Source organism: Klebsiella sp. BIGb0399, assembly GCF_003752615.1.
Taxonomy (GTDB): Bacteria; Pseudomonadota; Gammaproteobacteria; order Enterobacterales; family Enterobacteriaceae; genus Klebsiella; species Klebsiella lignicola.
Genome location: NZ_RKHT01000012.1, coordinates 1 through 89,204 on the forward strand (window position 1 = coordinate 1; position 89,204 = coordinate 89,204).

Consider the following 89,204-nt stretch of genomic DNA (forward strand, 5'->3'; position numbering starts at 1 on the left):
CGAGGTCCCGTATAATACGTTTTCCTCATTCAGAGTCAAGCATTTGTTTTCGCTTTTCTCTGTCAGAATTTCCGGAGAAACCCTGCTGACCCGGCAGCTTGCTTGCCGTTGTTCCGTGTCAGTGGAGGCGCATTATAGGGAGTTCTGAGACGTTGACAAGCCCTGTTTTAAAAAAACTTTTCAACCGCTCAAATTCCCGCCATGACGCCGATTTTACGCGCTATTTGCGCGTCATTTGTGCGATTTCCCGCGCAAAATTGGCTACCTGCTTCCAGTCGGTATACACCACTTCTTTACTAGTATCCGTTTCACCGCCGGTCATCTTCATAATCAGGCGAATCATAAAGCGGTCGTACCAGCGATAACGCGGATAACGCAGCGCGCCGGCGAACACCGCGCTACGCTGCGGCTGCCACGGCGAGTTGAGCAGGAACTTGCGCGTATAGCTGTTCGTTTGTGGCGTGCGCTTCTCTGGTTTACGTGCCACCAGGTTCACCGAGAAAAATGCGCCGGGCCGTGCCTGCAACGACGAAAGGTGTTTCTTCACAAAGCGGTCCACCGCCGGATGAAAGTGCCCGTAGCGAATCGACGCGCCAATCACCACGCGATCGTAATGCTGCCATTCGACGTCCAGGGTACGGTTTAGATTAACCGTATCTGAATCAACGCCCAGCTCTTTCAGTTCAGACGCCAGAAAGGAGGCAATTTCGCGGGTCTGCCCGTCACGGGTGGAAAATAGAATCAACGTTTTCACAAGCACTCCTGTTATTCGCGCCAGAAAGTGGGGGTAAAGAGCACCAGTAAGGTGAACACTTCCAGACGACCAAACAGCATATTAGCAATCAAGATCCATTTCGCGACCGGGTTCATTGTCGCGAAGTTATCCGCTACCACGCCAAGCCCTGGTCCCAGGTTATTAAGCGTCGCCACGACCGAGGCAAAAGCAGAGAAGTCATCCACGCCGGTCGCGATGATAGCCAGCATACTGATAATAAAGACCAGCGCATAGGCGGAGAAGAATCCCCATACCGCTTCCAGAATACGTTCAGGTAGTGCACGGTTGCCTAACTTAATGCTGTATACCGCATTTGGGTGCACCAGCCGTTTAAGTTCGCGGTTCCCCTGTTTAAACAGCAGCAGGATACGAATCACTTTCAGACCGCCGCCCGTCGAACCGGCGCAGCCGCCGATAAATGCCGAGCACAATAACAGGACCGGAAGGAACAGCGGCCATCGGGCGATGCTATCGGTGGTAAAGCCCGCGGTGGTAGCCATCGACACCACCTGGAAAAAGGCCTGATTGACCGTGGTCAGTGCCGAGCTGTAGACGTCATGCAGCCAGAGCACCAGCGTGCAGATCACCACCAGCGTCAACTGGACGCCAATAAACATGCGGAATTCAGGGTCACGCCAGTACACCCTCAGGCTGCGTCCGCTCAGCAACGAAAAGTGCAGACCGTAGTTACAGCCGGAAATCAGCAGGAAAATCGCGATAATCGTGTTGATGGTCGGGCTGTTAAAATACCCCACGCTAGCATCATGAGTAGAAAAACCGCCGATCGCGATAGTCGCAAAGCTATGGCCGATGGCGTCAAATGCCGGCATCCCCGCAAACCATAACGCCAGCGCGCAGGCCACGGTTAACAGGACATAGATGAGCCACAGGGTTTTTGCCGTTTCGGCAATACGGGGACGCATTTTATTGTCTTTTAGCGGCCCGGGCATTTCTGCCCGATACAACTGCATTCCCCCGACGCCCAGTATCGGCAGTATCGCGACCGCCAGTACAATGATCCCCATACCGCCAAACCACTGCAGCATCTGGCGATAGAACAAAATAGCGTGAGGTAACGAATCCAGCCCCACCAGCGTGGTTGCCCCGGTGGTGGTCAGGCCTGAGAAGGATTCAAAGAACGCATCGGTGATGGTCAGGTTCGGCTGCTCGGCAAAAATAAACGGTAGCGCACCGACGCTGCCCAGCACGGTCCAGAAGAGCACAACGATCAGAAAACCTTCGCGGGATTTCAGCTCCCCCTTTTCACGGCGGTTCGGCCACCATAATAGAGAACCAATCGCCAGCGCGACAAAAAAGGTCTGGGTAAACGCCCGTCCCGCGCCATCGCGGTATATCAGGGCCACTAATCCCGGCAGGATCATGGTCCCCGAAAATAAAATGACCAGCAGTCCAACGATTCGGGTTATCGCGCGAAAATGCATCTCTGGCGCTTCCTTTGATATGCAAAAAATCAGGTGGGGATTATTCGTCAATCTTTAATAATTGCAACGAACCACGACTAAAATCAGCCAGTTTTGTCGAAAAAGAGGCCACTTCAGCTTGCGGAAGCGCCACTCTGAGCTGGACGAACGCCTGATATTCGCTTTCGACAATGCGTCCTGAGAACTGAGCCAACAGCGTTTCAATCCCGGCTAACTGCCCGTATTCACACTGCAAAGTATATGCGGTTAACGGCGTCTTGCGCTGAGTTGTTAGCTCAGCAAGCGCCTGATGCACGCCGCCACCGTAGGCTTTGACCAGACCACCGGTGCCCAACAAAATCCCGCCGTAGTAGCGCACCACCACGGCGGTTATTTCGCCAACGCCGCTGCCCATCAGCTGCGCCAGCATCGGCTTACCAGCCGTCCCCGCCGGTTCGCCATCGTCAGAGAACCCCAGCTGCTGCGAGTCATTGGGTGGCCCGGCCACCCACGCCACACAATGGTGACGGGCGTCCGGGTGCTCTGCCCTGACGGACTCCACAAAGGCTTTCGCCGCAACCACGCCGTCGGTATGTGCCAACAGCGTGATAAAGCGACTCTTTTTAATCTCTTCAACGAAGGTAACCGGCGCGGCCGGTATCAACCAGCTATCCATTACGCCAGTTTCAGGTCACGCGTCATATTTTCAACACTGTTTTCGTGAATGACGACGTTATCTTCAATACGGATCCCACCAAACGGCTTCAGCGCGTCAATTTTCTGCCAGTTGAAGTGTTTGCTGAACTGCCCTTCGCGCCACGGCGCCAGCAGAGATTCAATAAAGTAGATACCCGGCTCAATCGTCAGCACCATACGCGGCTGCAGAATGCGAGTGCAGCGCAGATACGGATACTTCGACGGCGCCGCCAGATGCGTGCCTGAATCATCCTGCATGAACCCCGCCACATCATGAACCTGTAAACCCAGCGGGTGACCAATGCCGTGCGGCATAAACGGCCCGGTGAGGTCGTTTTCCACCATCGCTTCTTCGCTCATGTTGGTGACGATCTGGTGCTTACGCAGCAGCTTCGCGATGCGCTGATGGAACTGGATATGGTAATCCACATAGCTGGTGCCCGCTTTCATGGTGCTAATCAGCGCCAGTTGCTCATCGTTGACGTCTTTAATCAGATGCGCATAGTCATTGTCGCTGTGCGCAGCCCAGGTGCGGGTCAGGTCGGCTGCGTAGCCGTTATATTCCGCCCCGGCATCCAGCAGGAAGCTGCGCGCATCTGCCGGTGCACGGTGATCCAGTTTGGTGTAGTGCAGCACGGAAGCATGTTCGTTCAGTGCCACGATATTGCTGTAAGGCACATCGGTATCGCGGTGGCCGGTAGCCGTCAGGTAGGCCTGGTTAATATCGAACTCGCTCATTCCTGAAAGGAAGGCTTCATGAGCGGCACGGTGGCCATTCACCGCCGATTTCTGCGCTTCGCGCATGCAGGCCAGTTCATAATCGGTTTTATAAGAGCGGTAGTAGTGCAGGTAATCGATCACCCCTTTCGGGTTGATATTTTCGGCGGCGATATCCAGACCCAGCGCCCGCTCCGGTACCGGCCCGATATAGCCGATGTTGCCGCGTGCTGCCGGCAGCTGGCTACCAATACCGTCCGCTTTCGGCAGCGCGATCACTTCAACTTCTTCCGTCCAGAAAGAGGTCGGCAGCGGTTCCACGTTATGCCAGTAATCCACCGGCAGATAGAACCACAATTTCGGCTTGTTGACGCCATCCACCAGCAGCCAGCAGTTTGGCACCTGGGTCACCGGTACCCAGGATTTAAATTGCGGGTTGACCTTAAAGGGATACGGATGATCGTCGAGGAAGACGTTGACCAGCTCACCAGAGTGAATCAGTAACGCATCGAGCTTAAAACGCGCTAAAGCATCACGGGTACGTTCTTGTAGGGTAACGATATGATTTTTATAGAGCGCGGCTAGTGATTCCATCTTTCATCCTTTGCTTTTATTGGATCGTGATGTTCCGCATCTTAGCACATTGGCCTCAGGCAGGGTGATTTCCGCCGGGTGTGATCAGACCAGCATTTATTTAAAGACTCATTTGCAATTCTTTAACATAAATCCCACACTCCGTTTCATCTGGTACGACCAGATCACATTGCTGGATTCAGGAGACTGACATGCTCTACAAAGGCGACAACCTATACCTCGACTGGCTGGAAGATGGCATTGCCGAACTGGTGTTCGATGCCCCCGGCTCGGTGAACAAGCTCGACACCGCAACCGTAGCCAGCCTCGGTGACGCGCTGGACGTGCTCGAAAAGCAAAAAGATCTCAAGGGGCTGCTGCTGCGTTCAGAAAAAGCGGCCTTTATCGTCGGTGCCGACATTACCGAATTCCTTTCCCTGTTCCTGGTACCACAGGAACAGCTCAGCCAGTGGCTGCATTTTGCCAACAGCGTCTTTAATCGCCTGGAAGATTTGCCGGTTCCCACGATTTCAGCGGTGAACGGCTATGCGCTGGGCGGCGGTTGCGAATGCGTTCTCGCGACGGACTATCGCCTGGCTACCCCGGATCTACGCATCGGCTTGCCGGAAACCAAACTGGGTATCATGCCGGGCTTCGGTGGTTCGGTGCGTCTTCCGCGCCTGCTCGGCGCCGATAGCGCGCTGGAAATTATCGCTGCCGGTAAAGATGTCAGCGCCGATCAGGCGTTGAAAATTGGCCTGGTGGATGGGGTTGTCAAACCGGAGAAACTGCGTGATGGCGCGATCGCCATTCTTCGTCAGGCCATCAACGGCGATCTGGACTGGAAAGCCAAACGTCAGCCGAAGCTGGAGCCGCTGAAACTCAGCAAGATTGAAGCCACCATGAGCTTCACCATCGCCAAAGGCATGGTTGCGCAGACCGCTGGCAAACACTATCCGGCACCGATAACGGCGGTAAAAACCATCGAAGCGGCCGCCCGTTTCGGCCGTGAAGAAGCGCTCAATCTGGAAAACCAAAGCTTTGTCCCGCTGGCGCACACCAAAGAAGCCCGGGCACTGGTGGGTATTTTCCTCAACGATCAGTACGTCAAAGCCAAAGCGAAGAAGCTGACCAAAGACGTTGAGACTCCGCAACAGGCCGCGGTACTGGGCGCCGGGATCATGGGGGGCGGGATTGCCTACCAGTCCGCCTGGAAAGGCGTGCCGGTGATCATGAAGGATATTAATGATAAATCACTGACGCTTGGGATGAACGAAGCCGCCAAACTGCTCAACAAGCAGCTTGAGCGCGGGAAAATTGACGGTCTGAAACTGGCAGGCGTGATCGGTACGATTCACCCGACCCTGGATTACACCGGTTTTGAACGCGTTGACGTCGTGGTGGAAGCCGTCGTCGAAAACCCGAAAGTGAAAAAGGCCGTGCTGGCGGAAACCGAAGAGAAAGTACGCCCGGATACGGTACTGGCTTCCAATACCTCAACGATTCCGATCGGTGAGCTGGCCAGCGTCCTGCAACGACCGGAAAACTTCTGCGGCATGCACTTCTTTAACCCGGTGCATCGCATGCCGCTGGTTGAAGTCATTCGCGGCGAGAAAACCTCGGATAAAACCATCGCCAAAGTGGTGGCATGGGCCAGCAAAATGGGCAAAACGCCGATTGTGGTCAATGACTGCCCCGGCTTCTTCGTCAACCGCGTGCTGTTCCCTTACTTCGCCGGCTTCAGCCAGCTCTTACGCGATGGCGCCGACTTCCGCAAAGTCGATAAGGTGATGGAGAAAGTGTTTGGCTGGCCGATGGGCCCGGCATACCTGCTGGACGTCGTTGGCATCGATACCGCACACCATGCGCAGGCCGTCATGGCTGCCGGTTTCCCGCAGCGCATGCAAAAAGATTACCGCGACGCCATTGATGCCCTGTTCGACGCCAGCCGCTTTGGTCAGAAAAATGGTCTCGGCTTCTGGCGCTATCAGGCAGACAGTAAAGGTAAGCCGAAGAAAGAAGAAGACCCGGCCGTTGATGCCCTGCTGGCCGATGTGAGCCAGGCAAAACGCGACTTCAGCGATGAAGAAATTATCGCCCGCATGATGATTCCGATGGTCAACGAAGTGGTGCGCTGTCTGGAAGAAGGCATCATTGCCAGCCCGGCCGAAGCGGATATGGCGCTGGTTTATGGCCTCGGCTTCCCGCCGTTCCACGGCGGCGCCTTCCGCTGGCTGGATACCCTCGGCAGCGCAAAATACCTCGATATGGCGCAGCAGTACCAGCAACTCGGTCCGTTGTATGACGTCCCGGAAGGTCTGCGTAATAAAGCGGGCCATAACGAACCCTACTATCCTCCGGTAGAACCAGCCCGCCCGGCGGGTGTTCTGAAAACGGCTTAAGGAGTCACAATGGAACAGGTTGTCATTGTTGATGCAGTTCGCACCCCGATGGGCCGTTCGAAGGGCGGCGCTTTTCGCCACGTGCGCGCGGAAGATCTCTCCGCGCACCTGATGCGTAGCCTGCTGTCGCGTAACCCGTCGCTGGATCCGTCCGCGATTGACGATATCTACTGGGGCTGCGTGCAACAAACGCTGGAGCAAGGTTTCAATATTGCGCGTAATGCCGCGCTCCTCGCCGAAATCCCGCACTCGGTACCGGCGACGACGGTCAACCGCCTGTGCGGATCATCGATGCAGGCGCTGCATGACGCCGCCAGAATGATCATGACCGGAGACGCCAGCGTCTGTCTGATTGGCGGAGTGGAACATATGGGCCACGTCCCGATGAGCCACGGCGTCGATTTTCACCCGGGGCTGAGCCGCAATGTCGCAAAAGCGGCCGGCATGATGGGATTGACCGCCGAAATGCTGGCGCGCCTGCACGGCATTAGCCGGGAAATGCAGGACCAGTTCGCCGCGCGCTCCCACGCCCGGGCATGGGCAGCCACGCAGTCCGGCGCATTCAAAGCGGAAATCATCCCGACAGGCGGCCATGATGCCGACGGCGTACTGAAGTCATTTAACTATGATGAAGTGATCCGCCCGGAAACCACCGTGGAAGCACTGTCGACGCTGAGACCAGCATTCGACCCGGTGACCGGTACCGTGACGGCAGGAACCTCATCGGCATTGTCGGACGGCGCTGCCGCCATGCTGTTAATGAGCGAAACCCGCGCCCGCGAACTGGGGCTGACACCTCGTGCACGTATTCGCGCCATGGCGGTGGTCGGCTGTGACCCTTCGATTATGGGCTACGGTCCGGTACCAGCCTCAAAACTGGCGCTGAAAAAAGCCGGGCTATCAGTGAACGATATCGACGTGTTTGAAATGAACGAAGCCTTCGCCGCACAGATCCTGCCGTGCATTAAAGATCTTGGGCTGATGGAGCAGATCGACGAGAAGATCAACCTCAACGGCGGCGCGATCGCTCTGGGTCATCCGCTGGGATGTTCCGGCGCGCGTATCAGCACGACCCTGATTAATCAGATGGAGCGGAAAGACGCCCAGTTTGGTCTGGCCACCATGTGTATCGGGCTGGGTCAGGGGATCGCGACGGTATTCGAACGGGTTTAATCGGGAAAATATCCCCTCACGCATTTGCGCTGTATTGCGGCGGCAACTGAGCACATCCCCGGAAGCATAGATAACTATGTGACCGGGGTATGCGAGGGCAGCCAACAAAGAGACAGCGTAAAGGCGGACGGGGAAGAGTTTAGTTGCCGTTTTTCCCGCCTGTCAGGGGCGGGTTTTTTATTTCTGTCATCCCTGGTCCTCTCCCCGAAGAGAGAGGAAGGCATCAGATAAAGGCAAACGCATCGCCGAACAGGCGATCTTCACGGGCGTTACGCTCATTGCAGAACAGCTCACGGGCAATTTTGGCCATCTCGAAGCGACCGGCAATATAGATATCATGCTCCGCCAGCGTACCGTAATCCTGCAGTACCGCGGTCAACACGGTACCGGAACGGCCGCGCCAGTCTTCTTCCGGCTGTTCAACCACCGGCTCCACCCGCAGACCCGGATGTTCCACGCTCAGCGCTTCCAGTTCCGCCAGATCGTAGAGGTGCTTCGCTTCGCGGCCACCCCAGTAAACAGCGATATCCCGCTGAGGATTCTGCGCCAGCGCCGTCAGCAGAATAGAACGCACATAGGAGAACCCGGTGCCCCCGGCAATGAGAATCAGCGGACGATCTTCGTCTTCGCGCAGCCAGGCCTCACCATGCGGGATATCAACCTCAATTTCACGCTCTTTCAGAATGCGATCCATCACCGCCATCGCATACAGGTTGAGCTCAGAAGCGCCGATATGCAGTTCAATACATTCCTGTTCCGACGGTGTGGAAGCCATAGAGAACGGGCGCTTATCGCGCTCATCCATTACCACCATCAAATACTGACCAGCGCGGAAAGAAAATGCCGCTTCCGGCACTAATCGAACGCGATATACGGTATCGGTAATCGCCTCCACCGAGGTCACTTTACAGCTTAAGGTTGTCATGCGTCCCCTCTGTCGGGTCTATAGAGCAAAACAGCGGCGTTAGCCCCGCTTACTATTATTTAAAGATAGCCAGCTCATCCCAGATGGCGTCGATGCGTGCCGTCACCTCAGGATCTTTCTTGATTGGACGACCCCATTCACGCTGGGTTTCGCCAGGCCATTTATTTGTGGCATCCAGCCCCATTTTTGAACCCAGACCGGAAACCGGCGAGGCAAAATCCAGATAATCGATTGGCGTATTTTCTACCAGTACCGTATCACGAGCTGGGTCCATACGGGTAGTAATCGCCCAGATCACATCGTTCCAGTCGCGTGCATTAACGTCATCATCGCAGACGATCACGAACTTAGTGTACATAAACTGGCGTAAAAACGACCACACGCCCATCATTACGCGTTTCGCGTGACCGGCGTACTGTTTTTTCATCGTGACCACGGCCAGGCGATAAGAACAGCCTTCCGGCGGCAGATAAAAATCGACAATTTCCGGGAACTGCTTTTGCAGAATCGGCACGAACACTTCATTCAGCGCCACGCCCAGCACCGCAGGTTCATCCGGCGGACGGCCGGTGTAGGTGGAGTGGTAAATGGCGTCTTCGCGCTGGGTAATATGCGTCACGGTAAAGACCGGGAAGCTGTCCACTTCGTTGTAGTAGCCGGTATGGTCGCCATACGGCCCTTCCGGCGCCAGTTCACCCGGTTCGATATAGCCTTCGAGCACAATTTCCGCGCTGGCGGGCACTTCAAGATCGTTAGAAATGCACTTCACCACTTCGGTTTTCGTGCCGCGTAGCAGACCGGCAAAGGCATATTCTGAAAGGGTATCAGGAACCGGCGTCACCGCGCCCAGAATCGTTGCCGGATCGGCGCCCAGCGCCACGGAGACCGGGAAACGCTCGCCTGGATGAGCCGCGCACCACTCCTGGAAGTCCAGCGCACCGCCGCGATGCGAAAGCCAGCGCATGATCAGCTTATTCTTGCCAATCCGCTGCTGGCGATAGATCCCGAGGTTCTGCCGCTCTTTGTGCGGACCGCGGGTGACCGTCAGTCCCCAGGTGATCAGCGGCGCGGCATCTTCCGGCCAGCAGGTCATGATCGGGATGCGCGTCAGATCGACGTTGTCGCCTTCAATGATTTTTTGTTGGCAGGGGGCGCCGCGCAGACGTTTCGTCGGCATATTCAACACCTGCTTAAACTGCGGCAGCTTATCGAACAGATCGCGAAAGCCTTTCGGGGGTTCCGGCTCTTTCAGGAAGGCCAGTAACTTACCCACTTCCCGCAGCGAGCTGACATCTTCCTGCCCCATCCCCATGGCGACGCGACGCGGCGTGCCAAACAGATTACACAGGACCGGCATGGTGTAGCCTTTGGGATTTTCAAACAGCAGGGCCGGGCCGCCGGCACGTAAAGTACGATCGGCAATTTCGGTGATCTCAAGATGCGGATCGACCGGCAGGGAGATTCTTTTAAGTTCGCCCTGCTGCTCCAGTAATGTCAGAAAGTCGCGTAGATCATGGTATTTCATGGAGTTGTTATTGACCTCTATACAGGCGGCTGATTATACGGTGTTCGCCGGTGCCATGCTGTACTTTTGTTAAAGTAGCGTGAAAGAATATGGAATTTTTAATTTCACGGGTATTGGCTTTCGCGATCGCTCCAGGCTTTTGTTATGCTTGCTGCTAATAGAGTGGAAAGAGTTATTATGCAAGCTTGGTATTTACTGTATTGCAAACGTGGGCAGCTCCAGCGGGCCCAGGAACATCTCGAGCGACAGGCTGTGAATTGCCTGATGCCGACGATCGCGCTGGAAAAAATCGTCCGAGGTAAACGCACTACAGTCAATGAACCTTTGTTCCCCAACTATCTGTTCGTCGAGTTCGATCCCGAAATTATCCACACCACGACCATCAGTGCCACCCGTGGCGTGAACAGTTTCGTACGCTTTGGCGCCCAGCCGGCTATGGTGCCGTCCGCCGTCATTCATCAGCTGTCGATCTACAAGCCGGAAGGTATCACCGACCCGGAGACACCGCATCAGGGCGATGCCGTACTGATTACCGACGGCGCGTTTGAAGGCCTGCAGGCCATCTTCACCGAACCGGACGGCGAAGCGCGTTCGATGCTGCTTCTGAACCTGCTCAACAAACAGGTGCTGCAAAGCGTCAAAAACACCGACTTTCATAAAGTCTGATCGCCACGTTAAAAACGGATGCCAAAAAGCGTTCTGACATTGGTATCCGTTATCACTTCCAGCCGCTGCGCCTCCTCACCACGCCATCCCGCAATACTTGCCAGAATATGTGGCAGGTGAGCGGGTTCGTTACGGCGGGAGGCCGGTTTCGGGCTCAGATCACGAGGCAGTAAATACGGGGCATCCGTTTCAATCAGTAGCCGTTCTGCCGGGATGTCCGGTAGCAGGTTACGCAGCTCAAGCCCGCGTCGTTCATCACACACCCAGCCGGTGATCCCGATATACAGGCCGTGGTCCACACACGCCTGCATTTCGTCACGGGTTCCGGTGAAGCAGTGCAGCACCGCGCCTGGCAGCTTGTCCAGCCATGGGGTCAGTAGCGTCAGAAAGCGTTCGTGGGCATCGCGGCAGTGTAAAAACACCGGCATCGCCAGCTCTGCGGCCAGCGCCAGCTGTGCGCTGAAGGCGGCTTCCTGCTCCTGAGGCGTTGAAAAGTTGCGGTTAAAATCCAGGCCGCATTCGCCGACGGCGACCACTTCCGGCTGGCGCGCCAGCTGAAATACCGCCTCCGCCACCGATGCCGTCCAGCTGCTGCTGTCATGCGGATGGACGCCTGCCGTTGACCAGCAATGGCCATAGCCAAGCGCCATTTCCCGGGCCTGTTCGCTTTCGTGCAGGTTAGTCCCGGTAATCAACATACCCGTCACGCCTGCGGCCTGAGCGCGGGCTACCACCTCATCGCGATCGCGTGAAAACTGTGAACTGGTCAGATTGACGCCGATATCAAACATCGCTACTCCCATATGACAACCGCCCTGACGGGCGGTTGATTACTCTTCTTTGCTCCCCGCCTCTTCTGCGGCGGCATCCTCGTCACGCGTCATGCGTTTCCCGGTATAGAACCGGGCAAAAAAGACCCCGACCTCAAACAGGCAGTACATCGGAATCGCCAGCAAGGTTTGCGAGAAGACATCCGGCGGCGTCAACAGCATGCCGACGACAAAGGCCCCCACCAGAACGTACGGGCGCTTCTTCCGCAGGTCTTCCGGCGTAGTGACCCCGACCCAGCACAGCAGGACAATCGCCACCGGCACTTCAAACGACACGCCAAAGGCGATAAACAGCGCCATGACAAAATCGAGATAGCTGCGGATATCGGTAGAAACCTGTACCCCTTCCGGCGCCGCGTGCGTCAGGAAGCCAAACGCCAGCGGGAAAACGACAAAATAGGCAAACGCCATGCCGATATAGAACAGCAGCGTACTGGAAACCAGCAGCGGCATCACCAGTCGGCGTTCATGCTTATACAGTGCTGGCGCAACAAAAGCCCAGACCTGATAAAGAATGACCGGCACAGACAGAATCACCGAAACCATAAAGGTCAATTTGATCGGTGTAAAAAACGGAGACGCCACGTCGGTCGCGATCATTGTCGCGCCCACCGGCATCTGTCGAATCAGCGGAGCCGAGACCAGTTGATAGATATCGTTGGCGAAGTAAACCAACGCCAGAAAAATCACCAGAATCGCGACGATGCTATTGATCAGGCGCTTGCGCAGCTCAATCAAATGCGAGATTAGCGGTTGAGTATCTTCTACGCCCATGGTTACGATTTATCACTTGATGCAGGAGTGGAGTCGGAAGCGGTTACCGCCACTTTTTCTTTAGCGGCGGCCGGGAGAGGTTCAGCTGGCGCCGCGGCGTGCGCATCGGCAACGGGCTCTTCCGGTGCATGTACAGGTGCACTGGCCTGGTGCTCAGCCGTGGCTGGCGTAATGTCCTGGCGCTGTGCTTCACTCCCCTTCACCACCGGGTTATGGATCGTGTGTGCTTCGTCGCTGGTTTTCTCAGGGTCGTGAGCGGTATAGGAGCGCTTCATGGATTCCGCGGCTTCACGCAGCTCATCCATGGATGCTTTCAGCTCCGGCGTCAGGTTATCCAGGCTCGCCTTTTCGACTTTCTTCAGGCTATCCTGGAACTCCTGCAGTTTTAGTTCCTGAGTTATCTCATTTTGCACGGTAGCCGCCAGAGACCGTAGCGTACGAATCCAGCTGGCCACCGTTTTTACCGCGACGGGTAGCCGCTGAGGCCCCAGTACAATGAGGCCAATAACGAACACCAGCAGCAGTTCACTAAAACCGATATCGAACACGAATTACACCTGCTCTTTGTCGTGGCGTTTTGCTTCGTCTTTTTTCGCATCATCCGGCTTATCGGCGATGGATTTCGCCGCGAAATCTGCATCCGGCTCGGATTTTTCAGGCTTATCTTCATCGCTCATGGCTTTTTTAAAGCCTTTAATCGATGCACCTAAATCCGACCCCAGCGAGCTCAGCTTTTTCGTCCCGAAAAGCAGAACCACAATGACGACAACAATTAACAACTGCCAAATACTGATACCACCCATACACATTCCCCTATGACAGATGATGAAGAATTAGCACGCATTATACACGTCAACCCGCGGGCCGCCTCAGTGTCAGGCCACTCGCATGACTCCATGCCACAACGCATGCGCGATAAAAAAGACAATACCTGTCAGCGCGTTTTCCGCCAGCCAATCAACCACGAGACGACGCCTGCGGCCATCAGCCAGCCCGGCATCATGCCCCATTCCGGGCGATGGATGAACAGCAGCGTACCACTCAGTAACAGAACCGCACCTATACCAAACAGATATCGGGACTGTCCCTGGCGCACATGTCGCACCTGGAAGTCGCGCACGATGGTATCCACGCTGGTCTGCAACTGTCGGCTCTGCTGCAACGTCTGATACACCAGCTCAGGGATTTCCGGCATTCTTTCAATCCAGAACGGCGCTTTTTCTTTAAACGCACGCACCAGTGCCGGAATGCCAACCTGATCTTTAATCCACGACTCAAGGAAAGGTTTCGCCGTTTTCCATAAGTCTAACTGAGGATAGAGCTGGCGGCCTAACCCTTCTACGTAAAGTAATGTTTTCTGCAACAACACCAGCTGCGGCTGGACTTCCATATTGAAGCGCCGGGCGGTGTTAAACAGGTTCAGCAGAACATGGCCAAACGAAATTTCCGCCAGCGGCTTTTCGAAGATGGGTTCGCAAACCGTACGGATGGCAAACTCAAACTCTTCCACGTTGGTGTCCGGTGGAACCCAGCCTGAATCGACGTGCAGCTCGGCCACTTTGCGGTAATCGCGGTTGAAAAAGGCGATAAAGTTTTCCGCCAGATAGCGTTTATCTTCTTTGTTCAACGAGCCCACAATGCCGCAGTCAATCCCGATGTACTGTGGGTTCTCCGGGTGGTCGTAGCTGACGAAAATATTGCCCGGATGCATGTCCGCATGGAAGAAGCTGTCACGGAAGACCTGGGTGAAAAAGACCTGCACGCCACGCTCAGCCAGCAGCTGCATGTTGGTGCCCTGTGCGTTCAGCGCGTCAATGTCAGAGACCGGGATCCCGTAAATCCGCTCCATCACCATCATGTTTTCGCTGCAGTAATCGGAGTAGACCTCCGGTACATAGAGCATCGGGCTGTCTTCAAAGTTGCGCCGTAGCTGAATCGCGTTTGCCGATTCACGCAACAGGTTAAGTTCATCCAGCAGCGTTTTTTCGTATTCGCGAACCACTTCCTGCGGGCGCAGACGGCGACCGTCGGGTAACAGCCGTGGCACCCAGCGCGCCAGGCGGTAGATAAGCTTCATGTCCGCTTTGATCACCGGCACGATGTCCGGGCGGATCACCTTGATAACGACCTCTTTGCCGTTAGCTTTCAGGCGTGCGGTATGCACCTGCGCAATCGAGGCTGACGCCAGTGGTTCAATCGAGAAATCATCAAACCATGCTTCGACGGGCAGACCGCCCATCGCCTGCTCAATCTGCTGCTTAGCCAGCTGGCCATCAAACGGCACCACACGATCCTGCAACAACGCGAGCTGATCGGCAATCTGCGGCGGAAACATGTCGCGGCGGGTGGAGAGCATCTGACCGAACTTGATCCACACCGGCCCCAGCTCCTGTAGCGCCAGGCGTAAACGTTCACCGAGTGGTTTGTCTTTATGGCGGTTCGGCATCCAGAACAGCGTCCGCCGCCAGAGGCGTAGCGGGAGCGTAATACGCATTTTGGGAATGAGCTCATCAAGCCCGTAACTCAAAAAGGTGCGGATGATAAGATACAGGCGCCGTAATTCTCCTGGCGTCATTTGCCCTCCAGCGTTTCCAGCCGTTTTTCCAAAGCAGCAAGGGTGCGTTCTACCGCGGCCGTCTCTTCACCAAACCACGCCATTTCCAGCGGTCCCGGTGCCAGACGCCACTCTTCGGTCAACGCCTCAGCGACATAGCGCTGCTGGCGTTGCGCGCCGTGTAACAGAAAGCGTGCCCCGGAACGAAACAGTTTACTGAAACCTTCCGCGACGATATCGCCGGTATAGGGTGCCAGCAGTTCCGCGGGGTCGAACTCTGCCAGGTCGCATAATGCCACCATGTTCTGCACCACCTGCAGGTCGCCCTGCACTTCCAGGTCACCGCTGCGGATAAGTGCGGTCAGCTGTTGGCGATTCCGCAGCTGCGGCAACACGCTGAGACGGGTCATCACCGTACAGTCGGCATCGCCTTCCCAGGCCCCCAGTACGTCGATCTGGCGTTCACTGAAAACCAGCACGACCGGCGTCGACAGCTCTTTGAGCTCAACGCGCAGCACTTTCCCCAACAGGCGCTGACGAGCAGGTTTTAACGCTTTGTCCCGCCAGAGAAAAGTATTGAGGGTGGTTTCAATGCCGGCGGTGACCAGCGGTGTGAAAGGCATAGGCTCCCTCCTGTCAGAACTTATAGCCGCGGTGCAGCGCAACGATACCCGCCGTCAGGTTGTAGTAGTCAACGCTTTCAAAACCGGCGTCCTGCATCATGGATTTCAGGGTGTCCTGATTCGGATGCATTCGGATAGATTCGGCCAGGTAGCGGTAGCTTTCACCATCTTTCGCGACCAGTTCCCCTACGCGCGGCAGCACATGGAAGGAGTAGGCATCATAGGCTTTGCTGAGCGGCTCAATGACCGGCTTCGAGAATTCCAGCACCAGCAGGCGTCCGCCCGGCTTCAGCACGCGATACATGGAACGCAGCGCTTTGTCTTTATCCGTGACGTTACGTAAACCGAACGAAATTGTGATGCAGTCAAAGGTGTTATCGGCAAACGGCAGCGCTTCTGCGTTCGCCTGAACGTACTCTACGTTGCCGACGATACCGATATTACGCAGCTTTTCGCGGCCCATTTTTAACATTGAGTCGTTGATATCGGCCAGCATAACGCGACCCGTTTCACCCACCAGACGGGAGAACTTCGCCGTCAGGTCACCGGTGCCACCCGCCAGATCCAGTACAGTCTGACCACGGCGCACGCCGCTGCAATCAATGGTGAAACGCTTCCACAAGCGATGAATACCGAACGACATCAGATCATTCATAACATCATATTTCGCGGCCACAGAATGGAATACATGTGCCACCATGTCCGCCTTCTGCTCTTTGGCTACCGTCTGAAAACCAAAGTGCGTCGTTTCTTGTGAATCCTCAACCATCTCAATGCCTGCTTATCAAGAAAATGTTCGTCGAGTGTAACAGATTCAGCGCATTTCCCATACGCTTCAACGTGGCGGAGAGGGCTCCGCAGACATCTTCTGGTGGGCCGGATCGGACATAAATTCGTTATCTTCCAGCGCGTTTTCGTCCTCTTCAGAACGATATTCATCATCCTGGGCGGTCGCCTGTTCAACTAAATCAGGATTAATCTCGCGCTTGACCTCCACGCCCAGTTCACGGAAGGACTCGGCCTGCACCAGCAGGTTGCCGCGCCCGGAGGCCAGCTTTTTCATCGCCTGGCGATAGTTATCCTGCGCTTTGTCGAGGCTCTGTCCGATGGCCGACATATCGTCGACGAACAGCCGCATTTTGTCGTACAGACGCCCTGCACGCTCGGCGATTTTCTGTGCATTAAGGCTCTGGTGTTCATAGCGCCAGAGGTTGGCAATCGTGCGCAGCGCCACCAGCAGCGTGGTCGGGCTGACCAGCATGATGTTGTGCTTCAGCGCTTCGGTGATCAGTTCAGGTTGGCGGTCTATCGCCAGCAGGAATGCCGGCTCAACGGGGATAAACATCAGGACATAGTCGAGCGAACGCAGGCCAGGCAGCTGTTGATAGTCTTTGCGCCCCAGCAAACGAATATGGTTACGCACCGAGGCGATATGTTCCTGCAGCGCCGCCTCGCGGGTGTAGTCATCTTCGGCGTTAAAATAGCGTTCATAGGCGACGAGGGTCATTTTTGCATCAACGACCACGTCTTTCCCCTGCGGCAGACGGACGATCACATCGGGCTGCATGCGCGAACGACCTTCCGTTTCGATGCTCACCTGGGTCTGGTACTCGTAACCCTCGCGCAGCCCGGATGCCTCCAGCACGCGGGTTAACACCACTTCGCCCCAGTTGCCCTGGGTTTTGTTATCCCCTTTGAGCGCCCGGGTCAGGTTCAGCGCCTCCTGAGCCATCTGGGCATTCAGCTGCTGCAGGTTGCGAATTTCATGCGCCAGGGTATGCCGCTCGCGCGCCTCCTGACCAAAACTATCCTGCACCTGGCGGCGGAAACCGTCCAGCTGTTCACGTAACGGCGTCAGCAGGCCGTGCAGGCTCTGCCGGTTCTGTTCATCCACGCGGCGGTTGCTGTGTTCAAAAATGCGGTTTGCCAGGTTTTCAAACTGCTCGCTCAGGCGCTGCTCGCTGTTGACCATCTGGCGGATTTTATCTTCCGCGTGCATGCGGGTGGATTCAAGACGAGTGGTGACCTCGCGGAGGTCGGCCTCCAGCGAGGTGTTGATTTCACGCAGGCTGCGCAGCTCGTTGTTCAGCAGCTCGCATTCATCGCGCCAGTGGGCCTCCTGTACCAGTTGCTGGCGCGCGGCGCTGAGCTCAATATCCAGCTCACGACGCTCTTCGATCAGATCGGCACGGATTTGGTCGGCTCTGGCTTTGGTCGCCAGCCATCCAGCAACCAGCCCGACGGCCAGCGCCACGATGGCACTTATCATAATCGAGATATCCACAACGCCCCCTGCGGCAACGGCTTACGGCACAAAAATAGAATTGTGCTGTACAAACGTCCAGTTGAAAAGGAATTTCCTGCGAGGCGCTGCGCAAAAAAGAAAGGCCGGAAGATCCGGCCTGGCATGAAGAGAGGGGAAACTACAGCAGGCGGCGAGCCGCTTCCACCACGATTTTTACCGCGTGGCTTTCTGTTTTCTTCATGGTTTCAGCATTCGGAATTTCCTGCTGGGTACGGTTCACGATAACCCCGGCCACCATCCCGGCGCGCAGGCCCTGGCTGGCGCACATGGTCAGCAGCGTCGCTGATTCCATTTCGTAGTTCATCACGCCCATTGACTGCCACTCTTCCATCGAGCCTTTGAAGCGGTTAACGACGCGACCTGAGAAGGTGTCGTAACGCTCCTGGCCTGGGTAGAAAGTATCAGACGATGCGGTTACGCCAATATGCGTGGTCGCGCCGATCGATTTCGCCGCTTCAACCAGCGCAGTGGTGCACGCAAAGTCAGCTACTGCCGGATATTCCATGGGTGCAAAGTGCAGGCTCGCGCCGTCAAGGCGTACGGATGCGGTGGTCACCAGCACGTCGCCGACATTGATGTGCGGCTGGATTGCGCCGGTGGTGCCGATACGCAGGAAAGTACGAACCCCCAGCTGAGCCAGCTCTTCAACGGCGATGGAGGTGGACGGGCCACCGATACCGGTGGAGCACACGATAACCGGCTTGCCATCGAGCTCGGCACGCCAGGAGGTAAATTCGCGATGAGATGCCAGCTTAACCGGCTTATCCATCAGCGCGGCGATCTTTTCCACACGCTCCGGATCGCCAGGGACGATAGCCAGCGTAGCCCCTTGTAAATCGTTTTTGGTGAGGCCGAGATGAAAAACATCAGACTTAGACATAAAAAACTCCTCTGTGGGTCGAATTATCAGCAGAAGCAAAACGGTACTTTACAGAAGCTATCCGCATAGTTTTGTGATGCTAATCACTACAGATGAAAATCATTGCAATGATTTTCCATTAAAAAGTGATAAACATCACATTAACAAGTTATATTCACCGTGCCTGAACAAAAGATAGTCTGTTTGAGGCAGTGTGGTTCGTTAACGTCCGATCGATAACGTCTATTGCAGTATTTAGGGTCTATAGTTATCGGTGCGCTAATAATTAAAGGGTACGGAGAATACCATGACCACAACCAAGCAACCTGGCTTTGCGCCTGCAGCCACGCCGCACGCTTCTACCGCTGTTCATACCTCGGAGGAGAGCATTATCACCGGCGAAACGTCGATCCCGACTCAGGGAGAGAATATGCCGGCGTACCACGCTCGCCCGAAAAACGTTGATGGCCTGCTGCCGGTCGTCATCGTGGTGCAGGAGATTTTCGGCGTTCATGAACATATCCGCGATATTTGCCGCCGTCTGGCACAGGAAGGATATCTGGCGATCGCACCAGAACTCTACTTCCGCCAGGGCGATCCCAATGATTACACCGACATCCCCACGCTGTTCCAGGAACTGGTCAGCAAAGTGCCGGATGCTCAGGTACTGGCAGACCTCGACCATGTTGCCAGCTGGGCCGCGCGTCACGAAGGCGATGCCCATCGGCTGCTGATCACCGGCTTCTGCTGGGGCGGTCGCATCACCTGGCTGTATGCCGCACACAATCCGCAGCTGAAAGCGGCGGTGGCCTGGTACGGGAAACTGGTGGGCCAGAAAACCCTGAACACGCCGAATTATCCGGTGGATATCGCGGTCGATCTCAACGCGCCGGTTCTGGGACTGTACGGCGGCAAAGATGCCAGCATTCCGCAGGATACGGTGGAGACCATGCGTCAGGCGCTACGTGCCGCCAACGCCAAAGCGGAAATCATCGTCTACCCGGAAGCCGATCACGCCTTTAATGCCGATTATCGCGCCAGCTACCATGAAGAGTCAGCCAAAGACGGCTGGCAGCGCATGCTGGCATGGTTTGCCCAGTACGGTGGCAAACGCGCTTAAGCCGCTACCGGTTGCCGATATGGTGGTGAATCATATCGGCAATCGTCCCGTCATCGAGCCACCTTGCCAGGCAATCTCGGATAAAAGCGTAGTGCTGGAGCCGGGTACGCGGTACGCAAATCGCCTGCTGTATCTGACTGAAGCTATCGGGCAGGACGCGAAACTGCGGGTATTGCTGCGCCACGCCGCAGAGCGGCTGACGAATGCCGGCAACCATATCCCCCTCACCGTCGATAAACGCGCGGATCGCCTCCTGGGACGTGGCGTACTGCCGCATCGTCGCCTGCTTTAAGGTTCGAATCAGATACAGCTCATAGGCAGCCCCTTTGCCGACGTTAATCGTCACCCCAGGCTTGTCCATCTCTTGCACAGAGCGAATCTCATTGGCATCTCTGACCATCAGGGTGCTTTCAATGGTGATATAGGGCCGGGTGAAGCACAGCGCGTCTTCCCGAGCGGGGTCTATCGCCAGGAAGGCAATATCCCACTGGTCCTGCAGGGCAGCTTCCACCACTTTTCCGGCCGTCGGCCAGGTGATAAACCGCGCTTCGCGACCGCACTCAGCGGCCAGCTTGCTGGCGAGCGCGACGGAGATCCCACCCGGTGTGTTATCGGGCAATAAGGTGGCGAGAACCGGGTTCCCGAGGTTAATGGCAAAACGTAAAGTGCGCGTTGAGTCGTCGTGCCCGGTCATCGTTCGCTCCCGGAAATGGTTGGCTTACAGGATTGGCCTATATCGTGCCGCTAAGCGTAGCCCAGCCGGGACGATTTCGCAGGCCAGTGCCGCATTTTCCCGCCGCGCTGAGGCTACGACCCACAACATCTTTTGTACTTGCGGCCGCTCCCGCACGGGCAGGGATCGTTGCGCTTCGCCGCCGTTGGCGCCTGCTGTGCCTCGTGTGCCAGCCATTGCGCGATCGCTGACGGCGGGTAGCCATTTTCCTGCAGCTGCTGCCAGGCGTTCATATACGGAGTGATATGTTTGAAAAAGTGCTTATAGCCCGCACACAGGTAGTTGTGGCCCGGATGGCCGCCCGGCGAGACCGCGAACCGGTGCTTCGGGCAGCCACCGTGGCATACCGGACGAAACTCGCAACGACGACAGTCTGCGGTTAAGCGATCTTCTTTAGCCTGCCCGAAGGCGATCGCCTGTTCGCTATGGTTAAGCTCGTGGATGGTTTGCTGATGAATATTGCCCAGCTTATGTTCCGGGTAGACAAAATGATCGCAGTTATACAGATCGCCATTTGATTCGAGGGCAAAAGCGTGGCCGCAGGTTGCCGAATGGACACAAAGCACCGGCGGTTGCCCGGCCCAGGCCGCCAGCGCCACGTCGAACATCTGCACGGAGACCCGCTCGACATCGCGCCGGACCCACAGATCGAAAATCTGGCAGAGAAAGTCGCCAAACTGCCACGACGGTACGGTCCACGGGGCAAGCCTTGCGGCGCTTTCGCCGGGCAGCACCAGCTGCAGCGCCGACGAAGCGTCATTGCTCAGCCGTTCAACCAGCGGAATAAACTGGATATAGCGCGAACCTGCCGCAACCAGGAATTCATACACCTCAAGGGCATGCTCAACGTTGTGTTTGCCGACGACGGTTAAGGTATTAAATTCAACGTGATGGGCTTTGAGCAGCGACATCGCCGCCATGACCCGGTCATGGGTGCCCTTTCCGGCCCGGTTCACACGATACTGGTTATGCAGCGCTGCGGGGCCATCTATCGACAGGCCAATCAAAAAGCGATGTTCGGCAAAAAAACGCGCCCATGCGTCATCCAGCAGGATCCCGTTGGTTTGCAGCGCGTGGGTTATCTTTTTCCCGCCGGCATATTTGTCGCACAACGCCATGACGCGGCGGAAAAACGCCAGCCCCATCATGGTCGGCTCGCCGCCCTGCCAGGCAAAGGTCACGCTATCTCCCGCCTGGGCGTCAATATGCTGACGAATATAGCGTTCCAGAGTCTCGTCAGACATCTGCCAGTGGGTATTGCGCTCGGGATACAGCGCCTCTTTCTCCAGATAGAAGCAGTACGTACAGTCGATATTACATACCGATCCCGTGGGCTTCGCCATCACGTGGCATCCGGTGATTGTCATCGCAGATCTATCCTTTTCATTACAGCCTGAGCAACGCCGGAAGCACCAGCGACAGGGCGACCAGGCTCAGGATGATGCTCAGCAGTCGCTTAACCAGCAGCGAAGAGTGGGTGGTGAGCTCTCGCTCCATGACCGCCTGCTTTTGACGGCAATACGAGACCACCATCAGCACGACCGCCAGCGCGGCGGCGATGCCGCCAAGGGCAGCCACCGCCATCTCGCCACGAGAAAACCCGCCGCGCGTCGCGGCCAGGGCGAGGAGCAACACGCAAAAGGTAGTTCTTTGCCAGGAGAGCGCGGTGCGCTCCGGCTGAAGTCCTGGGTCACGGGGCCGACGGGTCATCGTCATCGCAGAAACAGCACCGCATGCGTCAGCAAGATGGCGATCGCCAGCCCGCTACTGAGCCAGATCAGCATTCTGGGGTAGGCTAAATCAGCGCCTGTGCGCATCGCACGTTCGTTGCCGGCCCAGCGCCGGTACGCGTACCAGGCCAGCAGCGCCGCCGTGAGGCTTAAACCACTGACCAGTAGCTCGCGGGCATGCGCGGAGGCAAAGTTTGTCGCCAGCTGGTCGATCCCAATCGCCGCCGCCATAAAGGCCAGCGCGGTGCGGATCCAGGCAAGGAACGTTCGCTCATTCGCCAGCGAAAAACGATAATCCGGCGCCTTCCCCTGGCTTAGCCATTTCATCGGCTGTTCTCGACAATATACTGGTAGCAGCTGGCGATATGTCTGGCGATGCCAAACTCCACCAGCTCGCCCCGGTCGTTATAGCCTTTACGGGTTTTCACCAGCAGCGGCTCAGAGGCGCTAATCTGCAGAATGGCGCAGTCGCTTTCCGTCGGCAGCTCCGCGGTAATTACATCCTGAAAGCTTTCAATATTTTCGTTATTTTTCTCCAGCATGCTGTACAAGCCGCCGTCGAAGGTGTCCAGCGTCAATGTCCCCAGACGCGGGGTCAGCCAGATATAGTTCACCTGAGCAGGCAGCTCATTTTGCCGGAAGATGGTGCGGGTCAGGCGATAGAGCATGCCATCTGGCGCCAGGCCAAACTCACGCGCGATCGGCTCAGGCGGCAGCAGGAGCTCCAGCTTCAGGTTATTACGCGAGATAGGATGTTGCTGCTGCCCATCCACTAAGCGAATGCGGGTTTTGACCCCCTGTTTCTCCGAGGTGCTGATCACCATCGTACCGATACCCGCCTGGCGCTTTACCAGCCCTTTCGCAACCAGTTCCGCCAGCGCGCGGCGCGCGGTGATCCGGCTGACGCCAAACAGCTCTTCAAACTCCGCTTCCGTGGGCAGCACATCATTTTTTTTGTAGGTGCCGGTTTTCAGCCTCTCCAGCAGGATGTCGTATAGCTGGGCGTATAAAGGTTTCGCGCCCCGGGAATAATCCAGCTCTTCTTTCATCTACTTCTACTCCTTTTTCCCCGGCCGTCGCCGGGGATACCACTCAGTCCAGTCGCATTTCTAACGCCATCTTATAGTACACGCTCTGATGCTGCTCCTGCGGAACCTGGTTATGCACGAAGGCCCACAGATTTTCCCGATCCCAGTCGGCCCGGCAGGCCGCCTGTAGCCTCTGCGCCAAATCGAACTGCCCGCTCCCTTCCAGATGCTGCAGCAGCGCAAACAGGCCATAACGGACCTGCGGCGCAAACCCGGCAAGCTCTGGCAGGATGTTCGGGTCCAGCCCCAGCAGCGCCGCCGGTGACCCGGTCAATCCATAGCGCGGATAAAGCTCAGCAGGGGCATCGCTTTCCCGCATCATCTCTATCATCTGCTCACTCAGCCGCTGCGCCACGCTTTCATCACGACATTGCGTCAGTTGGGCCGGGTCCGCCGCGCTGTCATACAGACGGTGACCAAAGCGATCGGCCCCTCTGGTCATCACCGACTCCGCGGGGATCTTCATCACCGGACAGCCCTTGGTGAAGGCGAATGGCGGGTGCAGCGTCGTCTTTTCAAGCTCCTGCGGCGTAAAGCGGCGATTGATACGGGTCGGCATCAGCGTGTACTCGTACAGACCATCAATACCCTGCTCAACGGGCGAGCGCATATACACATAGCGGCCATCGGTAATGTTGATATGGCAGCCATGGTAGCCAAACAGCGCGTAGTCCCGCACCGGCGTATCGTCGAGCAGCGTCGGAAGTAATGACCGGCCCTGCATATCCGCTGGTTTATCCAGCCCGAAGTAATCCAGCAGCGTCGCCGGAAGATCGATGGTCTGTGCCAGCGACTGCCGCGATTCTCCCGCGCCACCGCACCGGGGATGCCAGATAAAGCAGGGAATATTTGCCACTTCGTTATACAGCGGCATAATATTTTTACCCCACCACTCATGCTCCCCAAGCAAGAAACCGTGGTCGGTATTGACGATAAGCAAGGTGTCCTGCCAGAGATCGTAACGATCCATATAATCCAGCACCTTGCCGACATAGGCGTCCACCATGGTCAACAGCGCCATATAATACTTCTGGATCAGGCTTTTGCGCTCATCGGTTTCGGTCACAAAGTAGTATGGCGGCCAGCCGTCAAACTGCGACGGATCGTCGATCCCGTACATTTTCAGGTATTTTTCCGGCACGAAAAACGGCTCATGCGGATCGAAACATTCCAGCTGCAGGAACCAGTTATCGCTGGCATGGTTGGTTTCAAGAAACTCCAGCCCCTTGCCGATCGTCCTCGCCAGATGATGATCCTCTTCATTCTGCATGAACTGGACGTTGATCTGATGCTGCACCCGGCTGGCAATTCGCCGCTGCTTGATCTCGTTCGGTTCCCCGGACTCATACCGATATTGCGGCTTATCCACGACGCCTTTCCAGGCATCGCCCTCCTGACCACGCACGAACTCAAAGGTGCTGTAGCGCGAATGATAGGTCGCGCCGCCGTCACGCCAGTAGTGTTTATGGTCGGTAACCAGATGGCTGTGGATACCGTTTTTCTTCAGTATTTCCGGGACGGAATCATCAAACGGCTCCAGCGGCGACCAGCCACGGTGCAGAAAGTTATAGCGCCCGGTGTGCAGCTCCCGGCGGGCCGGCATGCAGGGCATACTCCCGACAAAAAAGTTGTCAAAACGTACCGTGCGCTCCCGCAGGCGCTGAAAATTCGGCGTGATGGCGCGATCGCTGCCGTAAGCCGACAGCAATTGCTTATTCAGTGAATCGAACATCAACATTATGGCTTTCATGCTTTACTCCTTTTCCTCTCTCACGCCGTTTCTTTGTCGTAACCACGGATTTTGCCGACGATGTACGTCAACACAAAAGCGGCGGTACAACCGGTCAACCACGCCATGATGTACTGCAAATATTTGCCGTCGGCGATCAGCGGCAACGCCGACAGCCCGGCGGCGCCAATGCCGTTGGTCGTGACGCCCAGTAGCACCACCATCACGCCGCCAAATCCCGCCCCGATAGAACCGGTGATAAAGGCAAAGCCGGCGGGAATGTTAACGCCGAAAATCGTTGGCTCGCCGACGGCCAGAATGGAGGTGGGAATGGCGCCTTTGGCTATTTTCTTCATGACCGGATCGCGGGTCAGCATCAGTACCGCCGTCGCCGCCCCTACCATCCCGGCATTGGACATAATCTGGATCGCGAACAGCGGCGCATGGCCGGTGGCGTTAATCATTTCGATATGCACCGGGAACAGGCCGTGATGCAGGCCCAACGAAATTAAGAACGGAAAGAGCGCCGAGAGCACAAAGCCTGCGGCAATGCCGCCGCCGGCAAGCAGACCGTTCAGCCCGTGCAGAATGCCGTCGGAGATAATTCCGGCCACCGGCATAATGACGAACAGCAGCGCCGCCGCCATCACCACCACCACAATCGTCGGCGTCACCACCACATCGACAATATCCGGGACGATCCGCCGCACCCGTTTTTCCAGCAGGCACATCAGCCAGGCGCAAAAAATCACGCCAATCAGCCCGCCCTGGCCCGGCACCAGCCCAAAGGCAGTCAGCTGCGGCAGCATCGTCACGCCCCCTAACAGACCGCCCATGATCGCATTGCCGCCAAACTCTTTTGCCGCCGACATACCGGTATAAATTGCGAGGAAGCCAAATAGCGCTTTCGAGACAATATCGAGAAACTGACTGAGGCCAAGCAGATGCCGTTGATCGAGCACCACCTGGGTCGGCGAGAGATCGCCCAGCGCGACAACGTGATTCGCCAGGGCCCAGGAGGCCGCCGAATTCACAATGACGTTATTGATGCCCATCAGAATACCGGCAGCGATCAGCGACGGCAGAATGGGAACGAAAATATTGGCAATGTGCTTAAGAATAATTTTGGTCCGGGTCTGCTTTTTGGCTTTTGCCCGCGCCAGCGTGCCCTTTTGCTCCACCGCGCTCAGCGTGGCCTCACCGGGCGGGGTTTCGCCGACGGGCTGCGCCTTCAACATGTCGTTAATCACATCCGCGACTTTTGTCGACTTGCCCGGCCCGACAATCACCTGCAAGGTGTCGTCTTCCACCACCCCCAGCACGCCGTCGATACTTTTCAGCGCCGCGATATCAACCTGCGACCGATCGCCGATAGTCATCCGTACCCGGGTCATACAGTTGGTGACATGTTGTAAATTCAACAGGCCACCACAGTGCTTCACAATTGCGCTTCCTACCTGGTTGTAGTCCATACAGAAGTTCCTTTTATTATTTTGGCGGCAATTGTTATAACAATATAATGATATCACATTTGTGAGTAAGCTCATAAAATGACCTGTCGTTTATCCGAATTTACGGAGGGGGTAAGCGCGGGGAAAATAAGAAAAATGCAAAAAAAGAGGAGGCACGGGGCCTCCTCTGGGGATGGATAAGCTGAGGTAATTACGCCTGGCGCAGGTTCTGCGCGGCTTTTACCATGTTAGCCAGCGCCGCGCGGGTTTCCGGCCAGCCGCGGGTTTTCAGGCCGCAGTCCGGGTTGACCCACAGACGTTCAGCCGGGATACGCTGCGCCGCTTTCTCCAGCAACGCTTCGATCCACTCTACGCTGGGGACGTTCGGCGAGTGAATGTCATACACCCCCGGCCCGATTTCGTTCGGGTATTCGAACTCTTCAAACGATTCCAGCAGTTCCATATCGGAACGCGACGTCTCAATGGTGATCACATCGGCATCCAGGGCGGCGATGGAATCCATGATGTCGTTGAACTCGCAGTAACACATGTGGGTGTGGATCTGAGTATCATCCTGCGCCACCGCGGCGTTGATGCGGAACGCCTCGACGCCCCACTGCAGATACGCATCCCAGTCGCTGCGTTTGAGCGGCAGACCTTCGCGCAGCGCCGGCTCATCAATCTGGATGATGCCGATACCGGCGGCTTCCAGATCCGCCACTTCGTCACGCAGCGCCAGGGCAATCTGTTTGGCGATGGTTTCGCGGCTGACATCTTCACGCGGGAAGGACCAGCACAGAATGGTCACCGGACCGGTCAGCATGCCCTTAACCGGCTTGTCGGTCAGCGACTGTGCATACTTCGCCCACTCCACGGTAATGGCTTCCGGGCGGCTGACATCGCCGATCACCACCGGCGGCTTCACGCAGCGGGAACCGTAGCTCTGTACCCAGCCGTTCTGGGTGAAGATAAAGCCGTCCAGGTGCTCACCGAAGTACTCCACCATGTCATTGCGCTCGGCTTCGCCGTGCACCAGAACGTCCAGCCCCAGGCGCTCCTGCTCAACGATCGCTTGCTTAATATGTTCGGCAATCCCGGTGCGGTAGTTGCCAGCATCCAGATTACCTTTTTTGAAGTCCAGACGCAGGCCGCGGATCTCGGTCGTCTGCGGGAAAGAGCCGATGGTGGTGGTGGGCCACGCCGGCAGGTTGAAGCGGCTGCGCTGCGCCTCGGCACGTTCAGCGTACGGGCTGTTGCGCTGGCTGTCCTTAGCGGTAATGGCCGCCAGACGTTTTTCTACCGCCGCGTTATGAACCCGGGTCGAGTGGCGACGGGCCTGAATCGGCGCGCTCCACGCCTCCAGCGCGGCCGTATCACCGCTGTTCAGGGCATCGCGCAGCAGGGATAGCTCCTCACATTTTTGCAGGGCGAAGGCAAACCAGCTTTTCACTTCCGCATCGAGGCGAGTTTCAACGCTCAGGTCGATCGGGCTGTGCAGCAGGGAGCAGGAAGAGGCAATCCACAGCGGGCGTTTGCCGACGATATCTTTGATCTGCGCATACTTCTCGGTCAGATCGGCGCGCCAGACGTTACGACCGTTGATCAAGCCCGCAGAGAGCAGCCAGTCGGCAGGCAGGCGTTGGTGCAACGCCGCTACCTCATCTTTACCGTGCACCAGGTCAACGTGCAGGCCCTGAACCGCCAGGTCAGCAATCGTCTCGAGGTTCGCGGTGATACCTTCAAAGTAGGTGGTCAGCAGCAGCTTAACCTGGCCTGAGAGCGCATCATACGCTGGCTTGAACGCGTCCAGCCACGCCTGCGGCAGCTCCAGCACCAGCGCCGGCTCATCAATCTGTACCCACTCAATGCCGCGTTTTGCCAGTTCCGCCAGCACCTGCTGGTAAACCGGCAGAATGTCGTTCAGCAGGGTCAGGCGGTCAAACTGCTCGCCTTTCACTTTACCGAGCCACAGGTAGGTCACCGGGCCAAGCAATACTGGTTTCACCTTGTGACCGAGCGCCAGCGCTTCGTCCACCTCATCCAGTAGCTGCGTCCAGGTCAGCGCAAATTCCTGACCTTTGCTGAATTCCGGCACCATGTAGTGGTAGTTGGTGTTAAACCATTTGGTCATTTCCGCCGCTGCCGCCGGTTCACCGGTTGGCGCACGACCGCGGCCAATGCGGAACAGGGTGTCGATATCGACGGAACCGTCTTTGTTCTGATGACGAGCCGGTACGTTACCCAGCAGCAGGCTGGTGGTCAGAACATGGTCGTACCAGGCGAAATCCCCGACCGGCAGCAGGTCAATACCCGCCTGCTTCTGCTGATCCCAATGACGGGCGCGCAGTTCGCGCCCCACCGCCAGCAACGCTTCACGGGTCGAATTACCCGCCCAGTAGCTCTCTTGTGCTTTTTTCAGCTCGCGACGAAGGCCAACGCGAGGGAAACCGAGGGTATGATTAATAATTGTCATTTTTAAGACCTCAATATTTTGAATCCGAAGGATTTCGGATTTAGGGAAGGCGGCAAACTTGCTCATTCCCCGGGAGCTTACTGAAGTAAGTGACCGGGGTGAGGAAGTGCAGCCAACACACCCTAAATTCGAAAGACACAGGATTTAGACGTCCAGATGTTTACACATCTATAATTGAAGGTTACTGTATCTTCCTCAAGCGCAACATTTTCATGCCGAAGTGAAGGACTTTCATGATCGAAATTAAACACCTGAAAACGCTACAGGCGTTGCGGAACAGCGGGTCGCTGGCAGGCGCTGCGGCGGCCCTGCATCAAACCCAGTCCGCCCTGTCCCACCAGTTCAGCGATCTGGAACAACGCCTTGGCTTCCGCCTGTTTGTGCGTAAAAGTCAGCCCCTGCGCTTCACGCCGCAGGGGGAAATCCTGCTGCAGCTGGCAAACCAGGTGCTGCCGCAAATCACCCGCGCGCTGCAGGATTGCCACGAGCCGCTGCAAACGCGCCTGCGCATCGCCATCGAGTGCCATAGCTGTATTCAGTGGCTCACCCCGGCGCTGGAGAATTTCCGCGCCCGCTGGCCGCAGGTCGAAGTGGATTTCCATTCTGGCGTCACCTTTGACCCGCAGCCGGCCCTCCAGCAAAGCGAGCTGGATCTGGTGATGACCTCAGATATCCTGCCGCGCAGCGGCCTGCACTATTCACCGATGTTTGATTATGAAGTGCGCCTGGTCCTCGCGCCGGAGCATCCGCTGGCAGCGAAAACCCGCATTTCGCCAGAGGACCTGGCGACAGAGCTGTTACTGATTTATCCGGTTCAGCGTGGTCGCCTGGATATCTGGCGCCATTTCCTGCAACCGGCCGGGATCAGCCCGCAGCTGAAGAGCGTCGACAATACGTTGCTGTTGATTCAGATGGTTGCTGCACGCATGGGCATCGCCGCCCTGCCGCACTGGGTCGTAGAAAGTTTTGAGCGCCAGGGTCTGGTGGTCACCAAAACCCTGGGCGAAGGACTGTGGAGCCGACTGTACGCCGCGGTGCGCGACGGCGAGCAGCGTCAGCCGGTCACCGAAGCGTTTATTCGCTCAGCGCGGAACCACGCTTGCGATCATTTGCCGTTTGTCCGGAGTGCGGAGCGACCCAACGGCGATGGACCCACAGTGAGGCCAGGATCACCAGAGCCCCAATAATAAAGCTCGGCCAGTGAGGCTGCTCCTGCCAGATGGCGAGGTTAACCAGCAGCCCGGCCGGCACATGCACGTTGTTCATGATGCCCAACGTGCCGGCATCCACCTGCGTCGCCCCGTAGTTCCACATAAAGTAGCCGAGTCCCGACGCCACCACGCCCAACCACACCAGCACGCTCCACTGTAGCGTCGTGGTCGGCAGCCGTTGCGGATTGCCGAGCATCAGCCAGGCCGCCACCGCCACCAGCAAGGCCCCCATATAGAACCAGGCAAAGGCGTTATGCTGCGGCATCGGACGCAGCTCCATCAGCCGCTTATAGCCCACCATGCCGATCGCAAAGCTGAGGTTCGACAGCTGAACCAGCAGCAGGCCGGTCCAGAAATGATCGCTCACTTTGTCATAGCGAATAATCGCCGCGCCCAGCACCGCCAGCCCGGCGCTCAGCAGGTATCCCCAGCGCAGCTTACGCCCGCTGATCAGATCATAAATCAGGGTGATATAGAGCGGCGTGAAGACGGTAAACAGCAGAAATTCAGAGACCGTCAGGTACACATAGGCGCGGAAGGCCAGCAGATACATGATGCCCAGCTGCATCGCGCCGACCAGCATGTAGAGCACGATGGTCCGCGGCGATTGCCCACGGGTACGCAGAAACGGCAGGAACACCAGTGCCGCCAGCCCCACCCGCATCAGCACGGAGAAGTAGCTATCGACGCTACCCGCCAGGTATTCGCCGATCAGGCTAAAGGAAAAGGCCCACAGGATAGTGGTGATAATCAGTAGCGCCACAATGAATGTCTCTCAGGAAGAAGAGCACTCATTGTAGCGGAGAGTTCGGTTGACAACTGAACAATAGATGAACAGTCGTCAATCTTTATCAGCCGAGGTAGAGATTGCGCAGGTAGTGCGGCACCGCGTCGTCGGCGTTGCTGCCGATCACTTCCAGCTCCGGATGCAGGTCTTTCAGCCGTTGGTGCGCGTTCAGCATGATGCAGCCTTTGCCAGCCATCGACAGCATTTCCGCATCGTTCATGCCATCGCCAAAGGCGATGCAGTCTTTCAGATGGTAGCTGAGCATTTTGGCAACCGCTTCCAGCGCATGTCCCTTCGACACGCCGCCGGCCATCACTTCCAGGCAGGTCAGGGTCGAGAAGCTGACGTTGACGCGATCGCCCCAGCGCGCGTTGATCGCCTGCTCCAGCGGCAGCAGATGCTCGTGATCTTCGCAGGTGAAGAACACTTTGCTGATCCCCTGCGGATCGAGCTCGCCCGCTTCATACAGCTTGTAGTTGAAGACCGCTTCTTTGAAAAAGCGCATCTCTTCCGGACGATGGCGGTTCATATACCACTCATCTTCACGGTAGACGTTGGTCACCACTTTCGGGTCGTTACGCATCATCTCAAACAGATCGGCCGCGATATCGCGGTCAAGGTTATGCGCAAAGATCTGCTGCCCGTCGCTATCGTGCACGCGCGCGCCGTTGGAGGTGATCATGTAGGATTTAATACCGAGATTATCGCGGATCTGCCCGACATCGATGTAATGGCGACCGGTTGCGAAGACAAAATTGATACCGCGCGCGGTCAACAGCTGCAGCGTCTCTTTTGCGTAGGGGGTTAAGTAGTGATCGGGAGAAAGCAGCGTGCCATCTAAGTCAGATGCAACAACCTGGTACATAAAAATTTTAACCTCTAAGCAGGGCGACGAGCATTTCGCCGGATTAAGAGCCTGTCCTGGCAGACTCTAATTGTGTCGAGTGAAAAAATCGACGATGGCATTCAGCGCGACTGAGCGCATGGCGTCCTTTTCAAAAAGGATCTCATGGTATGCCCCTTCTATGACAAGCGGCTTATTACCCTCGCAGGGATGACCTGCTGCAGCACGACGTTCGCAATAGCGCTCGTGCATGCGGTTATCGACAACCCGTTCTTCTTCGGCCTGCAATAACAATGTCGGGGTGGTGTCTTTCTCAACGCCCGCCAGCGCTTCTTCGCCGGCAAGCACGCCCTCACGTACCCAGTGATAGGTTGGCCCGCCAACGCGCAGCTGCGGTTCATCGGCATAAAATCGCAGGTTACGCTGGTAGCGTTGACGGCTGTGCGTCAACACGTTGACCGAGAAGGGCAACGCCCGCCAGCGCCCGGTACCGAGCGCGTACTCTTCCCGAATGCGCTGATGGCCCTCAGCCCAGTCGAGAATATGCCGCACCATCCAGTCAGGGAAACGCATGACAATGCCAAACATCGGCGCGCACAGCGCAATCGCATCACAATGCGGCTGATGACGCTGCAAAAATAACGTGGCGATCGCGCCCCCCATCGAATGGCCGAGTATAAACCGTTTTCGCCAGTGACCGGGAGCGACTTCCTGCTGCCAGAGCGCAGCCAGATCGTCGACATAATCGCTAAAGCGCACCACGTGACCGCGATGGCTGTCGTTGAGGATGCGTCCGGAACGTCCCTGGCCGCGATGATCGATAATCATCACGTCAAAGCCGCTGTGGAACAGGTCATAAGCCAGTTCGGCGTATTTCACATAGCTTTCAATACGCCCCGGGCAAATCACCACCACCCGATCGTTATCTTTGACGCAAAAGCGCACGAAGCGAACCGGGACATCATCTACGCCCCTGAATTCCGCCTCTTCCCGCTGACGCCAGAAATCGGTAAGTGGCCCCATCGTAAAAGCCGCAAACGCGTTTTCTCGCGTGTCCCACTCCTTTTGCTGCTTGAACATCGGGTTTACACCCCTGTTAACCACTGAAAATCGTTTTTTTATCGCGCATCAGACAATGCTTACACAATAGCGTATTGTGGCATAAAAACAGACAATCAGGGAGTTTCTCATGACGTTCGAGTGGTGGTTCGCCTATCTGCTGACATCTATCATTCTCAGCCTGTCGCCGGGATCCGGGGCGATTAATACCATGACGACCTCAATCAACCACGGCTACCGTGGCGCGGCCGCCTCTATTGCTGGTTTACAGGCCGGGCTGGCCATTCATATCGTACTCGTCGGGATTGGGCTGGGAACGCTGTTTTCCCGTTCTGTGCTGGCCTTCGAAGTGCTGAAATGGGCCGGGGCAGCCTATCTTATCTGGCTGGGTATTCAGCAGTGGCGGGCGGCGGGTTCCCTCAACCTCAACACCCTGGCGAAGGCACAAACGCGCGGGAAACTATTCCAGCGCGCGGTGTTCGTTAACCTCACCAACCCGAAGAGCATTGTCTTCCTGGCCGCGCTGTTCCCACAGTTCATCACGCCGGATCAGCCCCAGCTCATGCAGTATCTGGTGCTGGGCGTCACGACCGTCGTGGTGGATATCATCGTCATGATTGGCTACGCAACGCTGGCGCAGCGGATTGCGGCATGGATTAAAGGTCCAAAGCAGATGAAGGCCTTGAACAAGGTGTTCGGATCGTTATTTATGCTGGTAGGGGCGTTGCTGGCTTCCGCACGCCATGCCTGAGAAGTGCGTCCCGGTTTACCTCAGGCGAACCGGGACATATCTGCTTAGCGTGAAATAATCAGATGAATACCGAAACCGGCAAACAGCGTACCGGCAATACCGTCGATCCATTTCGCCATGCGCTGATACCCGCGACGCATCGTCGGTAACGCAAACAGGCTGGCGACGACGGTGAACCAGGCCAGGGTTTCAAGGACGATCAGCAGGAAAATACCCCAGCGCTCGCCCGCGCCAACATCATCCCCGACAAACAGCGAGAACACGGAACCGAAGTAAATGATCGCCTTCGGGTTGGCGAGGTTTGTCAGCAGCCCTTTCAAAAAGCTGCGCCCGCTGCGGGCCAGTTCAACCTGCGGTTCCGCCGCCGTGACGTCGCTTTTCTTCAGCGCGCCGCGCAGCATCTGATACCCCATCCAGCACAGATACAGGCCGCCGCCGACCATAATAATGGTGTGCAGCCAGGCCATTTTTTCGATAATCAGGTGCAGGCCAAGCAGCGCCACGCCCGCCCAGACCATGACGCCAACGGTAATGCCCAGCACGCCCATCATCGCCTCTTTACGAGAGCGGCTGACGGCGGTCTGCGAAACAAAGAAAAAATCCGGGCCAGGACTCATCAGCGCAATGATATGCACCAGCGCGACGGTCAGGAAAAGCATCAGCATGATTGAACCCTACTTAACAGGCTATTTTACTAGCAGGAATATAGTGAAGACCGAAACTATCCTGGCACTTTTTGGCCCGGCTGACTACTCATCTTCACCATCGACATGGGCGCGGATCAGCGCCATAAACTCTTTACCGAAGCGCTCCAGTTTCCGCGTGCCCACGCCGTTGACGCTCAGCATCTCACCGGCGGTGATCGGCGATTGCTCGGCCATTTCAATCAGCGTCGCGTCGTTAAAGACGACATACGGCGGGATATTCTCTTCGTCGGCAATAGCCTTGCGTAACTTGCGCAGCTTGGCGAACAGCTTGCGATCGTAGTTGCCGCCGAAGGTTTTTTGCATCGCCTTCGGTTTGAGCGCCACGATACGCGGCACGGCGAGCTGCAGCGGCACCTCGCCACGCAGTACCGGACGGGCGGCTTCGGTCAGCTGTAGCGCCGAATGCTGGGCAATATTTTGCGTCACCAGGCCGAGATGAATCAGCTGGCGAATCACGCTCACCCAGTGCTCGTGGCTCTGATCGCGACCTATGCCGTACACCGGCAGCTTGTCATGGGCCATCTCGCGAATGCGCTGATTATTGGCCCCGCGCAGCACCTCAACCACATAGCCCATCCCGAAGCGCTGATTCACGCGGTAAATGGTCGACAGCGCCTTACGCGCGTCCATTAAGCCGTCGTACTGTTTTGGCGGGTCGAGGCAGATATCGCAGTTACCGCACGGCTCCTGACGCCCCTCGCCAAAATAGTTCAGCAACACCAGGCGGCGGCAGGTTTGCGCTTCGGCAAACGCGCCCATCGCGTTGAGCTTATGGCGTTCAATATCCTGCAGCGGCCCGGCGGGTTTCTCCTCCAGACAGCGGCGTAACCACGCCATATCGGCCGGATCGTAAAACAGCATCGCTTCTGCCGGCAGGCCATCGCGCCCGGCGCGCCCGGTTTCCTGGTAATAGGATTCAATATTGCGGGGAATGTCGAAGTGCACCACGAAGCGGACGTTGGGTTTGTTGATCCCCATGCCGAAGGCAACGGTCGCGACGACGATTTGCAGATCGTCGCGCTGAAATTTTTCCTGCACGTCCGCCCGGATGTCGTTTTCCAACCCGGCATGATAGGCCGCGGCGCTGATACCCCGGCTTTGCAGACGGGCGGCGGTATCTTCCACTTTCGAACGGCTGTTGCAGTAGATGATGCCCGATTTGCCACGCTGGTCCTGCACGTAGCGCATCAGCTGATCGAGAGGTTTAAACTTCTCCATCAGCATATAGCGGATGTTGGGGCGATCGAAGCTGCTGACCTGAATCAGCGGGTCGTTCAGCCCCAGCAGGCGCACAATATCGCGGCGGGTGGTGTCATCGGCGGTCGCCGTCAACGCCATAAACGGGATCTGCGGCATGCGCTGACGCAGCTGGCCCAGCGCGGCATACTCCGGACGGAAGTCATGCCCCCATTGGGAAATACAGTGGGCTTCATCCACCGCCAGCATCGCCAGGTTCCAGTGGCTGAGATGCTCGAGGAAGTTATCCAGCATCAATCGCTCAGGGGCGATATACAGCAGGCGGATCTGGCCGTTGCGACAGCCCGCCATCACGTCCTGCTGCTGTTCGCGGCTCTGCGTCGAGTTAAGACAGGCGGCGGCCACGCCGTTGGCCAGCAGTTGGTCGACCTGATCTTTCATCAGCGAGATCAGCGGCGACACGACGACGGTCAGGCCACCCAGTACCAGTGCCGGTACCTGATAGCACAGCGATTTACCGCCGCCGGTGGGCATGACAACCAGGCAGTCACGCCCGCCCAACGCCGTGTCGATAATGGTTTCCTGGCCAGGGCGAAACTGCTGGTAGCCGAAGGTTTCCTGTAAAACCTGCTTTGCCAGCACTGTTTGATTCAATACTTCCGCCTGCACCACGTTGACCCCACCTGCCTGAAAAGAAAACAGGCGCTATTTTCAGCGCCCGTGAGCCAGAGTGCAACGATTAAAACAGATCGTTGAGCGTTACACCGACGCCAACACGCGTCTGGTTAAAGTTATAGTCGATAAGCGACTCGCCATAGCCGCTGTAGACCTGGGTATAAAAACGCACGTGGCGGGTAATCGGATAGCTGACGCCAACCTCTGCGCCGCCGTAGCCGGTATTCCAGTTATATTGCCCCTGCGCGCTGAGTATGGCATCGCCCAGCTGATAGCCAACCTTCAGGCGGTAATAGCCCATATATTTGGTGATGTCCGGATTATCATCGGTGCTGCCGATAACGTACCAGGGCTTCACTTCCACCAGCCAGTTGCCGTTTTGCGCCATCAGGCGGGTATACAGGCGATTCCAGCTGCGGGAGGTGGGATCGGAGCGGCCGTTGGAGTCGTGATTATAGCCTACCTCAATATCGCGCAGCGTCCAGCCGGCAAGCCGATAATCCGTCGCAAAGCCGAGGAACAGCTGCGGCTCATAGTTCGTTTCGCGAAACGGCGCGGACTCCTTGCTGTTTGAGAGCTGCCACCAGGATTTCTGCGTATAGGAGGCACCGAGCAGCGAATTATCACCGAGGATCCCGCGCCACAGCGGGAAGGCGAGGCTGAGCTGGAATTTCACCTCATCTTTGCGGGCATTTTCGGCCCAGTCATAGCTGGATATCGCTTCCTTGTTGATATCGCTGCTCCACGTATAGAGCAAGTAGTTGCTCTCATAGGGATAGAGCAGGAACGGATTATCATGATCCTGTAGCAGGTTAGCGATAATGCTGCCGCGCACCGCGGGAGTATCGTGGACCTGATGATTAATCGGCACGTCCTGCGCCAAAACGCCGGCCGGGAGCGCAACCAGCGCCAGCAGCCAGGCCAAAGAGATACGCATTGCTGTTCTCCTGAATGAGTGATTTTTATTTCTGTTTTACCCCGGACCCATTCTACCTGTTTATAACCGCCCTGCCCGGTTATCCGTTCTGAAAGTGGTAATCACCGTTTTAGAAGCATAAAATCAACATCTCATTAACGAATGGATATCATCGTCATGTCTGAACTTACTGCCGAAGCCGCCCTTAAGCTGGTAGGCGAAATTTTTGTCGACCACATGCCTTTCAACCGCGCCTTAGGCCTGAAGTTAGAGCGTTACGAAAAAGAGTTCGCCCAGCTGAGCTTTAAAAACCAGCCTATGATGGTCGGCAACTGGGCGCAAAGCATTCTGCACGGCGGCGTGATCGCCTCGGCGCTGGACGTTGCCGCCGGCCTGGTGTGCGTCGGCAGTACGCTGACCCGCCATGAGACCATCAACGAAGAAGAGCTGCGCCAGCGCCTGTCGCGTATGGGCACCATCGACCTGCGCGTCGACTACCTGCGGCCGGGCCGCGGAGAGCACTTCACCGCCACCAGCAGCCTGCTGCGCGCCGGGAATAAAGTGGCGGTCGCCCGCGTAGAATTACATAACGAAGAGCAGGTTTATATCGCCAGCGCCACGGCGACGTATATGGTGGGTTGATCGGCGTAAATCGAGTAACATCGCTGTTTTGGCGTAACGGATTTTACCGATGGATGCAAAACAAACGCGGCTTGGCGTTATTCTGGCTCTTGCCGCCTATTTTATCTGGGGTGTTGCACCCGCATATTTCAAGCTTATCTACTACGTTCCCGCAGATGAAATTCTGACTCACCGCGTGATCTGGTCCTTCTTCTTTATGCTGGCGCTTATTAGCTTTAGCCGCCAGTGGCCGCAGGTTAAAAAGCTGCTGCAGACGCCGAAAAAGGTGCTCCTGCTGGCGGTGTCGGCGGTGCTGATTGGCGGCAACTGGCTGCTTTTCATCTGGGCGGTGAATAACCACCATATGCTGGAAGCTAGCCTTGGCTACTTTATTAACCCGCTGGTGAATATTGTGCTGGGGATGATCTTCCTCGGCGAGCGCTTCCGCCGGATGCAGTGGCTGGCGGTACTGCTGGCGCTTTGCGGCGTGCTGGTACAGCTGTGGACCTTTGGTTCGCTGCCGATTATCGGCCTGGGGCTGGCCTTTAGCTTCGCCTTTTACGGGCTGCTGCGTAAAAAGATAGCCGTCGATGCGCAAACCGGCATGCTGGTGGAAACTCTGTGGCTGTTACCGGTGGCGGCGCTGTATCTGTTCGCCATCGCCGATAGCCCGACCAGCCATATGGGGCAAAACCCGTGGTCGCTGAACCTGCTGCTGATGGCGGCCGGGGTTGTCACCACTATTCCGCTACTGTGCTTTACCGGCGCCGCCACCCGCCTGCGACTCTCTACGCTGGGGTTCTTCCAGTATATTGGTCCAACGCTGATGTTCCTGCTGGCGGTGGTGTTTTACGGGGAAGTGCCAGGGGCCGATAAGATGGTGACCTTCGCCTTTATCTGGATTGCGCTGGCGGTGTTTATCGTCGATGCGCTGTACACCCAGCGCCGGCTGCGTCGGGCTTAGCGCCGTCGCGTCCGCCTCACGCGCCGGCCTCTCATCCGCAGAGGCCGGCGCGTTATTTTTACTGCTCGGTGAGCTCCAGCTCGGCAATCAGGGGTAAATGATCGCTGGCGGATGACCAGGCAAAGGCCGGCGAGTTATGCGGCACCTCGATTTTTTTCACATTCCATTTTTGCCCCTTGAAGGTAAAAATATGGTCAATATCTATTGCCGGGTTAACCGCGGGCCAGGTGCGGTAATCCGTCCCCTGCTTCACCACGGGGTTAAAGAAATAACCCACCTCTTTTAACGGCTGCTCATCGTGCGTGGAGTTAAAATCACCCGCGAGAATTTTGATCGATGAGGCGATATCTTTAAAGTCGGATGGGGCATCGCCGATGCTCACGTCCAGAAGATGGCGAACCTGCTCCACGCGCATCGTCGGATCCTTCTGCCAGTCGAGATGGGTCACCATCACCAGCACCGGGCTGTCAAAGCCGGGAACGGCGATTTGCGCCAATAGCGCGATTCGCTGCTCGGCATCCCCCGACGGCAGCTTAATCACCTGGGTGTGGTCGATTTTATATTTGGACAGAATACCGAGACCATACTCACCGCCGTCGAAATCCAGCGCTTTGCCGAAGGCGTAGTGATAGCCGTTAGCGTCCGCGATGGTTTTTAGCTGATCGATTTTCTGGCTTCTGGCGGTTTTATTATCGACTTCCGGAACCGCAATAATATCGGCGCCGATGTTCTTAATCGCTAAATTGAGTGCAGTAAAATCCGCCACGTTATCGGACGCTTCATTCTTGCCGATGTTATAGGTCGCAATCTTCAGCTGAGGATAATTCTCGGCGTAGACTTTATCCGCAACGCCGCCTTTTTGAACCGCAAGAATTTCATTACCAGCAAGTTTTTCAACAGCTTGTGCATTAACGGAGAGGCAGGCAAGCGCCAGGAAGGGTAGTGTAAAGATACTTTTCATTATAAAATTTCACCTTTTTTTTATCGGGAATATTGCGATGGTAACAATTACCCCTCAGCTTTTATGTGACTTATGGCCCACACTTCTGATGCGTAGAGAATTAAGTCACTCGCGATAATCAAAGCCTGTTTCCGTTCCCCGGCGCGGCGGCCGACATAAAGGCGAAAAAAAGCCGGCCACCTTATAAGGCGGCCGGTTTTGATATAATTTATTGTTTTAAAGCCAGTTTTTACGCTTAAAGTAGAGATATGGCGCCAGGCCGGCCAGCATCATAAAGACGATCGCCCCCGGATAACCAAAGCTCCAGTGCAGCTCGGGCATAAACTCAAAGTTCATCCCATAGCTTGACGCCACCAGGGTTGGCGGCAGGAAGACTACGGAGACCACCGAGAAGATCTTGATGATGCGGTTCTGCTCGATGTTGATAAAGCCCATCGCCGCCTGCATCAGGAAGTTGACCTTCTGGAACAGCGATTCGTTATGCGGCAGCAGAGATTCGATATCGCGCAGGATCTCGCGCGCCTGCTCCAGCTGCCCCGCCGGCAAACGGGCCTTACGCACCAGGAAGTTCAGCGCTCGCTGGGTATCCATCAGACACAGGCGCACCTTCCAGCCGATATCCTCTTGTTCCGCCAGCGTTGACAGCGCGTCATCGTACTCGTCGCCCTGACGGCCTTCCATAATCACGCGGCTGAGTTTTTCCAGGTCGCTATAGATGTTTTCGATTTCATCCGCCAGCTGTTCAATTTTGGTTTCGAACAGATCCAGCAGCAGCTCATAGGCGTTGCCATCAACCATTAGCTGGTTGCGCACGCGCATGCGATAGAGACGAAACGCGGGCAGTTCGCGCTCGCGCAGGGTGAACAGGCGCCCTTCACGAATCGTAAACGCCACGGTGGAGTTACCGGCGTGGTCTTCGGCATCTTCAAAAAAGAAGAATGAGTGAATGTGCAAACCGTCTTCGTCTTCGAAGAAACGCGCCGATGCTTCGATGTCTTCCAGTTCCGGGCGGGTAGCCAGGTTCTGACCCAATTCCGTCTGTACGCGGCTTCGTTCATCGTCGTCTGGCTCCACCAGATCGACCCACACCGAACTGGCGAGATGTTTTATTTCATCCGCTTCCAGGCGTGTTAAACGATTATTTTCCAGTTGAAATGCGCTCAGCATGACCGGGACTCCCAATGCAAAAAAATTATCGGACAGTTCGGTGGGCACACAGAAACAATTTGGGTTTCAGACCATTAAGCCTGACTCAGAGCGACGGGAATGACGGGTCGCCGACAACCGCTAAGGCTATCAGCATAAGAGGATAGCCTTAGGAGTTGTTCCTGACGGACAGGAAGTTGAGCCAGCATCTACTGGGTGTGTCCAAGGCGAATGTCCTCTTAGCGTAATCGTGCGCGCATGTTACGCCAGCGCAAAAACGGCGTCAACACGCAACGGAACGCTAAAGAGCAAATCCTGCCCTTTAGCATATAAGGCTAGCAGATAATTATAAAAAAACGATATTTTTCTTAATGTTACACTGTTTCCAGCCGCGCATAAGCCGCCACCAGCCATTTGATACCTTGCCCCTGGAACGCCACTTGCAAGCGACTGTGTTCGCCGCTTCCTTCCAGATTGACGATGGTACCTTCGCCGAACTTAGGATGGCGAACCCGCTGGCCCAGCTTGTAGCCGGTATCGTTTTCCGCCATCGGCGTTCCCATTCGCTGATGGCTGACCGGACGGCTCACCGTCGCCCGCAGACGCACCTCTTCCACGCAGTCTTCCGGCAGCTCGCCGATAAAGCGCGACGGACGGTGGTAGACCTCTTTGCCGTACAGCCGACGGGTTTCCGCATAGGTCAGGGTCAGCTTCTGCATCGCCCGCGTCACGCCAACGTAGGCCAGGCGACGCTCTTCTTCCAGACGGTCGCCTTCATCCAGCGCCATCTGGCTCGGGAACATCCCCTCTTCCACGCCGACGATAAACACCTGCGGGAACTCCAGGCCTTTCGCCGAGTGCAGGGTCATCAGCTGTACCGCGTCCTGCCAGGTATCCGCCTGCCCTTCGCCCGCTTCCAGCGCGGCGTGGGAGAGAAACGCCTGCAGCGGCATTAAATCTTCATCTTCGTCGTTGTAGCTGAACTGGCGCGTTGCCGTCACCAGTTCCTCTAAGTTTTCAATACGGGTCTGGCCCTTCTCGCCTTTCTCCTGCTCGTACATGATCCGCAGGCCGGAATCCTTAATGACCCGGTCGGTCTGGACATGCAGCGGCATATCCACGGTTTCCTGCGCCAGGGCGTCTATCAGCTCCATAAAACGCTGTAACGCGCTGGCGGCACGACCGGCCAGGGCTTTATCTTTCAGCAGTTCACGGCACGCCTGCCACAGCGTGAGCTGACGATCGCGCGAGGTCTGACGCACCACGTCGAGCGTGCGATCGCCGATGCCGCGCGTCGGGGTATTCACCACGCGCTCAAAGGCCGCGTCGTCGTTGCGGTTGGCAATCAGGCGCAGATACGACAGCGCATCTTTAATTTCCTGGCGTTCGAAGAAGCGCATACCACCGTAGATCCGGTACGGCATGCTGGCCTGTAACAGCGCCTCTTCCAGCAAACGCGACTGGGCGTTGCTGCGATACAAAATCGCGCACTGCTCCAGCGCCCCGCCGTTCTCCTGCCAGGTCTTAATACGGTTAACCACAAAGCGCGCTTCATCGAGATCGTTGAAGGCGCAATAGAGCGAGATCGGTTCGCCGTCGGCGCCATCGGTCCACAGTTTTTTTCCCAGACGCCCGCTGTTGTTTTCAATCAGGGCGTTCGCCGCGCTCAGGATGTTGCTGGTTGAACGGTAGTTCTGCTCCAGGCGGATGGTTTCTGCACCGGGGAAGTCGTTAAGGAAGCGCTGGATGTTCTCTACCTGGGCGCCGCGCCAGCCGTAGATCGACTGGTCGTCATCGCCGACAATCATTACCTTGCCGCTGTCGCCCGCCAGCAGGCGAATCCAGGCGTACTGGATGTTGTTGGTATCCTGAAACTCATCGACGAGGATATTGGTGAAGCGCTCACGGTAGTGCTGGAGAATATGCGGCTTGTTGAGCCACAGCTCGTGCGCGCGCAGCAGCAGCTCGGCAAAATCCACCAGACCGGCGCGATCGCAGGCTTCCTGATAGGCCTGATAGACCTTCTGCCAGGTTTGCTCAACCGGGTTACCGTAGCTTTGAATATGGTGCGGGCGTAGCCCTTCGTCTTTCTGGCTGTTGATGTACCACATTGCCTGACGCGGCGGCCACTGCTTCTCGTCGAGGTTCATGGCTTTAATCAGGCGTTTCAGCAGACGCAGCTGATCTTCGCTATCGAGGATCTGAAAATCCTGCGGCAGGTTAGCATCCAGATGGTGGGCCCGCAGCAGTCGGTGGGCCAGTCCGTGGAATGTGCCGACCCACATGCCGCCCTGGCTGGTTCCCATCAGCTGGCTGATACGATGACGCATCTCTGCTGCCGCTTTGTTGGTAAAGGTCACCGCCATAATCGAATAGGGTGAGCAGTTTTCCACGCTCAGCAGCCAGGCGATACGATGCACCAGGACACGAGTCTTACCGCTGCCCGCTCCAGCCAGAACCAGCATATTGGTACGCGAAGCGGCAACGGCTTCGCGCTGTTTGTCATTAAGGCTGTCGAGCAGGTAAGAAACGTCCATTGGCACCGCCGGAAAAGAGCTGCCCGGTCACGCAAGGTCTACCGGGCATACTGTTAATATATACAGAACTAGTGGTGATTATATCAGCGAGGTCAGAGATGCCAACTGCGAAATTTCAATGTGCGGCAGCAGGCGGCTGTCGCTGGCGCGCATCAGGTCGGCCCCCTGCGGTTTGATCCAGCAGGCCTGCATGCCGCAGCGGATCGCCCCGGCGACATCGGTCGTCAGGTCATCCCCCACGTGCAGTATCTGGCCGAGCGGCAGTTCGAGGCGCTCGGCCGCCAGATGATACATATCGGCAAAGGGTTTCGAGCGTCCGTCCGGGCCGGCACGTAATACAAAACGGAAATAGTCATTCAGCCCAAAGCGTTCCGGCTGCGCGTTCCCGTTCGTCACCGCCACCAGCGGCCATTTTTTTGCCAGGGCGGCCAGCGTATCGTGGGTTTCCTGCGGGACATCGATCAGGCTGCGCCAGTGGGCAAAATTGGCCATTGCCGCCTCTGCGCCTTCGGCAGCCTGCCCGGCGGATAGCCCGGCATTCGTCATTCCCAGCACCAGCGCGCGGCGGCGCCATTCGGTCACGTCGTGGTAAATCTCCGGCTCCGTCTCCAGCAACGTTTCGCGTAGCTGGTGCAGCTCGTGAACGTCGAAGTGGCTCAGCGCCGGATGGTATTGCCGCACGAAGGCCAGCGATTCATGCAGCGTGCGGTCGATGACCGGGCGGTTGTCGTAAAGGGTATCGTCCAGGTCAAACGTCAAAGCAGAAATCTGGCCCAGAGGTCGGTAAAAGCGCATTATTTCCCCCGTTTGGCGCGCGGATGCGCCGCATCATACACCGAGGCAAGGTGTTGAAAATCAAGATGGGTATAGATTTGAGTGGTGGACAGATTGGCGTGGCCCAGCAGCTCCTGCACGCCACGCAGATCGCCGCTCGATTCGAGCATATGCGTCGCAAACGAGTGACGTAGTTTATGCGGATTCACGTGGCTGTTCAGCCCCTGCTTGATGCCCCATTCGGCAAAACGCTTCTGCACGTTTCGCGCGGAAATACGTTTCCCCAATTTGGATAAAAACAGCGCGTCGTCATCGGTGCCAAACAGCCCGCGGAGATCGAGCCAGTGCTCAATCCACGCCACCGCGCTGCGGCCAATCGGCAGGCGGCGCTCTTTGCTGCCTTTCCCCATCACCCACACCTCTCCGGATTCCAGATCGAGGTGTTTGATATCGAGATTGACCAGCTCAGAGAGGCGCAGGCCCGCACCGTACATCACTTCCAGCATCGCCCGGTCGCGCACCGCCAGCGGATCGTTGAGATCGATATCCAGCAGTCGGTTCACGTCATCGACGTCGATATTTTTTGGTAAGTGACGCGGAATTTTCGGGGCGGAGATGCCTTTTGCCGGGTTCGCTGTCAGCTCGCCCTGCGCCACCAGCCACTCAAAGAAGCTGCGCAACGCGGAAAGCCGCAGCGCAAGGCTGGCAGGCCCCAGGCCCTGCTTCCGGCTGCGCACCGCCAGGCCACGAACCTGAGCGGCATCGCACTGCTGCCAGCTTTTCAGCCCTGCCGGTTCAGCCAGCGCCATCAGCGCCTCGAGCTGGCGCCGGTAGTTCAGCAGCGTAATCGGGCTGAGCTGACGCTCCACGCCCAGATAGCGCAGAAAGCGTTCAACGGCGGTGAATAACGGGGAGTCGGTCATGCGCGTTCAACCCAGCGCTCCAACAGTCCCGGCAGCATTAATGCGATCTCCTGCAGCAGCTGCGTCCCCTGCCCGGGTTGATAATGCTGAGCGTCACGGCTGCTGAACAGCATCACGCCAGGCGCGTCATCGCCGCCGAGCAGCGACATCGCGACCGACCCGATGGCTTTCGCTTCAGGCAGCACCACCAGCAGTTCCGGCCCGTGTAGCGGCCCGAGATAGTGGCGTGCCTGGCCAAGACGCTGGATGCGAATGGGCTCAAACGCCTGTCGGCTCAGCGCCAGATGAGTGAATTTCGATGGCGCACCGAGCCGCCAGCTGTCGGGAAACAGACGCACCGTCGCCCCCGCCAGCCCGATCTCACGGGCCCAGCGGTGAAAGCGGTTCAGCATCTCATCGAGGCTTTCCGCCGACGCCAGCCGCGTTTGCAAATGCAGCAGGCGCTGGAACAGGCTTTCATTCGCCGTCGCCTGCTCCATCAGCAGCATCATGTTCTCTTCCAGCACGTTGATATGGTTACGTGCCCGCACCATATGCCATTCCACCAGCGAAATGGTGCCACGCACCGGATGCGGTACGCGCATGTGCTCCACGAGGGCGGCATTGCGAATAAAGAATTCAGGATGTTGCAACAGATAGTCCACCACCGCGCGATCGTCCAGCGCGCCAGTGATTTCCTGCTGTTCTTCCCCGACTTGTTTCATAAGTGAATAAATCCGTCGTAGACATGTGCCGCCGGGCCAGTCATAAACAACGGTTGGCCCGGGCCTTTCCAGGCGATATCAAGACGCCCGCCTGGCAATTCCACGCGTACTTCTTCGGCCAGCAATCCTTGTTGGATGCCCACCGCGACCGCCGCACAGGCGCCGCTGCCGCAGGCCTGGGTTTCACCCGCGCCGCGTTCATATACCCGCAGACGAATGCGATTTCGCTCGACGACCTGCATAAAGCCGATGTTCGCGCGTTCCGGGAAGCGTTCGTGGCTTTCCATCACCGGGCCCAGCGTTTCTACCGCCGCGGTTTCCACATCATCGACCTGGATAACACAGTGCGGATTGCCCATCGAGACGACGCCGCACAATACTGTCTGTTCCGCCGCGCGCATGATATAGGTCTTTTCCGCTTTGTTGGCGCGGAAAGGCACCTGAGAGGGCTCGAAGTTCGGCTCGCCCATATTCACCCGCACCAGATCGTCTTCCGTTACGCTTAATACCATACGACCGTTCGCCGTGCTCACGAGGATGTCACGTTTATTGGTCAGGCCTTTCAGGCGCACGAAGCGGGCAAAGCAGCGCGCGCCGTTGCCGCACTGCGAGACTTCACTGCCGTCGGCGTTGAAGATGCGATAGTGGAAATCCAGATCAGGATCGTAAGGCGGTTCAACCACCAGCAGCTGATCGAAACCAACGCCCAGATGACGATCCGCCAGGCGGCGAATCAGCTCCGGTGAGAAAAAAACATTCTGCGTTACCGCGTCAACGACCATAAAGTCGTTGCCAAGGCCATGCATTTTAGAGAACTGCATCATCTACTCCAGTTGCGCGGAACAGAACGTTATCGTTAATAGTTTATCTGGGTCGGGCCGCCGCTATCACCGCGATCGTTACGATCTGGCGTCGTGCTCTGGATCCCGCTATCGACCGGTTTGGTCGGCGGTGCAGCCGTCTTTTCTGCCGGAGGGAAGTACAACGGTCCCTTCAGACCACAGCCGGTCAGGCTAAAGACCGCCAATAAAACGGCAAGCGCTGGAAAAACGTTTTTCATTGATAGTTGCCCGTGATTCACTCTTTCTGCTTTCTATCATCGCAGGAGAAGACGTAAAAGCAAGCGTTTAGCATCCGACTGCGCGCGCTTTTGTTTCGCGCTATACTGCCGGCATCTTCAAAAAAGCAGGGTAGAACGATGAACGACAGTGAATTCCATCGCCTGGCTGACAGCCTGTGGATGACCATCGAAGAGCGTCTGGACGACCGCGACGGCGATAGCGATATCGACTGTGAAATTAACGGCGGCGTACTGACCCTCAGTTTTGAAAACGGCAGCAAAATCATTATCAACCGTCAGGAGCCGCTGCATCAGGTGTGGCTTGCCACAAAACAGGGCGGCTATCATTTTGATTTAAAAGGTGATGAGTGGGTTTGCGATCGCAGCGGGGAAACCTTCTGGGATCTGCTGGAACAGGCGGCCACGCAGCAGGCCGGCGAAGAGGTCAGCTTCCGCTAAGGATATGCCCGGATAGCGGCGCGTCGCGCGTTATCCGGGTTACCGGTACTCAGGAGACGTTCTCAGGAATAGTGCTGCTGCAGCATCGGCGAAACGGTCGTATCCTGGCTCACCGGCGTCGCGGTGGTGCCGATCGCCTGGCTACGGAAAGGAATCACCTGCGGTCGGCCGTCTACGTCAACAATCTGATAGAACTGCGGCAGGTTGAAGTTGATAAAGCTGGAGCCGTAGGTAAAGCGGTCATGGGATGACGAGTAGAAACGGCTCACGTCACGCACCAGTTCCTCTTTACTGCCTTCACAGTGGTGATACACCTCAGCGCGGTTACTCTCGTCGAGGATATAAATGTTAAACCCGCTGTCGTTATCAGCATCTTCAAAGAAGAACTGAATAATCCCTTCACTGGCAAACCCGTCCACCACCTGCGGCAGCTTAACGTGGTTGGTTTCCACCTGCACCGACAGGCCGTGCAGTTTGTTATGCGAGATAGCGCCGTAGAATTCGATCGCGTTTTCCAGCTTCTGCACCGAAACGTTCAGCCGTTCGAAGAACAGGCCCCAGGTCTGCCCGGACACCCGCAGCGCCTTAAAGCGGCCGGTATCCTGGCGGGTACTCGAAAGACGCAGTTCAATACATTCAGAAACCATCTGCTGCACGCGGGTACGGATTAAGCCGCGCAGATGCTGGCTGTAGCAGAAGACTTCAACGCTGTCCGGCGGCGCCGCATCCTGGTGCATCTTGCCCAGAATGGTTTTCAGCGCCTCGATCATCGCCTGCTCGCCGTTAAAGTGCAGGGTTCGCACTTCGTTCCACGAGTTACGATACAGCAGGTCGACGCTGCCAATTAAACACTTCTGCTCTTCACCGAAGCTAAAGACATCCAGCTTACGGAAGTCAAAATGCACTACCTGATTGCGGAACGCCGCGGTCGGGTCATATTCGAGGTTAACGATAATGGCCAGGTGGCGAATTTCGCACGGGCTGTACAGCGCTTTTGGCGTTGGCGACGGCAGGCGCAGCGGGAAGTGGTGCGACACATCGGCCACCATCTCCTGCAATTTCGCCAGATCGACGATACCGTTGCCCTTAATAAACAGGCGAGTACGTGACGTCAGCAGGCCATTAAACCAGGCCCATGCCACCAGCTTATTAAGATAACGGTTATATTCCAGCGGCTGATGGCTGATGATCGATTCCATATCCGGCGCGCGGTTATAGACGTACCAGCCGGTGCGGTTGGCGCGGCCTGGCGGCACGTGGATAAAGGTCAGATTCGGCTCGGAGAGATCCGGTGAAATTTGCGGGTTCACCAGGGTCACTTTCCCCGGCAGCGCTTCAAACGCGGCATACAGCTTACGGGTCAGCACGCCGATATCCTGCGGGCTGGCGGAAACGCTCAGGTTATTGCGCCGCGCAAAGCGGATCAGGTTGCGATAGCTTTGCATCATCGCATCCAGCAGTTCGTTGTGCGCTTTGCGGACTTCGTCGATCTTCCAGTTCGCCCGGTTGTCCAGCATCATCAGACGCTTTTCATCCCAGCCCCACTCTTTGACCAGATGGCTAACGACTTCACGACGCCAGCCCACGCAGGCGCGCTCGCGGCTGAGTTTTTCGCAGACTTTCAGGTAGAAGCAACGGCGTACCAGATCGAGACGGGTGTCATCTTCGATCGCCTGCAGATAGGCGGTTACGCGCTCCAGCATCATGCAGTAAGGGTCGAGACCAAACGAAACGATCTCACCATCATGCAGGCGCTGTTTAATGTCTTTCGCCAGCAGACGGTTGTTCGGGTACTCCCAGGAGTACGCTTCCAGCAGCAGGGTTTTCAGCACGGCCTTATAGGGCGAATCGATGCTTTTATACAGCTGCCACAGGCTGGCGCCGAAGTACTCTTCCGCCGACAGCGAGCTCAGGCCGCCGAGATCCAGCCACTCGTTTGGCGTCAGTACGCCCTGGGCATACAGGCTCATGACGTAATCGTCGTAGTGATCTTCTTCTTCGCACGGCACCATATTCCACAGAATACGTTTCCCGGCGAGGCGCACCGCGGTGCGGTAGAACTCATCGAGCAGCAAAATATGCTGCGTGGAGCCGCAGTCTTCGCCGCCCAGGCTGCCGCTTTCATTGTGGCGGAAGCGGTTTTCGTCAATCAGGAAGAAGCTGACTTCAACGCCCAGCGATGCCGCCCAGCTTTCAAGCAGGCTGCATTTACGTTGTAACAGCTGGCGTTCTTCGGTATCGAGCCATGCCTGATGGCACACCCAGATATCGAGGTCGGAGGAACAGCTTTGCCCTACAGAGGAGGTACTGCCCATCGAGTACAGGCCGGTGATCGGCAGCTCGCCTTTCGGCGGCTCCTGCGTCAGCAGGCCCCGGTGGAGTTCCAGCTCATCAAGGTAGTGGCGTTGGGTTTCATCAGGCGTGTAGAGGCAAATGCCACGGGGAACGTTACCGTCAAGGTAACCCGGCATCAACGGGTGATGATAATGTAATAATGTCGGCAGTAGACTGTAAACCTGCTGGAAAGCGGGTCCCATGGCAGCAAGCGCGCGATCTACGCGCAGTTGGTTGATGGCATCCAGTCTCTGTTTCAGTGTCTCAATATAGAGGTACAAGACATATCGCCTGATGTTCAAAAAACCGTCGTACAATAGTACGGAGGATTTCAGTATTTCAACAAAAACCGTCACCATTCGTCGTCGGTGTGGTTGTGATGAACTGCTGACGGACAAATGGTTTAAAACGTGATCAATCTAACACCTTGCTGATTGACCGTAAAGAAAGATGCGCTACATACAAGTGTAGCACCGTTTACTGTGTGTAAATTCATCACTACGGTTGCGGCAACCGCGATGCGCATCAAACGTCAATAACCAAAGCGCCACGGCCCTATACCCACAAAACTAACATCCCTAAGGCAACAATGTTAGGATAGTTTGTGGTCGACAATGACGGTAACAAGCATGTTAGACAAAGTTTTGAGAATTGCCACACGGCAAAGCCCACTTGCGCTATGGCAGGCGCATTATGTGAAAGATCGCCTTGAGTCCTGCCATCCTGGCCTGGTCGTAGAACTGGTGCCGATGGTCACGCGTGGCGACGTACTCCTTGATACGCCGCTGGCAAAAGTGGGCGGTAAAGGTTTATTTGTCAAAGAATTAGAGCTGGCCATCATGGAAGGACGCGCGGATATCGCCGTGCACTCCATGAAAGATGTTCCCGTCGAGTTCCCTGAGGGGCTGGGACTGGTCACGATTTGCGAGCGCGAAGATCCGCGCGACGCTTTCGTCTCGAATAACTACGCCTCAATCGATGCGCTGCCGCACGGCAGCATCGTTGGCACATCAAGTTTACGCCGTCAGTGCCAGCTCGCCGCACGCCGTCCGGACCTGGTGATCCGCTCGCTGCGCGGCAACGTGGGTACGCGTCTCGGCAAACTCGATAGCGGCGAATATGACGCCATCATCCTCGCCGCCGCCGGGCTTAAGCGCCTGGGGCTGGAAGCGCGCATTCGCCAGCCGTTGACGCCGGAGCAGTCACTGCCTGCCGTCGGCCAGGGCGCCGTTGGAATTGAATGTCGCCTGGACGATAGCTGGACGCAGACGCTGCTGGCCCCGCTCAATCACGACGAGACCGCCATTCGGGTCCGCGCCGAACGGGCGATGAACACCCGGCTGGAAGGTGGCTGTCAGGTGCCTATCGGCAGCTACGCCGAGCTTATCGATGGTGAGCTGTGGCTGCGGGCGCTGGTTGGCGCACCTGACGGTTCGCAAATGGTCCAGGGCGAGCGACGCGGTCATCCGCAAGAGGCGGAACGTCTCGGTGTTTCCCTTGCTGAAGAACTGCTGGATAACGGCGCCCGCGATATTCTCGCCGCGGTGTATGCCGGAGAAGCGCCGCGATGAGCATCCTGGTCACCCGTCCGCTGCCGCAAGGCGAAGAGCTGGTCAGCCGCCTGCGCTTACAAGGACAGGAGGCCTGGAGCTTTCCGCTTATTGAATTTACCCCCGGTCGCCAACTGCACGCGTTAAGCGGTCAGCTGGCCGCCTTATCAGCCGGCGATCTCCTGTTCGCGCTGTCGCAGCACGCCGTCGAGTTTGCTCACGCGCGCCTGCAGCAGCTGGGCCAGCGCTGGCCGCAGACAGCGGACTATTTCGCAATCGGCCGCACCACCGCACTGGCGCTGCATACGGTCAGTGGTCAGAATATTCGCTACCCATTAGATCGGGAAATCAGCGAAGTCTTGCTACAATTACCTGAATTACAAAACATTGCGGGAAAGAAGGCGCTTCTTCTTCGCGGTAATGGTGGGCGGGAATTGTTAGGTGAAACGCTCCGTGAACGCGGTGCTGAAGTCACTTTTTGTGAATGTTATCAACGTAATACAAAGCATTATGATGGCGCAGAAGAAGCAATGCGCTGGCAGTCCCGCGGCATCAACACCCTGGTCATCACCAGCGGTGAGATGCTGCAACAGCTTTGGACACTGATGCCGCAGTGGTATCACGAGCGGTGGCTCCTACGCTGTCGCATTGTCGTTGTCAGTGAACGCCTGGCCCGGCAGGCCCGTGATTTGGGCTGGCAGGATATCCAGGTTGCCGATGGTGCCGACAACGATGCGCTGCTACGCGCATTACAATAACTCTCAACATTGGAAGCCATAATGACGGAACAACAAAACCAATCCGCCGTGGTTGAAGAGACCAGGGAGGCCGTGGACAAGACGCCACAGCCAGAGAATAGCGGAAAGAAAAACGGCGGTAATAAAACCAGCCTCGTCCTTAGCGCGGTGGCTATCGCCATTGCCCTCGCCGCTGGCGTGGGCCTGTTTAGTTTGAATAAACAGCAAGTCTCCCGGCAGAACGAAACCAGTACGGTGCTTGGCGACCAGGTCGCCGCGCTGCTTAAAGCGCAAGAGAGCCAGAAAAATGAATTCGACAGTCTGCTTAAACAGCAGGCTGACCAGCTCGCCGACGCGAAGCATCAGCAGGAAGCGCTGACGAAGCAGCTGGAAGAGGTGCAACAAAAAGTAGCGGTGATTTCCGGCAGCGATGCCAAAACCTGGCTGCTGGCACAGGCCGACTTCCTGGTGAAATCTGCCGGGCGTAAGCTGTGGAGCGATCAGGACGTCACCACCGCCGCCGCGCTGCTGAAAAGCGCCGACGCCAGCCTCGCCGATATGAACGATCCCAGCCTGATTAGCGCCCGCCGCGCCATCACCGACGATATTACCTCGTTGTCCGCGGTCAGCCAGGTGGACTACGACGGTATTATCCTCAAGGTCAACCAGCTCGCGAACCAGATTGATAACCTGCGTCTCGCCGACAACAACGACGATGACTCCCCGATGGATTCCGACAGCGAAGAGCTCTCCAGCTCCATTGGCGAATGGCGCGTCAATCTGCAGAAAAGCTGGCAGAACTTTATGGACAGCTTTATTACCATTCGTCGTCGCGACGAAACGGCAGTGCCGCTGCTGGCGCCGAACCAGGACGTCTATCTGCGCGAAAATATTCGCTCTCGTCTGCTGGTTGCTGCCCAGGCGGTCCCGCGCCATCAGGAAGAAACCTACAAGCAGGCGCTGGATAACGTCTCGACGTGGGTGCGGGCGTATTACGATACCGAAGATGCCACGACCAAGGCCTTCCTTGAGGATGTCGATAAGCTGAGCCAGCAAAGCATCACGATGAGCGTGCCGGATAATCTGCAGAGCCAGGCCATCCTTGAGAAGCTGATGCAAACGCGGGTCCGCAGCCTGATGGCACAGCCTGCCGTCACCCAGAGCAGCGCACCGGCTCCGGCAGCCCCTGCCCCATCGGCACCTGCGCCAGCATCTGAACCGGCACCTGCACACGCGGCACAAGGAGAGTAACGCATGTTGAAAATTCTCTTACTGTTCGCGCTGTTGATCGCCGGGATCGTGGTCGGTCCGATTATTTCCGGGCACCAGGGATACGTGCTGATCCAGACCGATAACTACAATATCGAAACCAGCGTCACCGGGCTGGTCATCATCATGATCCTCACGATGGTGGTGTTGTTTGCTATCGAATGGCTGTTCCGCCGTATTTTCCGCACCGGCGCGCATACCCGCGGCTGGTTCGTTGGTCGTAAGCGCCGTCGCGCGCGTAAACAGACCGAGCAGGCGCTGCTCAAACTGGCGGAAGGCGACTATCAGCAGGTTGAGAAGCTGATGGCGAAAAACGCCGATCATGCTGAGCAGCCGGTGGTGAACTACCTGATGGCGGCGGAAGCGGCGCAGCAGCGTGGCGATGATGCCCGGGCCAATCAGCATCTGGAACGCGCGACTGAGCTGGCCGGGGACGATCTCATCCCGGTTGAGATCGCTCGCGTGCGTCTGCAGCTGGCCCGCAATGAGAATCTTGCGGCGCGCCACGGCATTGATAAATTGCTGGAAATTACCCCCAGACATCCGGAAGTACTGCGTCTGGCTGAGCAAGCCTATACCCGCACCGGGGCGTGGAATTCCCTGCTGGATATCATCCCGTCCATGGCGAAAGCCAACGTCGGCGATGAAGAACACCGCGCTGCGCTGGAGCAGCAGGCCTGGGTTGGCCTGATGGGGCAAACGCTGGCCGACCGCGGTAGCGATGGGCTGCGTGAATGGTGGAAGAGCCAGAATCGCAAAACCCGCAGCCAGGTAACGTTGCAGGTGGCGATGGCGAACCTGCTGATTGAGAGCGACGATCACGATACCGCACAGCAGATTATTATCGACGGTCTGAAAAAGCAGTATGACGACCGCCTGGCGATGCTGATTCCGCGCCTGAAGACCAATAATCCTGAGCAGCTGGAAAAAGTCCTGCGTCAGCAGATCAAAACCGTCGGCGATCGTCCATTGCTGTGGAGCACCCTGGGGCAATCCCTGATGCGTCACGGCGAGTGGCAAGAAGCCAGCATTGCGTTTCGTGCCGCGCTGAAACAGCGTCCGGATGCGTTCGATTATGCCTGGCTGGCCGATACGCTGGACCGGATGCATCAACCGGAAGAGGCGGCATTAATGCGCCGTGATGGCCTGCTGTTAACCCTGCAGAACAATCCGCAAGCGTAACCGCCCTTTTGCTATCGCCTCTTCTGGGGGCGATAGCGCTCTCCTCAGCACCCGCTTTTACTCTCTCTTCCTTTCTCTTGCTTCATTCTTGCTTTTGCCATCGGCTGCCAACCCCTGAAATAAAAAAACGCCTGCACTGAAATCAGGGCAGGCGTTAAAACAGGTCTGTTTGACAACAAATTGGGTGCTTCACTCAACGTTATGTCCATGGTGTTTGATGAGGCTATCTGCGTCATCCTTCACGCTGTCTCTTCGTTGGCGGCGCATGCTCACCCGAGTCACTTACCTTTGCAAGCGCCAGGGGATTCCCATACTGGCCATCTCGACACATCATGAATGATTTAGCATATAAAATGCGACATCTGTCAGTGGACGATAAGCACCATTAAACGGCTCTGCATCATTCCTGAGTTTATGAGGCACTAAGGCGAACATAAGAGATGGAATGAGCATCTACCCGGTTATTATCGCACAGGATCGGGGGAAAATGTATCTGTCCGGGCAATGAATTGAGACTATTCCGGGCAATAAGTCGCATCACGATGAGTGAAATATAAATAGCGATATCATGGGGATAGGTGATTTTTCTGCGAGCGCAGAAAACAAAAAACCCCGCCGAAGCGGGGTTCAAAATTGGTCGGCGAGAGAGGATTCGAACCTCCGACCCACTGGTCCCAAACCAGTTGCGCTACCAAGCTGCGCTACTCGCCGATGTACTGCTTTTTTGAATTTTTAGTTCAATTCTTTAAAGTCGTGGTGCGAGGGGGGGGACTCGAACCCCCACATCCTAAGGACACTAACACCTGAAGCTAGCGCGTCTACCAATTCCGCCACCTTCGCAATTCACAACTCTATCAAATAATGGGGTGGCTAATGGGATTCGAACCCACGACAACTGGAATCACAATCCAGGGCTCTACCAACTGAGCTATAGCCACCACTACAAATCTTTTCACGCGGCCCTGTTGAAACAGTCCACCGCAGCTCAAGCACCGGGTTAAATGGTGCGCCCGACAGGATTCGAACCTGAGACCTCTGCCTCCGGAGGGCAGCGCTCTATCCAGCTGAGCTACGGGCGCTTAGCGCCGTTGCGGGGTCGGATATTACGGACTTCCCCCCCCGCTGTCTAGTGCCTTTTTAAATAAAATTACTGTTTGGTCACGCTTTGTTCATTTTGGCGTTTATTCCGCCGTTTTCTCGGCATTCCCCTGCCTGGCGAAGCCAAATACCCGATAAATGAGCGTCACCAGGGCGAGAAAAAGAATACCGACGAACAGCGACATACGGGTATCGTCGTTAAAACCCATGCCGATCAGCACACAAATCAGAAACGCCATTGTCAGATAGTTCGCCCACGGGAACAGCAGCGAACGGAAAGGATGGCTGGCGATAGCCTCCTGATGGGTACGGCGGAAACGGATCTGGCTAATCAGGATCACGAACCACGGCACCATCCCCGGCAGCACGCTGGCGCTGTAGACATAGACGAACACCCGCTGCGGGTTAGGGATAATATAGTTCAGGCAGGAGCCGACCAGCAGAATCAGAATCGACAGCGCGACGCCCACGGCCGGTACACCATTGCGTGAGACTTTACCAATAGCCGCCGGCAGCTGACGGTTCTTCGCCAGCGCATAGAGCATCCGCCCGCAGCTGTACATACCGCTGTTACAGCCGGACAGCGCTGCCGTCAGCACCACAAAGTTGATAATCCCTGCGGCGGCCGTAATGCCGATTTTCGCGAAGGTCAGGACAAACGGACTACCGCCTGAACCAATCTGGTTCCACGGGAAAATAGTGACAATCACGAAAATGGCGCCCACATAAAAAATCAGGATCCGCCACAGGACTTTCCCCACCGCGCTACGCAGCGTGACCTGCGGGTTCTTCGCCTCGCCTGCGGTGATACCAATCAGCTCAACGCCCTGATAGGACGCCACCACAATACACAGTGCCGTCAGAAAGCCCTTCCAGCCGCCGGCGAAGAATCCGCCGTGCTCGCTGAGGTTCGAGAAACCAATAGCGTGACCGCCATTACCGAAGCCAAAGAAGATCACCCCCAGCCCCACCACAATCATCACGATAATGGTGGTGACTTTGATCATCGCGAACCAGAATTCGATTTCACCGTACAGGCGCACCGCCGCCAGGTTCGCCAGCGCCACCAGCCCGACGGCTATCAACGCCGGTATCCATTGCGCCATCTCCGGGAACCAGAACTGCACATAGACCCCGATGGCCGTAATCTCCGAGATCCCCACCGCCATCCACATAAACCAGTACGACCAGGCGGTAAGGTAGCCGAAAAACGGGCTCATATAACGGTGCGCGTATACGGCGAATGAACCGGTCACCGGCTCAAGGAACAGCATCTCGCCCATCGAGCGCATGATAAAGAAGACAAATATACCGGCGATGATATACGCCAGCAGGACGGAAGGACCGGCCCACTTCAGCGTACTTGCCGCTCCCATAAATAACCCTACGCCAATCGTCCCGCCAAGGGCGATCAGTTCAATATGCCTGGCCTCCAGCCCGCGCTGGAGTTCCACTTTTTTCTCTGTCATATAGCCTCTTGTGTTTGCCTTGCCTCCGGTTTTTATCCCTCATCCAGCGTGCTGGATGGCGTCGCACAAATGATCGACGCCACCGGGGAGTGACGGGTTTGTCACCTTGATAGCTCCCCAATGGTGTGGTGCATATACCGGTTATTTTTATGAATGAGTGAAAGGAAATAGCCTTGCCGGCGCGATGGCACCGGGTGCCCGTCGCGCGTTAAGCCTGCGAATGGTTAATGAATTTTGAGGAAATGGCAAATAAAGTATCAGGCGAGTTAACTATTCACGCAGAATATGTACACAAACTCGCCGGACAGAGGTGGAATATCAGAGTTGACCGGTGTAATACCAACGTAAATATCGCAGCAGGCGGATCTGTCGTTTAATTCTGCTCGGCTGGGATACCAGACGATAAAACCACTCCAGGCCAAGGTTCTGCCAGAACCGCGGTGCCCGCTGGACATGGCCGGTGAAGACGTCATAGGTGCCGCCTACGCCCATGTACAACGCCTCGGGATAAACTTCACGGCAGTCACGCATCAGGATCTCCTGGCGCGGTGAGCCCATCGCGACGGTGACGATTTTGGCTCCGCTGTCGCGGATCTGCTCAAACAGCGCCTGACGTCGATCGGCGGCGAAATAGCCATCCTGACTGCCCACGATATTGACGTTCCAGCGTGCACGCAGTTTTGCCTCAGTCTGGGCCAGTATTTCCGGCTTGCCGCCCACCAGATAGACCGGTGTGCCCTGCGCGCCCGCGCGCTCCATCAGCGCTTCCCACAGGTCGGCCCCTGCCACGCGCGACACCTGCGCCTGGGGGTATTTTTTCCGCAACGAGCGTACTACGCTGATGCCGTCGGCGTATTTAAACTCCGCGGCCTCAATCAGCGCCCGGACCTCGGGATTATCCTCAACCGCCAGCATTTTCTCCGCATTGATCGCCACCAGCGTTCCCTGGCGAATCGTGCCGTCGGCGTAAAGATAATCCAGAGCGTGCTGCATATTACGCCAGCCGATAAGTTGTAAGCCTCTCAGCAGATACAACGGCGCCGAAATGGTCTCAGTCATGTCCATCCTTATCTGACCTGAGGTTGTGAAAGCGGTTTGACCCGCCGATGAATCAACCCCGCACTATCCAGCAGCCAGTACAGCAGTTTCGCCGCCAGTAAACAGATGCCAAAGATCACGAGGAAAAACACCACGCGTGAGCCAAATGAATCCAGCCCTTCGCGCGCCAGCACTATCATGTTGAAGATAGCGCCAAAACAGAAGCTATGCAGAATGGCCGCTTTATAGCGGTTAGTCTCCCGGTTGCCCAGTTCATACAGCCAGTCGAACCATTTGATGATAAGCCCGACCGCCACTGCACCCAGCGGCACAAACCATACGCCGCCCATCACCACCAGCGAACCGATCAGCGTGGGGGAAATAGCCAGGCCAGAGTGGTTGTTCAGCACTTCCCAGGTAAAGTAGTTGGCGGTGTTGAGCACCATCGATGGCCGGCCATGCCACATCCAGCTGGGAATAAAGACGTAGAAGTCGCGGATCATCGGCGCCAGCCCCTGGAACTCGATCTTATCGTAGTTCTGCAGCAGCAGCGCCAGGTTCTCCCACGGCGAGAAGGTATCGCGGGTCAGGTACAGGAAGGTATAAAACGCCTCGTCGCCGCTGACGTTCATGCCATAGCGTTTGAGCGCCAGCCAGAACATCCCCACAATGCCCAGGACGCCTGCCGCCGCCAGCATCCACAGGCTAATCCAGCCACGAATGATGCCGATAAACAAGAAGATAGCGAAAGCGATAATAATGTTGGCGCGGGTACCGCCGACAATTGCGTAGGTCAGCAGGCCAAACGCCACGGTGCTGATCAGGAAGAAGATCCACGCCTTATAATCCTGACGCAGGAAGTAGACCACCAGCATCGCCGGGATAAAGAAATAGAAAAATCGCTTCAACGCCACGCCGGAGACTTCGCTGGAGAAGATCTGGCTGTAAGAGTTGAGTCGGAACAGCAGGAAGCCGTTATGGGCAAAGAAAATCCCAAGGCATAACAGGGCAATACCCAGCAGAATGCCCCAGGCCAGATGGGTTTCCACGCGGTTCATGGTAAACAGCGGGCGGCGCAGGCTATCGTCGGTGGCCGAGCGCAGACGGGTCTTATAGGTCACGTAGTAGACCGCGTAGAAGCACACCGACACCAGCAGCGTTTGCAGCAGCACGTCCGGCGGGGCGACGCCCACATCAAAGCGGAACACCAGAATACTGGTCAGCGGGAAGCCAAAGAAGAACGTCAGCAAAAACAGCAGCGAGAAAAACACGTTGAAGTTAAAGCGCACGCGGCGAAACTCAAAGTAGGTCAGGGTGGCGATAAACAGCGTCGACAGCAGCCAGACCACCAGCAGTCCGCAAAATGCCATTAATGTCATGAGTTGACCCCCGCCGCAATCCGCAACGCCTGCTGCCAGCCCGCGAGATAGTTCGGCCGGAAGAAAGCAATCTGGTTCTTATCAACGCCAGCCAGCTGGCGCTGCGCCTCGCGTACGACGGCGACATCCAGCGTATCGCCGGTAAACAGTACCGGGATATTCTGCTCCGTCATATCCTGCCAGAACGGATTTTCCCGGTTCAGTACACAGGGGATACCCGCCTGAATCAACAAACATAACGTCCCGATACCTTGCTGGCGGGCAAACAGGAAATAGCCCAGATCGCAGCGACGCAGCAGGTCCAGATAATCATGAAATTCTAGCTTTTCGCTCAGTATCTGCAGGTGCGCGGCGCAGAACAACGCCGCCCCTTCCGCCTGCACTTCACGAATATAGTCCGCATTGTTTTCCGGATACCCCATCGGCAGGATCACGTTCACCGTATCGCCAAACTGCTGATGAATAGCCCGCAACGCCGCAATATGCTCGTTGCTGCGATCGCCCGAGTTACCCACCAGAATGGTCAACGTCTGGGACTGCGGCGCGCTATCGGCCAGCGAATTAAGCGTCGGGTCCATACGCGTCGGGAAATAGAGCAGCTCGCCAGGCACGCGCGGGTGGCGGCGGGCAAACCAGCTCAGATCGCCCCGGGTGGCAAACACACGCCCGACTCTACCCTGCGCAAGGCGTCGCAGCGGGTAGAATAGACGGAACTTCAGGCTCGACGAATTCTCATACAGATCGGCGCCCCAGATATGCCAGTTAAACTGGGCGGGACGGATGCCTCCGCTCAGCAGAGCCAGCCATAGCCCGGTATTAAACTGACCGTGGAAGAAAAAACGCTGCTGACGATCGGCCTTTGCCTTAGCAATAACCGCCTGCGCCAGCGACTTTTTCCCGGAATAGCAGGTGATCGACAATGCCGGGTACGCCTCGCGCATTCCTGTTGCATCACCGACGACCATAAACCGACGCGCCTGCTCGTCATGCGCGGCCAGCTCGTCGTTAAAAAACCGCAGAACGGTCTGGTTGTGGTGCGGGATATCCGATCCCAGTACATGTATCAGTGCTGTCATGCCCGTCTACGCCAGAGTAAAAACACGCCACTACAAAGGGCGAAATAAACAATATAAGTTGCCATATACGCCTGCGCCGCGCCAATTGCACCATTTGCTGGGATCAGCCAGTGCGAGAAGGCGGTCAGCAACGTAAACTGGCTGATTTCCGTTAGTATATAAAAGCGCAGTGACGCTTTCGCAATCACCAGATAGCCATAAACATAGGCGCCCACCTTAAGCACATCGCCCACCAGTTGCCAGGCAAACAGGTCGCGCATCGCCGTAAAGCGGTCTGAAAATAGCAGCCAGATGGCAAAATCGCGTAGCAACCAGACGGTTAAGCTCGCCGCCGCCACTGCCGGGAGGACAAATTTTAAGGATTTGCCAATCTCGCGGGTAATCGCCGATTTGTCCGTCAATCGCGAGAGCGTCGGCAGCAGGTAGACGCTAAACGATGCGGTAATAAACTGCAGATAGGCATCGGAAATGCTGCTGACCCCTTGCCAGATCCCGACCGCTTCCCAGCCATAGCGCTCCGCCAGCAGATTACGCATCATCACGTAGGCCACCGGCAGCGTCACCGAGGTCATCAGCGCCATCAGGGTAAATTTGGAAAGCTGCCCTGCCAGGCCGTTATCCCAGCGAGGCCGCAGCGCGCTGAGCGGAATGGTCCCACGCCGCCATAACACAATGGCCGCCGGCACCACCACCAGCGCCGGTACCAGCGCCAGCCCAAGCAGCGCTCCCTGATAACCAGCAAAATGGTAGCAGCCATAGTAGGCCACGACGCCAATCAGGCTACCGGCGATCAGCGACAGGGCATTCCCCGCCGCATCGCGAAAACCTTTCATCAACGCCAGCAGCAGGTTGGCCCACGCAATCCCCATCTGTACCAGCGCCACAAGGCGAACCAGCCCCTGGTATTGGGTGTGGCCAAACAGCCCCTGACTAATCGGTGCCGCCGCCAGCAAAAAGATGAGTGCCAGCAGCGTCGAGAAGCCGAGCACCATCGCCGAGGCGGTGCCGACCACGTTATTGAGCTGCTGCCGATCGTCATGGTGTTGCGCGACCAGTTTGGTCACGCCATTGAAAATACCTGCCCCTGCCAGGACGCCAAGCACGGTGACCAGCTGGCGGAAGTTACCCGCCTGGCCGACCCCTGCTGGCCCATAGGAGACCGCCAGCAGTTTAACCACCAGCAGCCCGGCGCCAATTTTAACCAGCGTAGACGCGGCGGTCCACAGTGAAGCTTTAGCCAGCGACATATCAGGAGAAATAGCTCAGAAGCGAGTTAATCACCGTACGTTGGTTAGTCGACGTCAGGTTGTAGAACAGCGGCAGGCGCAGCAGACGCTCGCTTTCCTGAGTGGTATGGCGATCCTCACCGCGGAACTCGCCGAATTGCTCGCCCGCCGGGCAGCTATGCAGCGGAATGTAGTGGAACACCGCCAGGATTTCCGCCTCTTTCAGCCAGGCAATCAGGTTGCTGCGATCGTCGATATCGCGCAGCTTAATATAAAACATATGCGCGTTATGCCCGCAGTCAGTTGGAATGACGGGCAGGTCGATGCGACCGGACTGGGCCAGCGGCAGCAGCGCGTCGTAATAGCGTTGCCATAACGTCAGGCGCTGCTGGTTAATCTGTTCAGCCGCCTCCAGCTGCGCCCACAGGTAGGCCGCCTGCAGGTCGGACATCAGGTAGCTGGATCCGATATCGCGCCAGGTGTACTTATCCACCAGCCCACGGAAAAACTGGCTGCGGTTAGTGCCCTTCTCGCGGATAATTTCTGCGCGCTCGATCAGCTGACGATCGTTGATCAGCGTTGCCCCGCCTTCACCGCCGGCGGTGTAGTTTTTGGTTTCATGGAAGCTGAAACAGCCGATATGGCCGATGGTGCCCAGCGCGCGACCTTTGTAGGTCGACATCACACCCTGCGCGGCATCTTCAACCACGAACAGGTTGTATTTGCTGGCAAGAGCCATGATGGTGTCCATCTCGCAGGCCACGCCGGCATAGTGCACCGGCACAATCGCCCGGGTTTTCTCGCTAATCGCGGCTTCAATCTTCGTTTCGTCGATGTTCATGGTATCGCGGCGAATATCAACGAAGACGATTTTTGCCCCGCGCAGCACAAAGGCGTTGGCGGTCGAAACGAAGGTGTAGCTTGGCATAATCACTTCATCGCCCGGCTGGATATCCAGCAGCAGCGCCGCCATCTCCAGCGAAGCGGTGCAGGAAGGCGTCAGCAGCGCTTTTGCCGTCCCGAAACGCTGCTCCAGCCATTGCTGGCAGCGGCGGGTAAATCCGCCATCGCCACACAGCTTGCCGCTGCCCATTGCGGATTGCATATACTCAAGCTCGGTACCGACGACCGGCGGCGCGTTAAATGGGATCATGTTGTCACCTGTATAACCAGTAGGCGGTGTTTTCCACATTCGCACCGCTGAGAATATAACGTTTAAGCGCGGCGGTATTGCCCATCTGGGTTGCCACCCGCAGTGTAGAGAGTTGACGATGTTCAGCCCAGCGCCGTGCGGCCTGCATCAGTTCCGCGCCGGCACCGCGACCGGCCAACAGGCCAATCCGGGCGTCCGTCTCGTTGAGCTGGCGCAGTGAAACAAAAGCGCGAATATCGCCATCGGCGGCGCGAAAAATCAGGCACTGGTTATCGAACGTGCCGCGTACCGCGTTTTCAATCCATTGTGCATAGAACCGGCCGCTGGCGTCTGCCGCGTACCAGGGCGCGCGAAAGCGGCTTTGAGAAAATGCCTGGGCCGCCAGCTCACGCAACCGGGGAATATCCGCCACGGTCGCCACATCACCGCATGCGCCGTCAGGGGCACCGACCGGCAGCGCCAGATCGACCTCGCCTTCCACCAGCTGGAAGCCCAGCTGCTGGAGCGCATCCAGCTGTTCGCTGTTATCTGCCGCGATCTTTGCTTGCAGACGTGACCAGCCCGCCAACGCTTGCGCGGTCAGCGGCGGGGCATCGTCACGGAAACGGACTATCGCACTATGAATGCCAAAGAAGCGATTTTCCCATTCCAGGGGTTCAATACTGGCATGGAGAGACATGAGAGGTATCCCGGACAGGGTGGTCAGGGCCAGCGCCCGAAAGACAACGCGGACTGCCGTCGCTGACCAGCATTGGACTCACCACCATACCCCTTTGGTATCGACAATATAGCTCTGCGTCACGCTGTCGCCGCTGATGGCTTTAAACTCATTATGGTCCACCAGCATCACCAGCACATCGGCACCGGCTAATGCATCCTCCAGCAAAGCGAGCGAGCACAGGCCATCCAGCTGCTTCGGCAGCTGGTGAATATTGGGTTCAACCACCCAGGTGTCACCGCTGTGCCAGTGGGCAATTTGCTTCGCGATAGCCATCGCCGGGCTTTCACGCAGATCGTCGATGTTGGGCTTAAACGCCAGGCCAAAGCAGGCGATTTTCAGTTCGCTGGCGCGCTTGTTGCTGGCTGCTAGGCAATCCGCGACCTGCGCTTTAACCTGGCTGATAACCCAGTCAGGTTTATGATCGTTGACTTCACGGGCGGTGCGGATGAGTCGCGCCTGCTGCGGGTTTTGCGCCACGATAAACCACGGGTCGACGGCGATACAGTGCCCGCCAACTCCCGGGCCCGGCTGCAGGATATTGACGCGCGGATGGCGGTTCGCCAGGCGAATCAGCTCCCAGACGTTAATCCCCTGATCGGCGCAGATCAGCGACAGTTCGTTGGCAAAGGCAATATTGACGTCGCGGAAGCTGTTTTCGGTCAGCTTACACATCTCGGCGGTGCGGGAGTTGGTCACCACGCATTCGCCTTCAAGGAAGATTTTATACAGTTCGCTGGCGCGCGCAGAACACACCGGTGACATACCGCCGATAACACGGTCGTTTTTGATCAGCTCGACCATCACCTGCCCCGGCAGAACGCGCTCCGGGCAATAGGCAATGTTGACGTCTGCGGCTTCACCGGCCTGCTGCGGGAAACTCAGATCCGGGCGCATTTCAGCCAGCCAGGCGGCCATCTGTTCGGTGGCCCCTACCGGAGAGGTCGACTCCAGAATCACCAGCGCCCCTTTCCGCAGCACCGGCGCAATAGATTTCGCCGCCGACTCCACAAAAACCATATCCGGCTCGTGCTGGTCTTTAAACGGCGTAGGAACTGCAATCAGGTAGGCATCCGCCGCAACCGGCGTGGTCGTGGCGCTTAAATAGCCTTGCTCGACCGCGGTTTTGACGACGCTCGCCAAATCCGGTTCAACGATATGAATCTCCCCACGGTTAATGGTCTCCACGGCATGTTGATTAATATCAACGCCGACCACCCGCTTCTGCCGGGAGGCGAACGCGGCAGCGGTTGGCAAGCCAATGTACCCAAGGCCAATCACTGAAATGGTAGAAAAACTCATAGCGTTACCTGATTATTATTTTTAAGTGCGGACAAAATTCGGTGACATGCCTGACCATCGCCATAAGGATTGTGCGCCCGGCTCATGGCCTGGTATGCGGCATCATCCTTGAGCAGATGCGTGACTTCAGCAACGATGCGCTGACGGTCGGTCCCCACCAGACGCACGGTGCCTGCGGCAACCGCCTCCGGGCGCTCCGTCATGTCGCGCATCACCAGCACCGGTTTCCCCAGAGAGGGTGCTTCTTCCTGAATACCGCCTGAGTCGGTGAGGATCAGCCAGGCGTTATCCATCAGCCAGACAAACGGCAGGTAATCCTGCGGTTCGATCAAAATCACGTTATCAACGTGGCCGAGAATACGGTTTACCGGCTCACTGACGTTCGGGTTCAGGTGCACTGGATAGACAATTTGTACTTCGGGATGGCTGGCGGCAATCTCGGCCAGCGCCTGGCAGATTTGTTCAAACCCGCGGCCGAAGCTCTCCCGACGGTGGCCGGTGACCAGAATCATCTTCTTGCCATTCGCCAGGAAAGGATAACGCTGCATCAGCGTAGTACGCAGCGCTTCATCGCCCAGTGCCCGATCGCGAACCCAGAACAGCGCGTCGATCACCGTATTACCGGTTACCGTGATCTGGCCCGGCGCGATGTTTTCCTTCAGCAGGTTTTCCCGCGAAGTTTCCGTTGGCGCGAAGTGCCAGGTCGCCAGACGCCCGGTCAACGTACGGTTGCCCTCTTCTGGCCAGGGTGAGCTCAGATCGCCGGTACGCAGACCGGCTTCAACATGCCCGACCGGGATCTGCTGGTAAAAAGCGGCCAGGCTCGCGGCCATTGTCGTGGTGGTATCGCCATGCACCAGCACGACATCGGGTTTAAACGACTCCAGAACCGGCTTCAGCCCCTCGAGGATGCGGCAGGTAATTTCAGTCAGGCCCTGGCCTGGCTGCATGATATTGAGGTCATAATCCGGAACAATAGAAAAAAGTTTTAGCACCTGATCGAGCATCTCGCGATGCTGCGCGGTGACGCACACTTTGGCCTCAAAGTGAGGATCCTTTGCCAGTGCGTGAACCAGAGGTGCCATTTTGATGGCTTCGGGTCTTGTGCCAAATACCGTTAGTACTTTCACATCGATTCTCTTCGATTAGGTGATGAAGTCCATTTGCCCTTCATCACTGGACCCGGCGACGCGATAATGCAACGCCTGCACCAATGAGCGCCCCTACGATTCCCCACATCACCATGAGGAATACACGCCGCGGGCTATCACGTTTTACAGGTTCTTCCGGCGTTCGCAAATACCGGTAAGTCTGAAAACGTGGGTCTAAGGTCGGCCCAACGTTGAGCGTATTCAGCATGGCACGACTTTGGTCATAGTCGAGATCGTATTCCGGACCAACCGCCTGCAAATTTTCCAGTCGTGCCTGCAGCATCGGCCTGCCGAGTAAAAACAGTTCGGAATCCGGCAGCTGGTCCGCCGGAATATCCGTTTCGCTACGGGAAATATTGTGCTGCTGTGCGACTTTCAACGCCTCTTCCACGCTGTGGGTGCGGCGGTTGAAAATTTCACGCGCCACTTCTTCCTGGCGTTTCACCTGCGCTTTCATCTGTACGGTACGAGCCGCCCAGGCGCCGCGCAGTTCATCGTTCAGATGCCCTGCGGCACGTTGGCTGGCGAACGCGACATACTGACGCAGCAGATTATTGGCATCCGGCGCGGTTTCCGCCGTCAGCTTCACGCTGTCGTTGACGTTTTTCAACGGATCGCCGGGCATAAACTGAATGTTATTGATCAGCTCATCCAGCAGTGCGGCATCGGCACGGGCATTGCCCGACTGACGCTGCTTGTAGTAATCCGTTTGCAGCCAGAAATCGCGGCGGGTATCCCAGGAGCCCTGCTGCATGATGAACTCTTTGTAGGCCTGATCCATCGCCGAAGGCTGGTCGACCGGTACAAGGTTGGCTTTAATATCCAGATTGCGTAAGAACTGCTGCTGAGAATAGTAGCCACCCAGCATATTGACGGTCGGCCGATCGGTTATCGCCGTTGCGCTCCACTCCTGACGAGCAAAGAAGGCGTAAACCAGAACGATCAGCGCAAATAGCACGGCCATGCCGACTATCCAGATTTTTCCTGCCCATAAGGCGCGAAACAGCCCGCGAATATCCAGCTCATTCTCAACGTTCACTGCTTGTGCTCCCGGTAATGGTTGAGTCATCACGTCCCCAGTTCTACTTGGTTAATTTTGGATTATTGCCGCTGTGCCGCCGAATTCTACGTCTGATGCGCTTAACCAGTCGCGCCACTTTCCATGCGCGTTTGATACAGTAGCCATAAAGGAAAAAGGCCAATAAAAAGAGGATTAACATCACCCATTCAGGAACGATGCGGGTGTATTCCGCCGCTACGCCCACCAGCGCCAGTATTGCCGCTGCCAGAGTAATCAGGACAAACGCCTGCCGGGAAGTAAACCCGGCACGCATGATCAGATGATGAATGTGCTGGCGGTCCGGAGAGAACGGACTCATGCCCTTACGCAGACGGCGATACATAATCGCCACCATATCCATGAGCGGAATCGCAATAATCCACAGCGCGGTCACCGGGCTTATCGGGTGCGTTTTGCCCTGGGTTGTTTCCAGCAGAATCCAGATAATGGTGAAGCCAATCATGGTGCTGCCGGCATCACCCATAAAGACTTTATAACGACGGCCAAGGGCGCCGAGGTTCAGTAAAATATAGGGCAAAATGGCGGCAATCATCGCAAAACACCACATTGCCAGACTGTACTGACCGTCGAACCACAGAATAATACCGGTAGCGGCGAAGGAGACCGATGACAGACCACCGAGCAGGCCGTCGATGCCATCGACCATATTAAAGGCGTTGATCGCCGCCCAAACGGCGAAGAGGGTGAGGAAGAAACCAAACGGGCCAAGGACCAGCTCCCACGAGCCGAAGATAAAGCCCAGGCTACTCAGATGCAGATTTCCTGCCATCATCATCACGACGGCAATGGCGGCCTGGATAACCGCACGAATTTTTACGCTGATATCAAACCGGTCATCCAGCGCCCCCACCAGCACAAGGATCCCGGCACACGCCAGGTATAAGGATGCATGGGGAATGTAATAATCGGCGATAGCAAAGGTAAAACAAATGCCTGCGTAAACTGAGATGCCACCCACTAACGGAACCAAACCCTGGTGCCGTTTTCGATAGTTAGGTTTATCCACTAACCCGACTTTTTTTGCCGCTTTGCGAGCAACAAAAATAAAAAGGGTAGTGAATAAAAAAATACTGATTAATTCAGTAATAGCAGTGAGTAAATTCACAACACATGTGCTCTCAGCATGGTTAATCCGGGAAGTATAACGACGATGTCTCAACTCCTGAAGGGGTAAAGCAGAACATTACAAATTTATTGTATAGATTTTAGTCTGTTAAAGTTGTCTCTGCCTGGAGTGGTACGCTAATCATACGATAATACCAGTTTTATTTTCCCTTCCTGGATCATACAAATCCCAAAAACAAAACGCCACGCGGTTGCGTGGCGTTTTTTTGGCTTTGTTAACTTACGAACGCTTCATCATGTCGAAGAAGTCATCGTTAGTTTTGGTCATCGCCAGCTTATTGATGAGGAACTCCATCGCGTCGATTTCACCCATTGGATGGATGATTTTGCGCAGGATCCACATCTTCTGCAGCTCTTCCTGAGTGGTGAGCAGTTCTTCTTTACGGGTACCGGAACGGTTGTAGTCGATAGCCGGGAAGACGCGTTTTTCAGCAATCTTACGAGAGAGGTGCAGCTCCATGTTACCGGTGCCTTTAAACTCTTCGTAGATAACTTCGTCCATTTTGGAACCGGTATCGATCAGGGCCGTCGCGATGATGGTCAGGCTACCGCCCTCTTCAACGTTACGTGCGGCGCCGAAGAAACGCTTCGGACGGTGCAGGGCGTTAGCGTCCACACCACCGGTCAGCACTTTACCTGATGCCGGGACCACGGTGTTGTACGCACGGGCCAGACGGGTAATGGAGTCGAGCAGAATGATTACGTCTTTCTTATGCTCAACCAGGCGTTTCGCCTTCTCGATAACCATCTCAGCAACCTGAACGTGGCGAGATGCTGGTTCGTCAAAGGTCGAAGCAACGACTTCACCTTTAACCAGACGCTGCATCTCGGTCACTTCTTCCGGACGTTCGTCGATCAGCAGCACCATCAGCACACAGTCAGGGTGGTTGTACGCGATGCTCTGCGCGATGTTCTGCAGCAGCATGGTTTTACCCGCTTTCGGCGGCGCGACAATCAGACCACGCTGGCCACGACCGATCGGCGAGGCCAGATCCAGTACGCGAGCGGTTAAGTCTTCAGTAGAACCGTTACCACGTTCCATACGCAGGCGAGAGTTGGCATGCAGCGGCGTTAAGTTCTCGAACAGGATCTTATTGCGCGCATTTTCCGGCTTGTCGTAGTTAACTTCGTTAACTTTCAACAGTGCAAAGTAACGCTCACCCTCTTTAGGAGGACGAATCTTACCGGAAATGGTGTCACCAGTGCGGAGGTTGAAACGGCGGATTTGGCTAGGGGATACGTAGATGTCGTCGGGACCGGCGAGGTAGGAGCTGTCTGCGGAGCGGAGGAAACCAAATCCATCCTGCAGTATCTCCAGTACGCCATCGCCAAAGATATCTTCGCCACTCTTCGAATGCTGCTTGAGGATGGCAAAAATAATATCCTGCTTACGCATACGGGCCAGGTTTTCCAGCCCCATATTTTCGCCGAGAGTAATCAGCTCAGAAACCGGCGTATTCTTTAATTCGGTAAGATTCATAATGGTGTGGGTTCTTAAACTCGGGGTAGAACTCGAACTTAATGTTGTGAATGGTATGGCAGGAACTTCCATGCCTGTTAACGGCCTTCATCTCGTGCCTGTACGTTGCCTGGTCACAGGAAAGAACGCAGAGCTGGAACGACAAACGGAAAGAGTGATAAGCCCGGAATTTGTAGCTTCTCGCGCATTGCTGCGGGACGCTTTGGGTAAAACAAGATTCAAACAATAAAGGTATGTTTAAAACGAAGTCTGAAGTTAACTTAGCACGACTCTAGCCGGGCGTCCAGAGTTCCGCTAAAAATAGGGCCCCGGACGCCGGAATGGCAAACCGCTTACGCCAGGTTGGCGTCGAGGAAATCTTTCAGTTGGCCTTTAGACAGTGCGCCAACCTTGGTTGCCGCGACTTCGCCGTTCTTAAACAGCAGCAGGGTTGGGATGCCGCGAATGCCATATTTTGGCGCCGTACCCGGGTTCTGATCGATGTTCAGTTTAGCAATGGTCAGTTTGCCCTGATACTCTTCAGCGATCTCATCCAGAATCGGGGCGATCATTTTGCACGGACCGCACCACTCTGCCCAGAAATCGACGAGGGTTAGCCCGTCAGCCTTGAGTACGTCCGTGTCAAAACTGTCGTCAGTCAGGTGAATAATTTTATCGCTCATATTTAACTCCACAGGAATAAGCCTGGTGTGTTGGTGTCGCAGACATCAACGACGTGCCGATGCTACGTTATACACGTTAATCTTCAGGATGCCTCTTTATACTGACATCTGTGCGACCCGGTCCCTCATGGACTTCGTCTCGCAGACGCCAAAACAAACCGTCATCAACCCGTTTCGGGTAGATTAATCCTCCTCGGCTCGCTGAGTAGTCTAAGCTTTCGAGGATTCATTCGGTTGCCGCAGATGCAGCCTAAGTCATTTCGCGTATAGCCAACGAAAGGTTGACGTTATTTCAACGGATACGCTTTCTTAATGCAATAGTAAGCTGATATTCTACCACACTATGAGCAAAACACATTTAACAGAACAGAAGTTTTCCGACTTCGCCCTGCACCCGGCAGTGATTGAAGCCCTTGAAAAGAAAGGCTTTCATAATTGTACGCCCATTCAGGCTCTCGCGCTTCCACTGACACTGGAAGGTCGTGATGTCGCCGGGCAGGCGCAAACCGGTACCGGAAAAACAATGGCGTTCCTGACGTCAACGTTTCATTATCTTCTCACTCACCCGGCTAAAGAAGACCGCCAGGTCAACCAACCGCGCGCGCTGATCATGGCACCGACGCGTGAGCTGGCGGTACAGATTCACGCTGACGCAGAACCTCTGGCGCAGGCGACAGGCCTGAAGCTGGGTCTGGCGTATGGCGGCGACGGCTACGATAAGCAGCTGAAAGTCCTGGAAAGCGGCGTTGACATTCTGATCGGCACGACCGGTCGTCTGATCGATTACGCAAAACAGAATCACATTAACCTTGGTGCGATTCAGGTCGTCGTACTGGATGAAGCCGATCGCATGTACGATCTCGGCTTTATTAAAGATATCCGTTGGTTGTTCCGTCGCATGCCGCCAACCAACCAGCGTCTGAACATGCTGTTCTCCGCTACCCTTTCTTACCGTGTCCGCGAACTGGCGTTCGAGCAGATGAACAACGCCGAGTATGTTGAAGTCGAGCCGGAACAGAAAACGGGTCACCGTATTAAAGAAGAGCTGTTCTATCCTTCCAACGAAGAAAAAATGCGTCTGCTGCAGACGTTGCTGGAAGAAGAGTGGCCGGACCGCGCGATTATTTTCGCTAACACCAAACATCGTTGCGAAGATATCTGGGGTCATCTGGCCGCGGACGGTCATCGCGTTGGCCTGTTAACCGGCGACGTCGCACAGAAAAAACGCCTGCGTATTCTTGAAGATTTTACACGTGGCGATATCGACATTCTGGTGGCGACAGACGTTGCTGCACGTGGTCTGCATATCCCGGCCGTTACGCACGTCTTTAACTTTGACCTGCCGGACGACTGCGAAGATTACGTTCACCGTATCGGCCGTACCGGTCGCGCGGGCGCCAGCGGTCACTCCATCAGCCTGGCCTGTGAAGAGTACGCGTTGAACCTACCGGCGATTGAGACCTACACCGGTCATTCCATTCCGGTCAGCAAGTACAACCCGGACGCACTCATGACCGACTTGCCTAAGCCGCTGCGCCTGTCGCGCCCACGCACAGGTAATGGCCCGCGTCGCAATGGTCCGCCTCGTAACCGTCGTCGTTCAGGTTAAAGATTTATGCCATACACAAAATCCTTCAGGATGCATCAAGGCGGCAAGAGAGTGAATCCCGATGCGCTTACACCGGTAAGTGATTCGGGCGCGAGAACGCCGTCAACACAGAGGCAACTTGAAGGATGAAGTGTATGAGTTCCACCTCGCTTTATGCAGCTATCGATCTTGGTTCCAATAGCTTTCATATGTTGGTTGTACGCGAGGTGGCCGGGAGCATCCAGACGCTCAGCCGCATCAAGCGCAAAGTGCGTCTGGCCGCTGGCCTGAACAGTGATAATGCGCTCTCCGCAGACGCGATGGAGCGTGGATGGCAGTGCCTGCGACTGTTTGCCGAGCGCCTGCAGGATATCCCCCCGGTTCAAATTCGCGTGGTGGCAACCGCCACGTTACGCCTGGCCGTCAACGCCGATGAATTTTTAGCAAAGGCGCGGGAAATCCTCGGCTGTCCGGTGCAGGTGATCAGCGGCGAAGAAGAAGCGCGTCTGATCTATCAAGGCGTGGCGCATACCACCGGCGGTGAAGATCGCCGACTGGTGGTCGATATCGGCGGTGCCAGTACCGAACTGGTGACCGGCACAGGCGCCCAGACCACGTCGCTCTTTAGCCTGTCGATGGGGTGCGTGACCTGGCTGGAACGCTACTTCGCCGATCGTAACCTGACGAAAGAAAACTTCGAACTCGCAGAAGATGCCGCACGCGAAGTTCTGCGCCCGATTACCGACACCCTGAACTACCACGGCTGGAAGGTGTGCGTTGGCGCATCCGGCACCGTGCAGGCGCTGCAGGAAATCATGATGGCGCAGGGAATGGATGAGCGCATCACCTTAGCCAAACTGCAGCAGCTCAAACAGCGGGCGATCCAGTGCGGACGTCTGGAAGAGCTGGAAATCGAAGGCTTAACCTTAGAGCGTGCGCTGGTTTTCCCAAGCGGCCTGGCCATTCTTATTGCCATCTTCAGCGAACTGAATATTCAGTGCATGACCCTCGCGGGCGGCGCACTGCGTGAAGGGCTGGTCTACGGCATGCTGCATCTGTCCGTCGATCAGGATATCCGCAGCCGTACGCTGCGCAATATTCAGCGCCGCTTTATGATCGATACCGAGCAGGCGCAGCGAGTGAGCCATCTCGCGGCCCATCTGGTGAATCAACTGGACGACAGCTGGGAGCTGGAATCATTGAGCCGCGAGCTGCTGGCCAGCGCCTGCGCGCTACATGAAATCGGCCTGAGCGTGGATTTTAAACGCGCGCCGCAGCATGCCGCCTATCTGGTGAGCAACCTTGATCTGCCCGGCTTCACTCCGGCACAAAAAAAGCTGCTCGCCACGTTATTGCTCAATCAAACCAACGCCATCGACCTCTCTTCTCTCCACCAGCAGAATGCGGTGAAGCCGCGAGTGGCAGAGCATTTATGCCGCTTGCTGCGTCTGGCGATCCTGTTTGCCAGCCGCCGTCGCGACGATCTTCTGCCCGCCATTGGGCTGACGGTCGACGGCGAGAAACTGATGCTGACGCTGCCGGACGAATGGCTGGAAAGCCATCCGCTGGGTCGGGAGATGGTGGAGCAAGAGTGCCAGTGGCAAAGCTATGTCCACTGGCCGCTGGAAGTAGCTTAATTCCGCCCGCTCCTGAGGCGGCGGCAACGCTAAAATGTCCCCGGTGCGCGTCACCGGGAACGCCCTGCCGGTTACTTACCTTTCGCTTTTGCCAGCATGGCCCGAATATTGGCGACGTTGGCCTGTCCTTTATGCATCCGCTCTTCCGGGGTGATGACTTTGCGCTCCTGCTCCCAGATCAGATCATCCTGCGGTAGCTCCAGCAAAAAACGACTTGGCTCCGGGCGCACCAGCTCTCCGTACTGGCGACGCTCTTTGCACAGCGTAAACGTCAGTTCTTTCTGCGCGCGGGTGATCCCCACGTAGGCCAGCCGACGCTCTTCATCAACGTTATCTTCATCGATGCTGCTCTGATGGGGAAGCAATCCCTCTTCCATGCCTACCAGGTATACATAGGGAAATTCCAGCCCCTTCGAGGCATGCAGGGTCATCAGCTGCACCTGATCCGACTCTTCATCTGACTCGCCGCGCTCCATCATATCGCGCAGCGTGAAGCGGGTGACCACCTGAGTGAGGGTCATTGGCTCGTCGATTTCGCTGCCTTCCAGCATCTCGGTCATCCAGCTAAACAGCTGGTTGACGTTTTTCATGCGCATCTCTGCGGCTTTCGGGCTCGGGGAGGTCTCATACAGCCAGGACTCATAATCCACCCCGCGGATCAGATCGCGCACCGCCACGATCGGCTCACTTTCTGCCAGACGCTGAATCTCGCCCAGCCACTGCGTAAAGCCGGTGAGCGCATCGTATCCGCGACCGGTGAGCGTCTGGGTGAGGCCCATGTCGAAACTGGCGGTGAACAAACTCTTATTGCGGGTCATCGCCCATTCGCCCAGTTTTTGCAGCGTTGCCGGGCCGATTTCGCGCTTCGGCGTGTTGACGATGCGCAGGAAGGCACTGTCATCATCAGGGTTGGTCAGCACCCGCAGATAGGCCAGCAGATCTTTGATCTCCGGTCGGGAGAAGAACGACGTGCCGCCCGAGATTTTGTACGGGATGCGGTTCTGCATCAGCATCTTTTCAAAGACCCGCGCCTGATGGTTACCGCGGTAGAGGATTGCGTAATCTTTGTATTGCGTCTTATTGATAAAGTGATGGGCAATCAACTCCCCGGTCACCCGCTCCGCTTCATGCTCTTCATGGTTCGCCGAGAGGACTTTCAGCTCTGTGCCATACCCCAGTTCGGAAAACAGGCGCTTTTCGAAGACATGCGGGTTGTTGGCGATCAGGATGTTGGCCGCTTTCAGTATGCGCCCGGAAGAACGGTAGTTCTGTTCTAGCTTAATCACCTGCAGGGCCGGGAAGTCCTGACTCAGCAGCACCAGGTTCTGCGGCCGCGCGCCACGCCAGGAATAGATAGACTGGTCATCATCGCCCACCACGGTAAACCGCGCGCGCTGCCCGACCAGCAGCTTCACCATCTCGTACTGGCTGGTGTTGGTATCCTGATACTCATCTACCAGCAGATAGCGGATCTTGTTCTGCCAGCGTTCGCGCACCTCTTCGTTACGCTGCAACAGTAAGGTCGGCAGCAGGATCAGATCGTCAAAATCCAGCACGTTGCAGGCTTTCATATGCGCGTGATACAGCCCGTAGCAGTGGGCAAAGATCCGATCCCGTTCGCCCTTCGCATTTGCGGCGGCCTGCGCCGGCGTTTGCAGATCGTTTTTCCAGTTCGAGATCGTCGAGATCAGCTGCTGCAGCACCACTTTATCGTCTTCGATCAGCCCCTCGGTCAGCTCTTTGAGCAGGGCGACCTGGTCGGTATCATCGAACAGCGAAAAGTTAGATTTCATCCCCAGCGCGGCGTACTCACGCTTAATAATATCCAGCCCCAAGGTATGGAAGGTGGAGATCATCAAACCACGCGCTTCTTTGCGTCCCAGCGTTTGCCCGACACGCTCTTTCATTTCGCGTGCCGCTTTGTTCGTGAAGGTCACCGCCGCAATATGGCGTGCCTGATAGCCGCAGCCGCGGATCAGGTGCGCAATTTTATTGGTGATAACGCGGGTCTTACCGGAACCGGCGCCCGCCAGCACCAGGCACGGTCCAGTGACGAATTCGACGGCTTGTTGTTGGCCAGGGTTTAAACGCATGGGAATCTTGCTCAATCTTCGAACGGGGTGTGGATTGTAGCAGAAAGCCGGGAGGAGATTTACCGGCTAATGGTAAAGTGGTCGCAACACCGATAATCCTGAGAGCAAAACGATGGCAAAGAGCGCAGCAGCCCTGCATATCCTGGTAAAAGAAGAAAAGCTGGCCCAAGAGATCCTCGCCAAACTGGAACGCGGCGTGAGCTTTGATCATCTGGCAAAACGCTATTCAAAATGTCCGTCAGGCCGCAATGGCGGCGATCTTGGTGAGTTTAACCGGGGCGTTATGGTTGGCCCGTTTGACAGCGCCGTCTTCAGTTGCCCGCTGCTCAAACCCTTCGGACCGGTAAAAACTAAGTTCGGCTACCACATCATTAAGGTGCTGTATCGCCGCTAGCGCATGCTAATATTGCCGTCTGATTCATAGCAACTTATCAAGGCACGATCATGGCAAAAACAGCGGCAGCAATGCACATTCTGGTGAAAGAAGAGAAACTGGCCCTCGACCTGCTGGAGCAGATCAAAAACGGCGCCGATTTCGAGAAGCTGGCGAAAAAACACTCTACCTGCCCGTCAGGTAAAAAAGGCGGCCATTTAGGTGAATTCCGTCAGGGCCAGATGGTTCCGGCGTTTGATAAAGTGGTCTTCTCCTGCCCTGAGCTGGAGCCAACCGGCCCGCTGCACACCCAGTTTGGCTATCACATCATCAAAGTCCTGTACCGCAAGTAATAACGACCGAACCACTCTGCCTGAGAGCGGTTCACGATGATTGATGCAAAAACAAAAAACCCGGCAGTGCTGACGCATGCCGGGTTTTCGTTTATTGACGTCTCGTATTCAGAGCAGAGCGTTAGCCCGCAACAGCAATACGTTTCATGTCAGTCATGTAGCCGCGCAGTTTGTGGCCGACGGATTCGATCGGGTGGTTACGAATCGCGTCGTTCACGTCACGCAGCTGGGCGTTATCTACCGCGCCTTCCGCGATCGCTTTGCCGAGGTCACCGGTCTGCAGAGTGGTCATGAACTCTTTCAGCAGCGGTACGCAAGCGTAAGAGAACAGGTAGTTACCGTATTCTGCGGTGTCGGAGATAACCACGTTCATTTCATACAGACGCTTACGCGCGATGGTGTTGGCAATCAGCGGCAGCTCGTGCAGTGATTCGTAGTAAGCGGACTCTTCAATGATGCCGGAATCAACCATGGTTTCGAACGCCAGCTCAACGCCCGCTTTCACCATAGCGATCATCAGAACGCCTTTATCGAAGTACTCCTGCTCGCCGATTTTACCTTCGAACTGTGGAGCGGTTTCGAACGCGGTTGCACCGGTCTCTTCACGCCAGGTCAGCAGTTTCTTATCGTCGTTAGCCCAGTCAGCCATCATGCCGGAAGAGAATTCACCGGAGATGATGTCATCCATGTGTTTCTGGAACAGCGGCGCCATGATCTCTTTCAGCTGCTCGGACAGCGCATAAGCACGCAGTTTCGCCGGGTTGGACAGGCGATCCATCATCAGGGTGATACCGCCCTGCTTCAGCGCTTCGGTGATGGTTTCCCAGCCGAACTGAATCAGTTTTTCTGCGTAAGCCGGGTCGGTGCCTTCAGCCACCAGCTTGTCGAAGCACAGCAGAGAACCGGCCTGCAGCATACCGCACAGGATAGTCTGCTCGCCCATCAGGTCAGATTTTACTTCCGCAACGAAGGAGGACTCCAGTACGCCGGCACGGTGACCACCGGTCGCCGCAGCCCAGGCTTTAGCGATAGCCATGCCTTCGCCTTTCGGGTCGTTTTCCGGGTGAACAGCGATCAGCGTCGGTACACCGAAACCGCGTTTGTACTCTTCACGCACTTCGGTACCCGGGCACTTCGGCGCGACCATCACGACGGTGATGTCTTTACGGATCTGCTCGCCCACTTCCACGATGTTGAAACCGTGAGAGTAGCCCAGCGCAGCGCCATCTTTCATCAGCGGCTGTACAGAACGCACAACGTCAGAGTGCTGTTTGTCCGGCGTCAGGTTAACAACCAGATCAGCCTGCGGGATCAGGTCTTCATAAGTCCCGACGGTAAAACCGTTTTCGGTCGCTTTGCGCCAGGAAGCACGTTTTTCAGCGATGGCTTCTTTACGCAGTGCGTAGGAGATATCCAGGCCAGAGTCACGCATGTTCAGACCCTGGTTCAGACCCTGGGCGCCGCAGCCGACGATGACCACTTTTTTACCCTGAAGGTAGCTGGCGCCATCGGCGAATTCGTCGCGAGCCATAAAACGACATTTACCCAGCTGTGCCAGCTGCTGGCGCAGGTTCAGTGTATTAAAGTAGTTAGCCATGGTGATACTCCGTGATGTTGTACGTCTTATTGTTCGGTTCGCTTGCCGTATTGTGGCAATTGAGAATGAACCCACTATATGACAGGAAATTCATTGCGGAAATTGATATATTCACAACGTCACATTGCAATATCTGCAATGTAAAATCGTGGAGTGCGGCCAGTGGATTTACGCGATCTGAAAACCTTCCTGCATCTGGCGGAAAGCCGCCATTTTGGCCGCAGCGCGCGGGCGATGCACGTCAGTCCCTCGACCCTGTCCCGGCAAATCCAGCGCCTGGAAGAAGACCTTGGCCAGGCGCTGTTTGTCCGCGATAACCGCACGGTCACGCTCACCGAAGCGGGCGAAGAGCTGAGAACGTTTGCCCAGCAAACGCTGTTGCAGTATCAACAATTGCGCCACACCATCGATCAGCAGGGGCCGTCGCTGTCCGGCGAGCTGCATATTTTCTGCTCCGTCACCGCCGCCTACAGCCATCTACCGCCGATTCTCGACCGCTTTCGCGCCGAGCACCCTTCGGTAGAAATTAAGCTCACCACCGGCGATGCCGCCGACGCCATGGAAAAAGTGGTGACGGGCGAAGCTGACCTCGCGATCGCCGGTAAGCCGGAGACGTTGCCGGGCGCAGTGGCGTTTTCAATGCTGGAGAATCTGGCGGTGGTGCTGATAGCCCCGGCCTTGCCTTGCCCGGTACGTAGCCAGATTTCGGTGGAGAACCCCGACTGGTCAACGGTGCCATTTATCATGGCCGATCAGGGCCCGGTGCGTCGGCGTATCGAACTGTGGTTCCGGCGGCAAAAAATCAGCAACCCGTCAATTTATGCCACCGTGGGTGGCCATGAGGCGATGGTCTCGATGGTCGCACTCGGCTGCGGCGTAGCCCTGATTCCCGAAGTGGTGCTGGAGAACAGCCCGGAACCGGTACGCAATCGCGTAATGATTTTAGAGCGCAGCGATGAAAAAACGCCATTTGAGCTGGGCGTGTGTGCGCAAAAAAAGCGGCTGTATGAGCCGCTTATTGATGCTTTCTGGTCTTTGTTGCCTAACCACTAACCCGCAAGAAAGAAGCGAAATGCCGGGTTATGCGTTTCATCGTGGCAGTCATAGCCCAGCTCATGCAGTCGGGTTTCAAAATCTGGCTCATGATCGCCAAGCTCAAAACCGGCCAGCACGCGACCATAGTCGGTCCCATGGCTGCGGTAGTGGAACAGAGAGATGTTCCAGTGGGTGCCTAACGTATGCAGGAACTTAAGCAGCGCCCCTGGCGACTCAGGGAATTCGAAGCTAAACAGCCGCTCCTGCAGCGGTTTTGACGGCCGCCCGCCGACCATGTAGCGCACATGCAGCTTCGCCATTTCGTCATCGGAAAGATCGACCACGCTATAGCCGCCTTCCCGCAGCAGATCCAGAATCTCTTTGCGCTCTTCCAGGCCTCGGCTCAAACGGACACCGACGAAGATACAGGCGTCCTGAGCATCAGCGAAACGGTAGTTGAACTCGGTGACTGAACGCCCGCCCAGCAGCTGGCAAAACTTCAGGAAGCTGCCTTTCTCTTCCGGGATGGTGACCGCCAGCAGCGCTTCGCGTTGTTCACCCAGCTCGCAGCGTTCGGAAACGTAGCGCAGGCCGTGGAAGTTAACGTTAGCGCCGGACAGCACGTGTGCCAGCCGTTCGCCGCGAATATCATGCTGAGCGATATATTTCTTCATCCCCGCCAGCGCCAGCGCGCCAGAAGGTTCTGCTACCGCACGGACATCTTCGAACAAGTCTTTCATCGCCGCGCAAATCGCATCGCTGTCGACGGTGATGATATCGTCGAGATACTCCTGACAAACCCGGAAGGTCTCGTCACCGATGCGTTTCACCGCCACCCCTTCGGCAAACAGCCCGACGCGCGGCAGGTCCACCGGATGTCCGGCTTCCAGCGCGGCTTTCAGGCAGGCAGAGTCTTCCGCTTCTACCGCAATCACCTTGATCTGCGGCATCAGCTGCTTGATCAGAACCGCAACGCCCGCGGCAAGACCGCCGCCGCCGACCGGAACAAAAACGCGGTCCAGATGGGCATCCTGCTGCAGCAGTTCCAGCGCCATCGTGCCCTGTCCGGCAATCACCATCGGATGGTCAAAGGGCGGCACCCAGGTGAAGTTCTGCTGTTGCGCCAGCTCAATGGCTTTTGCTTTCGCTTCGTCAAAATTGGCACCGTGTAGCAGGACTTCGCCACCAAAGTTACGCACCGCGTCGACTTTGATATCCGCCGTCGCAACCGGCATCACGATCAGCGCCTTCACGCCAAGGCGCGAGGCGGAGAAAGCCACGCCCTGAGCGTGGTTACCTGCGGAAGCGGTGATCACGCCCTGCGCTTTCTGCGCTTCCGTCAGCCCCGCCATCATCGCGTAGGCCCCGCGCAGCTTGAAGCTATGCACCGGCTGGCGATCTTCTCGCTTCACCAGGATCACGTTATCAAGACGCGAAGAGAGCTTTTCCATTTTCTGCAGCGGCGTAATCTGCGCCGCTTCATAGACCGGTGCCCGTAGCACCGCCCTGAGATATTCCGCCCCCTCAGGGGCGGCAGACAGGGGTTGTGACTCGGCCATGATTAACCCCCAAGTTTGGATTTATCGCGTACCGCGCCCTTATCGGCGCTGGTTGCCAGGCTGGCATAGGCGCGGAGTGCAAAAGAGACCTGACGTTCACGGGATTTCGGCGTCCACGCCCGATCGCCACGAGCCTCTTGCGCTTCGCGACGTGCGGCAATCTCGGCATCGCTCAACTGCAGTTGAATCCCACGGTTCGGAATATCAATGGCAATCATATCGCCATCTTCGATAATCGCGATATTGCCGCCGCTGGCCGCTTCCGGTGAAACGTGACCAATCGACAGGCCTGATGTGCCGCCTGAGAAACGTCCGTCGGTGATCAGCGCACAGGCTTTGCCCAGCCCCATGGATTTCAGGAAGGTTGTCGGGTAGAGCATCTCTTGCATCCCCGGACCACCCTTCGGCCCTTCGTAGCGAATAACCACGACGTCGCCCGCCACCACTTTGCCACCGAGGATCGCCTCAACGGCATCGTCCTGGCTTTCGTAGACTTTGGCAGGCCCGGTGAATTTCAGGATGCTGTCATCCACGCCGGCCGTTTTCACGATACAGCCATTTTCTGCAAAGTTGCCGTACAGTACCGCCAGGCCGCCATCTTTGCTGTAAGCATGTTCCAGCGAGCGGATGCAGCCTTCAGCGCGATCGTCATCCAGGGTATCCCAGCGACAGTCCTGCGAGAACGCCTGGGTCGTACGAATACCTGCCGGGCCAGCGCGGAACATTTTTTTCACCGCGTCATCTTTGGTCAGCATGACATCGTATTGATCGAGCGTTTGCGGCAGGGTCAGGCCTAAAACGTTTTTCACGTCGCGGTTCAACAGTCCGGCGCGATCCAGTTCGCCGAGGATCCCCAGCACGCCGCCCGCACGGTGAACGTCTTCCATATGGTATTTCTGCGTGCTCGGCGCCACTTTACACAGCTGCGGTACCTTGCGTGAAAGCTTGTCGATATCACTCATCGTGAAGTCGATTTCCGCTTCCTGCGCGGCTGCCAGCAGGTGCAGTACGGTATTGGTGGAACCGCCCATGGCGATATCCAGCGTCATGGCATTTTCAAACGCCGCTTTACAGGCGACATTACGCGGCAGCGCGGATGCGTCATCCTGCTCGTAGTAGCGTTTGGTCAGCTCAACGATACGTTGCCCCGCGTTAAGGAACAGTTGCTTGCGGTCGGCGTGCGTTGCCAGCAAGGAGCCGTTACCCGGCTGCGACAGACCCAGTGCTTCGGTCAGGCAGTTCATCGAGTTGGCGGTGAACATCCCGGAGCAGGAGCCGCAAGTCGGACAGGCAGAACGTTCAACCTGTTCACTCTGTTCGTCGGAAACTTTCGGGTCAGCTCCCTGAATCATTGCATCAACCAGATCGAGCTTGATGATCTTGTCAGACAGCTTGGTTTTCCCGGCTTCCATTGGGCCGCCGGAGACGAAAATAACCGGAATATTGAGGCGCAGGGAAGCCATCAGCATCCCCGGGGTGATTTTGTCGCAGTTGGAGATACAGACCATGGCATCAGCACAGTGCGCGTTGACCATGTACTCAACCGAGTCGGCAATCAGTTCACGGGATGGCAGTGAATAAAGCATACCTCCATGGCCCATGGCGATCCCATCATCCACTGCGATGGTGTTGAATTCTTTCGCAACGCCGCCTGAGGCTTCAATCTGCTCTGCAACCAGCTTACCCAGATCGCGCAGGTGTACGTGACCCGGAACAAACTGGGTAAAGGAGTTAACGACGGCGATAATCGGCTTACCGAAATCGGCGTCAGTCATCCCGGTTGCGCGCCACAGCGCGCGGGCACCCGCCATATTACGGCCATGAGTGGTGGTGGCGGAACGGTACTTAGGCATGCTTTAGTTACTCCCAGTTTCTGTGAAATGGGGCGCTGCGTGTCGCCCCATCTTTTAATGCTTAGTGGTTAACCTGATCCAACCAGCCCCATTTATCCTCGGTTTCACCGGTGAAGAGGCCAAAGAATGCTTGCTGAATACGTTTGGTCACCGGGCCGCAGCGGCCTTCGCCAACCTGGATACCATCAACGCTACGCACCGGCGTAATTTCTGCCGCCGTGCCCGACATGAAGACTTCATCCGCCAGATACAGCGATTCGCGGGACAGCACCTGCTCGCGGACTTCGATATCCAGGTCTTTCGCCAGTTTGATAATAGCGTCACGGGTAATGCCCGGCAGTGCGGAAGAGGTGAACGGAGGCGTGAACAGAATGCCGTCTTTCACTTCAAACAGGTTTTCACCCGCGCCTTCGGAGATATAGCCGTTCACATCGAGGGCGATCCCTTCCTGATAGCCATGACGACGGGCTTCACTGCCAACCAGCAGCGAGGACAAATAGTTACCGCCGGCTTTCGCGGCAGTAGGGATGGTGTTTGGCGCGACACGGTTCCAGGAAGAAACCATCGCATCGATCCCCTGATCCAGCGCTTCAGCGCCAAGATAAGCTCCCCACGGGAACGCCGCGATGATCACGTCAGTGCTGTATCCCGCCGGCGGGTTCACGCCCATGCCCACATCGCCAACAAAGATCAGCGGGCGGATGTAAGCGCTGGTCAGGCCGTTTTTACGGATCACTTCACGGCAGGCTTCCATCAGCTCATCAACGCTTTGAGAGACCGGGAAACGGTAAATTTTGGCTGAATCATGCAGACGCTGCATATGTTCGCGATGGCGGAACACCACTGGCCCTTTGTGCGAGTCGTAGCAACGGATGCCTTCGAATACAGAAGTACCGTAGTGAAGCGCATGGGACATCACATGAACCTTGGCTTCGCCCCACGGAACCATCTCGCCATTGAACCAAATGTAATCAGCTTTTTTCGTCGTCATTTTTCTTCCCTTGCGCTTAGGCGCGGATTTGTTGTGATGTTGGTTGCTGGATCTCGACACAGGCGACGTCGACCAGCTTACTTAATTGACTAAACAGTAATTCGACGGGACGCTGGCTGGCAACGGTCAATTCGATATTTATGTTGCTGGCGTCTGCGGCGGTTTCCATATTCATGGAGCAAACCTGAAAACCGCGGTGGCGTACCACGCGCAGCACGCGTTCTAAGGTTTCCGGGTTAAAGCGAGCCTGTAAAGCGACCTGATGTTGCATCATGATAATTTCTCCAGCATTTCTGCATTACTGGCACCGGGCGGTACCAACGGCCAGACATTCTCAAGTTCATCAATTGAGACATGAAGCAGGTATGGCCCCTGGCTCGAAAGCATGGTGTCGAGAGCCGCTTCAACCTGGTCTTTACGGGTGATGTGCTGGCCTGGAATGCCAAAGGCGCTGGCCAGCGTGACGAAATCGGGGTTATCGGTCAGAGTCGTTTCGCTATAGCGCTCTTCGAAGAACAGCTGCTGCCACTGGCGAACCATCCCTAAGCGCTGGTTATCCAGCAACAGAATTTTCAACGGCAGCTGTTTGCGCTTCACGGTGCCCAGCTCCTGAACGTTCATCATGAAGGAGCCGTCACCAGAGACGCAGATAACCGTATCGTTCGGCCGCGCAACCTGTGCCCCTACCGCAGCCGGCAGGCCGAAGCCCATCGTGCCTAAGCCACTGGAGGTGATAAAGTTCTCCGGGCGGGTGTAGGTCATGTGCTGCGCTGACCACATCTGATGCTGACCGACGTCGGTGGTTACCACGCTGTCGGCCGGTTTGCGATCGGACAGCTGCTTGAGCAGCAGCGGCGCGTAAATACCGTCGCCAGGATGATCGTAGCGCCATGCGTGTTCGGCACACAGGTCCTGGTTGTACTGACGCCAGGCATCAATCGCCAACGGCCGTTGTAACGCCGGCAGCAGCGTATTCAGATCGCCCGTTACGGCGACATGAGCCTGACGCAGCTTGTTCAGTTCCGCCGGATCGATATCCAGATGGATAACTTTCGCATGCGGCGCGAAGGTGTTCAGCTTCCCGGTCACGCGATCGTCAAACCGCGCCCCGACGGCGATGAGCAGGTCGCACTCCTGTACCGCCAGATTGGCCGCTTTAGTCCCGTGCATCCCCAGCATTCCCAGGTAGTACGGATACTCCGCATCAACGGCGCCCAGGCCTTTCAGCGTGCAGGTTACCGGCAGTTGCGTGACGCCGATAAAGTCGCGCAGAGCGGGAACCGCCTGTGCCATACCGACGCCGCCGCCGACGTACAGCATCGGTTTTTGCGCGGTTGCCAGCATTTGCAGAGCCTGTTCGACTTCGGCATGAGGGAAGGCGATATCATCATCGACGGTGGAGAACCACGGGTCGAGTTCGCCTTTTGCCAGCTGGATATCTTTTGGGATATCAACCAGAACCGGGCCAGGACGGCCTGAGTTGGCGACCTGGAAAGCCTCGGCGATCACTCGCGGCAGCTCCTCCAGAGACTGCACCAGGAAACTATGTTTGGTACAGGCCAGTGACAGTCCCAGAACATCCACTTCCTGGAAAGCGTCCGTGCCGATAAACGGCGCGGCGACCTGGCCGGTGATGGCAACAACGGGGATAGAGTCCAGCAACGCGTCCGCCAGACCGGTAATCAGGTTCGTCGCACCCGGACCTGAAGTTGCGATGCAGACGCCGGTTTTACCGGTGGCACGGGCATAACCAATCGCCGCCATGGCTGCGCCTTGTTCATGCCGGCACAACAGGTGTTCCACGCCGCCGTCATACAATGCATCGTAAACCGGCATAATTGCGCCACCTGGATAGCCAAAAACTGTGTCGACTCCCTGTGTTCGCAAAGCATGTACTACCCACTGTGCCCCGTTCATAGTTAGTTCCCCGTCATAGATCGGGAGAAACAGAATTTTATGCTGTTAGTCATTGTCTGCTCCTCACTCATCATTTTTAAGTTATAAAAAAACCCCCGGACCTTTCGGTGCGGGGGTCTTAGTTCGTTAAGGCTTGATTACTAAGCCTTTCCTCGTCCAAGTGCAGCCCCGCACGGTGGGATAATAATCACCACCACGCTAATCACGACCAGGCTAATCACTCGTAGAAGGGCTGTCATTTTCTGTTCTTTCTGGCTTCTTGTTCGAAGGAATACCTAAAGAGTTATCACAGTCATCGCATCAAACACAAGATTTTTTTATATCTCACTTTCTGATCATGCTAACAATTTTAGGTAAAACAATTGTTTTTAATAAGAAAAGTATAAAGTGAAAAAAATTCAATTTATTGCCATTTTTTATGACGACGCGATGATTCCTCTCTGAAGAGTCCACCACCATGATGTTCGACCGCGAAGCGCATTCCATATTGAATGAAATGTAACGATATCCGGCAAATTCGCTGGAATACGTCGCCTAAAACACGCTTATTGCAGGTTACCAACGCTTTTTCACCCGACATAATACCGGCACTCAGGAGGCATTATGTCACTCGCGATCGTTTACACACGGGCTGCTTTCGGTATCAGCGCCCCGCTTATTACTATCGAAATACATATCAGTAATGGGCTTCCCGGGTTGACCATGGTGGGTCTTCCTGAAACCACGGTGAAAGAGGCGCGGGACCGGGTACGCAGCGCGATCATTAACAGTGGCTATACGTTCCCGGCCAAAAAGGTCACCATTAACCTGGCTCCGGCCGATCTGCCAAAAGAAGGTGGTCGGTACGATCTGCCTATCGCTCTCGCGCTTCTGGTGGCATCGGAGCAGCTTAATACTACCAGGCTGAATCAATACGAGTTTATCGGTGAACTCGCGCTTACAGGGGCGCTACGTGGCGTTCCTGGCGCTATCTCCAGCGCAATGGAGGCGATAAAGGCTGGACGGCAGATTATCGTCGCCGAGGACAACGCTACTGAGGTGGGGCTCATTGAAGGTGGCGAATGCCTTGTCGCCAGGCATCTACAGGAGGTATGCGCTTTCCTGGAAGGCCAGCACACGTTGTCCTGCCCTCTCCCTGAGGCAGAACGCCCTCCACAGGGCCTTCCTGACCTGAGTGATGTCATTGGGCAACAGCAGGGGAAACGCGCGCTGGAAATTGTCGCCGCGGGTGGGCATAACCTGCTGTTGATCGGTCCTCCGGGAACAGGAAAAACTATGCTCGCCGGCCGGCTGCCGGGTATCCTGCCACCATTAAGCAATCAGGAGGCATTAGAAAGCGCCGCGATCCTGAGCCTGTTCAGCTCTCAACGCGCGACGAAACAGTGGCGCCAACGGCCGTTTCGCAGCCCGCATCATAGTGCCTCACTCACGGCAATGGTGGGAGGCGGCTCAATCCCCATTCCAGGTGAGATCTCTCTGGCCCATAATGGGGTGTTATTTCTGGATGAACTCCCGGAGTTTGAACGTAGAGTACTCGATGCGCTGCGCGAGCCGATTGAGTCAGGAAAGATACATATTTCACGGACCCGGGCGAAAATTGACTATCCGGCGCATTTCCAGCTTATTGCCGCGATGAACCCCAGCCCCACCGGGCACTATCAGGGCCACCATAATCGGGCTTCTCCCGAACAAACCTTACGTTATCTGGGGCGTCTGTCAGGACCGTTCCTGGACCGCTTCGATCTGTCGCTGGAAATCCCTCTGCCACCACCCGGCGTACTCAGCCAGGAAGGTGCTGTGTCAGAAGATAGCGCCAGCGTGCGCAAGCGAGTGCTGGCGGCACGTGAAAAGCAGCTCTCCCGGCAGGAGAAACTGAATGCCGATCTGGAAAATAGCGAAATGAAAATCTGGTGCCCACTCCACCACCAGGACGCAATATGGCTGGAGCAGGTATTAACACAGCTGGGACTCTCTATCCGCGCCTGGCAGCGCTTACTTAAAGTTGCCCGGACAATCGCCGACACCGGTGATGAACCTCGTATCGAGCGCTGTCATCTTCAGGAGGCCCTTAGCTATCGGGCAATAGAACGGATGCTGACTCATTTGCAGAAACTGATGACATAAAAAAAGGGCTTTCGCCCTTTTTTCTTAATCGTCGCTTTCGGTGTAATCTTCAGCGCCTTCAACCTGCGGCTTACCGCCGGACAGGGTATGGAAACGCTTAGGCCGCTTAATGCGTGCCATATACTTAATCCAGACGCGCTCCATTTCCGTTACTGGCTCACGCTCACCTCGGCATACCGAAACAAACTGTTTTTCATCTTCGGTGACAGGTTCGCGTTTACCCAGTTCCAGTTCGTTAAGAGCATAACCATGCTGTTCCAGCAGTTGTGCCTCTTTGATGGTGAAATCACCATGACGGGAGAACCCGCGCGGATAATGTTTATTATCGAAAAAACGATTAGTCGTCATAAAGCTTTCCGCCATCCTACACGCTCCTGATTCTTTGGCCGAGCTATTTATGGCGCGGAGTATTAGTTACGCTTGACAGAGTGTAAAACAAAAGATTTAAATCATTACGACAAATAATTTTGCGGAGAAGAGTGTGGATACGGAATTGCTCAAAACTTTCCTTGAGGTGAGTAGAACTCGCCACTTTGGGCGAGCAGCGGAGGCGCTTTATCTGACGCAGTCAGCGGTCAGCTTTCGTATTCGCCAGCTGGAAAACCAGCTTGGCGTTAACCTTTTTACCCGTCATCGCAACAACATCCGTCTGACGTCTGCCGGAGAAAAACTGCTTCCTTACGCCGAAACACTGATGAATACCTGGCAGGCGGCGCGAAAAGAGGTTGCGAACGCTTCCCGGCATAATGAATTCTCGATTGGCGGTAGCGCATCCTTATGGGAATGCATGCTTAACGGATGGCTGGGGAAACTCTACAAAGAGCCCCATAACCTGCAGTTTGAGGCGCGGATTGCGCAGCGGCAATCGCTGGTTAAACAATTACATGAACGGCAACTTGATCTGCTGATCACGACAGAATCGCCGAAAATGGACGAATTAAGCAGCCAGTTGCTCGGTAATTTTACCCTGGCACTCTACTGCGCCTCGCCGTTTAAAAATAAGAGTGAATTGAATTATTTGCGCCTGGAATGGGGTCCGGACTTTCAACAAAATGAGGTCGGACTGATTGGTAGCGATGACGTTCCGCTGCTGACCACCAGTTCCGCCGAGTTGGCCTATCAGCAACTGGCGACGCTAAATGGTTGTACATGGTTACCTACGCGCTGGGTGAAGGATAAAAGCGGGCTACATACGGTGACGGATAGCACAACGCTGTCGCGTCCTCTGTACGCTATCTGGTTACAGAATAGCGATAAGCAGGCGCAGATCCGCGAGATACTCAAAACCAGCATACTGGATTAACTAAAAACACGCCTCCAGGGACGGAGGATGTGGAGGAAATTTCTGGAAGGGAAACGGCAGGCAAAAAAAAATCCTTTGCCTAAGCAAAGGATTATATATGGCAGGGGCGGAGAGACTCGAACTCGCGACACCCGGTTTTGGAGACCGGTGCTCTACCAACTGAGCTACGCCCCTAAATTTGCTACTATTAAGCCTGCTAATGTAGCAGGCTTAATTTTAATAAGTGGCGGAACGGACGGGACTCGAACCCGCGACCCCCTGCGTGACAGGCAGGTATTCTAACCGACTGAACTACCGCTCCACCGAATTTCTT

82 protein-coding genes and 6 tRNA genes are annotated in these 89,204 nt (G+C 56.3%); 20 read left to right on the forward strand and 68 right to left on the reverse strand.

From position 1 onward, the window contains the following. Positions 1-220: 220 nt before the first annotated feature. Genes hemG through pepQ form a run of 4 tightly spaced genes read right to left on the reverse strand, consistent with a single transcriptional unit; the run spans position 221 to position 4,203 of the window. Positions 221-754 carry a menaquinone-dependent protoporphyrinogen IX dehydrogenase gene (gene hemG, locus EDF82_RS24495; protein WP_123758069.1) on the reverse strand — a complete coding sequence of 178 codons (534 nt, stop codon included), beginning with the start codon at positions 752-754 and terminating at the stop codon, positions 221-223. 11 nt (positions 755-765) lie between these two features. After that, positions 766-2,217: a Trk system potassium transporter TrkH gene (gene trkH, locus EDF82_RS24500; protein ID WP_123758070.1), complete on the reverse strand. Its 1,452-nt coding sequence runs from the start codon at positions 2,215-2,217 to the stop codon at positions 766-768. Positions 2,218-2,257: 40 nt separating this feature from the next. Next, positions 2,258-2,872, reverse strand: a complete 615-nt coding sequence (locus EDF82_RS24505) for an IMPACT family protein (protein WP_123758071.1) — start codon at positions 2,870-2,872, stop codon at positions 2,258-2,260. Next, entirely contained in the window at positions 2,872-4,203 is a 1,332-nt protein-coding gene (gene pepQ / locus EDF82_RS24510) for a Xaa-Pro dipeptidase (RefSeq protein ID WP_123758072.1), read from the reverse strand. Before pepQ ends, EDF82_RS24505 begins: the two co-directional genes overlap by 1 nt. A 191-nt stretch (positions 4,204-4,394) precedes the next feature. Between pepQ and fadB the strand changes: the two genes are divergently transcribed. After that, positions 4,395-6,584 carry a fatty acid oxidation complex subunit alpha FadB gene (gene fadB, locus EDF82_RS24520; RefSeq protein WP_123758074.1) on the forward strand — a complete coding sequence of 730 codons (2,190 nt, stop codon included), beginning with the start codon at positions 4,395-4,397 and terminating at the stop codon, positions 6,582-6,584. 9 nt (positions 6,585-6,593) lie between these two features. After that, positions 6,594-7,757 (forward strand): acetyl-CoA C-acyltransferase FadA, encoded by a 1,164-nt coding sequence (gene fadA / locus EDF82_RS24525; RefSeq protein ID WP_123758075.1) that lies wholly within the window; start codon positions 6,594-6,596, stop codon positions 7,755-7,757. Positions 7,758-7,980: 223 nt separating this feature from the next. Here fadA and fre read toward each other — a convergent pair whose 3' ends face one another. Beyond that, a complete protein-coding gene (fre, locus tag EDF82_RS24535) occupies positions 7,981-8,682 on the reverse strand; it encodes an NAD(P)H-flavin reductase (protein WP_123758077.1) in 702 nt (233 codons plus the stop codon). A 55-nt stretch (positions 8,683-8,737) separates the two neighbouring features. Continuing rightward, positions 8,738-10,207, reverse strand: a complete 1,470-nt coding sequence (gene ubiD, locus EDF82_RS24540; protein WP_123758078.1) for a 4-hydroxy-3-polyprenylbenzoate decarboxylase — start codon at positions 10,205-10,207, stop codon at positions 8,738-8,740. Between the two features lie 177 nt (positions 10,208-10,384). Between ubiD and rfaH the strand changes: the two genes are divergently transcribed. Further along, complete coding sequence (gene rfaH / locus EDF82_RS24545) at positions 10,385-10,873, forward strand: transcription/translation regulatory transformer protein RfaH (protein ID WP_123758079.1); 489 nt, start codon at positions 10,385-10,387, stop codon at positions 10,871-10,873. An 8-nt stretch (positions 10,874-10,881) separates the two neighbouring features. Here the strand turns inward: rfaH and tatD are convergent, their stop codons facing one another. The 9 genes from tatD to udp form a co-directional block, all read right to left on the reverse strand. Beyond that, positions 10,882-11,676 (reverse strand): 3'-5' ssDNA/RNA exonuclease TatD, encoded by a 795-nt coding sequence (tatD, locus tag EDF82_RS24550; protein WP_195723712.1) that lies wholly within the window; start codon positions 11,674-11,676, stop codon positions 10,882-10,884. 27 nt (positions 11,677-11,703) lie between these two features. Then, positions 11,704-12,477 carry a Sec-independent protein translocase subunit TatC gene (gene tatC, locus EDF82_RS24555; RefSeq protein ID WP_123758081.1) on the reverse strand — a complete coding sequence of 258 codons (774 nt, stop codon included), beginning with the start codon at positions 12,475-12,477 and terminating at the stop codon, positions 11,704-11,706. Positions 12,478-12,479: 2 nt separating this feature from the next. Continuing rightward, complete coding sequence (gene tatB / locus EDF82_RS24560) at positions 12,480-13,025, reverse strand: Sec-independent protein translocase protein TatB (protein ID WP_123758082.1); 546 nt, start codon at positions 13,023-13,025, stop codon at positions 12,480-12,482. A 3-nt stretch (positions 13,026-13,028) separates the two neighbouring features. After that, the gene (gene tatA, locus EDF82_RS24565) at positions 13,029-13,280 is read right to left on the reverse strand and encodes a Sec-independent protein translocase subunit TatA (RefSeq protein WP_123758083.1); all 252 of its coding nucleotides are present in this window, start codon (positions 13,278-13,280) and stop codon (positions 13,029-13,031) included. A gap of 131 nt (positions 13,281-13,411) precedes the next feature. Further along, a complete protein-coding gene (gene ubiB / locus EDF82_RS24570) occupies positions 13,412-15,052 on the reverse strand; it encodes a ubiquinone biosynthesis regulatory protein kinase UbiB (protein WP_123758084.1) in 1,641 nt (546 codons plus the stop codon). Further along, the gene (locus EDF82_RS24575) at positions 15,049-15,654 is read right to left on the reverse strand and encodes an SCP2 domain-containing protein (RefSeq protein ID WP_123758085.1); all 606 of its coding nucleotides are present in this window, start codon (positions 15,652-15,654) and stop codon (positions 15,049-15,051) included. The genes ubiB and EDF82_RS24575 overlap by 4 nt, the downstream gene beginning before the upstream one ends. 13 nt (positions 15,655-15,667) lie before the next feature. Beyond that, the gene (gene ubiE / locus EDF82_RS24580; RefSeq protein WP_123758086.1) at positions 15,668-16,423 is read right to left on the reverse strand and encodes a bifunctional demethylmenaquinone methyltransferase/2-methoxy-6-polyprenyl-1,4-benzoquinol methylase UbiE; all 756 of its coding nucleotides are present in this window, start codon (positions 16,421-16,423) and stop codon (positions 15,668-15,670) included. A gap of 66 nt (positions 16,424-16,489) precedes the next feature. After that, entirely contained in the window at positions 16,490-17,938 is a 1,449-nt protein-coding gene (gene rmuC, locus EDF82_RS24585; RefSeq protein ID WP_123758087.1) for a DNA recombination protein RmuC, read from the reverse strand. Between the two features lie 139 nt (positions 17,939-18,077). Further along, the gene (gene udp / locus EDF82_RS24590; RefSeq protein WP_123758088.1) at positions 18,078-18,839 is read right to left on the reverse strand and encodes a uridine phosphorylase; all 762 of its coding nucleotides are present in this window, start codon (positions 18,837-18,839) and stop codon (positions 18,078-18,080) included. A gap of 286 nt (positions 18,840-19,125) precedes the next feature. Here udp and EDF82_RS24595 point away from each other — a divergent pair, with 286 nt between their 5' ends. Beyond that, positions 19,126-19,938: a dienelactone hydrolase family protein gene (locus EDF82_RS24595; protein ID WP_123758089.1), complete on the forward strand. Its 813-nt coding sequence runs from the start codon at positions 19,126-19,128 to the stop codon at positions 19,936-19,938. Between the two features lie 4 nt (positions 19,939-19,942). Here EDF82_RS24595 and EDF82_RS24600 read toward each other — a convergent pair whose 3' ends face one another. The 8 genes from EDF82_RS24600 to metE form a co-directional block, all read right to left on the reverse strand. Continuing rightward, complete coding sequence (locus EDF82_RS24600; RefSeq protein WP_123758090.1) at positions 19,943-20,632, reverse strand: transporter substrate-binding domain-containing protein; 690 nt, start codon at positions 20,630-20,632, stop codon at positions 19,943-19,945. A gap of 113 nt (positions 20,633-20,745) precedes the next feature. Then, positions 20,746-22,038, reverse strand: a complete 1,293-nt coding sequence (locus tag EDF82_RS24605) for an anaerobic sulfatase maturase (protein ID WP_123758091.1) — start codon at positions 22,036-22,038, stop codon at positions 20,746-20,748. 19 nt (positions 22,039-22,057) lie between these two features. Continuing rightward, positions 22,058-22,387 carry a DUF202 domain-containing protein gene (locus EDF82_RS24610; protein ID WP_123758092.1) on the reverse strand — a complete coding sequence of 110 codons (330 nt, stop codon included), beginning with the start codon at positions 22,385-22,387 and terminating at the stop codon, positions 22,058-22,060. Continuing rightward, on the reverse strand, positions 22,384-22,728 hold the full coding sequence (locus EDF82_RS24615; RefSeq protein WP_123758093.1) for a YidH family protein: 345 nt from the start codon (positions 22,726-22,728) through the stop codon (positions 22,384-22,386). The genes EDF82_RS24610 and EDF82_RS24615 overlap by 4 nt, the downstream gene beginning before the upstream one ends. Next, on the reverse strand, positions 22,725-23,450 hold the full coding sequence (locus EDF82_RS24620; RefSeq protein WP_123758094.1) for a GntR family transcriptional regulator: 726 nt from the start codon (positions 23,448-23,450) through the stop codon (positions 22,725-22,727). Before EDF82_RS24620 ends, EDF82_RS24615 begins: the two co-directional genes overlap by 4 nt. Before the next feature lie 43 nt (positions 23,451-23,493). Then, complete coding sequence (locus tag EDF82_RS24625; protein WP_123758095.1) at positions 23,494-25,239, reverse strand: sulfatase; 1,746 nt, start codon at positions 25,237-25,239, stop codon at positions 23,494-23,496. Positions 25,240-25,259: 20 nt separating this feature from the next. After that, positions 25,260-26,690: a PTS transporter subunit EIIC gene (locus EDF82_RS24630; protein ID WP_123758096.1), complete on the reverse strand. Its 1,431-nt coding sequence runs from the start codon at positions 26,688-26,690 to the stop codon at positions 25,260-25,262. Between the two features lie 190 nt (positions 26,691-26,880). Then, on the reverse strand, positions 26,881-29,142 hold the full coding sequence (gene metE / locus EDF82_RS24635) for a 5-methyltetrahydropteroyltriglutamate--homocysteine S-methyltransferase (RefSeq protein WP_123758145.1): 2,262 nt from the start codon (positions 29,140-29,142) through the stop codon (positions 26,881-26,883). 233 nt (positions 29,143-29,375) lie between these two features. Between metE and metR the strand changes: the two genes are divergently transcribed. After that, a complete protein-coding gene (metR, locus tag EDF82_RS24640) occupies positions 29,376-30,329 on the forward strand; it encodes an HTH-type transcriptional regulator MetR (RefSeq protein ID WP_123758097.1) in 954 nt (317 codons plus the stop codon). Here metR and EDF82_RS24645 read toward each other — a convergent pair. The 3 genes from EDF82_RS24645 to pldB all read right to left on the reverse strand — a co-directional run bounded on the left by EDF82_RS24645 (position 30,217) and on the right by pldB (position 33,064). Continuing rightward, positions 30,217-31,116, reverse strand: coding sequence for a carboxylate/amino acid/amine transporter (locus EDF82_RS24645; protein WP_123758098.1), 900 nt, complete (start codon positions 31,114-31,116; stop codon positions 30,217-30,219). The two genes, metR and EDF82_RS24645, sit on opposite strands and share 113 nt — an antisense overlap. Before the next feature lie 88 nt (positions 31,117-31,204). Then, positions 31,205-32,005 carry a sugar/pyridoxal phosphate phosphatase YigL gene (gene yigL / locus EDF82_RS24650; protein ID WP_123758099.1) on the reverse strand — a complete coding sequence of 267 codons (801 nt, stop codon included), beginning with the start codon at positions 32,003-32,005 and terminating at the stop codon, positions 31,205-31,207. A 66-nt stretch (positions 32,006-32,071) separates the two neighbouring features. Further along, positions 32,072-33,064, reverse strand: coding sequence for a lysophospholipase L2 (gene pldB, locus EDF82_RS24655; protein ID WP_123758100.1), 993 nt, complete (start codon positions 33,062-33,064; stop codon positions 32,072-32,074). 109 nt (positions 33,065-33,173) lie between these two features. Between pldB and rhtB the strand changes: the two genes are divergently transcribed. Next, the gene (rhtB, locus tag EDF82_RS24660; protein WP_123758101.1) at positions 33,174-33,794 is read left to right on the forward strand and encodes a homoserine/homoserine lactone efflux protein; all 621 of its coding nucleotides are present in this window, start codon (positions 33,174-33,176) and stop codon (positions 33,792-33,794) included. Positions 33,795-33,838: 44 nt separating this feature from the next. On the opposite strand, the gene rhtC is transcribed toward rhtB, so the two are convergent. The 3 genes from rhtC to pldA all read right to left on the reverse strand — a co-directional run bounded on the left by rhtC (position 33,839) and on the right by pldA (position 37,310). After that, on the reverse strand, positions 33,839-34,459 hold the full coding sequence (gene rhtC / locus EDF82_RS24665; RefSeq protein ID WP_123758102.1) for a threonine export protein RhtC: 621 nt from the start codon (positions 34,457-34,459) through the stop codon (positions 33,839-33,841). 84 nt (positions 34,460-34,543) lie between these two features. Further along, on the reverse strand, positions 34,544-36,370 hold the full coding sequence (recQ, locus tag EDF82_RS24670; protein ID WP_123758103.1) for an ATP-dependent DNA helicase RecQ: 1,827 nt from the start codon (positions 36,368-36,370) through the stop codon (positions 34,544-34,546). 67 nt (positions 36,371-36,437) lie between these two features. Next, positions 36,438-37,310 carry a phospholipase A gene (gene pldA / locus EDF82_RS24675; RefSeq protein ID WP_123710423.1) on the reverse strand — a complete coding sequence of 291 codons (873 nt, stop codon included), beginning with the start codon at positions 37,308-37,310 and terminating at the stop codon, positions 36,438-36,440. Positions 37,311-37,466: 156 nt separating this feature from the next. Between pldA and yigI the strand changes: the two genes are divergently transcribed. Both yigI and rarD read left to right on the forward strand, forming a co-directional pair. After that, positions 37,467-37,931: an acyl-CoA thioesterase YigI gene (yigI, locus tag EDF82_RS24680; protein ID WP_123758146.1), complete on the forward strand. Its 465-nt coding sequence runs from the start codon at positions 37,467-37,469 to the stop codon at positions 37,929-37,931. Between the two features lie 49 nt (positions 37,932-37,980). Next, positions 37,981-38,874: an EamA family transporter RarD gene (rarD, locus tag EDF82_RS24685; protein WP_123758104.1), complete on the forward strand. Its 894-nt coding sequence runs from the start codon at positions 37,981-37,983 to the stop codon at positions 38,872-38,874. Between the two features lie 58 nt (positions 38,875-38,932). Here the strand turns inward: rarD and EDF82_RS24690 are convergent, their stop codons facing one another. The 9 genes from EDF82_RS24690 to EDF82_RS24725 all read right to left on the reverse strand — a co-directional run bounded on the left by EDF82_RS24690 (position 38,933) and on the right by EDF82_RS24725 (position 46,979). After that, complete coding sequence (locus EDF82_RS24690; RefSeq protein WP_045853602.1) at positions 38,933-39,835, reverse strand: endonuclease/exonuclease/phosphatase family protein; 903 nt, start codon at positions 39,833-39,835, stop codon at positions 38,933-38,935. Positions 39,836-40,051: 216 nt separating this feature from the next. Next, positions 40,052-41,002 (reverse strand): magnesium/cobalt transporter CorA, encoded by a 951-nt coding sequence (gene corA, locus EDF82_RS24695; protein ID WP_123758105.1) that lies wholly within the window; start codon positions 41,000-41,002, stop codon positions 40,052-40,054. 148 nt (positions 41,003-41,150) lie between these two features. Continuing rightward, positions 41,151-41,207, reverse strand: a complete 57-nt coding sequence (gene ysgD, locus EDF82_RS25705; protein WP_350028775.1) for a YsgD/CorL family protein — start codon at positions 41,205-41,207, stop codon at positions 41,151-41,153. Between the two features lie 148 nt (positions 41,208-41,355). Then, positions 41,356-43,518 (reverse strand): DNA helicase II, encoded by a 2,163-nt coding sequence (gene uvrD / locus EDF82_RS24700; protein WP_123758106.1) that lies wholly within the window; start codon positions 43,516-43,518, stop codon positions 41,356-41,358. Between the two features lie 78 nt (positions 43,519-43,596). Continuing rightward, on the reverse strand, positions 43,597-44,313 hold the full coding sequence (gene yigB, locus EDF82_RS24705) for a 5-amino-6-(5-phospho-D-ribitylamino)uracil phosphatase YigB (RefSeq protein WP_123758107.1): 717 nt from the start codon (positions 44,311-44,313) through the stop codon (positions 43,597-43,599). After that, positions 44,313-45,215, reverse strand: a complete 903-nt coding sequence (xerC, locus tag EDF82_RS24710) for a tyrosine recombinase XerC (RefSeq protein WP_123758108.1) — start codon at positions 45,213-45,215, stop codon at positions 44,313-44,315. The genes yigB and xerC overlap by 1 nt, the downstream gene beginning before the upstream one ends. Continuing rightward, the gene (locus tag EDF82_RS24715; RefSeq protein ID WP_123758109.1) at positions 45,212-45,919 is read right to left on the reverse strand and encodes a DUF484 domain-containing protein; all 708 of its coding nucleotides are present in this window, start codon (positions 45,917-45,919) and stop codon (positions 45,212-45,214) included. The genes xerC and EDF82_RS24715 overlap by 4 nt, the downstream gene beginning before the upstream one ends. After that, complete coding sequence (gene dapF / locus EDF82_RS24720) at positions 45,916-46,740, reverse strand: diaminopimelate epimerase (protein WP_123758110.1); 825 nt, start codon at positions 46,738-46,740, stop codon at positions 45,916-45,918. Before dapF ends, EDF82_RS24715 begins: the two co-directional genes overlap by 4 nt. 35 nt (positions 46,741-46,775) lie before the next feature. Further along, positions 46,776-46,979: a lipoprotein gene (locus EDF82_RS24725; protein WP_123758111.1), complete on the reverse strand. Its 204-nt coding sequence runs from the start codon at positions 46,977-46,979 to the stop codon at positions 46,776-46,778. A 138-nt stretch (positions 46,980-47,117) separates the two neighbouring features. On the opposite strand from EDF82_RS24725, the gene cyaY reads away from it, so the two are divergent. After that, the gene (gene cyaY / locus EDF82_RS24730) at positions 47,118-47,438 is read left to right on the forward strand and encodes an iron donor protein CyaY (RefSeq protein ID WP_123758112.1); all 321 of its coding nucleotides are present in this window, start codon (positions 47,118-47,120) and stop codon (positions 47,436-47,438) included. A 62-nt stretch (positions 47,439-47,500) separates the two neighbouring features. On the opposite strand, the gene cyaA is transcribed toward cyaY, so the two are convergent. Then, positions 47,501-50,053, reverse strand: coding sequence for a class I adenylate cyclase (gene cyaA, locus EDF82_RS24735; protein WP_123758113.1), 2,553 nt, complete (start codon positions 50,051-50,053; stop codon positions 47,501-47,503). A gap of 348 nt (positions 50,054-50,401) precedes the next feature. Here cyaA and hemC point away from each other — a divergent pair, with 348 nt between their 5' ends. Genes hemC through hemY form a run of 4 tightly spaced genes read left to right on the forward strand, consistent with a single transcriptional unit; the run spans position 50,402 to position 54,510 of the window. Next, a complete protein-coding gene (gene hemC / locus EDF82_RS24740) occupies positions 50,402-51,343 on the forward strand; it encodes a hydroxymethylbilane synthase (protein ID WP_123758114.1) in 942 nt (313 codons plus the stop codon). Then, entirely contained in the window at positions 51,340-52,080 is a 741-nt protein-coding gene (hemD, locus tag EDF82_RS24745; protein ID WP_123758115.1) for a uroporphyrinogen-III synthase, read from the forward strand. Before hemC ends, hemD begins: the two co-directional genes overlap by 4 nt. A gap of 21 nt (positions 52,081-52,101) precedes the next feature. Continuing rightward, entirely contained in the window at positions 52,102-53,310 is a 1,209-nt protein-coding gene (hemX, locus tag EDF82_RS24750; RefSeq protein ID WP_123758116.1) for a uroporphyrinogen-III C-methyltransferase, read from the forward strand. A gap of 3 nt (positions 53,311-53,313) precedes the next feature. Further along, on the forward strand, positions 53,314-54,510 hold the full coding sequence (hemY, locus tag EDF82_RS24755; protein WP_123758117.1) for a protoheme IX biogenesis protein HemY: 1,197 nt from the start codon (positions 53,314-53,316) through the stop codon (positions 54,508-54,510). Between the two features lie 634 nt (positions 54,511-55,144). Here hemY and EDF82_RS24760 read toward each other — a convergent pair. From EDF82_RS24760 to trxA, 17 genes are all read right to left on the reverse strand, one after another. Beyond that, a tRNA-Pro gene (locus EDF82_RS24760) sits at positions 55,145-55,221 on the reverse strand. 43 nt (positions 55,222-55,264) lie between these two features. Further along, positions 55,265-55,350: transfer RNA gene (locus EDF82_RS24765), tRNA-Leu, on the reverse strand. 22 nt (positions 55,351-55,372) lie between these two features. Further along, a tRNA-His gene (locus EDF82_RS24770) sits at positions 55,373-55,448 on the reverse strand. Between the two features lie 64 nt (positions 55,449-55,512). Then, positions 55,513-55,589: transfer RNA gene (locus EDF82_RS24775), tRNA-Arg, on the reverse strand. A 102-nt stretch (positions 55,590-55,691) separates the two neighbouring features. Beyond that, positions 55,692-57,077 carry an amino acid permease gene (locus EDF82_RS24780; RefSeq protein WP_123758118.1) on the reverse strand — a complete coding sequence of 462 codons (1,386 nt, stop codon included), beginning with the start codon at positions 57,075-57,077 and terminating at the stop codon, positions 55,692-55,694. 318 nt (positions 57,078-57,395) lie between these two features. Beyond that, positions 57,396-58,136, reverse strand: a complete 741-nt coding sequence (gene wecG / locus EDF82_RS24785; protein WP_123758119.1) for a lipopolysaccharide N-acetylmannosaminouronosyltransferase — start codon at positions 58,134-58,136, stop codon at positions 57,396-57,398. Between the two features lie 8 nt (positions 58,137-58,144). Continuing rightward, positions 58,145-59,494 carry an ECA oligosaccharide polymerase gene (gene wzyE, locus EDF82_RS24790; RefSeq protein WP_123758120.1) on the reverse strand — a complete coding sequence of 450 codons (1,350 nt, stop codon included), beginning with the start codon at positions 59,492-59,494 and terminating at the stop codon, positions 58,145-58,147. Further along, positions 59,491-60,570: a TDP-N-acetylfucosamine:lipid II N-acetylfucosaminyltransferase gene (locus EDF82_RS24795; protein WP_123758121.1), complete on the reverse strand. Its 1,080-nt coding sequence runs from the start codon at positions 60,568-60,570 to the stop codon at positions 59,491-59,493. The genes wzyE and EDF82_RS24795 overlap by 4 nt, the downstream gene beginning before the upstream one ends. Beyond that, entirely contained in the window at positions 60,567-61,817 is a 1,251-nt protein-coding gene (gene wzxE / locus EDF82_RS24800) for a lipid III flippase WzxE (protein ID WP_123758122.1), read from the reverse strand. Before wzxE ends, EDF82_RS24795 begins: the two co-directional genes overlap by 4 nt. Before the next feature lies 1 nt (position 61,818). Next, positions 61,819-62,949, reverse strand: coding sequence for a dTDP-4-amino-4,6-dideoxygalactose transaminase (gene rffA / locus EDF82_RS24805; protein ID WP_123758123.1), 1,131 nt, complete (start codon positions 62,947-62,949; stop codon positions 61,819-61,821). Positions 62,950-62,953: 4 nt separating this feature from the next. Then, entirely contained in the window at positions 62,954-63,628 is a 675-nt protein-coding gene (rffC, locus tag EDF82_RS24810) for a dTDP-4-amino-4,6-dideoxy-D-galactose acyltransferase (protein ID WP_123758124.1), read from the reverse strand. Between the two features lie 78 nt (positions 63,629-63,706). Further along, entirely contained in the window at positions 63,707-64,969 is a 1,263-nt protein-coding gene (gene wecC / locus EDF82_RS24815; protein ID WP_123758125.1) for a UDP-N-acetyl-D-mannosamine dehydrogenase, read from the reverse strand. Then, on the reverse strand, positions 64,966-66,099 hold the full coding sequence (wecB, locus tag EDF82_RS24820) for a non-hydrolyzing UDP-N-acetylglucosamine 2-epimerase (RefSeq protein WP_123758126.1): 1,134 nt from the start codon (positions 66,097-66,099) through the stop codon (positions 64,966-64,968). Before wecB ends, wecC begins: the two co-directional genes overlap by 4 nt. A 43-nt stretch (positions 66,100-66,142) precedes the next feature. Beyond that, positions 66,143-67,189 (reverse strand): ECA polysaccharide chain length modulation protein, encoded by a 1,047-nt coding sequence (gene wzzE, locus EDF82_RS24825; protein ID WP_123758127.1) that lies wholly within the window; start codon positions 67,187-67,189, stop codon positions 66,143-66,145. Positions 67,190-67,202: 13 nt separating this feature from the next. Further along, positions 67,203-68,306, reverse strand: coding sequence for a UDP-N-acetylglucosamine--undecaprenyl-phosphate N-acetylglucosaminephosphotransferase (gene wecA / locus EDF82_RS24830; protein WP_123758128.1), 1,104 nt, complete (start codon positions 68,304-68,306; stop codon positions 67,203-67,205). Between the two features lie 240 nt (positions 68,307-68,546). After that, a complete protein-coding gene (rho, locus tag EDF82_RS24835) occupies positions 68,547-69,806 on the reverse strand; it encodes a transcription termination factor Rho (protein WP_002883293.1) in 1,260 nt (419 codons plus the stop codon). A gap of 332 nt (positions 69,807-70,138) precedes the next feature. Continuing rightward, entirely contained in the window at positions 70,139-70,468 is a 330-nt protein-coding gene (gene trxA / locus EDF82_RS24840) for a thioredoxin TrxA (protein WP_123758129.1), read from the reverse strand. 343 nt (positions 70,469-70,811) lie between these two features. On the opposite strand from trxA, the gene rhlB reads away from it, so the two are divergent. Next, positions 70,812-72,077: an ATP-dependent RNA helicase RhlB gene (gene rhlB / locus EDF82_RS24845; protein ID WP_123758130.1), complete on the forward strand. Its 1,266-nt coding sequence runs from the start codon at positions 70,812-70,814 to the stop codon at positions 72,075-72,077. 125 nt (positions 72,078-72,202) lie between these two features. Next, positions 72,203-73,693 (forward strand): guanosine-5'-triphosphate,3'-diphosphate diphosphatase, encoded by a 1,491-nt coding sequence (gppA, locus tag EDF82_RS24850; RefSeq protein ID WP_187042259.1) that lies wholly within the window; start codon positions 72,203-72,205, stop codon positions 73,691-73,693. Between the two features lie 71 nt (positions 73,694-73,764). Here the strand turns inward: gppA and rep are convergent, their stop codons facing one another. Beyond that, complete coding sequence (gene rep, locus EDF82_RS24855) at positions 73,765-75,786, reverse strand: DNA helicase Rep (protein WP_123758132.1); 2,022 nt, start codon at positions 75,784-75,786, stop codon at positions 73,765-73,767. A 112-nt stretch (positions 75,787-75,898) separates the two neighbouring features. Here rep and ppiC (EDF82_RS24860) point away from each other — a divergent pair, with 112 nt between their 5' ends. Next, the gene (gene ppiC / locus EDF82_RS24860) at positions 75,899-76,180 is read left to right on the forward strand and encodes a peptidylprolyl isomerase PpiC (protein WP_123758133.1); all 282 of its coding nucleotides are present in this window, start codon (positions 75,899-75,901) and stop codon (positions 76,178-76,180) included. A 50-nt stretch (positions 76,181-76,230) separates the two neighbouring features. Continuing rightward, complete coding sequence (gene ppiC / locus EDF82_RS24865) at positions 76,231-76,512, forward strand: peptidylprolyl isomerase PpiC (RefSeq protein WP_123758134.1); 282 nt, start codon at positions 76,231-76,233, stop codon at positions 76,510-76,512. 121 nt (positions 76,513-76,633) lie between these two features. On the opposite strand, the gene ilvC is transcribed toward ppiC (EDF82_RS24865), so the two are convergent. Continuing rightward, positions 76,634-78,109, reverse strand: coding sequence for a ketol-acid reductoisomerase (gene ilvC / locus EDF82_RS24870; protein ID WP_123758135.1), 1,476 nt, complete (start codon positions 78,107-78,109; stop codon positions 76,634-76,636). Positions 78,110-78,271: 162 nt separating this feature from the next. Here ilvC and ilvY point away from each other — a divergent pair, with 162 nt between their 5' ends. Continuing rightward, positions 78,272-79,162, forward strand: coding sequence for an HTH-type transcriptional activator IlvY (ilvY, locus tag EDF82_RS24875; RefSeq protein WP_123758136.1), 891 nt, complete (start codon positions 78,272-78,274; stop codon positions 79,160-79,162). On the opposite strand, the gene ilvA is transcribed toward ilvY, so the two are convergent. From ilvA to ilvL, 7 genes are all read right to left on the reverse strand, one after another. Then, on the reverse strand, positions 79,159-80,703 hold the full coding sequence (gene ilvA, locus EDF82_RS24880; protein WP_123758137.1) for a threonine ammonia-lyase, biosynthetic: 1,545 nt from the start codon (positions 80,701-80,703) through the stop codon (positions 79,159-79,161). The two genes, ilvY and ilvA, sit on opposite strands and share 4 nt — an antisense overlap. Positions 80,704-80,705: 2 nt before the next feature. Beyond that, the gene (gene ilvD, locus EDF82_RS24885; protein ID WP_123758138.1) at positions 80,706-82,556 is read right to left on the reverse strand and encodes a dihydroxy-acid dehydratase; all 1,851 of its coding nucleotides are present in this window, start codon (positions 82,554-82,556) and stop codon (positions 80,706-80,708) included. Between the two features lie 61 nt (positions 82,557-82,617). Beyond that, positions 82,618-83,547: a branched-chain amino acid transaminase gene (locus EDF82_RS24890; protein WP_123758139.1), complete on the reverse strand. Its 930-nt coding sequence runs from the start codon at positions 83,545-83,547 to the stop codon at positions 82,618-82,620. A gap of 16 nt (positions 83,548-83,563) precedes the next feature. Beyond that, entirely contained in the window at positions 83,564-83,821 is a 258-nt protein-coding gene (gene ilvM / locus EDF82_RS24895; RefSeq protein WP_123758140.1) for an acetolactate synthase 2 small subunit, read from the reverse strand. Continuing rightward, entirely contained in the window at positions 83,818-85,464 is a 1,647-nt protein-coding gene (gene ilvG, locus EDF82_RS24900; RefSeq protein WP_123758141.1) for an acetolactate synthase 2 catalytic subunit, read from the reverse strand. Before ilvG ends, ilvM begins: the two co-directional genes overlap by 4 nt. Before the next feature lie 2 nt (positions 85,465-85,466). Continuing rightward, positions 85,467-85,538 (reverse strand): peptide IlvX, encoded by a 72-nt coding sequence (gene ilvX / locus EDF82_RS25710; protein ID WP_217426897.1) that lies wholly within the window; start codon positions 85,536-85,538, stop codon positions 85,467-85,469. 66 nt (positions 85,539-85,604) lie between these two features. Then, on the reverse strand, positions 85,605-85,703 hold the full coding sequence (gene ilvL / locus EDF82_RS24905; protein ID WP_001311244.1) for an ilv operon leader peptide: 99 nt from the start codon (positions 85,701-85,703) through the stop codon (positions 85,605-85,607). 364 nt (positions 85,704-86,067) lie between these two features. On the opposite strand from ilvL, the gene EDF82_RS24910 reads away from it, so the two are divergent. Then, the gene (locus EDF82_RS24910; protein ID WP_123758142.1) at positions 86,068-87,588 is read left to right on the forward strand and encodes a YifB family Mg chelatase-like AAA ATPase; all 1,521 of its coding nucleotides are present in this window, start codon (positions 86,068-86,070) and stop codon (positions 87,586-87,588) included. Between the two features lie 24 nt (positions 87,589-87,612). Here the strand turns inward: EDF82_RS24910 and EDF82_RS24915 are convergent, their stop codons facing one another. Then, positions 87,613-87,951: a DUF413 domain-containing protein gene (locus tag EDF82_RS24915; RefSeq protein ID WP_123758143.1), complete on the reverse strand. Its 339-nt coding sequence runs from the start codon at positions 87,949-87,951 to the stop codon at positions 87,613-87,615. Positions 87,952-88,069: 118 nt separating this feature from the next. Here EDF82_RS24915 and hdfR point away from each other — a divergent pair, with 118 nt between their 5' ends. Further along, complete coding sequence (hdfR, locus tag EDF82_RS24920) at positions 88,070-88,891, forward strand: HTH-type transcriptional regulator HdfR (RefSeq protein ID WP_123758144.1); 822 nt, start codon at positions 88,070-88,072, stop codon at positions 88,889-88,891. 98 nt (positions 88,892-88,989) lie between these two features. On the opposite strand, the gene EDF82_RS24925 is transcribed toward hdfR, so the two are convergent. Continuing rightward, positions 88,990-89,065 (reverse strand) — tRNA-Trp (locus tag EDF82_RS24925). A 50-nt stretch (positions 89,066-89,115) separates the two neighbouring features. Beyond that, positions 89,116-89,192, reverse strand: a tRNA-Asp gene (locus EDF82_RS24930). Positions 89,193-89,204: the final 12 nt, after the last annotated feature.

Bases quoted from the DNA above. Each gene is read 5' to 3' on its own strand.
- hemX (WP_123758116.1), top strand. From the start codon at position 52,102: ATGACGGAACAACAAAACCAATCCGCCGTGGTTGAAGAGACCAGGGAG.
- rarD (WP_123758104.1), top strand. From the start codon at position 37,981: ATGGATGCAAAACAAACGCGGCTTGGCGTTATTCTGGCTCTTGCCGCC.
- xerC (WP_123758108.1), bottom strand. From the start codon at position 45,215: ATGACCGACTCCCCGTTATTCACCGCCGTTGAACGCTTTCTGCGCTAT.
- ppiC (WP_123758134.1), top strand. From the start codon at position 76,231: ATGGCAAAAACAGCGGCAGCAATGCACATTCTGGTGAAAGAAGAGAAA.
- gppA (WP_187042259.1), top strand. From the start codon at position 72,203: ATGAAGTGTATGAGTTCCACCTCGCTTTATGCAGCTATCGATCTTGGT.
- EDF82_RS24600 (WP_123758090.1), bottom strand. From the start codon at position 20,632: ATGACCGGGCACGACGACTCAACGCGCACTTTACGTTTTGCCATTAAC.
- yigB (WP_123758107.1), bottom strand. From the start codon at position 44,313: ATGCGCTTTTACCGACCTCTGGGCCAGATTTCTGCTTTGACGTTTGAC.
- ppiC (WP_123758133.1), top strand. From the start codon at position 75,899: ATGGCAAAGAGCGCAGCAGCCCTGCATATCCTGGTAAAAGAAGAAAAG.
- hemC (WP_123758114.1), top strand. From the start codon at position 50,402: ATGTTAGACAAAGTTTTGAGAATTGCCACACGGCAAAGCCCACTTGCG.
- yigL (WP_123758099.1), bottom strand. From the start codon at position 32,005: ATGTACCAGGTTGTTGCATCTGACTTAGATGGCACGCTGCTTTCTCCC.
- rffA (WP_123758123.1), bottom strand. From the start codon at position 62,949: ATGATCCCATTTAACGCGCCGCCGGTCGTCGGTACCGAGCTTGAGTAT.
- rfaH (WP_123758079.1), top strand. From the start codon at position 10,385: ATGCAAGCTTGGTATTTACTGTATTGCAAACGTGGGCAGCTCCAGCGG.
- ilvG (WP_123758141.1), bottom strand. From the start codon at position 85,464: ATGAACGGGGCACAGTGGGTAGTACATGCTTTGCGAACACAGGGAGTC.
- cyaY (WP_123758112.1), top strand. From the start codon at position 47,118: ATGAACGACAGTGAATTCCATCGCCTGGCTGACAGCCTGTGGATGACC.
- EDF82_RS24620 (WP_123758094.1), bottom strand. From the start codon at position 23,450: ATGAAAGAAGAGCTGGATTATTCCCGGGGCGCGAAACCTTTATACGCC.
- hemD (WP_123758115.1), top strand. From the start codon at position 51,340: ATGAGCATCCTGGTCACCCGTCCGCTGCCGCAAGGCGAAGAGCTGGTC.
- rhlB (WP_123758130.1), top strand. From the start codon at position 70,812: ATGAGCAAAACACATTTAACAGAACAGAAGTTTTCCGACTTCGCCCTG.
- rhtC (WP_123758102.1), bottom strand. From the start codon at position 34,459: ATGCTGATGCTTTTCCTGACCGTCGCGCTGGTGCATATCATTGCGCTG.
- uvrD (WP_123758106.1), bottom strand. From the start codon at position 43,518: ATGGACGTTTCTTACCTGCTCGACAGCCTTAATGACAAACAGCGCGAA.
- EDF82_RS24795 (WP_123758121.1), bottom strand. From the start codon at position 60,570: ATGACAGCACTGATACATGTACTGGGATCGGATATCCCGCACCACAAC.
- EDF82_RS24715 (WP_123758109.1), bottom strand. From the start codon at position 45,919: ATGAAACAAGTCGGGGAAGAACAGCAGGAAATCACTGGCGCGCTGGAC.
- EDF82_RS24625 (WP_123758095.1), bottom strand. From the start codon at position 25,239: ATGAAAGCCATAATGTTGATGTTCGATTCACTGAATAAGCAATTGCTG.
- rffC (WP_123758124.1), bottom strand. From the start codon at position 63,628: ATGTCTCTCCATGCCAGTATTGAACCCCTGGAATGGGAAAATCGCTTC.
- wzyE (WP_123758120.1), bottom strand. From the start codon at position 59,494: ATGACATTAATGGCATTTTGCGGACTGCTGGTGGTCTGGCTGCTGTCG.
- pldA (WP_123710423.1), bottom strand. From the start codon at position 37,310: ATGCGTATCTCTTTGGCCTGGCTGCTGGCGCTGGTTGCGCTCCCGGCC.
- EDF82_RS24630 (WP_123758096.1), bottom strand. From the start codon at position 26,690: ATGGACTACAACCAGGTAGGAAGCGCAATTGTGAAGCACTGTGGTGGC.
- EDF82_RS24915 (WP_123758143.1), bottom strand. From the start codon at position 87,951: ATGGCGGAAAGCTTTATGACGACTAATCGTTTTTTCGATAATAAACAT.
- ubiB (WP_123758084.1), bottom strand. From the start codon at position 15,052: ATGACGCCAGGAGAATTACGGCGCCTGTATCTTATCATCCGCACCTTT.
- trkH (WP_123758070.1), bottom strand. From the start codon at position 2,217: ATGCATTTTCGCGCGATAACCCGAATCGTTGGACTGCTGGTCATTTTA.
- EDF82_RS24610 (WP_123758092.1), bottom strand. From the start codon at position 22,387: ATGACGATGACCCGTCGGCCCCGTGACCCAGGACTTCAGCCGGAGCGC.
- udp (WP_123758088.1), bottom strand. From the start codon at position 18,839: ATGTCTAAGTCTGATGTTTTTCATCTCGGCCTCACCAAAAACGATTTA.
- trxA (WP_123758129.1), bottom strand. From the start codon at position 70,468: ATGAGCGATAAAATTATTCACCTGACTGACGACAGTTTTGACACGGAC.
- fadA (WP_123758075.1), top strand. From the start codon at position 6,594: ATGGAACAGGTTGTCATTGTTGATGCAGTTCGCACCCCGATGGGCCGT.
- wecG (WP_123758119.1), bottom strand. From the start codon at position 58,136: ATGACTGAGACCATTTCGGCGCCGTTGTATCTGCTGAGAGGCTTACAA.
- rep (WP_123758132.1), bottom strand. From the start codon at position 75,786: ATGCGTTTAAACCCTGGCCAACAACAAGCCGTCGAATTCGTCACTGGA.
- corA (WP_123758105.1), bottom strand. From the start codon at position 41,002: ATGCTGAGCGCATTTCAACTGGAAAATAATCGTTTAACACGCCTGGAA.
- yigI (WP_123758146.1), top strand. From the start codon at position 37,467: ATGTCTGAACTTACTGCCGAAGCCGCCCTTAAGCTGGTAGGCGAAATT.
- tatD (WP_195723712.1), bottom strand. From the start codon at position 11,676: ATGGGAGTAGCGATGTTTGATATCGGCGTCAATCTGACCAGTTCACAG.
- ilvM (WP_123758140.1), bottom strand. From the start codon at position 83,821: ATGATGCAACATCAGGTCGCTTTACAGGCTCGCTTTAACCCGGAAACC.
- wzzE (WP_123758127.1), bottom strand. From the start codon at position 67,189: ATGACTCAACCATTACCGGGAGCACAAGCAGTGAACGTTGAGAATGAG.
- EDF82_RS24605 (WP_123758091.1), bottom strand. From the start codon at position 22,038: ATGACAATCACCGGATGCCACGTGATGGCGAAGCCCACGGGATCGGTA.
- EDF82_RS24690 (WP_045853602.1), bottom strand. From the start codon at position 39,835: ATGAAAAGTATCTTTACACTACCCTTCCTGGCGCTTGCCTGCCTCTCC.
- ilvA (WP_123758137.1), bottom strand. From the start codon at position 80,703: ATGGCCGAGTCACAACCCCTGTCTGCCGCCCCTGAGGGGGCGGAATAT.
- wzxE (WP_123758122.1), bottom strand. From the start codon at position 61,817: ATGTCGCTGGCTAAAGCTTCACTGTGGACCGCCGCGTCTACGCTGGTT.
- ilvD (WP_123758138.1), bottom strand. From the start codon at position 82,556: ATGCCTAAGTACCGTTCCGCCACCACCACTCATGGCCGTAATATGGCG.
- ilvC (WP_123758135.1), bottom strand. From the start codon at position 78,109: ATGGCTAACTACTTTAATACACTGAACCTGCGCCAGCAGCTGGCACAG.
- fadB (WP_123758074.1), top strand. From the start codon at position 4,395: ATGCTCTACAAAGGCGACAACCTATACCTCGACTGGCTGGAAGATGGC.
- ilvL (WP_001311244.1), bottom strand. From the start codon at position 85,703: ATGACAGCCCTTCTACGAGTGATTAGCCTGGTCGTGATTAGCGTGGTG.
- EDF82_RS24780 (WP_123758118.1), bottom strand. From the start codon at position 57,077: ATGACAGAGAAAAAAGTGGAACTCCAGCGCGGGCTGGAGGCCAGGCAT.
- EDF82_RS24615 (WP_123758093.1), bottom strand. From the start codon at position 22,728: ATGAAATGGCTAAGCCAGGGGAAGGCGCCGGATTATCGTTTTTCGCTG.
- ubiD (WP_123758078.1), bottom strand. From the start codon at position 10,207: ATGAAATACCATGATCTACGCGACTTTCTGACATTACTGGAGCAGCAG.
- hemY (WP_123758117.1), top strand. From the start codon at position 53,314: ATGTTGAAAATTCTCTTACTGTTCGCGCTGTTGATCGCCGGGATCGTG.
- metR (WP_123758097.1), top strand. From the start codon at position 29,376: ATGATCGAAATTAAACACCTGAAAACGCTACAGGCGTTGCGGAACAGC.
- tatA (WP_123758083.1), bottom strand. From the start codon at position 13,280: ATGGGTGGTATCAGTATTTGGCAGTTGTTAATTGTTGTCGTCATTGTG.
- ubiE (WP_123758086.1), bottom strand. From the start codon at position 16,423: ATGGTTGAGGATTCACAAGAAACGACGCACTTTGGTTTTCAGACGGTA.
- EDF82_RS24575 (WP_123758085.1), bottom strand. From the start codon at position 15,654: ATGCCTTTCACACCGCTGGTCACCGCCGGCATTGAAACCACCCTCAAT.
- pepQ (WP_123758072.1), bottom strand. From the start codon at position 4,203: ATGGAATCACTAGCCGCGCTCTATAAAAATCATATCGTTACCCTACAA.
- EDF82_RS24595 (WP_123758089.1), top strand. From the start codon at position 19,126: ATGACCACAACCAAGCAACCTGGCTTTGCGCCTGCAGCCACGCCGCAC.
- EDF82_RS24890 (WP_123758139.1), bottom strand. From the start codon at position 83,547: ATGACGACGAAAAAAGCTGATTACATTTGGTTCAATGGCGAGATGGTT.
- tatC (WP_123758081.1), bottom strand. From the start codon at position 12,477: ATGGGCGTAGAAGATACTCAACCGCTAATCTCGCATTTGATTGAGCTG.
- rhtB (WP_123758101.1), top strand. From the start codon at position 33,174: ATGACGTTCGAGTGGTGGTTCGCCTATCTGCTGACATCTATCATTCTC.
- fre (WP_123758077.1), bottom strand. From the start codon at position 8,682: ATGACAACCTTAAGCTGTAAAGTGACCTCGGTGGAGGCGATTACCGAT.
- rho (WP_002883293.1), bottom strand. From the start codon at position 69,806: ATGAATCTTACCGAATTAAAGAATACGCCGGTTTCTGAGCTGATTACT.
- EDF82_RS24725 (WP_123758111.1), bottom strand. From the start codon at position 46,979: ATGAAAAACGTTTTTCCAGCGCTTGCCGTTTTATTGGCGGTCTTTAGC.
- EDF82_RS24910 (WP_123758142.1), top strand. From the start codon at position 86,068: ATGTCACTCGCGATCGTTTACACACGGGCTGCTTTCGGTATCAGCGCC.
- EDF82_RS24505 (WP_123758071.1), bottom strand. From the start codon at position 2,872: ATGGATAGCTGGTTGATACCGGCCGCGCCGGTTACCTTCGTTGAAGAG.
- wecC (WP_123758125.1), bottom strand. From the start codon at position 64,969: ATGAGTTTTTCTACCATTTCAGTGATTGGCCTTGGGTACATTGGCTTG.
- pldB (WP_123758100.1), bottom strand. From the start codon at position 33,064: ATGTTCAAGCAGCAAAAGGAGTGGGACACGCGAGAAAACGCGTTTGCG.
- metE (WP_123758145.1), bottom strand. From the start codon at position 29,142: ATGACAATTATTAATCATACCCTCGGTTTCCCTCGCGTTGGCCTTCGT.
- dapF (WP_123758110.1), bottom strand. From the start codon at position 46,740: ATGCAGTTCTCTAAAATGCATGGCCTTGGCAACGACTTTATGGTCGTT.